Origin of the sequence: Paracoccus shanxieyensis, assembly GCF_009711265.1 — a bacterium.
Classification (GTDB): domain Bacteria; phylum Pseudomonadota; class Alphaproteobacteria; order Rhodobacterales; family Rhodobacteraceae; genus Paracoccus; species Paracoccus shanxieyensis.
In genome coordinates, this window is sequence record NZ_WMII01000014.1 from 3461 (window position 1) to 116181 (window position 112721).

Below are 112721 nucleotides of genomic sequence, written 5' to 3' on the forward strand. Positions count from 1 at the left end.
GCTGGCGCGCGGCCGCTTGGGTCAGGGCGTGCCAGATGGTGCCTGCGGCCGAGCGCATGCCAAGGACCGCCAGATGATGCTCGGCGCGGCGGATGATGAAGATGCTCATGTGGTGCAGGCCGGTGCGGGTGGCGCGGCCCGGACCAAAGCCCTGCGCGTCAATATTGACCAGCTTTTCCAGCAAGGCGCGGATGGGGGCGGCGCCGCTGTCCGAGGTGATCTCGAACGCGACGAAGCCGTCGGTCTGTTCGGTCACCGCGCAGCCCGGCGCGCGGGCGGCCACGGTGGCGGCGAAATCGCTGGCGGCCAGACCTGCGCCTTCGATCATCCACTGATCGGGGCCGGTCCAGAAGGCGGCGATGCCATCGTCCTGCTGCCACAGGCCGGGGCCGGGGCGCGGCAGCTCGCTTTGGCCGCCGCGCAGATGCGCCACCGAGGCCAGCGCCAGATCGGGGTTTTCGCGCAGGCTCAGCGCGCCGAAGCGGGCCGATTGCGGGGCCGCGCCGCCAAGGGCGCAGATCGGATGCAGGTCAGTCACGGACGCGCCCTCCTTCCGGGTCGACGAAATGGGCCGAGACGACGCGCAGCGCCACGCTTTGCCCTTGCAGCGGATTGGCGGCGGTGATGATCTCATCCATCCGCGCAGCGCCGTTTTCCAGATAGCCCAGCCCGATGGCCGAGCCGATATGGGGCGAGAAACAGGCCGAGGTAATCCAGCCCTGATCGCTGGCGGTGTTCTGCGGCGACCCCTGGGTAAACAGATGCGACCCGGCGACGACCGGATCGGCCGGATCGACCGGCTGCAAGCCCACCAGCACACGGCGGTCGGCGACCATGCCGTCGCGGCGCGACAGGACCGCGCCGATGCTGTCCTTGGCGGTGCTGACCATGCGGCCCATGCCCAGCATCTGCGCCGTGGTCTGGCCGTTCAGTTCGTTGCCTGCGGCGTGGCCCTTTTCGATGCGCAGCACGCCCAGCGTTTCCGTGCCGTAAGGCGCAGCGCCCAGATCGGCACCGATCTGGATCAGCCGGGCCATCAGCGCATTGCCATAGCGCGCAGGCACCGCCAGTTCATAGGCCAGCTCGCCCGAGAAGCTGATGCGGAAGATCCGCGCCCGCAGCCCGCCGCAGATCGTCAGATTGGCGCAGCCCATGAACGGCAGACCCGCATTCGACAGGTCGAACCCGTCGACCACGCGCTGCAGCAGCTTGCGGGCATTGGGACCGGCGATGGACAGCTGCGCCCAGGCGTCGGTGGTGGAAATCAGGCTGACATCCAGATCCGGCCACAGGCATTGGCGGCAGAATTCCATGTGCCGGAAGATCGTGCCAGCATTCGCGGTGGTGGTGGTGACGACATAATGCGTCTGACCCAGCCGGGCGCAGGTGCCGTCATCCCAGGCAAAGCCGTCCTCGCGCAGCATCAGGCCATAGCGCACCATGCCGACCTTCAGGCTGGCCATGGCATTGGCATAGATGCGGTTCAGAAACTCGGCCGCGTCCGCGCCCTGCACGTCGATCTTGCCCAGGGTGGTCACGTCGCAGATGCCGACGCCCGCGCGGGTGGCCAGAACCTCGCGGTCGACCGTCTCGCGCCATGTGGTTTCACCGGCGCGGGGGAAATACTGCGCCCGCATCCATTGGCCGACCTCGACAAACACCGCGCCCTGCGATTGCGCCCAGTCATGCGTCGGCGTCAGGCGGCGCGGGCGGAAATGCGGGCCCGTGTCGCCCCCGCCCAGCACCGACATCGAGACCGGCGTATAGGGCGGGCGAAAGATCGTCGTGCCGGTCTGGCCCATCGACTGGCCGGTCAGTTCGGCCATGACGGCCAGCGCGGTCACGTTCGAGGTCTTGCCCTGATCGGTCGCCATGCCCAGCGTGGTCCAGCGCTTCAGATGCTCGACCGGGCGCATGTTTTCCTGATGCGCCAGCTTGATGTCCTTGACGGTCACATCGTTCTGGAAATCCACCCAGGCGCGGCCCTTGCCGGGGACATGCCACAGCCAATGCTGGTTCATCGCGGCGTCTTCGCCGCGCGGCAGATCGGGCAGGCTGGCGGTCACGCCCAGATCGGCCAGCGCCGCCTGCGCGGCCCGCGCCCCCGATGCCAGAGCCTGCGCGGTCGAGCCCATGCCCGCCGCGGCACCGGCAAGGCCAAGGCCCGGCACGCCGTGATCGGCGGCCAGAAAGCCCTGCGCGGCATCGTTCCATTGCGGCCGCCCCCGGTGATGCGAGGCCAGATGCAGGTTCGGGTTCCAGCCGCCCGCCACCCCAAGCGCGCCGCAATCCAGCCATTCGCTGCGGCCATCCGCCGTGACCTGCACGGCGCTGAGACCAAGGCGGCCCTTGCTGTCGGTGACATGGCCGCCCGCGATGGTGCGATAGCCGCCTTGCGACGCGGCATCGGGGCGGGCATCGACGACGGCGACGACCTCAATGCCCTTGGCGACCAGATCCAGCGCGGTGCGGTGGCCGTCATCATTGCTGGTAAAGATCGCCACGCGCTGCGCCGGGCTGACGGCCCAGCGATTGGCATAGGCCCGCATCGCCCCCGCCAGCATGACACCGGGGCGGTCGTTATTGGCAAAGGGGATGTGGCGTTCCGTGGCCCCTGCGGCCAGAACGGCGCGCTTGGCGGTGATGCGCCACAGCGTCTGGCGCACGCGCCGGCCCGGTGTCGGCAGATGGTCGGCCACACGCTCGACCGCGCCATAGACGCCATGATCGAACGCGCCCCAGACGGTCGTGCGGCGCATGACGCGCAGATTGGGCAGGCTGGCGAATTCGGCCTGCACGCTGTCGATCCACGCGGTCGCGGGTTGTTCCAGCGGGTTGCTTTCGGCCAGCAGCCGACCACCCAGACGGAAATCCTCATCGGCAAGGATCACCTGCGCCCCGGTTCGCGCGGCGGTCAGGGCAGCGGCCAGCCCCGCCGCGCCGCCGCCGATCACCAGCAGGTCGCAATGCAGGAAACCCGCGTCATAATCGTCCGGATCGGCCTGATGCGTCAGGCGGCCCAGACCCGCCGCGCGCCGGATCGCCGGCTCATAGAGCTTTTCCCAGAAGGCCCGCGGCCACATGAAGGTCTTGTAGTAAAACCCTGCCGCAAGGAACGGTGACAGCAGATCGTTGACCGCCAGCAGATCGAACCCCAATGTGCCGACCCGGTTCTGGCTGCGCGCCTGAAGCCCGTCGAAAAGCTCGGCCACCGTGGCACGGGTGTTCGGCTCTTGCCGCGCGCCGCTGCGCAATTCGACCAGCGCGTTCGGCTCTTCCGAGCCAGCGCTGAACACGCCGCGCGGGCGGTGATACTTGAAGCTGCGGCCCATCAGGCGCACGTCATTGGCCAGCAGCGCCGAGGCCAGCGTATCCCCCGCATATCCGGCATAGGACTTGCCGTCGAAGCTGAAGCGAAGGCTGCGGGACCGGTCGATCAGCCCCCCTGTCAGGCGCGTCATGCCGCACCGCCTTTCCGGATGTCGCGCGCCAGTTCCGCGCCAAGAATTTCATGCGTGAGCGTGTTGCGGGTCACCACCAGCCAGCTGCGGTCGCCCTGTTCGTGAAACCAGAGCTCGCGGTGGATGCCCGCGGGGTTGTCGCGCAGGTGGACATAATCGTGAAAGGCCGCGGCGGCGTCCGGGGCGCTGGCATCGGGACGATCCAGCAACCGCGCGTCGCCCAGATAGGTGAACTCACCGGCGTCGCGCAGACCAAGCAGGGGATGGGGGATCAGCATGTCATGGCCTCAATGCAGGTTGGGCGTCGCGCCCATGCCTTTTTCGTCGATGGGAAGCCCGCGCTGGAAGCGGTCAAGGCGGTAGGCGCGGGCGGTGTCATGCGGCGTGTCGGTGGCCAGCAGATGCGCGAAGGCATAGCCGCTGGCGGGCGTGGCCTTGAACCCGCCATAGCACCAGCCCGCATTCAGGTAGAGACCCTGCACCGGCGTGCGGTCGATGATCGGGCTGCCATCCATCGACATGTCCATGATGCCGCCCCAGATCCGCAGCAGGCGGGCGCGACCGATGGCGGGCATCAGGGCCATGCCGCCCTGCGCCACATCCTCGACCACGGCCAGATTGCCGCGTTGGGCATAGCTGTTATAGCCGTCGATATCGCCGCCAAAGACCAGCCCGCCCTTGTCGGACTGGCTGACATAGAAATGCCCGGCGCCAAAGGTGATCACCCCGTCGATAAAGGGCTTCAGCCCTTCCGAGACAAAGGCTTGCAGCACATGGCTTTCGATGGGCATCCGCATGCCCGCCATCGCCATCACCCGCCCCGTCGAGCCTGCGACCGCCACGCCGACCTTGCCCGCCGCGATATACCCGCGCGAGGTGTCGACCCCGCGCATCACGCCGTTTTCGATGCGGAACCCGGTGACTTCGCAATTCTGGATCAGATCGACGCCCGCGCGATCGGCGCCGCGTGCATAGCCCCAGGCCACGCCGTCATGGCGCGCCGTGCCCGCGCGGCGCTGCAACAGCCCGCCCTTGATCGGGAAGCGCGCATTGTCGAAGTTCAGCCACGGATACATCGCCCGCACGCCGTCCTGGTCCAGCAGCCCGGCATCCGCGCCCGCAAGGATCATCGCATTGCCGCGGCGGCGATAGGCGTCGCGCTGCCCGTCGGTATGGATCAGGTTCAGAATGCCGCGCTGGCTGACCATGGCGTTGAAGTTGAATTCCTGCTCGAGGTTCTCCCACAGCTTCATCGAAAATTCGTAGAAGGGTTCATTGCCCGGCAGCAGATAGTTCGAGCGGATGATCGTCGTGTTCCGGCCGATATTGCCGGACCCCAGCCAGCCCTTTTCCAGCACCGCGATGCGGGCCTTTTTGAAGGTGTTCGACAGGTAATAAGCCGTGGCCAGCCCGTGCCCGCCGCCGCCGATGATTACGTAATCATAGGACGATTGCGGCTCTGGATTGCGCCAGATCGGCGCCCAGCCCTTATGGCCGGTCAGCGCCTCTTTGATGACGCGTAGCCCTGAATATCGCACTGGCCGCCGCTCCTGTAAGCCGATTCACAGATACAGATTAGCTGTCCGGGAATCGCTGCATTTGTCCACCTCGGACATTTTCTTGCCTGTTTCGGCAAAGATGCATTTTTTCGTCAAAGCAGCGGCTTGCGCAAACTGACTTGTCCGCTGCGGACAGGATCTTGCCCAGACCTGCCATCTGCCGTTAGAAGGTGCGATGAGCGACCCATTGCGCATTGGCTTCATCCTGACCCCGGACTATGCGCTGATGTCGCTGGGCTCGGCGGTCGAGCCCTTGCGCGCGGCAAACCATCTGGCGGATCGCGAACTTTACCGGCCCAGCTATTATTCCGTCGCGGGGGGATTTGCCGCCTCGACCTCGGGTGGCGGGTTTCAGACGCTGCCCTTGTCCGAGGCGGGCGCGCTGGATCTGGCGCTGGTCGTCGCGGGCGGCAATCCGATGCGCTATGAGGATGCGGTTCTGGCGCGCGGGCTGCGCAGCCTGCAGGCGCGCAAGGTGCCCTTGGGCGGCATTTCGGGGGGCGCCGCGATCCTTGCGCGGCTGGGCCTGATCGAGGGGCGGCGCTTCACGCTGCACTGGGCGCATGTCGAGGCGCTGTCCGAGGCCTATCCCGATCTGCTGATCGAACGGGCGCTATATGTCATCGACCGCGACCGCTATACCTGCGCGGGCGGGGTGGCGGCGCTGGACATGATGTGCGGCATCATCGCCCGCGATCATGGCGCGGAATTTTCCCGCGCCGTCGCCGACTGGTTCATCCATCCCCGCCCGCGCACCGCCGATGAGCCGCAGCGCTCACCCGTGGCGCAGCGGTTCGATCTGCGTCACCCGATGCTGGTGCAGGCGGTGGATCTGATGTTCAGCCATCTGGCCGATCCGCTGTCGCCCGAACAGCTGGCCGCGCAGGTCGGCTGCAGCCCGCGCCAGTTGCAGCGGTTGTTCGGCGACCAGCTGGGCCGTTCGATGATGCAGTTCTACCGCGAGATGCGGCTGCAAAAGGCCGATGAGCTGGTGCAGCAAAGCGGGCTGTCCATGCTGGACGTGGCGCAGGTCACGGGCTTTGTCAGCGCCGCGCATTTTTCGCGGCTGTACGGTGAACGGTTCGGCATGTCGCCGGGCAAGCGCCGTCAGGCCGCCCGGCGCAAGGGTCAGTCCGGCCAGATGTCGGCCGAGGTCGGCGCGCCATCGTCGAAACGCGCCAGATAATCGACGATCAGCGGGCGGTTGACGATGAAGCCCTTATAGGTCGCCAGATCCTCGGGCAGGTCGCGGATCACGCGATGCAGGCGGCGTCCCCATTTCGGCACGGTCACCAGATCCTGCATCGAGATCAGATAGCAGCGGATCGGAAACAGCACTCCGTTCGAGCGGGGCAGGCGCCAGAAGCTTTGCAGCTCGACCCGCAGGAACTGCTTTTCGCCGATGTTTTCGGGCGTCAGGCTGCGTTTCTCGGGTCCCCATTCGGGATAGGTTTCCGGGCTGGTATCCAGACGCGGGTTCACCGTCAGCGTCCAGTTCAGCCGCCGCGCCGGGCTGTCCTGCTGGACGTTCAGCAGAAACTTCAGCGCGCGCTGGAAGATGCCCATCTCGGCCGCGCGCGGCACCGGGGCGTGCCATTCAAAGAAGCTCATGCCGATGTCGAAATCCAGCGACCAGTCGGCCTGCGAGGTGATCATGCCCGCATCCATCCACAGATTGCCCTGTCTTTGGTCCAGCACGGCGAAATCGCCCTGCGTCTGGCGGGTGATGTATTCCAGCGGGCCATAAGGCAGGGTGCTGTCATCCAGAAAGGTAAAGCTGTCATCGATACCCATGGGCCGGTTGATCCAGCGCCAGCGGTCGCCGTCGCGATGCAGTTCAAACAGATCCGGGTAATCCTCGGATTTGCTGACCATGATCAGTTCCAGCACGTCCCATCCCGCCACACGCATATGCGGCAGAGACTGGCAGCGCATCGGATCGCGCGACAGCGTGATGGCGCGGTCCTCCATCTCGGACAGGTAATGTTCGTCGACATCGAAGCGGCGCTGGAAGACGCTGCCGTCGCGGCCGCCCTTATGCGGCTCCATGTTCACCGAATACATGTATTCGTCGCGGTCGAAGGGGAAGGGAAAGCGGCGGATGGCGGCGGCCGAGTTGTGAAAGCTGTAATCGCCGCGAAAGCTTTCCTTGTTGAAGGTGATGGTCAAGGCGGGCTCCTATCGGTCGATGGTCAGAAGCGCGCCCTTGAACCGGGACACGCAGGGCATGATCTTGCGGGCCTGTTCGCCCGGCTCCAGCCAGTGATCGCGATGGTCGATCTGGCCATCGCAGGCCAGAACGTCGGTTTCGCATTGCCCGCAGGCCCCGCCGCGACACAGCCACGGCGCGTCGATGCCCGCCGCCTCCATCGCTTCAAGCAGGCTTTGATGCGGGCCGACGGTCAGGGTCTGGTCGCTGGCGGCGCAATGGACGGCAAAGGGCGCGCCCGGCGCGGGGGCCAGAAACTCTTCGGAATGCAGGGCGTCGCGGGGCCAGCCAAGCGCGATGGCGGCCTGCAGCACGCTGTCGATCATCCGGGCCGAGCCGCAGACGTAAAGATGCGTGCCCAAGGGCTGATCGGCAAGGATTGCCGCCAGATCCATGCGCGAGCCTTCGTCGCTGACATGCAGATGTGCGCCCGGCAGATCGGCGGCCAGTTCGCTGCGCGCGCGCAGGGCGTAATGCAGTTCATATTCGGCGCCCAGCCGGTCCAGATCGGCGATCTGCGCCAGAAACGGCGTGATGCCGACGCCGCCCGCGATCAGCAGATGCTTGCGCGCGGTCAGGTTCAGGCCGAACAGGTTCACCGGCTGGCCCAGCCGCATCGTCATGCCCGGCTGCGCCTGTTCATGCATGAAGCGCGACCCGCCCCGGCCCTGATCCTCGCGCTGGACCGCGATCTCATAGCCCGAGCCGTCCTGCGGGTCCGAGACCAGCGAATAGGCATTGCGCCGCAGCGTGTCGCCATCCTGCATCTCGACGATGACATGCGCGCCGCCCGAAAACACCGGCAGCGCCGCGCCGTCGGGATGCTGAAAGCGAAAGCGCGTGATGCGCGGCGAAAGCGGGGTCTTTTCGGTCAGCAGCAGCGGGATCATGCGCGCAACTCCTGTGGCTGGGGAATGTCGCCCGGGGTTTCGGCGTCGATGCAGACACCCTGAAATGCCCCCAGCCGGGCCGAGAAATGATCGCGCACGAACAGCGCGCGTCCACAGCCGGGGCAGGTATAGGGGTCGGTCATCACCTCTTCGGCGATGGTCTTGCAATGCACGCATTGCATCCGCCGCGCCGGGCTGCCGCAGTGCTGCGCCTGTATCGCCCCCTTGGGCAGACCCGCCGCCAGAAGCTGCGCCTGCGCCTGCGCAATCAGCCCGTGCGACCCCGCCAGCCAGACCTGCAGGCCCATCTTCGCCTGCGACACCGCCCCGGCGATGGCGGCAGGCAGCGTCGCCGCCGGCGCCTTGGCCGAGACGCGCAGGATGGTGGCCTTGGGCTTCAGTTCGGGCGCGCTGCCGATCAGCGCGTCCAGGGCCGCCATGCCCGCATCATCGGCGATCATCAAGGCGGACTGACAGGGCCGGGGCTCAAGCGGTGCAAAGCTGGGATGGCTGGCAATGCGTGGGGTCATCGGGGGTCCTTGGCGAAGATGCTGAGGCTGGGCGGGAAGGCGGGCGGTGACGGGGGCCGCACGAGCCCCCGTCATCAGGGTTCAGCCCTTGGCGGTGCGGCGCTTCTTGTCGGGATCGAAGAAGGGCATCGCGGCGGTGGTCGCGGCGATCTCGCCATGCGTGGCGCAGTTGACGGTCAGCTTGGTGCCTTCATTGGCGCAATCGACGGGCAGGCGGGCAATCGCGACGGTCCAGTCGTTCAGGGGCGAATACATCGCCTGCGTCACCACGCCGACCTTCTGGCCGTCCTTGAAGACCGGCGCGCCGTTGCCGGGGACGTTCTTGCCGTCGAGCTTGAGGCCCCAGATCTTGAAGCGTTCGCGGCCTTTCAGGCGGTAATGCTCCTCGGCGCCGCGGAAGCCCTGCTTGCCGGGGCTGACGGTGAAATCCAGTCCCAGTTCCCACAGCGTGTCGCCGCCCGGCTGGTCGTCAAAGGGATACATCTCGGAATTGTCATAGGGGAAGAACAGCAGATAGCTTTCCGCCCGCAGCATATCCAGCGTGGTGAAGCGGCAGGGGATGATCCCCAGATCGGCACCTTCCTCAAGGATGCGGTCCCAGATCATCCCGGCATCCTGACCGCGCACGAACAGCTCATAGCCGCGTTCGCCGGTATAGCCCGTGCGCGAGATCATCGCGGGCTTGCCGAACAGCGAGGTCTGCAGATGCCCGAAATAGGCCAGATCGCGGATGCCCGGCACATGCTTTTCCAGAAAATCCACCGCCAGCGGCCCTTGCAGTGACAGATCGTGCAGGTTGTCGTCGAACCGGACCGAGACATCGCGGCCGTAAGCCGCCATGGTCAGCTGCTCGAACCCCTGACCCGAGCCGTGGACGACCATGAAGGCGTTCGGCCCGGTGCGATAGATCACGCAATCGTCCACGAACTTGCCCGCATCGTTCAGCATGCAGGCATAGACCGAGCGGCCCGGCATCAGCTTTTCCATGTTCCGCGTCGTCGCGCGTTCGATCACATGGCTGGCGGCGGGGCCGGTGACATGCACCTTTTTCAGCCCCGACACGTCCATGAGCCCTGCCTTGGTGCGGATCGCCATATATTCGGCATCCGGGTCGCCCGAGGTATAGGACCATGCGGTGCCCATGCCGCTCCAGTCCTCAAGGTCCGAGCCAAGGGCCCGGTGGCGGTCGCCAAGGGTCGAAAAGCGCCAGGAATTCGTCATGTCTTGTCTCCGGTCATGATTGCGGGGGCGGCGGGTTCAGGACCGCGGCCGTTCTTTTTTCGGGTCGTAATGCGGGAAGGCCGAGATGCGGGCGGGCAGGCGTTTCTGCTGCCCGTCCAGCTTGCCGACCTCGATTTCCGTGCCCTCGGTGGCATGGGTGACATCGACGCGGGCCAGCGCGATCTGGCGGTCCAGCAGGGGCGACCACATGGCCGAGGTGATCTCGCCCACCTGCGCACGCCCGATATGCAGGCAGTCGCCATGATGGGCGGGAATGCGGCTGTCGATGTCCAGCCCGACCAGCTTCCAGCGCGGATTGTCCTTGCGGCGCTGCAAGGCCTCGCGCCCGATAAAGTCGTCGGGCTTGCTTTTCAGCGGCACGGTGAAGCCGATGCCCGCCTCGAACGGGTCGGTCTGGTCGGTGAATTCGTGATCGGCAAAGATCAGCCCGGCTTCGATCCGCAAAAGGTCCAGCGCGGCCAGACCCATGGGCTTCAGCCCGAAGCGTTGGCCTGCGGTCTGGATCGCGTCAAACACCGCCGCGCCGTCCTTGGGATGGCAGAACACCTCATAGCCCAGCTCGCCGGTATAGCCGGTGCGCGACACGACCAGCGGCGCGCCCTCGGGCCCGCCAAGGCGCGCCACGGCAAAGCGGAACCAGCCCAGTTCGCGGATCGTCGGCTGCATGGGGGCGGTCCAGATCAGATCCGACAGCAGATCGCGCGAATTCGGCCCCTGCACCGCCAGATTGTGCAACTGATCCGTCGAGCCGCGCACCATCACCTTCAACCCAAGCTGGGCGGCCTGTTCGCGCAGCCATTCGCCGCCGTAATCGCTGCCGCCGATCCAGCGGAAGCGGTCATGGCTCATGCGGAACAGCGTGCCGTCGTCGATCATGCCGCCATGCGGATAGCACATCGCGGAATAGACCACCTGCCCATCGCCCAGCTTCTTCACGTCGCGGGTCAGCACCCATTGCAGCAGCGCCTCGGCATCGGGGCCTGTCACCTCGAATTTGCGCAGCGCCGACAGGTCCATCATCGTCACGGCGCTGCGGCAGGCGCGATATTCCTCTTCGGGCGAGGTGGTGGGGAAGGTGTTGGGCAGCCAGAAGCCCTTGTATTCGATGAAATCGCGGGTCTGCGCGGCGAAACTGTCGTGAAAGGCGGTCTGTCGGGTCATGATCGGTTCTAAATCCGGCATCGGGCGCCATGCGACGGCGCGCTGGAATGTTTCGGTGGCGCCATAGCTGCGCACATGGATATCGGTCAGGTTCCAGCCATTGGCCGGGCTGGTATCGTCCGGGCAGGCCGAGGACACGCAGACGATGTCGGTCAGCGCCCGCATCAGCACATAATCGCCGGGCCGCGACCATGGCTCATCGGTCAGCAGCACGCCCTGCGCGTCGATCCATGTGTTGAAAAAGAAATTCGCAGCCATCCAGCCTTTTCGAGGATCGACCCCGTAAGGGGCCAGCGCGGCATTGAAATTGTCCGAGCAGTTCGCATGGCCCGGATAACCGATATCGTCGTAATACTTGGCCGCGCAGGCCATGGCGAAGGCATCGTGGCGCCCGCAGGTATCCTGCACTACCTCGACCAGCGGCGTCATGTCCTGATCGAAATATTTCGCATGCAGCCCCGGCATGGCATAGCTGTGACCCAGAAGGGTGCGCGTCGTCGTCACGTCCAGCGGGTTCTGAATGCCGCGATCCAGCTTGCGGGCGTCGAAGCACTGAAAATCCGTGCATTGCCGCCCGTCGACATCCAGCACCTGAATATATTCTCCGGCCCGCACCAGATAGGCGCTGGCCGTGGCCGAGGAAATGCGCAGATCAAGGATCGGATCGGCCAGCGGATCGGGCAGATCGAACCGCAGCTTGGCCTGCGGGGTGGCGGACTGAAGCTGCACCACAAGGGGCGAGGCCGTGTCATGGGTTTCGGGCGACATCGCGGGCGCCGGGGCGGCCACGATCAGCCAGCCCGCGCCGCTGGCGGTGAATTCGGCGCTGTCGCCTGCGGGGCTGAAGCCGCCGAACAGCGTCACCGCGCAGTGCCCAGACAGGTCGATCCCCCGTGCGGCGATGCCGCGGGCCATCCGGGTCAGGCTGGCATCTTTCTGGCCAAGCGCGCGGCGCAGACCATGCGGTTCGTCGGTGGCCGCGACGCCCAGAAGCGCGGTATCGGTCCGGCCCTGCGCGTCGGCGGCGATCAGTTCGGCGCGCTGGCCGCCCTCGGCATTGGTGATGCGGATGCGATCGCCCGTCGCGATGGCCAGCATCAGCGCCCCGCCGCCCGGCACGACATGACGCTGGGGCGCGGCGCTGGCCATGCGCAGGCCGCTGGGCTGGGGCGGGCCGGGCCGGAAAAGGCGGGGTTGGCTGGTCATGCGATCGCTCATGAAGAAAAAGGGCGGGGCAGATTTCGGGCTGCCCCGCCAGGGGGGATCAGTTCTGCAGATAGGCTTCCATGCTGTCGTCCAGCGCATCCTTCCACGGGGTGTGGTGCTTGGGGGCCATCGTGCCGGTGATGACCGAGCGATAGGAATTGTCGCGGAACCCCATGATGTTTTCGGCCTTGTGATGCTTCCATTCCAGGAAAGCCTCGCAGGCGCCATCCACGTCGAAATCGGGATAATCGGTCAGCGCGATCAGTTCCTTGACGTAATCGCCCTGATAATAGATCGCGTATTTATTGTCCGTGCCCGCATCCTCGCGCGCTTCGCGTTCGGCCACATCGGCCATCAGCTCTTGCTTGTCGGCGGGGATGGCGATGCGGTCCATGATGATATCGCGGGCATACCATGCCTGCGCATCGAACATGTTGAAGGTGAACCACTGGTCCTGCATCCCAAGATACAGCAGCTTGGGATTGTGGACATAGACGACGCCGCGATACAGATCCGCCGCCGCCAGCCGGTTCTTCGTCTTCAGCCGCAGATCGTCGGGCAGGAACGGGAAATAATGCTTGTATCCCGTGCACAGGATGATCGCATCCACCCGCTTGCTGGTCCCGTCCGAGAAATGCGCCGTATCCTCGGTCACATGCGACAGGATCGGCACTTCGCGCCAGTTCTCGGGCCAGTCAAAGCCCATCGGCGCGGTGCGATAGCTGACGGTGATGGATTTGCAGCCATATTTCCAGCATTGCGAACCGATATCCTCGGCGGAATAGGACGTGCCGATCAGCAGCACATCCTGCCCCTTGAACGCGCGGGCGTCGCGGAAATCATGGGCGTGGACGATGCGGCCGTTGAACCGCTCGAAGCCCGGATATTCCGGCATGTTCGGCGTCGAGAAATGCCCCGAGGCCACGACGACCCAGTCGAACACCTCGGAATAGACCCGATCATTCACCTGATCGTGGACGGTGACGGTGAAATTGTCGCCTTCGGCATCATAGACGACATTGCGCACCACGCTGGAAAACCGGATCCAGTCGCGCACTTCGGCCTTGTTCACCCGGCCTTCGATATAATCGAACATCACGGCGCGCGGCGGGTATGAGGCGATCTGCTTGCCGAAATGTTCCTCAAAGGAATAGTCGGCGAATTCAAGCCCTTCCTTGGGACCGTTCGACCAGAGATAGCGATACATCGAGCCATGCACCGGCTCGCCATATTCATCGACACCCGTGCGCCATGTATAGTTCCACAACCCACCCCAGTTCGACTGCTTTTCAAAGCAGACCACCTCGGGGATCGCATCGCCCTTGGCGGCAGCGGACTGAAAGGCACGTAGCTGGGCAAGGCCCGAAGGCCCGGCGCCGATCACGGCGACACGCTGCGTCATCTTGATCTCCCTATTTTGGTTCGGACCAGTTTTCGGTCGCGTATTATTTGGCATGGACCAATTACCCGCCCATATTCCTTGCAGGTCAAGAATATTTCTTCTGATGAAGAGTGAAGTTTTTGACTTCTGCCCCAGGCCGGACAAAATCCTTGCAGATAGGGGGTAAAAATTGAGCATATCCTTGGCACAACAACTGGCCGTGTCCGGGGCCATGCCGCGACATCTGCGCAGCAGCGGCGGGCCGGTCCGAATCGGGTTTCTGGCGCCCCTCAGCGGACCTTCGGCGCCATGGGGCAGGCCGGGGCTGGATGGCTGCATGATCTGGGCCGATTGGGTGAACGGGCAGGGCGGGCTGATCGTCGGCAACCGCCGCCTGCCGGTCGAGATCGTCGCCCGCGATGCCGCCCTGTCGCCGGAGGAAACCATTCTTGCCGGACGCGAACTGGTCGAGCGATCCGGCGTGCGCATTCTTCTGGCACTTGGCGGCGACAGTCTGCGCCCGGTGCTGCCTTGGCTGATGGCGCGGGGCGTGCTGACTTCGACACTGCTGCCTTTCGATCTGTCGCCGCGCACGCCCAGCCTGATCGCGCCTGCCGAAATCCATCCGGTCTTCGTCGTCACCGGCGTGGCGTGGCTGGCGCGGCAGCGGCCCGATCTGAAGCGCGTGGCGCTGTGCAGTCAGGAGGACATGATGGGCCGGCCCTCGCTTGCGACCTATCGCGCGGCCTTTGCCGCCGAAGGGATAAAGGTGGTGCATCAGGTGCGATACGACCCGAAATCCCGGGACGCCGATGCGATGGTCGCCGCCATGCTGGCCAGCGATCCGCAGATCCTGTGCTGGTGTTCATCCGAGCCGCATATGATCCATGCCCTGACCGAAGCCGCCTTTCATGCCGGGTTTCGCGGCCCGATCCTCAGCTGCACCGGCGACAATTACCGCCGGCTGGTGGCGCGGACCTCGGCGGAATTCATGGAAAATTTCATCTTTCATTTCCCCGATTTCGATGATCCGCAACTGATCGAGCGGACGTTCTTCTTTCGCCAGCCCTCGGCGTTTCATGCCAGCTATGGCGATCGCTTTCCCGGCCACTGGTCGGCCGTAAGCTGGGAATATCCAGCGATTCTTGACCTTTGGCAGTCGGCCGTCGAAATTGCCGGAACCACCGATCCGATGGCGGTGCTGGCAGCGATCAAGCGCGGCGGCCAGATGATGCAGGTCTTCGGCCCGGCCCGCTGGCATGGCGAGGCGCTGTTTGGCATCGACAATGCGCTGATCGGCAGTTGGCCCGTCGTGCGGGTCATCGACGGCGTGGCGCGGATCGTGGAATTCGGCTCGGTGCTTGGCTGGCTGGCCCAGCATGAGCCGTTGCTGCTGCAGGAATTGCAGGCGCTGGATCTGCTGTGGCAGCAGCGCGTCAGCTCTCTTGCATGAACAGGCGCTGTTCTTCCAGCAGCGCCTGCTGCACCAGTTCCATGGCTTGCGGAATGTCGCGCGCGGTCAGCGCCGCCAGCAGCGCGATATAGGATTCGCATTGGCTGCGCAGGCGCTCGGGCGTCATGTGACGGCGCAGCATGGCGCTGCGCTGCGGCTGACGCCGTGCCTTGACCACCAGATTGTAGCAGGCGACCAGCAGCGGATTGCCGGTGCCTTCGACCAGCCGCATGTGGAAATCTTCTTCATGCCGCGCAAAGCTTGCCGGGTCGGCGGCGGTCTGCATCTGGTCCAAAACATCGGCCAGTGCGTCGATGGTCGCGGGGGGCATGTTGACGATGGCCAGCCGCGCGATCTCGGGTTCCAGAATGCCGCGCATGACCTGCAAATGCAGCGGCCCGGTCGCGGCGATGACCGGGGCGGCACTGTCCCAGCCGCCCGGTTCGGTTACAAAGGATCCCGCACCGGCGCGGCGCAGGATCAGCCCGCGGGTTTCCAGAATATCCAGCGCCTCGCGCAGGGTATTGCGCGCAACCTTCAGGCTTTCGGCCAGTTGCCGCTCGGCGGGCAGGCGGCTGCCGGGGGGGTAATCGCCTTGTGCCATGCGCGCGGCCAGCGCCTCGGCCACCATCTGCACGGTGGACCCCTGCGCCTTGTCGGGCTGGCTGCGCGGTACAGATTGCGGCAAAAGCGACATGCGGCCTCCGACGGCATAAGGACGACGCGAGCGTATCGCGCCGTCCGAAAGATTGCCATCGGGGATTGAACCAATTGCGCCAAATTGGCGCAACTGTGGCTTAGATGTCGAGGGTGTTGTCGCGTTCCCACTGCGTCAGATGCGCGGTATAGGCGTTCCATTCCTGCGTCTTCAGCTTGATATAGGCCGCCGAGAAATCCGCGCCAATGGCCTGTTTCAGGCCGTCATCCGCATCAAAGGCGCGGATGGCGTCCAAGAGGTTCAGCGGCAGCTTCGGCGCATCCGTGACCTTGTGGCCTTCGGCATACATGTCGATATCCCAGCGCTTGCCCGGATCGGCCTTGGATTTCAGCCCCGAGAGCCCGGCCGCGATGATGACGGCCTGCAGCAGATAGGGGTTGACCGCCCCATCGGGCAGGCGCAATTCGAACCGGCCGGGGCCGGGGACGCGCACCATATGCGTGCGGTTATTCCCGGTCCAGGTCACCGAATTCGGCGCCCATGTCGCGCCCGAGGTGGTGCGCGGTGCATTGATGCGCTTGTAGCTGTTCACCGTCGGGTTGGTGATCGCGGCCAGCGCCGAGGCGTGTTTCATGATGCCGCCAAGGAAATGCCGGCCCTGATCGGACAGCGACAGTTCCTTGCTGTCATCGGCAAAGGCGTTCTTGCCGTCCTTGGTCCAGACCGAGATATGCGCGTGGCAGCCATTCCCCGTCAGCCCCATGATCGGCTTGGGCATGAAGGTCGCGCGCAGCCCGTGCTTTTCCGCGACCGAGCGGGTCATGAACTTGAAGAAGCTGTGCTTGTCGGCGGTGGCCATGGCGCCGTCATATTTCCAGTTCATCTCGAACTGGCCGTTCGCATCCTCGTGGTCGTTCTGATAGGCCTCCCAGCCCAGCTCCAGCATATAGTCGCAGATCTCTGCGATCACGTCATAGCGGCGCATGACCGCCTGCTGGTCGTAGCAGGGTTTGACGGCGGTATCGGCGGCGTCCGAAATCGCCGTGCCCTCGGGGGTCAGCAGGAAGAATTCCGGCTCGACCCCGGTCTTGACCTCAAGGCCCAGATCGGCGGCCTCAGTCACCAGACGGGCCAGCACGTTGCGCGGCGCCTGATCCAGCGGACCGCCGCCCGCCATCACGCAGTTCGAGGCGACCCATGCCACGTCCTTTTTCCACGGCAGCTGGATCACCGAGGAGGCGTCGGGCAGGGCTATCATGTCGGGATGCGCGGGCGTCAGGTCCAGCCATGTGGCAAACCCGGCAAAGCCCGCACCATCGGCCTGCATGTCGGCAATGGCCTGCGCCGGAACCAGTTTGGCGCGCTGACCGCCGAACAGGTCGGTATAGGAAATCATGAAGTATTTGATGCCCTTTTCGCGGGCGAATTCGGCAAGATCGGTCATTTCCGTTCCCTGTTGATTGGCATGAAGCACCGGGGCGGGGGGCTTGGCCCCGCCCTTCTGGTCTTGGATCAGAAGCCGGACTGACCGGGGATCCAGCTTGTGCCCGCCAAGGGCACGCCCGCCATGGCGGCGGCTTCTAGGGTCAGTGCGCACAGATCCTCGGGTTCAAGGTTGTGCACATGGCTTTTGCCACAGGCCCGCGCGATGGTCTGGCATTCCAGCGTCAGCACGGCCAGATAGTTGCGCAGCCGACGCCCGGCCTCGATCGGGTCCAGACGCTTCATCAGTTCGGGATCCTGCGTGGTGATGCCCGCCGGATCCTTGCCTTCGTGCCAGTCGTCATAGGCGGCGGCGGTGGTCCCCAGCGCCTCGTATTCAGCGGCCCATTTCGGGTCGTTTTCGCCAAGCGCGATCAGCGCTGCCGTGCCGATGGCAACCGCATCCGCGCCAAGCGCCAGAGCCTTGGCCACATCCGCGCCGGTGCGGATCCCGCCCGAGACGACAAGCTGGACCTTGCGATGCATCCCCAGATCCTGCAGCGCCTTCACGGCGGGGCGGATACAGGCCAGCGTCGGCTGTCCGACGTTTTCGATGAACACGTCCTGCGTGGCAGCCGTGCCGCCCTGCATCCCGTCCAGCACCACCACATCGGCCCCGGCCTTCACCGCCAGCGCGGTGTCGTAATAGGGCCGTGCGCCGCCGATCTTGATATAGATCGGTTTTTCCCAATTGGTGATCTCGCGGATCTCAAGGATCTTGATCTCCAGATCGTCCGGGCCGGTCCAGTCGGGGTGACGGCAGGCGGACCGCTGGTCGATGCCGATGGGCAGGTTGCGCATCTTGGCCACGCGCTCGGTGATCTTCTGGCCCAGCAGCATGCCGCCGCCGCCGGGCTTTGCGCCTTGGCCGACCACGATTTCGATGGCGTCGGCGCGGCGCAGATCGTCGGGGTTCATGCCGTAACGGCTGGGCAGATACTGATAGACCAGCTTTTCGGAATGGCCGCGTTCCTCATTGGTCATGCCGCCATCGCCCGTGGTGGTCGAGGTGCCCGCCATGGTCGCGCCGCGTCCCAGCGCCTCTTTGGCGGGGCCGGACAGCGCGCCGAAGGACATGCCGGCAATGGTCACGGGGATCTTCAGCTCGATGGGCTTTTTGGCAAAGCGCGTGCCCAGCACGACCGAGGTGTCGCATTTCTCGCGATAGCCTTCCAGCGGGTAACGCGACATGGACGCGCCCAGAAACAGCAGATCGTCGAAATGCGGCACGCGGCGTTTCGCGCCACCGCCCCGGATATCATAGATGCCGGTATCGGCGGCGCGGCGGATTTCGGCGTTGATCTCGGAGGAATAGGTCCAGCTGTCGCGGGGCAGGGTTTGCGGGGTCTTGTCCATGATATCCCTCATCAGTAGGCGCCTGCGTGATCGACGTGGAAATTGTAAAGCTTGCGGGCCGAGCCATAGCGCTTGAAGTCCTCGGGCTTGGCGTCGCTTTCGGCGCGCGACAGCAGATCGGCAAGGATCTGCAGATGTTCGGGGCGCATCTCTTTTTCGATGCAGTCGGCCCCCAGCGATTTCACCGAGCCGCGCACGAAAAGCCGCGCCTCATACAGCGAATCCCCCAGCGCATCGCCCGCATCGCCGCAGACGACCAGATTGCCCGACTGCGCCATGAAGGCCGACATATGGCCGATATTGCCATGCACCACGATGTCGATGCCCTTCATCGAGATGCCGCAGCGCGACGAGGCATTGCCCTTGATGACCAGAAGCCCGCCATTGCCGGTCGCGCCGGCATATTGGCTGGCATCGCCGTCGATGATGACGGTGCCCGACATCATGTTTTCCGCAACACCCGGCCCGGCCGAGCCGGTGACATGGACGGTGGCCTGCTTGTTCATGCCCGCGCAGTAATAGCCGGTCGAGCCTTTGACCGTCACCTCGATCGGCGCATCAAGACCGACGGCGATGGCATGCGCGCCCTTGGGGTTTTCGATGACCCATGCGGTCTGGTTGGTTTCATTGGCCTGCGCCTGAAGCGTGCTGTTCAGTTCGCGCAGTTCGGTGGTGGCCATGTCGATGGTCTGCATGGATCAACGCTCCCAGAAATAGACGGTGGCGGGTTCGGGTTCCCAGACGCGGGCATTTTCGATGCCCGGCAGATTGGCCAGGGCGCGGTATTCGCTGCCAAAGGCCACGTAATCCTCGGTCTCGGCCATCACGGCGGGTTTGCAGGCGATGGGATCGCGCACCACGCCGAAGCCGTTCTTGGTGCCGACGACGAAGGTGAAGAAGCCGTCCAGATCGTCCAGCGTGCCTTCCAGCGCCTGACCCAGATTGGCCCCTGCGGCCAGACGGGACGAGATATAGGTCGCGGCGACTTCGGTGTCGTTCTGCGTCTGGGTGGTAAAGCCCTTGGCCGCCAGTTCACGCCGCATCCCGGCATGGTTCGACAACGAGCCGTTATGCACAAGGCACTGGTCCGCCCCGGTCGAGAACGGGTGCGCGCCCATGGTCGTCACCGCGCTTTCGGTGGCCATCCGCGTGTGGCCGATGCCGTGGCTGCCCGCCATGTCGCGCAGCGCAAAGCGTGCGGCGACATCCTTGGGCAGGCCGACTTCCTTATAGATCTCCATCGACTGACCGGCGCCCATGATGCGGATGCCTTTTTCGGTCAGGAACGCGCGAGCCTGCGCCTCGGCACCGTCGGGCAGGGTCAGCACGGCATGGGTGTCGATCACCCGCATCGACACGGGGCCATCCACCGCCGCCGACAGCGCGCTGTCCAGACCGGCGAAGGTGTCGTCCGGCGTGTCGGACTGGACGGTGATCTTCAGCTTGCCGCTGTCATCGCCATAGATCGCGATCCCGGCGCTGTCGGGGCCGCGATCGGTCATGGTGATAAGCATGTCGGTCAGCAACTCGCCCAGTTGCGGGCGCAGATCCTCTTTCTTCAGGAACAGGCCAACGATGCCGCACATGTTCTTCTCCGTGCAAAGAATGTCGTGGGTTGTTGCTTAACAGGAATATGAGTTTCCTCAAATGAAATTATATGGCGCGATGGGAAAATCCGGCGCGGCTCGATGGCTGCATGAAAACCGTGCAGATCGCGTTCCGATTTGCGGATGGAATGGGCGGTCGCGGTTTGGTTTCCCAAGCTGCGACCCCTGTGCCGGTTAAGGCTGGGCGTTCAACTAGCTGATAACGCCGAAAAGATTGTCGTTGATGCTGCGGGCCATGCGGTTGAAGGCTGGCAGGTGTCCTGCAAGTTCGGCCTGCAGTCCCGCCGCGCGGCTTGCGCCCAAGGCGCGCTGCATGCTTGCGGCATATTCGGGAACCGCGCTCCATTCCGCGACGGTGCTGGGCGTCATCTCGATATGGAACTGGATGCCCCAGGCGTGTTGCCCGACGCGCAGGGCCTGCACCGGGCAGGCGGCATTTCCGGCCAGCACGACACCGCCCTCTCGCAAGACCTGCACCTCGGCGCCATGCCATTGAAAGACCTGAAGATCCGGCGGCAGGCCGCGAAACAGCGGATCGTCGCGGCCCGCATCTGACAGCTGCGTCATGGTAATTCCGACCTCGGGCGCGGCCATCAGTCCGACAGTTCCGCCCAAAGCCTGCGCCAGAAGCTGATGCCCCAGACAGATCCCCAGATAAGGCCGCGCCAGATCACGGACCCAATGCCGGATCGCGGCCATTTCCGGCACCAGCCATGGGTGGGCGTCGGTGTCCCAGACATCCATCGGCCCGCCCATCACGGCCAGCAGATCGAAACCTTCCAGATCGGGAATGGCTGCGCCTTCGTCCAGCGCGGCGATATGGACGCTGTGACCGTCTTCGGCCCAGAAATCGCGGAAGATGCCGGGATGTTCGACGGCAAGGTGCTGAAAGACGAGGATCTTCATGCTCATGTCCCGATGGTCGCTGCGCTGCCGCAGATCAGCACCGCGCGGCGCGTCAGGTCAATTCGTCGCGGCGGTTTTCACGCCCCCGCCACGCCCGCTGCCTTTTGCTGCGGCAGCGGGACCAGACCGGGCTAAGGCCTTTTGCCGCAAGCTTAACTTATGTCAGCCGTTGCCATGATGTTCGCTATTTCGGCGGATAACCTGTAAGTTGGAGATATCCCGTCCGAATCATCGAACAGGTGTGATGGAGGGTTTCATGTGGAAAACCCGCGTTCCGACACCGCGCGCGGCCCATTGGTCGCTGCGGAAAAGCATATCGCCCACGATTTGACTGACGAAGAAGTGGATGCCGCGTTCGAGATGATCGTGGCCCAGATCGACGCCGAACAAAAGACGCCTGAATGACGGCGGCCCGTGCCGCCGCCTTTCGACGCATCTTCCGTTGACCAATAAAAATCACTCGCTGCGTGTCATGACCATTCCGGCATGGTGCAGCACGCCATCGACAAAACGCCCATCCGCCGTGAAGCCGGTATCGTCCCAATATTCGATGCGGTCGCCGGTGATCTGGTATCTGCCGGTATAGGCCGCCTCGCGCGTGCCACGTGCCTCGACATATCGGTTGTCGGGGCGCAGTTCCTGACGGACATGCCCGTCTGCCGTGACCCACAGACCCAGATAGGGATGGGCGGTCTGGGCCGATGCCGCCTCAAGGCTGCCTGCGGTCAGCGCCGCGATGATCAGATTGCGCGTCATGGTGTCATCCTTTCATCAATGTGGGGCGCAGGGTGATTTCGTTCACGTCGACATCCTCGGGCTGTTCCAGCGCGAACCGCACCGCGCGTCCGATGGCGTCGGGTTGCAGCGCGATGGCGCGGTATGATCGCATCAGTTCGGCAGCCGCCGGATCGGTGATGGTCCCGGCAAGTTCGCTTTCCACCACGCCGGGATTGATGCAGGTCACGCGGATGTCGGGGCGTTCCTGCCGCAGCCCGTCCGAAATGGCCCGCACCGCGTGTTTCTTGGCGCAATAGACCGCAGCGGTCGGTGAAACCGCCAGAGCCCCGATCGAGGCGATGTTGACGATATGCCCCGCGCCGCGCGCCGTCATTTCGGGCAGCACGGCGGCGATGCCGTAAAGCACGCCCTTGATGTTCACGTCGATCATCCGGTCCCATTCGTTGACCTTTACCGCCGCAAGCTCGGACAGCGGCATCACGCCCGCATTGTTGACGATGGCATCGATCCGGCCCCATTCCGCACGCGCGGCCTGTGCGAACGCGACCAGATCGTCGGGTTGCGTCACGTCCAGCGCGCGGTGCGCGCGGTGCCGCACCTCGCCGCCTTTCGCCCGCAGGTCCTGCGCCAATGCGGCCAGCCGTTCGGTCCGGCGGGCGCCGATCATGATCTTTGCCCCGGCTGCCGCAAGTTCACGCGCAATGCCCATGCCGATCCCGCTTGAGGCGCCGGTGACCAGAATGACCTTGTCCATGACAGTCTCCTTGGTTGGTGTGCCAAGGATATGGCCGTTGCTTTGTCGCCTACTACCTGCCAGGTTCTGGCCTTGGCGGTTAGCAGTGCTGGACAATGACGGATCTGAACCTGTTGCGGATCTTAGATGCCGTTGCGAAAGGCGGCAATTTCCGCGCGGCAGCGGACAGGCTGGGTGTCACACGCTCGGCGGTCAGTCAGGGGATCCGGCGGCTTGAGGACAGTTGCGGCACCGCGCTGGTTAGCCGCACCACGCGCAGCGTGCGCCTGACCGAAGCCGGTGAGCGGTTCCACCTGACCACTGCCGAGGCGCTGGCCGGCATCGACCGCGCCTTTGCCGATCTGGCGCTGGATCAGACCCCGCGCGGCACCTTGCGGATCGCCGTCACCTCGATCGCCGAGCGTTTCCTGTTCGGGCCGATGATCGCTTCATTTCTGGCGGCCTATCCCGATGTGATGCTGGATGTCACCGTGACGGATGACGAATCGGATATCGTGGCGGCGGGGCTGGATGCCGGGATCCGGCTGGGCGAGGTGATCCAGCAGGACATGATCGCCATTCCCCTGACCGGCCCGCAGCGGCAGGTGGCCGTGGCGGCACCGGCCTATCTGGCGCAATACGGCACGCCCCGCCATCCCCGCGACCTGACCGCGCATCGCTGCATCGGCTGGCGGCCATCGCCCGATGCCTCGCCCTATCGCTGGGAATTCGAGGAGGCGGGGCGCGCCTTCGATGTCGCCGTGCCGCCGCATCTGACCACCAATGACATGCAGTTGATGATCCGCACGGCGCTGGCCGGGGCAGGCATCACCTTCGGCATGCACGAGACGTTCCGCCCCTATATCGACAGCGGACAGTTGACGCCGATCCTGCAGGATTTCCTGCCGCCCTTTGCCGGGTTCTATCTGTTCTTTCCCAGCCGCGCGAACATGCCTGCAAAGCTGCGCGCCATGGTCGATCACGTCAAGGCCATGCGGCGGGACGGCTGAGTGCCGATCAGTCGCCTCTGACGGCGCGGGCGCTGCCATCTTCATTGATCGCGACAAAGGTGAAGGTCGCCTCGGTCACCTGCTGGGTGTCGTCGCTGTCGCGTTCGCGCCGCCATGCCTCGACATGGATGCGCATCGAGGTGCGGCCGACATGGATCAGATCGGCGTAAAGCGACACCTCGTCGCCGACCTTGACGGGGCGGTGAAACTTCATGCCCTCGACCGCGATGGTGGCGCTGCGACCGCGTGCGGTCAGCGCGGCGATCGAGCCTGCCGCAAGGTCCATCTGGCTCATCAGCCAACCGCCGAAGATGTCGCCTGCCGGGTTGGTATCGGCGGGCATGGCGATGGTGCGGATGGTCGGATTGACGGGGGGCTGTTCGGGCATGGGCTTGCATTCCTTGGGCTGGCCCGATCCTGTTAGCGCATGGCGCGCATCGCTGGAACCCGTCTGGAAAAAAGCCCCCGGCATCGCGGGGGCCTTTGTGGTTTTTCTGCCTGCGGATCAGGCGTTTTGCAGGTCTGCCGTATCGGTGCTGTCCATGACGGCGCGGTCGGTCTGGCCAAGGATCTGCGAGGTGACGGTCCCCGCCGTCATCGACCCCGAGACGTTCAGCGCCGTGCGGCCCATGTCGATCAGCGGCTCGATCGAGATCAGCAGCGCCACCAGCGTCACGGGCAGCCCCATGGTCGGCAGCACGATCAGCGCGGCCATCGTCGCGCCGCCGCCGACGCCCGCCACACCGGCCGATGACAAGGTGACGATGGCGATCAGCGTGGCGATCCATGTCGGGTCCAGCGGGTTGATGCCGACCGTCGGCGCGACCATCACCGCCAGCATGGCCGGATAAAGCCCCGCGCAGCCATTCTGGCCGATGGTCGCGCCAAAGCTTGCCGCGAACGAGGCGATGGTCGGCGGCACACCCAGACGACGGGTCTGCACCTCGACATTCAGCGGGATCGAGGCGGCGCTGGAGCGGCTGGAAAACGCAAAGCTCAGCACCGGCAGCGCCTTGCGGAAGAAGTTCAGCGGGTTGACCCCGGTCATCGTCAGCAGGATCGCATGCACGCCGAACATGATCGCCAGCCCGATATATGAGGCCACGACGAATTTCCCGAGGTTCAGGATATCGGCGGCGTTCGAGGTCGCCGCCACCTTGGTCATCAGCGCCATGACGCCAAAGGGCGTCAGCATCATGATCAGCCGCACCAGCTGGCCGATCCAGCTTTGCAGCAGGTCGATCAGCGCCAGCAGGCTGCGGCCCTTTTCCGCGTCCCGCTTGACCAGCCGGATCGCCGCGACGCCAAGGAAGGCCGCAAAGATCACCACCGAGATGATCGAGGTCGGGTTTGCGCCGGTCAGATCCGCGAAGGGATTCTTCGGGATGAAGGACAGGATCAGCTGCGGCACAGTCAGATCGGCGACGCGTGGGGCATAACTGCTTTCCAGCGTCGAGAGCCGCGCGGTTTCGGCAGCGCCCTGCACCAGCCCCTCGGCGGTCAGGCCAAAGATCAGCGACATGGCGATGCCGACCGCCGCCGCGATCGCGGTGGTCAACAGCAGCGTGCCCAGCGTCAGCGTCGAGATCTTGCCCAGCGACGAGGCGTCATGCAGTTTCGACACCGCATTCAGGATCGCCACAAAGACCAGCGGCATCACGATCATCTGCAACAGCTGCACATAGCCATTGCCGACGATATTGACCCAATTGATCGTGGTCTGCAGCGCGGGCGCGTCATGGCCATAGATCAGTTGCAGCACGACACCGAACAGCGTGCCAAGGATCAGGGCGATGAACACCCGGACAGACAGGGAAAGATCGCGGCTTTGCAGGCGGAACAGCCCGTAAAGCAACGCGGCGAACACAACCAGATTGATAAGCACTGGCGCCATGACGCATCTCCGGCAATTGTTGGAAGCATATGGTAGTGATGGCGGCACGCGGTGGTAAGACCTGCCGCCGAAATAAGCATAGGCTCATCGCCTTGACGCGGAAGGTGATGAAAAAGTTCCGGTTTTACCGTGCGGGCCGGAATGGAATCGGGCGATTCCCGCGTGGATCAGGCAAACGGGTCGGTCAGACGGCAGCCCGAGGGCCGAAAATCGGCGATATTGCCGGTCACGACCGTTGCATCCCGTGCAAGGGCGGTTGCCGCGATCAGCAAATCGGCACCGGAATGACCGATCCGCGCGGAAAGCCTGCCCCAGATCAGTGCCTCGTCCGCGCCGAAAGGCAGCAGCCGGTCGGCGAAAAGCGTCGTCGTGCGCGCGATCCAGTCGCGCAGGTCGCGGGCAAAGGGCGGGTTCAGCTCTTCCTGCCGGGCGATGCCGCGTTCGATTTCGCCCAGTGTCACCACGGACAGGTGCAGTTGCGTTTCATCCTGACGCGCCAGCCATGCGGCGACATTCGGGCTGCGCTCGGGGCGGCGCAGCGCCGACAGCACGTTGGTATCCAGAATCAGCATTCAGAAACTGACATCGCGCGGCGTGATCTGGGGGCGGGGGCTGTCGGGATCGCCGGGAAAGCTCAGCAGATGCGTGATGAAAGAGCCACGCTTTTCCCCGGCTGCGGCCCGCATCCGGGCATATTCATCCGCCGACAGCACGACAACGGCAGGCTTGCCCCGGCGCGACACCTCTTGCGGTTGCCCGGCAAGGGCTGCGTCCACCACGGCGGAAAAGCGGTTCTTGGCGTCCTGAAGCGTCCACATGGCATTGCCCTTCATCTAGCTAGCTAGCTATCTAGATAGTACCTTTTCGGTGGGTTTTCAAGAAAAACGCCCGGCAAGCTTTCGCTGCCGGGCGTCCGAATGTCGTGGTCAAGATCGCCTCAGCTGGCGCGGGCCATCACCCGGCGCGCATAGCGCAGCGCCAGAATGGTGCAGACCGAACCCGACAGTAGATACAGGCCAGCAGCCCACAGACCCAGCCATGCCGACAGCGCCAGCGCGGCCAGCGGGGCAAAGCCCGCACCGAACAGCCATGCCAGATCCGACACCACGGCCGAGCCGGTATAGCGGCGGCTGGCCTGGAACAGCGATGCGACCGCACCCGAGGACTGGCCGAAGCTCAGGCCCAGAATGATCGCGCCGACCGTCATATAGACCGCTTCACCGAACTTGTCGCCCAGAAGCAACAGGGGGGCGATCACGGCGAATACCGCAATGGCGATGGCACCCCGATACAGCAGTTTGCGGTGGCCGATGCGGTCCGCGATCACGCCCGAGGCGATGACGGCAAGAAAGCCCCATGCGGCGGCAATCGCCTCGATGATCAGGAAGCTGGCGGGGTTGTCGTTGGTGTAAAGATAGACCCAGGACAGCGGGAACACCGTGACGATGTGAAACAGCGCAAAGCTGGCCAGCGGCACGAAGGCCCCGATCAGGATGGTGCTGCCATCCTGCCCGAAGGCCGCGCGGAAGCTGGAGGGCTTCAGCTCATTCGAATCGAAGGCTTCGGTATATTCCGGCGTGACCACGATCCGCAGCCGGGCAAACAGCGCCACGACGTTGATCGCGAAGGCCACGAAGAACGGGTAACGCCAGCCCCAGTCAAGGAAATCCGCCTGGCTCATGTTGTTCAGCAGATAGGCGAACAGCAGGGCCGCGACGCCCAGCCCGACAAAGGCGCCAAGCTGCGGCACCATGACATAAAAGCCACGCTTGCCCTGCGGTGCGTTGATCGCCAGCAGCGAGGGCAGGCCGTCCCATGCGCCGCCAAGCGCAAAACCCTGGCCGATTCGCAGCAGGCACAGCACGAAGATCGAAGCTGCGCCGATGTTTTCATAGGACGGGATCAGACCCATGCCGACGGTCGAGGTGCCCAGAACGAGCAGCGCCAGCGTCAGCTTGGTGCTTTTGCCATAGCGGCGGTCGATGACGGTGAAAAAGGCCGTGCCAAGCGGGCGTGCAAGGAAGGCCAGCGCGAAGACCGCGAAGGACCAAAGCGTCGCAGTCAGCGGATCTGCAAAGGAAAAATACCGATGCGGGAATACGATGACCGATGCGATGGCGAAGACGAAGAAGTCGAAGAATTCCGACGACCGGCCGATGACGACGCCGACCGCGATATCGGATGGCGACACGTGATGATCGGAATTCGCCTCGCGGGGCAAGGAGGAGTGTGAGTTTGCTGCGCTCATGTCTGGCTGACCTCTGTAGGACCCGACGGGGGAGGCGAGGGGGCGTTTGGGGGCAATAGAGGCCGCGAAACTCTAATGGTCAACCGTCATGTTCAAGGTGTAAGGGGTGTGGCAAATTGTCCTATGTCTGCGACCGGCCCCATCCCTTAGGGGGTAGAGCCCACCGATCCCCTCCTTTTCTCCCCTCTGAGGTGAGGTAACGGCTATCATGCGTAAACTCCCCCGCTTGGCGCGCTTTGTCGCGCTTGCCCCGCTTTTCCTTGCCTTGGCCGCCTGTAAGATGGAGGTGCTCAAGCCCTCCGGCGACGTGGCCGAGCGTCAGAAGGACCTGCTTCTGACCTCGACCTGGCTGATGCTTATCATCATTATTCCGGTGATGCTGCTGACCGTCCTGTTCGCATGGCGCTATCGCGCATCGAACAAGAACGCGACCTACAAGCCCGACTGGGACCATTCGACCAAGTTCGAGCTGGTCATCTGGGCCGCGCCGCTGCTGATCGTCATCTGCCTTGGCGCGATGACCTGGGTCGGCACGCATCTGTTGGACCCGTATCGCCCGCTTGACCGCATCGCGGAAGGCCAGCCGGTACCCGATCAGGATCCGCTGCGCGTCGAAGTCGTCGCGCTGGACTGGAAATGGCTGTTCATCTATCCCGAACAGGGCATCGCCATGGTCAATGAAATGGCCGTGCCGGTTGACCGCGAGGTGGAATTCAGCCTGACCTCGACCTCGGTGATGAACGCATTCTACATCCCTGCGATGGCGGGCATGATCTATGCCATGCCGGGGATGGAAACCAAGCTGCACGGCGTCTTCAACAACCCCGGCGAATATCAGGGTCTTGCCTCGCATTATTCGGGCGCAGGCTTCTCTGGGATGCGCTTCAAGGCACATGCCGTGGATCAGGCCGGTTTCGACGCCTGGGTCGACGAAGCCCGCGCCAGCGGTGCCAATCTGGACCGCGCGAAGTTTCTGGAACTGGAAACGCCCAGCGAAAACGTGAAGCCCACGCCTTTCGGCGAGGTGGACCCGTCGCTGTTCGACCGCATCGTCAACATGTGCGTCGAAGACGGCAAGATCTGCATGGCCGAGATGATGGCGCTTGATGCGCAAGGCGGCACGGGTCTGGCAGGCACCATGAACATGGCGCAGCTGACCCATGACAAGGATGTGCGTCGCGGCGTGGCCCGGCCGGTCTTTGGCAGCCAGCCCTTCATGGTCACCGGCTTCTGCACCCCGGCCGACAGCGCCAAGATGTTTGCCGACCTGCGCGAGAACGCGCCGGTCATCCGCAAGGACCAGTCGCCGATGCGCGGCATCGCCTTGCCCCGCCCCGAAAACCGCCTTGGCATCGAAATGCCGCGGATCATCCAGGACGCTCGGCGCGATGACGCCGCCGAGCCGAAACTCTGACCGGAGTCCCAGATGGCCATTCCTGCCAATGTCGAGACTACCTTCCTTCTGGGGCGCCTGAACTTTGACGCCATCCCGAAGGATCCCATCGTTTGGATCACCTTTGTCGGTGTGGCCATCGGTGGCGCGGCCCTGCTGTGGGCGCTGACGAAATTCAAGCTCTGGGGTTATCTCTGGAACGAGTGGTTCACCTCGATCGACCACAAGAAGATCGGGATCATGTACATGATCCTTGGCCTGATCATGTTCGTGCGCGGTTTTGCCGACGCCATCATGATGCGCGCCCAGCAGGCCATGGCGTTCAACGGCAGCGAAGGCTATCTGAACGCGCACCACTATGACCAGATCTTCACGGCGCATGGCGTCATCATGATCTTTTTCGTGGCGATGCCCTTCGTCACGGGTCTGATGAACTATGTCGTGCCGCTGCAGATCGGCGCCCGCGACGTGTCCTTCCCGTTCCTGAACAACTTCTCGTTCTGGATGACGGTGGGCGGCGCGGTGATCGTGATGGCATCGCTGTTCGTGGGTGAGTTTGCGCAGACCGGCTGGCTGGCCTTCCCGCCGCTGTCGGGCATTGCCTACAGTCCCTATGTCGGCGTGGACTATTATATCTGGGGCCTGCAGGTCGCCGGGGTCGGCACGACGCTGTCGGGCATCAACCTGATGGTGACGATCCTGAAGATGCGTGCGCCCGGCATGACCATGATGAAGATGCCCGTCTTCACCTGGACCGCCTTCTGCACGAACATCCTGATCGTGGCCTCGTTCCCCATTCTGACCATGACGCTGATCCTGCTGACGCTGGACCGCTATCTGGGCACGAACTTCTTCACCAATGACCTTGGTGGCAACCCGATGATGTATATCAACCTCATCTGGATCTGGGGCCACCCCGAGGTTTACATCCTGATCCTGCCGCTGTTCGGCGTGTTCTCGGAAATCACCTCGACCTTCTCGGGCAAGCGCCTGTTCGGCTATACCTCGATGGTCTATGCGACGGTCTGCATCACGGTGCTGTCCTATGTCGTGTGGCTGCACCACTTCTTCACCATGGGCTCGGGCGCATCCGTGAACTCGTTCTTCGGGATCACCACGATGATCATCTCGATCCCGACGGGCGCGAAGATCTTCAACTGGCTGTTCACCATGTATCATGGCCGGGTCCGTTACGACCTGCCGATGATGTGGGTGATCGCGTTCATGCTGACCTTCACCATCGGCGGCATGACCGGCGTTCTGCTGGCCGTTCCTCCGGCGGACTTCGTGCTGCACAACTCGCTGTTCCTGATCGCGCACTTCCATAACGTCATCATCGGCGGCGTGGTGTTCGGGGTCTTCGCGGCGATCAACTTCTGGTGGCCCAAGGCCTTCGGCTTCAAGCTGAACGTGTTCTGGGGCAAAGTCAGCTTCTGGTGCTGGGTCATCGGCTTCTGGGTTGCCTTCACGCCGCTCTACATCCTTGGCCTGATGGGTGTGACCCGCCGGATGCGCGTCTTCGACGATCCCAGCCTGCAGATCTGGTTCATCATTGCAGCCTTCGGCGCGGTGCTGATCGCGGCTGGCATCGGAGCGATGTTCCTGCAGTTCGGCATCTCGATCTGGAAACGCAACGAGCCGGAATACCGCGACAACTCGGGCGATCCGTGGGGTGGGCGTTCGCTGGAATGGGCGACTTCGTCGCCGCCGCCCAGCTATAACTTCGCCTTCACCCCTGTCGTGCACGGGCTGGATGCCTGGTCCGAGATGAAGGCTGCCGGCGCCCAGCGTCCCAAGGCCGATTACATCCCGATCCACATGCCGCGTTACACCGGCTCGGGGGTGATCATCGCCGCGCTCTGCACCGTCTTCGGCATGGCCATGATCTGGTATATCTGGTGGCTCGCGATCGTGTCCTTCATCGGCATCGTCGGCTATTCGATCTATCACACCTTCAACTACGACCGCGATTACTACATCCCCGCCGATGAGGTCCGGGCCGTGGAAGACGCGCGCGACCGTCAGCTGGCACAGGGGGCCTGAGACGATGAGCACCGCAACCCAACTGCAAGCCCCGGCCGATTACTGGGAAACCGAGCCGCATCATCACCCTGAAGGCGCCTCGACCAATATCGGCTTCTGGGTCTATCTGATGAGCGACTGCCTGATGTTCGCGGTTCTTTTCGCGACCTATGGCGTGCTGCACGGAAACTTTGCGGCCGGTCCCGGCCCCAAGGATCTGTTCGACCTTGAGCTGATCGCGCTGAACACGGCCATGCTGCTGTTTTCGTCGATCACCTATGGTTTCGCGATGATCGCGGCCTACAAGGGCAACAAGCAAAGCACGCTGCGCTGGCTGGGTGTGACGCTGTTCTTTGGCCTGTGCTTCCTGGCGATCGAGCTTTACGAGTTCCACCACCTGATCCATGTCGGGGCGGGACCGCAGCGCTCGGCCTTCCTGTCGGCCTTCTTCACGCTGGTCGGCACGCACGGTCTGCACGTCACCTTCGGCTCGATCTGGCTGGTGACGCTGATGGTGCAGGTTTACAAGTTTGGTCTGCATCAGGCCAATATGCGCCGCCTGATGTGCCTGAGCCTGTTCTGGCACTTCCTTGACCTGATCTGGATCGGCGTCTTCACCTTTGTCTATCTGATGGGGATGATCTGATGGCACATTCGCACAACCATCATGACGCGCATCACGGCCATGGCGATCATGCCGAACACACCACCTATCGGGGCTATGTGACGGGCTTCGTCCTTGCCGTGATCCTGACGGTGATCCCGTTCGGGATCGTCATGGGCGGCGGCTTCGACAGCCGGTTCTGGACCATCGCCGTGGTGGTTCTGTGTGCCGTGGCGCAGGTTCTGGTCCACATGATCTATTTCCTGCACATGGACAGCAACGCGGAAGAAGGCTGGACGCTGCTGTCCACCATCTTCACCATCGTTGTCGTGGTCATCATGATCGCAGGCTCGCTATGGGTCATGTTCCACCTGAACACCAACATGATGCCGCAGATGAACCACGAATTGCAGGTCATGCCGTGATGAACGAGGACGCGACCCCGGACGGGTCGCGCGGGCCCAGATCGAAAACGGTCTGGGCGCTGACGGCGCTTGCCATGATGGCAGGCGTCGTTGTGCTTCTGGGGCTGGGCATCTGGCAGGTGCAGCGTCTGGCCTGGAAAACCGATCTGATCGCCCGGGTCGAGGCGCGGGTGACAGCCCCCGCGACCCCGGCCCCCGGCGTCGAAAACTGGGACGACATCACCGCGCAGGCCGATGAATATCGCCGCATCGCCGTGTCGGGCAGCTTCGATTATGCCGATGAGGTGCTGGTGCAGGCCGTCACCTCGCAGGGCGCGGGCTTCTGGGTCATGACCCCGCTGGCCACGCCCGAAGGCTGGTCGGTCTGGATCAACCGGGGCTTCGTGCCCTCGGACCGACGCGAGGCGTCGCAGCGCAGCCGCCCCGAAGGCGTGCAGCAGATAACCGGGCTTTTGCGCATCACCCAGCCGGATGGCGCGTTTCTGCGCGCGAATGATCCGGCGGGCGACCGCTGGTATTCGCGCGACGTGCAGGCTTTGTCGGACACGTTCGACGTGCCCGACCATGCGCCCTATTTCATCGACGCAGATGCGGGGCAGGCCGGGCAATTGCCGGTGGGCGGGCTGACGGTCGTCAGTTTCCGCAACAACCATCTTAGCTATGCGCTGACATGGTTCGCAATGGCTGCGGGGCTTGCGGCGGGCGCATTCTATGTGCTGCGCCGCGACCGCTCGCAGGACTGAAGCGACTAACCGGCCAGATCGCGCAGGAAGGTTTCCGACCAGACCGCGACCGGATGCGCCTCAAGACGCGCCATCATGCTGGCATGGCGCGTCCGCCGTTCGTCCATGGGCATGTCCAACGCCCGCGCCATGGCGTTCGACACATCGGCCACGTCATAGGGATTGACGATCAGCGCCCCGTCCAGCTCTGCCGCCGCCCCGGCGAATTGCGACAGGACCAGCACGCCCGGATCCTCGGGATCCTGCGCCGCGACATATTCCTTGGCGACAAGGTTCATCCCGTCGCGCAAGGGCGTCACCAGCCCGACCTTTGACAGCCGATACAACCCCGCCAGCAGGCTTTGGCTGAAGGCGCGGTTGATATAGCGCACCGGCACCCAGTCCAGCGTGCCATAGCTGGCATTCAGCCGGCCCGCACGCTCGGCGACCTCTTGCTGGATGCGGTCATAGCCCTCGATGCCGCTGCGCGAGGCGGGGGTGATCTGCAAGAAGCTGACGCGGTTGTGCAAGGCGGCGCGGTTTTCCAGTAGATGCTCGATGGCGCGCAGCCGTTCGGGCAGGCCCTTGGAATAATCCAGCCGGTCCACGCCGATCACCATCTCGCGCGGGCCGAAGCGCTGATGCAACTCGCGGATGCGGGGCAGGTTCTCGGCCCGGCGGGCGCGGCTCGAAAAGCCCTGCGTGTCGATCGAGATCGGATAGGTGCCGATCCGCGTGCCGCGCGGCGTGGTGCTTGCCTCAAGATCGGGGCGCGCGGCATCCAGCGCGGCGCGCAGGTTGCGGGCATCGGTGGCGGTCTGCAAACCGATGACATCATAGGCCAGCATCGAGGCCAGCAGCTTGCTGGCCTTGGGCATGGCGCGGAACAGATCCTGCGCGGGCCACGGGATGTGGTGAAAATAGCCGATGCGGTTCTGAACGCCCCGTTCGCGCAGCGCCTGGGCCAGCGGGATCAGGTGATAGTCATGCACCCAGATCACGTCATCGGGCCGCAGCAGGTCCAGAAGCTCATCGGCGAACCTGCCATTCACCGACAGATAAAGGTCCATGGCGGTGCGGGTATATTCCAGAAGATCGGGCCGGTAATGGCACAGGGGCCACAGCACGCTGTTCGAGATACCCTCGTAATAGCCCGAGACTTCCTCGGCGCTCAGGTCCATCGCCGCATAGGTGACATTGCCAAGATCCTGCAGGCTGACGCCCTTGGCGGGTTTGTCCAGCGTCTTGCCCGACCAGCCCAGCCACAGCCCGCCGCGGGTCTTCAAAGCCGCTTCCAGTGCCACGGCAAGGCCGCCTGCCGCGACGCCTTTGCCAAGCGCGGGCAGGCGGTTCGATACGACGATCAGCCGGCTCAAACCACGTCCTCCCACTTCCGCGACAGCTTCCATGCCGCATTGATCAGCCCCACCATGGAATAGGTCTGCGGGAAGTTGCCCCACAAGGTCTTGCTGGACACGTGAATGCCCTCGGACAAAAGCCCCAGCGGCGTGCGCTGCGCCAGCACCTCGGCAAAGATCTCGCGCGCTTCGTCGTGGCGGCCAAGGCGGCTCAGCGCCTCGATCAGCCAGAAGGTGCAGACGGTGAAGGCAGTTTCCGGCGTGCCGAAATCGTCGGGCGCCTTATAGCGGAACAGGTGATGGCCCTGCCGCAGCTGCGTCTCGATCGCGGCCACGGTCGAGCGATAGCGCGGATCCTGTCCCGTGGTGAAGCCGATTTCCGGCATCAGCAGCAGGCTGGCATCCAGGTCGTCACCGCCGAAGGCCATGACATAGGATTGCAGCTTTTCGTTCCAGCCATAGGCCTCGACGGCCTCGCGGATCTTGGCGGCCTCGGCCCCCCAATAGGCGGCGCGGTCGGGCAGGTTCAGATGCGCCGCGATCCGTGCCAGACGGTCGCAGGCGCCCCAGCACATCATCGCGGAATGGGTGTGGATGCTTTCGCGGCTGCGGAATTCCCACAGCCCGGCATCGGGCGTGTTCCAGCGCGCCACGGCCTGATGGCCCAGCATTTCAAGCCGCTGGAACAGGTCCACGCCGCCCATGCGGGGCAGGCGCTGGTCGAAAAACGCCTGACTGACCGCCAGAATGACCGAGCCATAGCCGTCATTCTGCACTTGCGTATAGGCGGCATTGCCGCGCCGCACCGGCAGGTTGCCGCGATAGCCACCAAGGCCAAGACAGGTCTCTTCGGTCAGCACATGTTCATGCCCCAGCCCGAACAGCGGCTGCATATAGCCCTCGGGCGCGCTGGTGGCGAGGTTTAGCACATAGGCAAGGTAGTCCTCCATGGTCTTGGTGACGCCCAGCCCGTTCAGCGCCTTGACCGTGAAGAAACTGTCGCGCAGCCAGCAATACCTGTAATCCCAGTTGCGCGTCGTGCCTTCATATTCGGGGATCGAGGTCGTCAGCGCCGCGACGATCCCGCCGGTTTCTTCGTATTCGCACAGTTTCAGCGTGATCGCGGCGCGGATTACCGCCTCTTGGTAATCGGGGGGAATGGTCAGCGACCGCACCCAGTCGATCCAGTAATCCTGCGTGCGTTCCAGAAAATGCATGGCAATGGCGTGGGGCGCATCGCTCAGCGGCTCATCCGGGCCCAGCAGGAAGACATGCGGGCGGTCCAGCAGGAAAGGCGTTTCGTGTAGCACGAATTCGATCGGGGCCGAGGTGGTCAGCCGCATTTCCTCAAGGCCCATCTCATAGCGCAGATGGTTGCTGCCGCGATGGATGCGCGCGGCTTTTTCGCCGTAATCGTGGCGCGGGCGCAGGCGCACGGTGATGCGGGGCATGCCCTCCAGCGGCTCGACGATGCGCACAAGCGTGCGCCCCCGGAAGGTGCGGCCCCGGTCGCGGAAGCGCGGCATGAAATCGGTGATGCGCAGCCGGTTGCCCTGCGCATCGGTCTGGTAGGTTTCCAGAATGGCGGTATTTCTGCGATAATTCCGGCTGACATGCGTCATCTCATCGCAGCGGATCGACCAGATGCCGGTTTCCGGCCCGGATTGCGGCTCCAGCAGGCCGCAGAACACCGGATCGCCGTCAAAGCGCGGCAGGCACATCCAGCAGACATCGCCATAGGTGTTCAGCAGCGCGGCTGTGGTGGAATTCCCGATCAGCCCCAGATCCAGCGAGGCGGTATGTTCCTGCACCATTACGCGGCCAGCCTTTCCGACAGCCACGCCGCCAATGCGGCAGGCCCGGCAAGGCGCAGGTCGGCAGGCAGATCCCGTTCCCCCAGCGCGACCGCGATGCCGCCGAAATCGCGCGCGGCCTGCAACATGGGCAGATCGTTCAGGTCGTCGCCGAAGGCCACGGGGCGGCGGTCGGCAAAGGCCGGCTCTGCCATGAACCGGCGCAGCGCCACGCCCTTGTCGTCGCCTACCGGGCGGATCTCGGCCACGCATTTGCCATGCTGCATCCGCCAGTCCGGCCCTAGCGCTGCAAGCGTCTGATCAGCGGCGCGCGACATGACCTCGGCCGCGCCCGGTGCGCCGCGCCAGTGCAGCGCAAGACCCGCGCCCTTGTCTTCCAGAATCGCGCCCGGATGGGCCGCGACCAGATCGGCCAGCGCGGGCAGCAGCGGACGGATCACCGCCATGCGCACCGCATCCTGATCGGTCCGGGCGATATCGCCGGGAAAGTCGCTGCCATGCAGCCCTGCGACGGGAATATCGCCCAGCATCGGCGCCACCTCATCGCGGTGGCGTCCGGTGATGATGGCGACCGCGCCGCGCGTGCGTGCGCTGAGGCGCGCCAGATCCCCGGCCAGTTCCCCGGCCAGACTGACATTGGCCGGATCATCGACCAGTTCGGCCAGCGTGCCGTCGAAATCAAAGAAAAAGGCGTGTCTGTCCAGATCCAGCGATCCGAATTGCAGGGCGATATCCTTCAAGGCTCTCTCCGTCATTCCGCTGGCGCGTTTCCGCGCCGTCGCCACCTAAAGCCCCGGCATCGCACATGGGTTCCGCCCTTTGGCGCTGCCTTGCGGGCGGGCCGGATTTGACAGCAACCCGTGGGAGGCAGTGCCTGCGAAATGCCCTTAAGCCGGACTTCATCATCATGAGGAAGTTGCTATATCATGTTCATGGCCAAGGATCAAAACCTGCCCCCTGACGCATTGTGGCAAGCCGTTCTGGATCGCAATCCGGCTTTGGACGGGCAATTCTGCTATGGCGTGCGTACCACCGGCGTCTATTGCCGGCCGTCCTGCCCGTCGCGTCGCGCCAAGCGCGAAAATGTGACGTTCTTTGCCGATCCCGACGCGGCCGAGGCGGCAGGCTTTCGCCCCTGTCTGCGCTGCCACCCCCGCGCGCAGACCCCGATGCAGGCCAATGCCGAGCTGATCGCTGCCGCCTGCCGCATGATCGAAGACGCCGATGCGCCGCTGCCCACCGCCGATCTGGCCGCGCGGATCGGCCTTAGCCGCTTTCATTTCCACCGCCAGTTCAAGGCCGTGACCGGCATGACGCCGCGCGCCTATGCCGCCGCCCATCGCGCCGACCGGATGCGCCGCGGGCTTCAGGACCATGCCAGCGTGACCGGGGCGATCTATGATGCGGGGTTCAACTCCAGCAGCCGCTTCTATGCCACGGCGGATCAGATTCTGGGCATGGCGCCCGACACCTATCGCAAGGGCGGCGCCGACAGCGAAATCCGCTTTGCCATCGCGCAATGCGCGCTGGGGGCGATCTTAGTTGCGGCCAGCGACCGGGGCATCTGCGCCATCAGCATGGGCGATGCGCCGCAGCCGCTGCTGACTGAATTGCAAGAGATGTTCCCAAAGGCCCGGCTGATCGGCGGAGATGCGGCGTTCGATCTGCTGGTGGCTCAGGTCGTGGGCTTTGTCGAAGCGCCGCAGATCGGGCTGGACCTGCCGCTGGACATTCGCGGCACGGCCTTTCAGCAGCGCGTCTGGCAGGCGCTGCGCGATCTGCGCCCCGGCGAGACCGCAAGCTATGCCGACATCGCCCGCCGCATCGGCGCGCCGGACGCCACGCGCGCCGTTGCGGGGGCATGTGCGGCCAACAGGCTGGCTGTGGCCATTCCATGTCACCGCGTGGTCCGGGCCGATGGCGCGATCTCGGGCTATCGCTGGGGCGTGGCGCGCAAACGCGCGCTGCTGCAGCGCGAGGCGGATTAGCGTCCGCGCTGCACGAACAGCGCAAAGGCCAGATACAGCCCCGCTGCGGCAAAGCCCGCGCCCCAAAAGAATTGCCGGTTCCACAACTCGACCCCGGCCCATGCCAAGGGGGCTGCGACGCAGATCAGGCGGACCCACAGGCGGTCGAAAAACGGATTGTTCGGATCTATCAGCATGGGCTTTCTGTATCCCGCATCGCGGCGCGCCGGAACCCCATTCGTGGCTGGAGGATTTGGTTTCGCTACCCAGCCGGAGCCGCGCCATGCTTGAAGACCTGCACCGCATCTTTCTTGGCGATCAAAGCCCGGCCTTTCTGGCCGAAGTCCTGTTCCGCACGGTGATCGTCTATTTCTATACGCTGGCGCTGATGCGCTGGATCGGCGGGCGCAGTGTCGCCCAGCTTTCCATCGTCGAGTTCCTGCTGGTCATCGCCATCGGCTCGGCCGTGGGGGATTCGCTGTTTTATCCCGATGTGCCGCTGATCCCGGCCATGCTGGCGATCCTGCTGGTGGTGCTGTTCAACAAGGCGGTCGATCAGATGATCCTGCGGTCCGACCGCATGACCCGCGTGCTGGAGGGCGAGCCGCAGATCGTCGTGACCGATGGCAGGCTGCATCATGACCGGCTGCGCAGTCAGGGCATCAGCATGTCCGAACTGTTCATGAAGCTGCGCGACAAGGGCGTCACCGACCTTTCCGAGGTGCATCTGGCCGTGCTCGAGCCGAACGGCATGCTGTCGGTGCTGACCCATGGCCGCAAGGATCAGGCGCAGGCGCTGGCGCTGTTTCATCCCCCCGCCGTCAGCCATGACCGCATCACCCCGCCGCCCGCTTGATCTTTGATAGCCCCGGCGCGGAACCGTTGCCGGATGGGTCCAGAACATTTATAGAACATTCCTATGAAACGCGATTTGCAGCACCGTCTGGCGATCCTTGCCGATGCGGCGAAATACGATGCCTCCTGCGCCTCCAGCGGCAGCACGCGAAGGGATTCGCGCGGTGGCGGCATCGGCTCGACCGAGGGGATGGGGATCTGTCATGCCTATGCGCCCGACGGGCGCTGCATTTCATTGCTGAAGATCTTGCTGACGAATTTCTGCATTTTCGACTGTGCCTATTGCATCAATCGCAGTTCCAGCAACGTCGAACGCGCCCGCTTCACCCCGGAAGAGGTGGTCTGGCTGGTGCTGGAATTTTACCGCCGCAACTATATCGAAGGGCTGTTTCTGTCCTCGGGCATCGTGCGCTCCGCCGATCATACGATGGAGCAGCTTGTCCGCGTGGCGCGCGATCTGCGGCAGGTGCACGGCTTCAAGGGATATATCCATCTGAAAACCATTCCCGAAGCCTCGCCCGCCCTGATCGAAGAGGCGGGGCTTTATGCCGACCGGCTGTCGATCAATATCGAACTGCCCACCGATGCCGGGATCGCCGCGCTGGCCCCCGAAAAGCAGCCTGGCCAGATCCGGCGCGCCATGGCCGGGCTGCGCCTGAAAATCGAAGAAAAATCCGACCCGACGCTGCAAACCCGGCGCAAGCAGCGCTTCGCGCCGGCTGGGCAGTCCACCCAGATGATCGTCGGCGCGGACGGCACCAGCGATGCGGGCATTCTGGGATCCAGCGCGCGGCTTTATGGCAGCTATGGGCTGAAACGGGTGTATTATTCGGCCTTCAGCCCGATCCCGGATGCCTCGGCCAAGCTGCCGCCGTCAAAGCCGCCGCTGCTGCGCGAACATCGGCTGTATCAGGCGGATTGGCTGTATCGCTTTTACGGCTTTTCCGTCGAAGAAATCACCTCGGCACGGCCCGATGGCATGCTGGATCTGGACCTTGATCCGAAACTGGCCTGGGCCTTGGCGCATCGCGCGGATTTTCCCGTCGATATCAACCGGGCCCCGCGCGAGACTCTGCTGCGCGTGCCGGGGCTGGGGGCCAAGACCGTCAACGCCATTCTGGCCGCGCGGCGCCATCGCCGCCTGACGCTGGAGGATCTGGGCCGGATGCGCGTGTCCGTGCGCAAGGTGCGCGCGTTCGTGTCGGCCGGGGGCTGGACTCCCCTGCGGCTGATCGACCGCGCCGATCTGCGCGATCTGTTCACGCCGCCGCCGCAGCAACTGGCCCTGCTGTGATACGGGTGCGGCTGTCCGCGCAAGCCGATCCGCTGGCATGGCGACAGGCGGCGCGGGCGCTGGTCATGGCGCGGATCGCCCCGGATGCGGTCGATTGGCAGATGGGCGCGGGGCGCGATCTGTTCGGCGGCGACGATCCCTTGCCCGCGCCGCCCCCCGGCGCCATCCCGCCGCGTGTGCCCCGCGTCTTTCCGGGCCTGTTGGCCACCGCGATCTGTCACGCCGATCCCGCGCGCTTTGCCCTGCTGTATCGGCTGCTATGGCGGCTCCAGACCGAAAGCGGCCTGCTGGAGATCGCCCCCGATCCCGACGTGCAGGCGCTGCACCGCATGGTCAAGGCGGTGCGCCGCGACAGCCACAAGATGCATGCCTTCGTCCGCTTCCGCGAAATGCCGGGCGATGACAGCCGCCGCCGCTTTGTCGCGTGGTTTGAACCCGACCATCACATCATCGCCCATGCGACGCCCTTCTTTGCCCGCCGCTTTGCCGATATGGATTGGCTGATCCTGACGCCAAAGGGCAGCGCGCGCTTTCACGAAGGCCAACTTCACACCGATGAGATTGCCGCGAAAAAGCCCGATCTTGAGGATGCGACGGAACAGCTTTGGCGGACCTATTTCAGTTCGATCTTCAATCCGGCGCGGCTGAAGGTGAAGGCGATGCAATCCGAAATGCCGCGCAAATACTGGAAAAACCTGCCCGAGGCCGAACTGATCCCCGGCCTGATTGCGCAGGCGCAATCGCGCGTCACGCAGATGCAGCAACAGCAGGCCAAAGCGCCGCCCGCCTTTCACGCCGCGATCCAGTCGCGCCGCCCGGCAGCCCGGCCCGCGCCTGCCGATCCGTGGTCCGCCCTGCGCCATGATGCGGCGGCCTGCACACGCTGCGGTCTGCACGCGCAAGCGACGCAGACCGTGCTGGGCGAAGGCCCGCAGGACGCAGCCCTGATGATCGTCGGCGAACAGCCGGGCGATCATGAGGATCTGGCCGGGCGCCCCTTTATCGGTCCTGCCGGGCAGATCCTTGACCGCGCGCTGGGGCAGGCCGGGCTGGACCGCAGCCGCATCTATCTGACCAATGCCGTGAAGCATTTCAAATTCGTGCCGCAGGGCAAGCGGCGCATCCACCAGCGTCCGAATGCCGGTGAGGTGTCGCATTGCCGCTGGTGGCTGCAGCGCGAAATCGAACAGGTCCAGCCGCGCCTGATCGTCGCCATGGGGGCGACGGCGCTGCTGGGCCTGATGGGGCAGGCGGGCAAGATGACCGACCTGCGCGGGCGGCTGATCCCCGGCGCACCGCCGGTGCTGCCGACATGGCATCCGGCCTATCTGTTGCGTCTGCCCGATCGCGCCGCCGCCGAGGCCGAGACGGCGAATTTCACCCGCGATCTTGAACTCGCTGCCGCCGTGCTTGCCAAAGCCGCCTAGCCGCGCCCGCGATAGGGCGGCACGCCCTGATCGGGGGTCCAGACGCCTTCGGGGATGGCGCCGGTCTGCCAGAACACGTCGATCGGGATGCCGCCGCGCGGATACCAGTAACCGCCGATCCGCAGCCAGCGCGGGGCAAGAAAATCGCTCAGGCGGCGGGCGATGCTGATGGTGCAATCTTCGTGGAATGCGCCATGGTTACGAAAGGATCCCAGAAACAGCTTCAGGGATTTGGACTCGACCAGCCAGTCGCCTGGCACATAGTCGATGACCAGATGCGCGAAATCCGGCTGCCCGGTCATCGGACACAGCGAGGTGAACTCGGGCGCGGTGAAGCGCACATTGTAACTGACATCGGCCTGCGGGTTCGCCACCCGCTCAAGCACCGCTTTTTCGGGGCTTTCGGGCATCACGGTCGCGCCGCCCAGCTGGGTCAGGTTCTGATAGATATCGGACATGAGAATTCCTTTCAGACGCCGCGACGATTGCCCCAGATCAGGACATGCAGTTGCGGCAGGATATGGGGCGTCAGCCAGCCGCGCCCGACCGTGGCATCGACCAGCCACAGCAGCCGGTCGGCCAGCGCCTGCGGGGCGACGGCAATTTCGGGGTCGGTCACGGGGTTTCCGGGTTGCAGATACAGCGGCAGATGCGGATGGCGCGCATGGGCGGCACGCGCCCATGCCAGATCGGCCTCATCGAAAATGACGATCTTCATAATGGTCTGTGCCGGGCCCGCAGCAACGCAGGCCGCGAATTTGTCCCAATCCACCACCTCGCCGCTGGAAGGCGGCTTTGGCGACAGCACCAGCGTCGACAGATCCCCGAACCAGTCGCGCGGTATCGAGCCCTGCGTTTCGCAGGCAAAGCGGTAGCCTTGGGCATTGCCTTGCGCGATCACCGGGCCGAAATCCTGAATGGCCGGGTTTCCGCCGGAAATCGAGACTGTCAGCGGCTGGCCGCCCGACAGATCGCGCACGCGGGCAAACACCGCATCGGGCTGCATCGGCGTCCAGTCGTGGCGATACTGGCTGTCGACCGCATGCAGGCTGTCGCACCACGAACAGCGATAATCGCAGCCGCCCGCGCGGATGAACACCGTGGGCTGGCCGATCAGCACGCCTTCGCCCTGAATCGTCGGGCCGAAGATTTCAGCGATGCGCAGCGTCATGGCCGGTATTCCGCCCAGATCTTCGGGGTCTCGGCCACCCGGATCGCCGAGGTTTCGGGCCAGCGCGCCTTGCACCAGTCGTAAAGATGCTTGGCCAATTGCTCCGAGGTGACGCAATCATCGCCCAGCACATCGTTCAGATGCCGGTGATCCAGCTGGTCGTCCAGATAATCCCTCAGCGGCCGCAACTCGGCATATTCGCGGACAAAGCCCTGAGCGTTCAACGTGGCTGCGGCCAGTTCGACGGTGATGACATAGTTATGGCCGTGAATACGCCCGCAGGGGTGATCCGTGGCCAGTCCGGGCAGGCGGTGCGAGGCGCTGAAGCTGAATTCCTTGGCGATCCTATACATGATGCGCCCTCACGGCCTGCAGCCAGAAATCGGCATCGGCATAGGGGGTGGGATCGGGCACCCCGGCAATGTCGAAGGCCTCGCGCCGCTCGACGCAGGTGCCGCAGCGCCCGCAATGCACCGCGCCGCCCTTGTAGCACGACCATGTGCGCGCAAAGGGCGTGCCCGCCTGCGCGCCTGCGGTCACGATGGCGGCCTTGTCGCGATGGACAAAGGGTGTCAGCAGCCGCACATCGGCATAACCGTCCAGCGCCGCCGCCTGCATATCGTTGAAGGCGTTGGTGAATCTGGGTCGGCAATCGGGATAGATGAAATGGTCGCCGCCATGCACGGCCGTCGCCACCGCCGCGCAGCCATTGGCCGCCGCAATTCCAAAGGCCACGGTCAGCATGATCGCATTGCGGTTCGGCACGACGGTGATGCGCATGGTCTCTTCGGCGTAATGGCCGTCCGGCACCTCCAGATCATCGGTCAGGGCCGAGCCTGTCAGCGCAGCACCGATGCCGCGCATGTCGATCAGGTGATGCGGCACGCCCAGCCGGGTGGCGGCTTCGGCTGCGAAATCAAGCTCTTTGCGGTGACGCTGGCCATAGTCGAATGACACCAGCCGTGTCAGGTCGTGATCGCGCGCGACGATATGCGCCAGCGACACGGAATCGAGTCCGCCCGAGCAGACGACGAGAGTTTTCATCTTGTGATCCCTTGTTTTGATGACCGGGTGGGCTGCGACCGGTGGTGGGGCGTTTAGACCAGATGCGCGCAAGACGCAACGCTGGCCTGTCCCCCATCGCCACACAGCCGCGTGACAGACCCCGCCGTGCTGACGTTGTGGCATCCGCCTTGCGGATCGTGCATTTTGGGGGCGACATCTGCTGCCGGATACGGCATCACTTTGCGCGGATTGTGACAGGGAGACCACCATGAGCGCCACGCCCGAGCGGAAGCCTCGACTGACGCCCAGCGATATCCGCGCCCGCAAGGGTGGCGTGCCGGTGGCCTGCCTGACGGCCTATACCACGCCCATGGCGAAGCTGGTCGACCGGGCCTGCGATCTGGTTCTGGTCGGCGACAGCGTGGGCATGGTGCTGCACGGTCTGCCTTCGACCCTTGGCGTGACGATGGAGATGATGGTGCTGCATGGCCGCGCCGTTGCGCGGGGCGTCGATCACGCCTGTCTGGTCGTCGACATGCCCTTTGGCAGCTATGAGGAAAGCCCGCAGCAGGCCATGCGCAACGCGGCCCGGCTGCTGGCGGAAACCGGCTGTCAGGCGGTCAAGCTGGAAGGCGGGCGGCATATGGCCGAAACCGTGGCCTTTCTGGTGACGCGCGGCATTCCGGTGATGGGCCATGTCGGGCTGACGCCGCAGGCGGTGAATGTGCTTGGCGGCTACAAGGTGCAGGGGCGCGGCGCCGATGGCGACCGCATTGCGGATGACGCAGCGGCGCTGGCCGAGGCGGGGGCGTTCGCCGTGGTGCTGGAAAAATTGCCCGAGGCTTTGGGGACGCGGATCAGCCGTCAGATCGCGGTTCCGACCATCGGCATCGGCGCGGGCGCGGGCTGTGATGGTCAGGTTCTTGTGGTCGATGATATGTTGGGCATTTTCAGTGACTTCAAGCCGAAGTTTGTCAAACGATATGAGGAACAGGGTGTGGCCGCCGCCCGTGCCATTGCCGCCTATGCCGACGATGTGCGCAACCGTCGCTTTCCCGCAGCGGAGCATGGATTTTCCGAATGACCCAGATCGTCAGGGGCGTGGCCCAGTTGCGCCGCATCACGCAGGGCTGGCGGCGGGCGGGTGATCTTGTCGGCGTCGTGCCGACCATGGGCGCGCTGCATGACGGCCATCTTAGCCTTGTCCGCGCCGCGCAGGCCGAATGCGACCGGGTGATCGTCACGCTGTTCATCAACCCGCGCCAGTTCAACAATCCCGAGGATTTCGCGAAATACCCCCGGACCGAGGCGGCGGATGCCGCGATCCTTGCGCCTTTGTCGGCCGATGTGCTGTTCGTGCCGGACGCGGCCGAGATCTATCCCCCCGGCCATGTCAGCGCCGTAACGGTTGGCGGGGTCAGCGGCCCGCTGGAAGGCGCGCACCGGCCCGGCCATTTCGACGGCGTGGCGACGGTGGTGGCGATGCTGTTCAACATGACGCAGGCCGACCGCGCCTATTTCGGGGAAAAGGATTGGCAGCAATTGCAGGTCGTGCGCCGGATGGTGGCCGATTTGCAGATGCCGGTGCAGGTGGTGCCATGTCCGTCGGTGCGCGATCCGGACGGGCTGGCGATGTCGTCGCGCAACCAACGCCTCAGTGCGGCGGCGCGCGCGCAGGCGGCCACCATCCCGGCGGTGCTGTTCGATGCCGCCGGACGGATCGGCGCCGGCGGCGATGTCGCGCAGGTGCTGGATGCGGCGCGGGCGCGGCTTGAGGGCGCGGGGCTTGGTCCGGTGGAATATCTGGCGCTGCGCGATGCCGAAACCTTGGGCGAGGCGCAGCCGGGCCGCGGGGCGCGGCTGCTGCTGGCTGTCTGGCTGGACGGCGTGCGGCTGATCGACAACGTGGCGGTCTAGGCGTTTTGCAGCGCCAGCCGGGCGCGTGTCGCCCCTTCAAGAATGACCGCGCGCATGGCGGTGGCAGCCGCCTGACTGTCGCGGGACGCAATCGCGGCGGCGATGCGCAGATGCTGCGAGGCGCATTGCGCGATCATCTCGGGCGAAAGCGCGGGGGATGAGATCTGGAACGACACCGCCAGCGCCGCCTCGATCAGCGTCGAGACCGAGCGCATGAACGGGTTGCGCGACATCTCGGCCACGGCGAGGTGAAAGTTCAGATCCTCTTGCGCGATGGTTTCGCGGCTATGGGCCGGGTTGTCGATGCGGGCGGCGATGCCATACAGGTTGACGATTTCCTCGGCCGTGGCGTTCTGCGCGGCAAGGCCTGCGGCGGCGGGTTCAAAGGCCAGCCGCATCTCGCACAGATGGCCGACGAATTCCGCGTCCATTCCGGCCTGCATCTGCCATGTGATCACATCGCTGTCGACGAAATTCCAGTTGTCGCGCGGGTTCACGCGGGTGCCTACGCGGGATTTCGCCCGCACAAGGCCCTTGGCGGCAAGGGTTTTCATCGCCTCGCGCAGGACGCTGCGCGAGACGCCGAACCGCTCCAGCAGTTGCGGATCGCCGGGCAGGGTTTCGCCCACGTGGAATTCGCCGGTGATGATGGCGCGGCCAAGGTCATCGACCACGCGCGCGTGGTTCGACCGGGGCTTGCCGCCATACATGCGCTGGCGCAGCACGCCCATGTCAGCTGACCCGCCGCATCGCCCGCCGTTCCGAGACCAGCAGGATCAGGCGTTGCAGGATGATGAAGGTAAACAGAAGGATCCCCACGACAATCTTGGTCCACCACGAAGACAGCGTGCCGTCAAAGACGATATAGGTCTGGATCAGCCCCTGGATCAAGACGCCGAACAGCGTGCCCAGAACCAGCCCCGCGCCCCCGGTCAGCAGCGTGCCGCCCACCACGACGGCGGCGATGGCATCCAGTTCGACCCCCACCGTCGCCAGCGAATAGCCGGCCGAGGTGTAAAGCGTATAGGCCAGACCCGACAGCCCCGCCATGAAGCCGGAAAAGGCGTAAAGCTGCACCGTGGTGCGCCGGATCGGCACGCCCATCAGCTCGGCCGATTGCGGCGATCCGCCCAGGGCATAGACATTCGCCCCAAAGCGCGTGCGATGGGCAAGGATCACGCCGATGGCAAAGGCCGCCAGCATCAGCATGGCCAGAAAGGTCAGGCGACCCTTGTCGGGCAAAGCGATATACAGCGTCTTCAGGCTGCGCAGGAAGTCGTGGCTGATCGGCACGGAATCGGTCGACAGCAGGAAGGCCGCGCCCCGCGCCAGAAACATCCCGGCCAGCGTCACGACAAAGGGCGGCATTTTCAGCGCGTGGATCGTCAGCCCCATCAGCGCACCGAATGCCGTCGAAAGTGCCAAAGCCAGCGCAAAGGCCAGCGCCGGATGCACGCCCGCGCGGATCAGCACCGCCACCAGCACCGAGGTGAAGGCGATGACCGAGCCCACCGACAGATCGATCCCGCCCGAGATGATGACAAAGGTCATGCCCACCGCCGCAATGCCCAGAAAGGCGTTGTCGGTCAGAAGGTTGCCCGCCACGCGCCATGACAGCATGTTGGGGAACTGCGCCACGCACAGCGCATAGGCCAGCAGAAAGATCGCCACGGTCGCGACAAAGGGCAGGGTGCGGGCGCGGATCATGGGCGTTTCCTTAATGCGCGGCGCAGCACGGCCAGTTCATCGGCGACGGCGGGCGATTGCAGCGTCAGGATGGCGACGATGACCACGGCCTTGACGATCAGGTTGAATTCGGGCGGCCAGCCGGACATCAGGATGCCGGTGTTCAGCGCCTGAATGATCAGCGCCCCGATCAGCGATGCGGTGATCGAAAAGCGCCCGCCCGCCAGTGAAGTGCCGCCGATGACGACGGCAAGGATCGCGTCCAGCTCCAGCCACAGGCCGGCATTGTTCGCATCCGCGCCGCGAATGTCGGCGGTGACGATCATGCCCGCCATGGCCGCGCACAGCCCGGAAATCGCATAGGTCGCAAGGATCAGGAACCGCGCGCGGATGCCCACCAGCATCGAGGCGCGGCGGTTGATGCCCACCGCCTCGATCAGCAGGCCAAGCGCGGTGCGGCGCACCAGCAGGCCGACCACCAGCCCCATCGCCAGCCAGATCAGGATGGGCATCGGGATGCCGAAGACCGCGCCCGAGCCGATGAAGCTGAAGGCCGGATTGTTGAAGGTCAGGATGACGCCGCCGGTGATCAGTTGCGCGATGCCCCGGCCTGCGACCATCAGGATCAGCGTGGCGATGATCGGCTGGATGTCCAGAAAGGCGACAAGGATGCCGTTCCACAGCCCGCAGATCAGCCCCAGCGCCAAGGACACCGCCAGCACCACGACGACCGGCTGGCCATCGGCGACAAGGCTGGCCGCCACCGCGCCGGTGATCGCCATGACCGCACCCACCGACAGGTCGATCCCCTTGGTCGCGATGACCAGCGTCATGCCGATGGCCAGCAGCGCCACGGGCGCCACGCGCACGCCCACATCGATCAGGCTGCCATAAAGCCTGCCGCCCTGCATCGTGATCGTCAGAAACCCGGGCGAGATTACCGCGATCAGCGCGATGACCACAGAAAAAGCAATAAGTTGCGTGCGGAGTTCCAGAATTTTTCTCATGCAGCGGCCCCCGGTGTGGCCATGGCGGCAACGATGGCCTGCGGCGTGATCTCGGCACCGCGCAATTCGCGGACATGCTGACGGTCGGACAGGATGATCACGCGTGAAGAATAGGAGACAAGTTCCTCGATTTCCGAGGAAATAACCACGAGCGCCATACCGTCCGAACGCAGTTGCGCGATCAGGTTGATGATTTCGGCATGGGCGCCGATGTCGATGCCGCGGGTTGGTTCGTCAAGGATCAGCAGGCGCGGATCGGTGGCCAGCCAGCGGGCAAGGATGGCTTTCTGCTGGTTGCCGCCCGACAGGAACTTGATGGGCCGGTTCGGATCCGGCGGGCGAATGTCCAGCGCCTTGATATAGCGCGCGGCCAGCGCGTCGGCCTCGCGGCGCGGCACGGGATTGGCCCAGCCCCGGCGCGCCTGCAGGGCCAGCACGATGTTCTGGCGCACCGACAGATCGCCGATGATGCCGTCGGATTTGCGCTCTTCGGGGCACATGCCGAAACCAAGGCGGATGGCATCCTCGGGCGAGGTCAGTGTGACGGGCTGGCCATCTACCAAGGCCTGTCCGCTATCGGCCCGGTCGATGCCGAACAGCAGCCGTGCGGTTTCCGTGCGCCCGGACCCCAGCAGGCCCGCGATGCCCACGACCTCTCCGGGGCGCAGGTCCAGATCAAAGGGCGCGATGCTGCCGCGTTTGCCGTAATGCTGAAACCGGAACTCGGCAGGGGTGTCCGGGGGTGCTGCGTCGGGGTCGCGATGGGCGGTCGCCTCGGCCAGTTCGCGGCCCAGCATCATGGCGACCAGATCGCGGCGCGGCAGATCGGCGATGGCTCGGTTGCCGACCATCTTGCCATTGCGCAGCACGGTCACGCGGTCGGCGATCTGATAGACCTGATCCAGAAAATGCGTGATGATGACGATGCCCAGCCCCTGATCGCGCAATTGACGCAGCACGGCGAACAACGCCTGCACCTCGGCCGCGTCAAGGCTGGCGGTGGGTTCGTCCAGAAACAGCACCTTGCCCGACAGATCCACCGCCCGGGCGATGGCGATGATCTGGCGGATGGCAACGGGGTAATGCGCCAGCGTCTCATCCGGGTCGGCGTCGATGCCATAGCGCGCCAGCAGGGCACGGGCATCGCGGCGCATCTTCGCGCGGTCCACCAGCCCAAAGCGGCGCGGCTGGCGGCCCAGATACAGGTTCTCGGCCACGGTCAGATTGTCCAGCAGGTTCACCTCCTGATAGACCGTGCCGATACCAAGCGCCTGGGCCTCGGCGACCGAGCGCGGCTCGACCTCGGCCCCCGCAAGCTGCATCTTGCCCGCATCGCGGCGATAAGCGCCGGTCAGGATCTTGACCAGCGTCGATTTCCCTGCGCCATTTTCGCCTAAAAGCGCATGTATTTCATTCGATTGCAGGTCAAAGTTTACCTGATCCAGAACTTTGACGCCAAAGAATGACTTGTCGATGCCCTGCGCCGTCAGAACGCCAGTCATGGCCCGTCCCCCGGAAATTGCGGGCGAGGTTGCCCCCGCCCGGTTTCGTCAGTAGCCCAAGCCCTTTTTCGCCTCATAGACGCCTTTGGGGTCGTCCGCCTGCGTGTAAAGCTTGGATTCGGTCTGGATCCATTTCGGCGGCTCGGTGCCGTCGGCGATGTATTTCGCCAGCGCGTCGAAGGCGGGGCCGGCCATGTTGGGCGTCAGCTCGACCGTGGCATTCGCCTCGCCGGCCTCCATGGCCAGGAAGATGTCGGGAACGGCGTCGATCGAGACGACCTTGATATCGGTGCCGGGCTTCAGGCCCGCCTCCTTGATGGCCTGAATGGCGCCCACGGCCATGTCGTCATTATGGGCATAGACCGCGCAGATATCCTTGCCGCCGCCTTCGGCCTTGATGAAGCTTTCCATGACTTCCTTGCCTTTGGTGCGGGTGAAGTCTCCGGTCTGGCTGCGGGCGATGGTGATCTTCGGATTGGCGGCGATACCTTCCTCGAAACCCTTCTTGCGGTTGATGGCCGGGGACGATCCGGTGGTGCCCTGCAACTCGACCACCTTGCAATCCTTGTCGCCGACCTCTTTGGCCAGCCATTCGCCCGCAACCTTGCCCTCATAGACCTGATCCGAGGTGACGGCGGTCAGATACAGATCCTCGGGTGCGTCGATCTGTCTGTCCAGCAGCACCACGGGGATTTCGGCATCCTTCGCCTCGGCCAGCACATCGTCCCAGCCGGTCGCGACCACGGGGGCGATCAGAATGGCATCCACGCCTTGCGCGATGAAGCCGCGCACGGCCTTGATCTGGTTTTCCTGTTTCTGCTGGGCATCGGCGAATTTCAGGTCGATCCCGCGGTCCTTGGCCTGCTGCTGCGTCACAGTGGTTTCCGCCGCGCGCCAGCCCGATTCCGAGCCGATCTGCGAAAAGCCCACGGTCACATCCTGCGCATAACCCGCGCCGGACAGCATCAGGCAAGCGGCCGAGCTGGCCGCCAAAAGCTTGGCTTTCATGGTAATCCTCCCCAAGAAGGGCCTCCCAACCCTTGTGCTGACACAGATAAAGTATGACTTATTATGCGTCAATACATCTGTTTGCTGGGTATTTTGCTGCATGGCAGCAAAAGGCGCGGAAATAAATCATATCAGACGGAAACTGCTTTACATGCCGATAGCGCGCCGTTAAGCAGCCGCCTTTGGCTCCGCACGCCCGGAGTGGCGGGTTGGGAGTAGCCGCCGCAAGGGTTCTTGGGCCTCTCATCGGCGCATCGCGCCCCCGTTTTGGCAAAGACATGACTGAACAAAATATTGCCGCGCCTCTGGCTGCGGCGCTGGCGGCCAAAGGCTATGCCAGCCTGACCTCGGTGCAGGAGGCGGTGCTGGCCGCCGATGCGGCAGGGCGCGACATGCTGGTGTCGGCGCAGACCGGCTCGGGCAAGACCGTGGCCTTCGGACTGGCTGTGGCCCCCGACATTCTGGGTGGCAATGACACGCTGCAACCGGCCTTCGCGCCGCTGGGTCTGGCGATTGCGCCGACCCGCGAGCTGGCGCTGCAGGTCGCGCGCGAGTTGGAATGGCTGTATGCCGAGGCGGGCGCGCGCATCGCCACCTGCGTCGGTGGCATGGATTACCGGACCGAGCGTCGGGCGCTGGAACGCGGCCCGCATATCGTCGTCGGCACGCCGGGCCGTCTGCGCGACCATATCGACCGGGGCGGGCTTGACCTGTCGGCGCTGAAGGCCGCCGTGCTGGACGAGGCCGATGAGATGCTGGATCTGGGCTTCCGTGAAGATCTGGAGTTCATCCTTGGCGCTGCGCCCACCGACCGCCGCACCCTGATGTTTTCGGCCACCGTGCCGCCCGCCATCGAAAAGCTGGCCAAGGATTTCCAGAACGACGCCTTGCGCATTGCCGCAGGCGGCGAGGCGCGCCAGCATGGCGATATCGAATATCGCGCGATCAGCGTGCAGACCCGCGACCGGGAACCTGCGATCTTCAACATGCTGCGGCTGCATGATGCCCGCACGACGATCATCTTCTGCAAGACCCGCGCCAATGTGAACCATCTGCTGGCCCGGATGAGCAATCGCGGCTTCAAGGCCGTGGCCTTGTCGGGCGAGTTGTCGCAAGCCGAACGCACCCACGCCTTGCAGGCCCTGCGCGACGGCCGCGCCAGCGTCTGTATCGCGACCGATGTGGCGGCGCGCGGCATCGACCTGCCGGGGCTGGAACTGGTGATCCATGCCGACCTGCCGACGAATGCGGAAACGCTGCTGCACCGTTCGGGCCGGACGGGTCGGGCGGGCTCCAAGGGCGTCTCGGCGCTGATCGTGGTGGCGCCGGAATACAAGAAAGCCCAGCGACTGCTGAAATTCGCCAAGGTCGAGGCCGAATGGGGCCCGGCACCTTCGGCGGACGAAGTGCGCGCGAAAGACGATGAGCGGATGCTGGCCCATCCCGGCCTGACCGAAGCGCCCGGCGACGAGGCCGCGCAGGCCGCGACGCTGATCGAACGCTTCGGGGCCGAGAACGTGGCCGCGGCGTTCATCCGCCTGTGGCGCGAAGGCCGTCCGACGCCCGAGGAACTGACCATCGTGCGCGAACGTCCCGAACCCAGCGCCCCGCGTGAGCCGCGCGAATTCGGCGATTCGGTCTGGTTCTCGCTGTCGGTCGGCTATTCGGGCCGAGCCGAGGCGCGCTGGCTGCTGCCCAAGATCTGCGAAGCGGGTGGCGTCACCAAGAACGCCATCGGCGCGATCAAGGTGCGCGATGACGAAAGCTTCGTGCAGATCGCCAAGGCCGATGCCGACAAGTTCGGCGAAGCGATCGAACTGGAAGAGGGGCTGATGATGATGCGTCTGCCCGGAATGCCCAGTTTCGAGCGCAGCGAACGTCCCTCGGCGCCGCGCCCGCGTCCGGAAAAGAAGGGCTATCCCAAGCGTCGCGACGACGAGCCCCGCCCGCCGCGCGAATATGCCGCGCGCGAGGACCGCGCCCCCCGCGAATATCGCGAGCCCCGCGATGATCGGGCGGCACGCGATGATCGTGCCCCCCGCGAGGACGCCGCCCCCAAGAAGGCCCGCTGGTCGGGCGAGGAAAAGGCCGCGCGTCGTGCCGAAGGCGTCAAGGACTACAAGCCCGCCGGAAAGCCCGCAAAGGCATCTGCGGGCAAGCCGGGCTGGGCCAAGCCCGCGCCGAAACGCGATGGTGCCAAGGCCAAGCACGCACCCAAAGGTCGAAAATAAAAGCAAAACGCCCGGAGATATCTCCGGGCGTTTTTCGTTTCAGGCGGTTTCGTTTCAGGCCGTGCGGCGCATGACCTGTGTCGTGGCCAGCGCGATGGCCGCGGCAAGCCCCACGGCGGCAAAGACGTAAAAGCCCCATGGATGGCCCACGCCCATCGTCACCAGCGTCCCGCCCAGAAGCGGGCCGGAAATCGCCCCCAGACGCCCGATCCCGGCCGCCATGCCAAGCGCGGTGGCGCGGATCGCGGGCGGGTGGTTTGCCGCCGTATAGGCATAGACCAGCACCTGCGCGGAAAAGACGAAGCAGCCGGTGATGAAGATCACGACATACAGCGCCACGACCGGCAGCTTGACCGACAAAGCGGCCAGCAACACGGCACTGGCCAGAAACCAGATCAGCGCGGCGGGCTTCAGCCCGATCCGGTCGCCGACATGGCCCGCGATCAGCAGACCGACGACCGCGCCGACGTTCATCAACAGCAGGAACCACAGCCCGCGCGACAGCCCGTATCCGGCAGAGACCATCAGCGTCGGCAGCCAGGTGTTCAGCGCATAGACCAAAAGCAGCCCCATGAACGAAGTGACCCAGATCCCCAGCGAGTTGCGCAGGAACGGCGCGCGGAACAGCACCCCGCCTGAGGCGGGTTCCTCGGCCTGCTGCGCCACGGGCGCGGGGTCCAGCGTCAGGCCGTTGTCGCGGGCGACGGTTTCGGCCTCGGCGCGGCGGCCTTTTGCCAGAAGAAATGCAGGCGATTCAGGAAGATGCCTCCACATCATGGGAAGAAGGATGAAGCCCGGCACCGCGCCCGCGACGAACATCGACCGCCAGCCCAGCGTCGGCAACAGGATCAGCCCCAGCAGCGCCGTTGCGACCGCGCCGACGTGATAGCCGGTCATCACGCGGGTCGAGGCCTTGCCGGTCTGCCCGCGCGAGAATTCGGTGACCATGGCGATCGCGGTGGGCAGGCAGCCCCCCAGACCGAACCCGGCCAGAAAGCGGAACAGGCCCAGCGTCGTCCAGTCATGCGCAAAGGCGCAGGCCATGGTGGCGACCGAAAATGCGCCAACCGCCCAGATCATCGCCTTGCGCCGTCCGATGCGGTCGGTCAGTGCCCCGATCATCAGCGCGCCAAAGGTCATGCCGACAAGGCTGATGGTCGATACGAACGTCGCCTCGGCGGGGGTCATAAAGGGGATGTCGCCCCCGGTCAGCGTGGGGATCAGCGCGCCCAGCACCACCAGATCGAACCCATCCAGAACCACGGCGATCCAGCAAAGGGTGGCGACCCAGCCTGCGGCAGGGCCCGTGCGCGACCGTGATTGAGCTTCCATCATCGGTTTCTCCTGTCATGCGGAAAGGCGGACGCGCCTCCTCAGCGCGCTCCGGTTTGCGGCGCTTACTCGGGGATAAGGTCGCGGTAAACATTTTCTTTGTCCGGTTCTTTGTCCGGCCCGTATGCGGGATCATTCTCTCACACGCGCGATATCGCGCGCGATCTGCTGGAAGTCGTCCAGACCGGGGGCCGACCATGATTGACGTTGCGTCATGCCGACCGCACCCGACAGGAAGCGGGCGCCCGTGGGCAGCTCCACCAGATCGCCGCGTTCAAGTTCGTGAATCACCACCCCGCGCGAGATGAACCACACCGCGTCCGAGGCAAGGCAGATCCCGCGCCCCAGCGCCAGCGAGACGGTTTCAATCGCCGGGCGCAGACCGGACAGACCGTTCGCGGCCAGATAATCGTCCACGGCGGGGCGGATCAGCGCCGTGACCGGCGGCAGGATCGCCGGCATCTCTGCCAGAACCTTGGCCGTCGGACGTCCCAGACCGGGATGGCCGGCCCGCGCCACCAGAATGACCTCTTCCTCATAGAGATGTTCAAAGTTCATCCCGGCAATTTCCGCCGAGCCGGGCAGGCGCCCGATGACCAGATCGACCGATCCTTCGCGCAAAAGCCGCATCAGATGGAAATGCGGCCCGGTTTCGGCGCTCAGCGTGACATCGGGATGCAGCTCGCGCAGGCGCAGCGCGATCTGTGGCAGGACCCGTGTTGCGACGGTCGGCAGGACGCCGATGCGCAGCGTGCCGTGATTGCCGGGCTGCAATGCCGCCGCCCCCGCCTCAAGCGCCTGCAACGCGATCGAGGCATGGCGGCGAAACAGCGCGCCCGCCTCGCTCAGATGCATCCTGCGGCCCTGACGCAGGAACATCGGCTGACCCAGAAGCGTTTCCAGTTCGGCCAAAGTGCGCGACAGGGCAGGTTGGGTGATGCCCTGCGCGCGGGCCACGGCAGACAGGTTGCCTTCGGCGGCAATATCCAGAAAGGCGCGGATATGGCGCAGCTTCACGCCCGGATGTATAGCGTTCTTGTTATCCATTCCTGCAAATTTAGCATTATCCAAGCCGGGATTGCTATGGCAAACACGCTTTAAGGGAGATTACCATGCAAGTTCTGAACCGCCCAGGGGGCGCGATGCATTATTGCATCGACGGACCAGCCAACGCGCCTGCCGTTGTGTTTGCCAATTCGCTGGGCACCGATCTGCGTTTGTGGGACGCAGTGCTGGCACAGATGCCGCAGATCCGCGCCATCCGTTTCGACAAGCGCGGCCACGGTCTCAGCGATGACAGCGAGGCCTTCAGCATCGACGATCTGGCCGACGATGCCGCCGCGCTGATCGAACATCTGGGGCTTGGCCCTGTCGTTTTCGTCGGCCTGTCCATCGGCGGCATGATCGCGCAGGCCCTTGCCGCGCGCCGTCCCGATCTGGTCCGTGCCGCCGTGCTGTCGAATACCGCCGTGCGCATGGGCAATGCCGAAGGCTGGGCGCAGCGCATCGCCGCCGTCGAAAATCAGGGCATCGCCTCCATCGCCGACACCATCATGGAGCGGTGGTTCGCACCGCCCTTCCGCGCCACGCCCGAACTGGCGGCATGGCGCAACATGGTTACGCGCACCTCGGCTGCGGGCTATGCCGCCGCCTGCCGCACGCTGGCCGCGACCGATCTGACGCTGACGACCCGCCTGCTGGATCTGCCGGTGCTGGTGATCGCGGGCGATCAGGACGGCTCATCCCCCGCCGATCTGGTGCGCGGCACGGCCGATCTGATCCCCGGCGCCGATTTTCACATCATCCCCGATGCGGGCCATCTGCCCTGCGTCGAACAGCCCGCGGCTTTTGCCGCGATCCTGAAGCCCTTTGTGCAGGAACATTGCCAATGAACCCACGCTTTGACCAAGGCATGACGACCCGCCGCCGTGTTCTGGGCGATGCCCATGTGAACCGCGCCGAAGCCGCCAAGACCGCCTTTGATGAACCCTTCCAGACGCTGATCACCGAAGCCGCATGGGGCTCGGTCTGGTCGCGTGACACGATCAGCCCGCGCGAACGCTCGATGCTGACCATCGCGCTGCTGGCGGGTCTGGGCAATGACCACGAACTGGCCATGCATATCCGCGCCACCGCCAATACCGGCGCATCGCAGGATGATGTGCTGGAATCGCTGCTGCATGTCGCGATCTATGCCGGCGTGCCGCGCGCGAACCACGCCATCAAGATCGCCAAGGAAACCTTCGCTGAAATGGAGAGCAAGGGATGAACCCCAGCCATATCGAACGCGGTCCGCTGTTCTTCCGCGACCGCGACTGGCACCCGGCGGCCTATACGCCGGGCTACAAGACCTCGATGACCCGCGCGCCGTTCCGGCCGCTGGTCGCCATGGGCTCGACCCTCAGCGAGGAAACCGGCCCGGCCTTCGGTCACTCGATGATCGGCGCGCTGGACAACAACCTGATCATGAATTTCACCGGGCAACCGGCCATCGGCGAACGCATCATCATGCATGGCCGGGTGCTGGACGAAACCGGCCGCGGCGTTCCCAATGTGCTGGTCGAGATCTGGCAGGCCAATGCGGGCGGCCGCTACCGCCACAAGAAAGACAGCTATGCCGCGCCGCTTGATCCGAATTTCGGCGGCTGCGGGCGCACGCTGTCGGGGCCGGACGGAGCCTATGAATTCCTGACCGTCCGCCCCGGCGCCTATCCCTGGCCGAACCGCGTCAACGACTGGCGGCCGATGCATATCCATATCTCGGTCTTCGGCTCGGGCTTCGGCCAGCGGCTGATCACCCAGCTGTATTTCGAGGGCGACCCGCTGATCGCGAAATGCCCCATCGTCAAGACCATCGGCAATGACAAGGCCATTCAGGCTCTGGTCGCGCCGCTGGACATGAACCGCGCCATTCCGATGGACTGTCTGGCCTATAAGTTCGACATCGTGCTGCGGGGCCGCCGCCAGTCCTTCTTTGAAAACCGCAAGGAGGGGATGTGATGCAGCCGCTCGAATATCTCAAGGAAACGCCCTCGCAGACGGCGGGTCCCTATGTCCATATCGGCCTGACCCCGAACACGCTGGGCAATCCCGGCATCTATCCTGAAGATCTGGGCCTCAGCCCGATCCGCGACGGAGCCAAGGGCCAGCTCATCACGATCACCGGGCACGTGCAGGACGGCGCGGGCATGATCATGCGCGATGCGCTGATCGAAAGCTGGCAGGCCGATGCCCAAGGCATTTATCCGGGCAATGACCCGCGCGGCGCGGCCGATCCGAATGTCACCGGCTGGGCGCGCATCATCGCCGATTTCGACAGCGGCGAATGGACGCTCAGCACGGTCAAGCCGGGCCGGGTGCCGTTTCCCGACGGTCGCATGATGGCGCCGCATATCTCGCTTTGGGTGGTGGCGCGCGGCATCAACCTTGGCCTGCAGACCCGCATCTATTTCGAAGATGAGGACAACGAATCCTGCCCCGTGCTGCAACGGATCGAACACCGCCCCCGCGTGCAGACGCTGATTGCGAAACAGACAGCGCCGGGGCAGTATCGCTTCGACATCGTGCTGCAGGGCGACAACGAAACCGTCTTCTTCGATATGTGAGGTGAACATGACCGGCACGCCCTGCATCATCTGCGTCGCCATCACCGGCTCGCTTCCGACCAAGGAAAACAACCCGGCGGTGCCGATCACGGTCGCCGAACAGATCGAATCGACGCAGGAAGCGTTCGAGGCCGGGGCCAGCATCGCGCATTGCCATGTGCGCGATGACGAAGGCCGACCCAGCTCGGATCCCGACCGTTTCGCGGCGCTGAAACAGGGCCTGGAAAAACACTGCCCCGGCCTGATCGTCCAGCTGTCCACGGGCGGCAGGTCGGGCGCGGGACAGGCGCGGGGCGGCATGCTGCCCCTTTCGCCCGACATGGCCTCGCTCTCGGTCGGCTCGAACAACTTCCCGACACGCGTCTATGAAAACCCACCGGATCTGGTGAACTGGCTGGCGGCCGAGATGATCCGCCATGACGTGAAACCGGAAATCGAGGCCTTCGATCTCAGCCATATCCTGCAGGCAGCCGCCATGTATAAGGACGGGCGCATCAAGGACCGGCCCTATGTGCAGTTCGTCATGGGCGTCAAGAACGCCATGCCTGCCGACCGCGAGGTGTTCGACTATTACATCCACACCGTCAAACGGCTGTTCGGCGACGACACGCCCTGGTGCGCGGCCGGCATCGGCCCGAACCAATTGCTCTTGAATGAATGGGCGATCGGCGCCGGAGGCCATGCCCGCACGGGTCTGGAAGACAATGTGCGGCTCCACCGCGACACGCTCGCGCCCTCGAACGCCGCATTGGTGAAACGCACCGCTGACATCTGCGCCCGCCACGACCGCCCGGTCGCAAGCTGGCAGCAGGCCCGACAGATCCTCGGGCTGCGGATGCCCGCGCTCTGATTTCTTCGTTCTGAAAATACTCTCGGGGGTGCGGGGGGCAGACAGCCCCCCGGCCAACCGCACCACCAAGGACTGCCCATGCCCGCCTCGATTGCCGACAGCGCCATCTACCGCACCCTGTTCTCGGACGACGCCACGGCGGCGCTGTTCACCGACAGCGCCGAAATCCGTGCCATGTTGCTGGTCGAAGGCGCGCTGGCCCGCGTGCAGGGACAGTTGGGCATCATCCCCGAAACCGCCGCCGCCTTCATCGACCGCGCCGCGCGCGAGGTGCAGATCGACCCCGCCGCGCTGGCGCAGGAAACGGCTACCAACGGCGTGCCGATCCCCGGCCTCGTCGCCGCCTTCCGCAAGGCGATGCAGGCGCCGGAACATGCGCAATATCTGCATTGGGGCGCCACCAGTCAGGACATCGTGGAAACCGCGCAGGCCCTGCGCCTGCGCCGCGTGCTGGAGCTTTGGGACGCAGGCCTTGCCGGGCTGATCGCCGCCCTGGGGCAATTGGCGCGCACCCATGCCGATCTGCCGATGGCCGCGCGTACCTATGGTCAGGCGGCGACGCCCACCAGCTTCGGCGCGGTGGTGGCGGGCTGGGGCCATCCGCTGATCCGGCATCGTCAGGCATTGGCCGACCTGCGCCCCGCGCTTGCCACCGTGTCGCTGGGCGGCGCTGCGGGCACGCTGTCGGCCATGGGCGCGGAAGGCCCCGCCGTGCGCAGCGCCTTGGCGCAGGCCCTGGATCTGGCCGATCCGGGCCACAGCTGGCACGCCGAACGCGACCGCATGGGCGCGCTGGCCGCATGGATGACCGGCGTCACCACCAGTCTTGCCAAGATGGGCGAGGATCTGATCCTGATGACCCAATCGGGCATCAATGAAATACGGCTTGAAGGCGCGGGCGGATCCTCGACCATGCCGCAAAAGCAGAACCCTGTCGGCCCTTCGGTGCTGGTGGCGCTGGCGCGGCAGGTGCTGGCGCTGTCCGGCGCGGTGCAGGGCGCGGGCGTCCACCGCCAGCAGCGCGACGGCGCGGCATGGTTCGTGGAATGGCTGTGCCTGCCGCAGCTTTGCATCAGCACGGGCCGGGCCATCGCGCTGGCCGCAGACCTTGCTACCCGCATCAGCCCCGATGCGCAGGCGATGGCGCGGGGGCTGGACGACGGCACAGGGCTGATCCATGCCGAGGCCTATACCTTCGCGCTGGCCCGCCATATGCCGCGCCCCGAAGCGCAGGCCAGGATCAAGGCGCTGTGCAAGCAGGCCATGTCGGACAACCGATCGCTGCCCGATCTGGTCGCCCGTGACTTCCCCGATCTGGACCTGTCAGCGGCGGGCGGACTTGGCACGGCCCCCGCCGAGGCCCGCGCCTTTGCAGCCAGCACCGGCGCCTAGCACCGGCGTCTAACGCAGCCCCCGCCAGATCGACGAGGCGATGTCGCCCAGATCGCCCAGCCGGGCAAGGACGTGTTCGCGTTCGACCCCGGCTGCGCCCTGATGCCGGTCCAGCCGGTCCAGCATCCGCATCAGACGCCGGCGATGCGTGCCAAGGCCCACCTGCACCGGGTCCGCAATCAGCCCGGCAAATGTCGTCAGAACCGAGGCCAGCACCGACAGCACGACCCCGGTCAGCACCACCTGCCAGACGGCCAGATGCGCGGGAAACAAGCCATACCACACCCCTCCGGCCCAGCTTCCCAAGGCGAAATCGTGAATGGCCTGACCCTGCGCGCCCATATTGGCAATGGGCTCGGCCAAGGAAATCACGCCCGGCGTGGCACGGTTGAACATCACAAAGCCAAGCGCCAGCACGATCAGCGATGTGGTGATCTCGGACACGGCATTGCGGGTCTCGGCATAGCCGTTGATGGCGTGGCGCGCGACCTCGGGCGGGGCGTCGGGACCGATGCCCTGATCGCGCAGCCTGTCCAGCAGGGCGTTCAGGTCGATCTCAAGCTGCCGCGCCACATCCGAGGTCAGAAAGATCTGCCGCGCCGCCAGCCATGCCGAGGCGCGCCGCGCCCCGCACCAGCCAAGGATGGCGGCGATCAGCTTGATCAGCAAAAAGACCGGCGACAGCATGACGTTCACCGGCGCACGCAGCAGATCCAGCCCCAGCGCCGCGCGATGCAGCCGGAACGTGCCGCGAATGCCATAGCGCGCGCGCACGAAACGGCGGATCTCGGCCTCACGCAGGGTCAGGGGCCGGGGATCGGCGGGGGCGGGCGTCATGTCTGGATCGTCCTTCCTGCTGCGGCACAGCCCTTTATCTAGGGACCAACGCGCGCAGGCTCAACGCCCCGACATCAGCAGCACCAGCCCAAGCCCCACCGCCGAGATGAACCCCGAGGCCAGCGCCCCCAGCAGCAGCGGCCGCGCGCCCTTGGCCCGCAGGCGGCGCAGATCGGTTTCCAGCCCCATCGCCGCAAGCGCCACGGTCAGCAGAAAACTGGTGAGGACGGCGATTGCGGCGCGCAGCGTCTCGGGGACCGGCAGGGCGCTGTTCAGCAGCACCACGCCCACGAAGCCCAGCACGAACCAGGGCGTTGGTGCGGCGCCTTCCGCTGCCTGACCGCGACGACGGGCCAGCGCACCCAGACACAGGATCAGCGGTGCCAGCATGATGACCCGGCCCAGCTTGGCCACGGTTCCGGCCTGCCCGGCCTCGGGGCCGTGCTGAAAGGCCGCGCCTGCGACCTGCGCCACCTCATGCACGGTCGCGCCGACCCAGATGCCGTAATCCGTGGCCCCAAGCCCCAGCACATGGCCCAGCCACGGCAGCACAAGCATGGCGACCGAACCGAAGACCGTGACGCAGGCAATCGCATAGGCCACATCCTCATCGCTGCCACGGGTCACGGTGTTCGTCGCCAGCACCGCCGACGCGCCGCAGACCGATGTGCCCGCCGCGATCAGTTGCGTCAGTTGCGCCGGAACGCCAAGCGCCTTTCCGGCCCATGTCGTGAATATGAAGGTGGCGACTAAGGCCAGAACGATCACCGCAAGCCCCGGCAGACCGATGGCGGCCAATTGCCCCAGCGTCAGTTGAAACCCCAGCAGCACGATGGCCAGCCGCAGCAGCCTGCGCATGGAAAATGCGATCCCCGGACGGAATGTCTGGGGCAGCGGGGCCAGATTGCGGAGGACGATCCCGATGACCAGCGCCACAGCCAGCGGGCTGAGCGCGGCGATGCCCGACAGGCGCTGGATCAGCATTGCCAGCGCCGCAATCGCCATGGTCAGCACCAGCCCCGGCAGCAGCCGCAGCGTCCGGGCGGGTGAGGAAAGGCTTGCTTCGATGCTGGTCATGCTTGGATCTCCTGGCATATGGCGCAGAATGAGGCTTGCATTTCGATCAATCAAACGGATTATTCTGCTAAGATCGTTCGATTTTGGTGATGAATGACGCTGGAGCAGTTGCGCATCTTCATGGCCGTCGCCAGCCGCGAACATGTGACGCAGGCGGCAACGGCGCTTGGGCTGACGCAATCCGCCGTCAGTGCGGCCCTGACCGCGCTGGAGACGCGACACGGCGTCCGGCTGTTTGACCGCATCGGGCGCCGGATCCAGCTGACCGAGGATGGCCGCGCCTTCATGGCCGAGGCGCAGGCGGTGCTGGACCGGGCCGAAACCGCCGAGATGCTGCTGGCCGATCTGTCGCGCGAACCGCAGGGGCGGTTGCGCATCCATGCCAGCCAGACCGTCGCCAGCTATTGGCTGCCGCCGCGCCTGATGGCGCTGCATGACCTGCATCCGGGGATCGAATTCCGCCTGACGCTGGGCAATACCCGGCAGGTCGCGGATGCCGTCGCCGAAGGCGCCGCCGATATCGGCTTTGTCGAAGGCGATGTCAGCCATGGCGATTTGCACCGGCAGGTCGTCGCCCGCGACCGTCTGGCGCTGGTCATGGCGGACACGCATCCGCTGGCATCAGAGCAATCACCCGATCCGGCGCAATGGCTGGATTACCGCTGGGCACTGCGCGAGCCGGGTTCGGGCACGCGGGCCGAATTTGAAGCGTGGCTGGTGCAGCGCGGAAGCTCGGTCGCGGCGCTGGACATCGCCATCGAGCTGCCCTCGAACGAGGCGGTGCTCAGCGCCGTGTCGCACAGCCAATGCCTTGCCGCCCTGTCGCAGCGCGCCGTGGCCAGTGCAGCAGGTGCGGGCTGGGTGCGCATCACGCCGCTTCCCGGGGCCGAGCGGGTGTTTTCCGTGCTGTCGGACCCCCGCCGTCACCGCACCCGTGCCATGCAGGCTTTGCTGGCTTTGGCGGTCGCGCCCGAATTCTAGGCGCGGGGTTGCCGTCATCTTGCCAGTGCGGCAGGCGTTTTCCATCCGGAACAACCACTTCCCGCATCCCGGCCAGAAGCCGGGACGATCTGAAGGGCTGATCGGTTTTTGCGCAAATCCCGCTCTGCCCGAGGTGAGAAGAGAAGACGAATTTCCCCAATGCGGGGTAAACACCGGAATCTCTATATACTCAGTCGTTATTAAGTGTATTCTTTCCGTGATGAATCACCCGACGCGCTTTGGCGTCGTTGCGGCCCAAGTCAGGAAAGGACCGGCATATGACCATTCCAACCCCCGAAAAGATCAAGGTTTTGTGGTTTCTGCCCACGCATGGCGATGCGCGCTATCTGGGCACGTCCGAAGGTGGCCGGTCTGTGAACCTGCCCTATCTGCGCCAGATCGCGCAGGCGGCGGATGAACTGGGCTATTTCGGTGTGCTGCTGCCCACGGGCCGCAGTTGCGAAGACAGCTGGGTCGTGGCTGCGGCCCTGGCCTCGCAGACGCAGAAGCTGCGCTTTCTGGTCGCCGTGCGGCCGGGGCTGCAATCGCCGACGCTGGCCGCGCGCATGACCGCGACGCTGGACCGGCTGTCGGGCGGGCGGCTGCTGATCAACGTGGTGACAGGCGGCGATCCGGTGGAAAATGCCGGCGATGGCATCCATCTGGATCACGCCGAACGCTATGAGGTCACGCAGGAGTTTCTGGATGTCTACAAGGCCCTGCTGGCCGGTGAGACGGTCAATCATCATGGCAAGCACCTGAAGATCGACGACGGCAAGCTGCTGTTTGCGCCCCTGCAACCCTCGGGCCCGCCGCTGTATTTCGGCGGCTCGTCCGAGGCGGCGAATGCGGTGGCGGCCAAGCAGGTCGACAAATACCTGACATGGGGCGAGCCGCCCGCGCAGGTCCGCGACAAGCTCGAAAGCGTCCGCCGTCTGGCCGAGGCCGAGGGGCGCGATGTCAGTTTCGGCATCCGCCTGCATGTCATCGTGCGCGAGACCAATGCCGAAGCGTGGGAGGCCGCCGACCGGCTGATCAGCCGTCTGGACGACGCGACCATCGCCAAGGCGCAGGAAACCTTTGCCCGCATGGACTCGGTCGGGCAGCGCCGCATGGCCGCGCTGCATGGCGGGCGCCGCGACAAGCTGGAGATCAGCCCGAACCTGTGGGCGGGCGTCGGCCTTGTGCGGGGCGGTGCGGGCACGGCGCTGGTCGGCGATGCCGAAACGGTGGCCGAACGGATCGACGAATACCGCCGCGTGGGCATCGATACCTTCATCATGTCGGGCTATCCGCATCTGGAAGAGGCCTACAGCTTCGGGGAACGCGTCCTGCCGCTGCTGCCGCTGGATCATCCGCTGCCGCAGGCGCAGCTTTCCGCGAATATGGGTCCGTTCGGTGAAACGGTGGGCAATGATTATCGCCCCGCCACCGCGCCCCGGCCCGTTCTGGTGACCGGAGGCTGACAGGTGAACCTGATGCCCATGTCCCACGTCACTGCGCCGCTGCGGGTCGTCATCGTCGGCGGCGGCCTGTCCGGGGCCTCGCTGGCCTGGCATCTGGCGCAGATGCAGGTTCCGGTCGTGGTCACGGTCATCGAGCCACGCGCCGAACTGGGCCGCGGTCTGGCCTATTCCACGACCGAGCCCACGCATCGCATCAACGTCCCCGCGCATCGCATGTCGCTGGACCCCGATCACCACGATGATTTCGCGGATTGGCTGCGCGAGGCCGCGGCCAGCGGCAGGCTGCCGCCCGACGATCAGGCCGATGCGGGACGCGGCGACCTGTTTCCCCGGCGCGAGGTCTTTGGCCAATATGTGGCCGACCGCCTTGCTCCGCATCTGCAGGCCGGGGCGGTGCGCCATCTGCGGGCGCGGGTGCAGGACATCCAGCGCAATGAGGACGGCTCGCTGCTGCTGCATCTGTCCGATGACGGTCTGGTGCGCGCCGATCTGCTGGTGCTGGCGACAGGCCATCCGCCGCCCGCCGTGCCGAAGGTTCTGGCTGGCCTTTCGGGGCAGGGCCCGCTTGTCGCCGATCCCTATGATCCGGCGCAGCTTGCCCGGGTGCCCAAGGACGCGCGGGTGCTGATCATGGGTGCTGCGCTGACCTCGGCCGATGTCATCGCGACGCTGGACCGGCAGGGTTTTCAGGGCCAGATCACCTGCATCTCGCGCCACGGTCTGCGCTCGCGCGGGCATGGCGAGGTCATCCGCGAATCCGAGGTGGATTTCACCGATCCGCCGCTTCAGGGCGCCTCGGACCTGCTGCGGCGCGTGCGCCACGCCATCGTGGACGATCTGGCGCAGGGGCAGGGCTGGCAGGCGACGATCCAGCGCGTGCGCGATCAGGGCGGCGCGATCTGGACCGCGCTGGACAGCGCCGCCCGCCGCCGCTTGCTGCGCCATCTGCGGACCTATTGGGACGTGCACCGCTTTCGCATCGCCCCGCAGGTCGAGGCCGTGCTGGACCGGCTGATCGGGGCGGGGCGGCTGCGCTATCTGGCCGGTCACCTGACCTCGGCCATGCCGCAGGCGGATGGCTCGGTTCAGGTGGCGTGGCGGCTGCGCGGCACGCGGCAGATCCAGCGGCAGCCGTTCGACCGTGTGATCGTCACCACCGGCCCGGCGCATGACCGATGTATCGACGGCAACCCGGCGCTGTCGGCGCTGGCGCGGCTGGGGCTGATCGCGCCCGATCCCCTGGGTCTGGGTCTTGATACCACGCTGCGGGGCTGGGCGCGCGACCCGAAGGGCCGCGACAGTGACCGGGTGCTGATCGCCGGGCCCTTGGCGCGGGGGCAGGTGGGCGAGCTGGTCGGTGCGCCCGAATGTTCGGTTCATTCGCTGCATCTGGCACAGGAAATCGCCCTGCACGCTACTTTCGGGCCGACGGCCCCATCCATCGAACATGCCCGCGCGGTCGGGCAGGACTGAAACGACAGGAGTTTTCCATGACAACCCTGACCATTGCCGGTTTCGCCGGCAGCTTCTCGGTGCCCTCGCGCACCCGCTCACTGGTCGAATCCGCCATCGAGCTTGCGACCGAACGGTTCGACGTGACCGGCCATGTCTTCGATCTGGGCGAGCTTGGCCCTTCGCTGGGCAATGCCCGCAGTCTGGGCGATCTGGACGCGCAGGCGCGCGATCTGGTCCATTCGCTGATCCATGCCGACGCGCTGGTCATCGCCAGCCCGACGCATAAGGGCAGCTATGCCGGATTGTTCAAGCATGTCTTCGACCTGTTGGATCCCAGCATGTTGCAGGGCAAGCCGATCCTGTTGGCCGCCACCGGCGGCGGCGACCGTCACGCGCTGATGATCGAGCACCAGCTTCGCCCGCTTTTCGCCTTTTTCGAGGCGCAGACGCTGGGCACGGGCATCTATGCCTCGGACCGCGAATTCGTCGGCGGCAAGCTGGCGGACGAAGCGGCGCGGGCGCGCTTGAGCCGCGCCGTGAACCAGCTTGCCCCCTTCCTTCCGCCCCGTGCCGCCCAACCGGCAGCCGAGCCCGCCATCCTCAAGGCGCTTTGACAGGAGCCAGATCATGACCACGACAATTTCCCGCCGCCATGCGCTTGCCCTTGGCCTTGGCATGGCGGCGCTGGCAGCGCCCGGCATCCTGCGCGCCGCCCCGGCAAAAGCCTTGCGGGTCGGCTGGCAAAAGGGCGGGCTTCTGGGACTTGTGAAAGGCTCGGGCGCGTTTGAACAGGCGCTGGCCGACAAGGGCATCCGCGTCAGCTGGTCGGAATTCACCTCAGGCCCGCCGCTGCTTGAGGCGCTGTCGGCCAATGCGCTGGATTTCGGCTATACCGGCAATGTGCCGCCGATCTTTGCCCATGCCGCGCGCGGCAATCTGGTCTTTGTCGGCGCGGGCCAGGGCTCGCGCGAGGGGCATGCCATTCTGGTGCCCAAGGACTCGCCCATCCAGACGATTGCCGACCTGAAGGGCCAGACCGTCGCCTTCAAGCGTGGCAGCTCGGCGCATTATGCGACGATCAAGCTTTTGCGCACGGCCGGGCTGACGCTGGACGACATCAAGCCGCAGGATCTGGCGCCGCCCGATGCCATCGCCGCCTTTGATGCGGGCGCCATCGGCGCATGGACGATCTGGGATCCCTATTTCGCCGCCGCGCAGGAACGCCCCAACACCCGCGTTCTGTCGACGACCGAACAGCTGGAGCCGGAGTTCAACTTCTATTCGGCCAATGGCAACTATGCCAAGGACAACCCCGAACTGATCGCCACGCTGGTCGATACGGTCAAGGCCGTGGGCCAGCAGGGGCAGGCCGATCTGCCCACCACCATCGCCACACTGTCCAAAGCCACCGGCCTGCCGGAAAGCGTGATGCAGCGGTTCCTGACCCGCAAGGGCAGCGATCTGGGGCTGGTCGGCTTTATCGAGCCGAAACACATCGCCTATGAGCAGGGCGTCGCGGACGAGTTTTTCAAGCTGAAGATCATCCCCCGGCAGCTGGACATCGCCTCGGTGGTCTGGACGCCGCAAACCGCAAGCTGAAGGAAAGGATAGCAGATGAGCCTGACCGACACCCTAAGTGCCGTCCGCAGCCGCAGCCCGTCCTGGCGACCCAGCCTGCCCGGACGGCAGGCGCTGCTGCCCTATGCCGTGCCCGCCGCCATCCTGATCCTGTGGGAAATCGCCGGCGCCACGGGGCTGATGGCCGACACGATCATGCCGCGCCCATCGACCATTTTCGCCACCGCGCTGCGGCTGACGGCCTCGGGCGAGCTGTTCACGCATCTGGGCGTATCGGCTGCCCGCGCGCTGGCCGGTCTGATCGTCGGCGGCAGCATCGGCTTTGCGCTTGGCGTGGCCAATGGCGTCTCGCGCCTGTCCGAGACGCTGACCGACACCACGCTGCAGATGATCCGCAACATCCCGCATCTTGCGCTGATCCCGCTGGTCATCCTGTGGTTCGGCATCGGCGAAGGCGCGAAACTGTTCCTTGTCGCGCTTGGCGTGTTTTTCCCGATCTATCTGAACACGTTGCATGGTATTCGTAATGTAGATTCTCAGCTAATCGAGATGGGACGGGCTTACGGCATGACCTCGCGCCAGTTGTTCCGCCGCATCGTGCTGCCGGGCGCGCTGCCTTCGATCTTTGTCGGGCTGCGTTACGGGCTGGGCATCATGTGGCTGACGCTGATCGTGGCGGAAACCCTGTCGGCCTCGTCGGGGCTTGGCTACATGGCGATGCAGGCGCGTGAATTCATGATCCTTGATGTCGTGGTGCTGTCGATCCTGCTTTACGCCGCCCTTGGCAAGCTGGCCGACACCCTGACCCGTGCGTTGGAACGCCGCGCCCTGAAATGGAGCCCCGCTTATGCAGGCCGTTAACCTTCTTCCCCGCGATATCGACGTGCCCCCCATGCTGCGCCATGGCGAAGGCGCGGCGGTCAAGCTGTCGCATGTCAGCCGCAGTTTTGACGGCAACCGCGTGCTCTCCGGGTTGGATCTGACCGTGCGCCCCGGCGAGTTTCTGTCCATCGTCGGCAAAAGCGGCTGCGGCAAGTCCACGCTGCTGCGGCTGATCGCCGGGCTGGACAAGCCCACATCCGGCACGGTCACCGTCGATGGCAAGCCTGCGACGCAGGCAGGCGACCGGCTGCGCATCATGTTTCAGGAACCCCGCCTGCTGCCCTGGGCCTCGGTCGCCGAAAATGTCGCGGTCGGCCTCCGCGGTGGCCCCGACCCGACATCCGTGGCCGATGCGCTGGCGGCGGTGCAACTGCCCGACAAGGCCGATTTCTGGCCCGCGCAGCTGTCGGGCGGCCAGCGGCAGCGCGTGGCGCTGGCCCGCGCGCTGGTCAGCCATCCGGGCCTTCTGGTTCTGGACGAGCCGCTTGGCGCGCTGGACGCGCTGACGCGGCTGACCATGCAGAACCTGATCCGCGACATGCACGCCAAGGCGGGCTTCACCGCCATCCTTGTCACCCATGACGTGGCCGAGGCCGTGGCCCTGTCCGACCGGGTGATCGTGCTGGGTCAGGGCGGCATCCTGTCGGAAACCCAGATCCTGCGCGTCGGCCCCACCACGCGCGGCAGCGCCGAACTGGCTGCCATCGAGGCCGAGATCCTTGACGCGATCTTTGCCGCCTGAACAGGCAGCGGCCCCGCCGACGTGATCGCAATCGCGTTAGCGGGGTTGTCATGTCCGGTCAGGCATGTTGACCTGTCCCCCTACCGATGCCGAACACCGAAAGCTTATGTTGAAAAGCATTTTGCCGCTGGGTGCGCTTCTTCTGGGGTCCGCCTTTCTTCTTTTCGCCGGGGGCGTGAACGCCCTGATCCTGCCCATTCGGGGCGAGATTCAGGGCTTTACCGCCGCCTCTCTGGGGCTGCTGGGCACGGGCTGGGCCGTTGGCTATGTCGCCGGTTGCGTGCTGACGCCCCGGCTGGTGCAGCGCGTGGGGCATGTGCGGGTCTTTGGCGCGATGTGCGCCTTTGCCGCCATCTCGATCCTGCTGTCGCTGCTGATGATGTCGCCTTGGGTCTGGATCCCGCTGCGCGGCCTGTCGGGCTTTTGCTTTGCGGGCGCGGCCATGGTGGTGGAAAGCTGGCTGAGCGAACGGGCCGAGCAAAGCGCGCGCGGCCGCGTCTTCGGCGTCTATACCATGGTGAACCTGTCGGCGACGACGGCGGGGCAGATGGTGCTGACGCTGGGCGATCCGCGCGGCTATCTGTTCTTTGTCCTTGCTGCGATCATCTATTGCCTGGCGCTGCTGCCGACCGCCGTGTCGGCCACCTCGACGCCCGCGCCGCTGGCCAGTGTCCGGCTGGATCTGCGAGCCTTGTGGCGCAACTCTCCGGTCGCGGTGTTTGCGGTCTTCATGGTCGGCATTTCGAATGGCAGCTTCGGCACGCTGGCGCCGGTCTATGCCGCGCGGGCGGGGCTGACGCTCAGCGATATCGCGCTGTTTGCCAGCGTGCCGGTGCTGGCGGGGGCGCTGGCGCAATTGCCGGTGGGCTTTCTGTCGGACCGTCTGGACCGCAGGCTGGTGCTGATCGGCACGGCGGTCATCGCGCTGGGGGCCGATCTGGTGTTCATCCTTGCCGCGCCGCAGGGGCCTGTGGGCAATCTGGTGGTCGCGGGCTGGTTCGGGGCCATGGTCTTTGCCATGTATCCGCTGATCGTGGCCCATGCCAATGACCACGCCCCCGCAGGCACGGCCATTCAGGTCAGCGGCGGGCTGCTGCTGGTCTTTGGCGTCGGCACGATGATCGGCCCGACGGTGGCGGGTTTTGCGATGACCGGCTTTGGCCCGGTCAGCCTGTTCTGGGTCACCGGGTTCGCCCATGCCGCGCTGATCGGCTTTGGGTTGGTCCGCATCCGCGCCCGCACCGCCCTGCGCCCCGAGGAAAAGACCGCCTTCCGCATGGCCCCGGCCACCCGCGCCGTCACCCCCGAAACCGTGGCGCTGCGCGAGGTCAGCGACGCCCCCCCGCCCGAGGAGCGGCAGGCCGCCTAGCCCTGAATGCCGCCCTGACCGCCGCCCTGGCCGTCGCTGACCGGGGTCCAGATCACGTCCTCGATCCGCGGCGCGCCGGTGGCCAGCATGACCAGCCGGTCGAACCCCAAGGCACAACCCGAGGCAGGCGGCATCTGCGCCAGCGCCGCCAGAAAATCCTCATCCAGCGGATAGCGTTCGCCATAGACGCGCGCCTTTTCGTCCATCTCCTGCAGGAAGCGGCGGCGCTGCTCGGCGGGATCGGTCAATTCGCCAAAGCCATTGGCCAGTTCGATGCCGCAGGCGTAAAGCTCGAACCGCTCGGCCTCGCGCGGGTCGGTGGCGGGCCGGGCCAGCGCGGCTTCGGCGGCGGGATAGCGGTCAAGGATCAGCGGGCGGCCATGGCCCAGATGCGGTTCCACCTTTTCGACCAGCACGCGCGACAGGATGTCGGACCATGTGTCATCGGGCGCGGTGCGCAGATCGGTCTGCGCGCGCAGCGCCTCGACATCGGTATCGGCGCCGTCGCAGGTGGCCAGCAGGTCGATGCCCGCATAGTCGCGAAAGGCCTCGGCCACGGTCATCACCTGAGGCGTGGCATAGGGATCGCAGGTGGCGCCGCGATGCTGCAGCAGCGTTGCCCCCGCAGCCTGCGCCGCCAACCGCAGGAACGCCGCGCAATCGTCGAACAGCACATGATAATCCTGCCCCACGCGATACCATTCCAGCATGGTGAATTCGGGATGATGGCGCGGCGTGCGTTCGCGGTTGCGCCAGACATGGCCAAGGCTGAAGATGCGCGGCTCACCGGCGGCCAGCAGCTTCTTCATGGCAAATTCCGGGCTGGTATGCAGATACATCGGCTGCGCCATGCCGTCATTGCCGATCATCTGCGTGGCGAAACCGTGCAGATGCGCCTCATTTCCGGGGCTGATGGCAAGGGCCGAGGCGTCCACCTCAAGGAAATCCTGCCTGCCCAGCCAGTCGCGGATCGCCGATTGCGTGCGGTTGCGCGCCATCAGCAGCGGGCGGCGTTCGGCATGATATTCGCGGTTCCACCACGGCGTTGACATGCAATATCCTTTCCAGACTGGCATTGCAGCGCGCAAGGCGTTATTGAACCCCATCTTTGCCGGCCCTCGCATAGCCGGTGATCCGGTATTTGAAAAGCACGCAAGGAAACGCGCCTTGAAAGTCATCGCCTCCAGCCTTCGCAAAGGCAATGTCGTCGAAATCGACGGCAAGCTTCATGTCGTCCTGACGGCGACCAACTTCCACCCCGGCAAGGGCACGCCCACGACGCAGGTCGATCTGCGCCGCATCGCCGACGGCAACAAGGTGTCGGAACGCTGGAAGACCACCGAACAGGTCGAACGCGCCCATGTCGACGAACGGTCCTATGACTTCCTGTATGAAGACAGCGAAGGCTACCATTTCATGGAGCCGGAAAGCTATGCGCAGGTCGTCGTGGCCCCCGATGTCGTCGGCGACGACAAGGTGTTTCTGGAAGACGGCATCCGCGTGTTCCTGCAGGTTCACAACGATGTGGTGATCGCCATCGAACTGCCCCAGCGCGTCACCGTCGAAGTGGCCGAGACCGAGCCGGTGGTGAAGGGTCAGACCGCCTCGTCCAGCTACAAACCCGCCATCGCCCATAACGGCGTGCGTATCATGGTGCCGCCCCATATCGGCGTCGGCACCAAGGTCATCATCAATACCGAAGACCTGTCCTACGTCGAACGCGCAAAAGCATAAGGAAAAGGGGGCCTTGCGCCCCCTTTTTCATCCCACCCGGCGGCCTTCGACCCAGACGCCGGTGACACGCGCCGTGCGCTCCATATCCGCCAGCCGGATCAGGTCGGCACGCAGGCCCACGGCAATCCGCCCCCGGTCATCCAGCCCCGTCGCGCGCGCGGGCGCATCTGTCACCGTGCAGAAGGCGCGCGGCAGATCGTCCCACAGCCGCGCCAGATGACAGGCCCCCAGCAGCAGGCTAGAGGGCACATAATCCGACGAGATGATGTCCAGCAGCCCGGCCTTCGCCAGAAGCTCGGCGGCGATATTGCCCGAATGCGACCCGCCCCGGATCAGGTTCGGCCCGCCCATGATGTTCAGGATGCCGTGGTCATGGCCCGCCCGTGCGGCTTCCTCGGTCGTGGGAAACTCGGCCAGCCTGACGCCATGCGCGGCGCTGACGGCGACCTGAGCGGCATCGGTATCGTCATGGCTGGCCAGTGTCGCGCCCAGACGGCGGGCCGCGGCGACTGCGCCTGCCTCATGCGCGTCGCCGAAGCGGGCGCGCAGATCCTTCAGCCGCGCGACATGTTCGTCGAACTCGGCATTGCTCAGCCCTTTCGAGCCCTGCACATATTCCGCAAGCTTGCTGATGTCGCGAAACTGGCGCTGGCCGGGCGTGTGATCCATCAGGCTGACCAGCCGCACGCGGTCGCCCGGGGTGAACTCGGCCAGCTCATCCATCAGGGTTTCGCTGCAGATCTCGGTGCGCAGGTGGATGAAATGGCTGATGCGCAAGCGCCGCGCCGCGACCAGAGCGTTGATTTCCGTGACCAGAGGCCGGGCATATTTCGCATAACCCGCGCCATCCTTGGGGATCGAGCCCACCCGCACCGCATCGAATACTGTGGTGATCCCGGTCGAGGCAAGCTCGCCATCATGGGCAAAGATCGCCGCCGAATGCGGCCAGTTCACGCCCGGACGCGGCTGGATGTGGCGTTCCAGATTGTCGGTATGCAGCTCGATCAGACCGGGCGCCAGATGCGCGCCGCCGCAATCCTCGGCGCCTGCGGGCACGGCGTCGCCTTCGGTGATGGCGGCGATCCGGCCATCTTCGATATGGACCTGCCCGCGCATCACGCGGTCGGCAAGGATCAGTTGGGCATTGGCCAGTATCATGCGTTCACCTTGTCCAGCGCGGCCAGAAAGGCCCTGACCGCTGTCTCCACAGTTTCGGAATTGTCGATATGCGTCACCGGCAGGCCCTCGGGCAAGGGGCCGGTCCCGCGCGCGATGCGGGCGGCGATCTGCCCGGCATCCTCGCGGCCCCGTGCGGACAGGCGCTTGGCCAGAACCTCGGGGCGGGCGGTGATGTGGATGACATGCAGCCCCGGCAGAACCGTCGCCGCCTGCGCCAGGGCCCGGCGCGACAGGTTCACCAGCACGGGCCCGTCCAGAAAGGCGTCGCGCGGCAGGCCGTAGCGCAGGCCATGCGCCTGCCAGTCCAGCAGGAACCGGCCCTGCGCCTGCATCTGCGCGAAAGCCTCGGGCGTGACGCCCTCGAAATCTTCGCCCCCCGAACCCGAGGGACGGGTGATGACCCGCCGCACCAGCCGCAGATCGGGCCGGATCGCGCATGCCGCCAGCATCAGCGTATCCTTGCCCGCACCTGACGGGCCGACCACCGCGACATGCGTCATGCCTGCACCTCGGGACGGAAGCCCGTCACGTCGACGACCCGGTCACACAGCCGGTCCCGCGCGCCCTCATCGTGGAAAATGCCCAGAATGGCGGTGCCGCGTGCCTTGGCCTCCTCGATCAGTTGCATCACCGTCTCGCGGTTCTGCGCATCCAGGCTGGCCGTCGGTTCGTCCAGCAGCAGCGCCGGATAGGGATGGATGAACCCGCGCGCGATATTGACGCGCTGCTGCTCGCCGCCCGAAAACGTGGTCGGCGACAGCGACCACAGCCGCTCGGCGATGCGCAGGCGCGACAGCAGATGCGCGGCGCGGGTTTCCGCCTCGGGCTGGGGCACGCCAAGCGCCAGCAGCGGCTCGGCCACGACCCGCAGCGTCGGCACGCGCGGCAGCACGCGCAGAAACTGGCTGACATAGCCCAGACCGGCGCGACGCATCGCGATGATCTGGCGCGGCTCGGCATGGCTGACGGTCAGCCCGCCCACGCGGATCACCCCGGCATCGGTGCGGTAATTGCCCCAGATCATCCGCATCAGCGTGGATTTCCCCGCGCCCGAGGCGCCGGTCAAGGCCACGCATTCCCCCGGCGCGACCGCAAGGCTGGCGCCCTGCATGACGCGCAGCACCGTGCCGCCCTGATTGTGCAAGGTGAATTCCTTGGCGACGTTTTCAGCAAGGATCATAGGCTCACACCTGCAAGACAGAGGACACAAGAAGCTGGGTATAGGCATGCTGCGGATCATCCAAGACCTGATCGGTCAACCCGCTTTCGATGACATGCCCGCCCTTCATCACCATCAGCCGGTCCGCCAGAAGCCGGACCACGGCCAGATCATGCGTGACCAGCACGACAGACAACCCGATATCGCGCACAAGGCCGCGCAGCAGATCCAGCAGCCGCGCCTGCACGCTGACATCCAGCCCGCCGGTCGGCTCGTCCATGAAGGCAAGCCTCGGCCCGGACACCAGATTGCGCGCGATCTGCAAGCGTTGCTGCATGCCGCCCGAAAACTGCCGCGGCCGGTCGTCGATCCGGCCCGGATCGATCTCGACCCGCTCCAGCCAGTCGGCGGCCGTGGCGCGGATGCCGCCATAATGCCGCGCACCATTGGCCATCAGCCGCTCGCCGACATTGCCGCCGGCGCTGACGCCCAGCCGCAATCCGTCGCGCGGGTTTTGATGCACAAAGGCCCAGTCGGTGCGACCCAGATGCCGCCGCGCGGCCTCGCTCAGGGTCAGGGTATCGACCGGACCCTGATCGCGCGTGTCAAAGACGACCGATCCCGCATCGGGCCGCAACTGACCCGACAGGCAGCCAAGCAGCGTGGACTTGCCCGATCCGCTTTCGCCGACGATGCCCAGCACCTCGCCCGGCCACAGATCGAAACCGACGCCGGTGCAGCCGATCCGCGCACCATAGCGCTTCTCGATGCCGCGCACCGAAAGCAGCGGCCGGGCTTCTTCGTTCCGCAAAATACTCCCGCCGGAGGCAAGCTCCCTGTCCATCACGCACCTCCTTCGGCAAATTCCGCGCAATAATCCGTGTCCGAACAGACAAACATCCGCCCCCCGGCATCATCGGTGATGACCTCATCCAGATAGCTGACGGTCGATCCGCAGATTGCACAGGCATGATCCGCCTTCGAGGCCACGAAAGGATGATCGTCGAAATCCAGACTGCGCACGCGGGTATAGGGCGGCAGCGCATAGATCCGCTGTTCGCGCCCCGCTCCGAACAGCTGGATCGCCGGGCAGTCGTCCAGCTTGGGATTGTCGAATTTCGGAATGGGCGAGGGGTCCATGACATAGCGTCCCGCCACCTCGACCGGATAGGCATATGAGGTCGCGATCTGGCCATGCCGGGCGATATCTTCGTAAAGCCGCACCTGCATCAGCCCGTAATCCGCCAGCGCATGGATGCGCCGCGTCTCGGTCTCGCGCGGCTCCAGAAACCGCATGGGCTCGGGGATCGGCACCTGAAAGACCAGAATCTGATCCTCGGTCAGCGGGATTTCCGGCACGCGATGCCGGGTCTGGATCAGCGTCGCCTGACGCGTGCGCTGCGTCACGGCGATCCCGGCGGTCTTCTGGAAGAACTTGCGGATGCTGACGGCGTTCGTGGTGTCATCCGCGCCCTGATCGATGACCTTCAGCACATCCTCGGGGACCAGCGTGGCCGCCGTGACCTGCACGCCGCCCGTGCCCCAGCCGTAAGGCATCGGCATCTCGCGGCTGGCGAAGGGCACCTGATAGCCCGGCACGGCAATCCCCTTCAGGATGGCGCGACGGATCATGCGCTTGGTGTCCTCGTCCAGATAGGCGAAATTGTAATCGCTCATGCCGCGTCCTCCTTGCCTGCGTCGGGCGCACCTGCGTGGGGAATATCGGCGCGCAGGCGCCGCACCAGTTCCAGCTCGGCCTGAAAATCGACGTAATGCGGCAGCTTGATATGCTCCAGAAAGCCGGTCGCCTGAATGTTGTCGCAATGCGACAGCACGAATTCCGCATCCTGAGCCGGCGCGCCCTGATCGTCCTCGCCCAGTTCCTGCCAGCGCAGCGCGCGATCGACCAGCGCCATGGACAGCGCCTTGCGCTCGGTCTGGCCAAGGGTCAGGCCATAGCCGCGGGTAAACTGCGCCGGTTCCGTGCGCGAGCCCTTGAACTGATTCACCGTTTCGCATTCGGTCAGCTCGATTTCGCCAAGCTGGATCGAAAATCCCAGCTCGGGGACCTGCATCTCGACATCGACATGGCCGATGCGCAATTCGCCGACAAAGGCGTGGTTGCGGGCATAGCCGCGCTGCGTGGAATAGGCGAGACCCAACAGAAACCCCTCATCCCCGCGTGCCAGCGCCTGCAGCCGCAAGGCGCGCGCGGCAGGCAGTTCCATCGGCTCGCGCGTCAGATCGCCCGGCGCGTTGCCGTCATCCGCGGCATCCTCGATCAGGCCGTCGCGGTTCAGGAAATCCAGCACATGCGGGGCGGGCAGCGGCTGGCAATCTGCGGCGGCCGGGCTGGTTTCGGGCAGTTCGCCATCTGCCATCAGCCGGAAATCCAGCAGCCGGTGGGTATAATCGAAGGTCGGGCCCAGCACCTGCCCGCCGGGAATGTCCTTGAACGTGCCCGAGATCCGGCGCTTCACCCGCATCGCGCCAGTCTGAACCGGGTCCGAGGCCCCCAGCCGGGGCAGCGTGGTGCGATAGGCGCGGATCAGGAAAATCGCCTCGATCAGATCGCCGCGCGCCTGCTTGATCGCCAGCGCCGCCAGATCGGGATCGTAAAGCGAGCCCTCGGCCATCACCCGCGCCACGGCCAGCGCCATCTGATCGCGGATCTGCGCGGTATCCAGCGCGGGCTGGTCGGGCGCGCCGCGATGGGCGCGGCCCAGCCAGTCATGGGCGGCGTCAATCGCGCGCTCGCCCCCTTTGACGGCAACATACATCAGCGCACCTGTGTCGATCGGGGCAGGGCCGCGATGCGCGATCCTGCGGTGAAGATGGCGTCCCAGCCCAAGGGAAAGCGGGCGTGGTTCGCGGCGAAGGCGGCGGTGTCGGGCAAGGCAAGCTGCGCCTCGTCCTTGATGCCGGGACCGGACAGGGTCGCGGGCGGGGTGATCGGCGGGGCGTCGAAATCATGGCCGTCCACGATCAGCGTCGCGGCGCGGTCGGGATATTCGGGCGTACCGATGGCGAAACGGTCCAAGGGCTGCAACGCCGCCCAGCCGCCAAGCGCAAAGCTGGCCTCGGGCGCGGCAACAAGGGGTGCGGCGCAGTGAAAGGCGATCCAGTCGCGCAGCTCCGGGCTGTCATGGGACGGCGCCAGATAAAGCGGCGTGGTGCGGTCACACAGCACCAGCAGCACCGTCGCCGCCGCAGCCGAGATCGGCGCGGGACCAGCAGCTTGCGCCAGATCCAGCACACTGCCGGGCCGCGACATGGCCGACAGGATGGTGCGAAAGCCGCGTGCGCTGTCATGTGCGGGGCTGGCAAAGCCGCCGGAAAGCCGGGTCGCGGGGGCGTTCATTCGTCCTCTCCTCGGGCCAGGGTGAAGAATTCGACGCGGGTGGCGGCAGCCTCGGCGGCGATCCTTGCGCGGCGGGCGTTCTCTTCGGCGCGCAGGGTGGCGATGATGTCGGGCCGGCCCGCCGCATCGATCAGCGCCGCGCGCAGGGCATGGCCCTTGTCGCGGCCCTGCACATAGCCATGCCCGACCTGACCCGAGGCCAGCCGGACCGAGGCCCGCGTCACGGTGATTTCGCCCAGATTGAAGGCCGCCCCCGTGCCGCCCGCCCGGCCCTGCACCATGACCGTGCCGATTTCCGGCGCGCGCAGCGTCTCATGCGCGGGCAGGTCCGGCAGCAGTTCAGCCAGTCGGGCAGCGGGTGCACGGGCCAGAAGACCCAGCGCGTCGCGGCGGTCGGCGGGGGAAAGACTCGCGCTCATCGAAATTCCTCGGTTGTCTATACAACTATACTTCTTGTAGTGTGATCCAGACCGGGCGACAATCCGGAAATTGTGAATTTTCGGTGACGACATGAGCCTGTGGCAAAGCATCTCGGATCAGTTGCGCGGTGAAATCGCGCGCGGCAAATGGCCGCCCGGCACCCGCCTGCCGCCCGAGGCCGAACTGGCCGCCCGCTTTGGCGTGAACCGCCACACCGTCCGCCACGCCACCCGTGTGCTTGCCGATGAGGGGCTTTTGTATTCCCGGCGCGGTGCGGGCGTGTTCGTGGCCGCCACCCCCGTCGATTATCCGCTGAGCGAGCGCGTGCGCTTTCACCGCAATATCGAACTGTCGGGCAAGGTGCCGGGCCGTACCATCGACGCGATCATGACCCGCCCGGCAGGCGATGCCGAGGCCGAGGCGCTGGGGCTGGAGCCGGGCCAGCCGGTGCATGTGGCCGAAGGCGTGTCGCTGGTCGATTTCAAGCCGGTCGCGCTGTTTCGCAGCATCTATCCCGCCGCCTTGGTCCCCGATCTGCCCGCCGCGCTGCGCCAGCACGATTCCGTCACGCAGGCGTTGCGGGCCTGCGGCGTCGCGGATTACCAGCGCCTTGTGACCCGCATCTCGGCCAGAACGGCGGATGCGGTGCAGGCGGGCAAGTTGCAGCTTGAGCCGGGCGATCCGCTGCTGCGCACCGAGGGGCTGAGCCAGTGGCAGGGCCAGATGGTCGAACGCGCGCTGACATGGTGGGCGGCCGAGCGGGTGACGCTGACCCTGCCGCATCAGCTTTCGTAACGGCGCAGAAACTGCGCCACGTGCAGGGCGCGGAAATCGGGCAGGGCGCGGCGCAGGCGCGCATGGTCCCAGTCCCACCATGACAGCGCCATCAGCCGTGCGCCGATCTCTGCCGGAAAGCGTTCGCGCAGCGGTTTGGCCGGACAACCCGCGACGATCATCCAGTCGGGCACGTCCTTGGTGACAACCGCTCCGGCGGCGACGATCGCGCCGTGGCCGACGCTCACTTCGGGTTTGATGATCGCGCCATGGCCGATCCATGTGTCATGGCCGATCACCGTGCGCCGCGCCGCCCGTGCCGCGAAAAAATCGGCATCGGGTGCGGCATCGTCGAAATAATCGTCCGAGCGATACAGGAAATGATGCAGGCTGGCCGTGGTCATCGGATGATCCGTCGGGCCGATCCGCGTCATTGCCGCGATATTGGCGAATTTGCCGATGGTCGTATTGGCAATGTCGGACAGCCGTTCGCAGTAACTGTAATCGCCAAAGCTGGAATTCAGCACGCGCGCATCGGCGCCCACCTCACAATAGCGGCCGAAATCGGAATTGGCGATCTGGGCCCCCTCATGCAGAAAGGGGGCGTCGGGGGAAAGTTTCGGCATCGTCCTCAGCCTTTGATCAGTCGCGCGCGCAGTTTGCCTGACAGCCAGTCCATGGCCATCACCATCAGCAGGATCAGCACGATGTAATAGGCGACATGTTCCCAGTCCTGCTGGGTCTGCATCGCCTGCATCAGCAAAAGCCCGATCCCGCCGCCGGTGATCGCCCCGATCACGGTGGCGCCGCGCGTGTTGGATTCGAAGTAATACAGCAGTTGCGACATGATGACCGGCGCGACCTGCGGGATCACCGCCCAGCGGATCCGCGCCAAGGCTCCGGCCCCGGTCGAGCGCAGACCCTCGACCGGCTTTTCGTCGATATTCTCCAGCGCCTCGCTGAACAGCTTGCCGAAGGTGCCGGTATCGGTCAGCAGGATCGCCAGACTGCCGGTCAGCGGGCCGGGGCCGAAGGCGCGCGACATGATGACGGTCCAGATCAGCGCATCCACCCCGCGCAGCAGGTCAAAGACCCGCCGCACCGCCTGACGCACCAGCAGCAGCGGGGTGAAATTCGCCGCCGCCAGAAAGGCCAGCGGCACCGAGATCAGCCCGGCCGCGAAGGTGCCCAGAAACGCCATCAGGACGGTTTCAAAGATCGCCCATGCCACATCGCCGTGATGCCATATGGAATTCTTCCAGAAATCCTGCGCCATTCCGACGATGTTCGGGCGGGCCGGATCAAGCCTGTCGCCAAAGCTCAGCGCCGCCAGTTCGCCCCAGCTTTTGCCATGGAAATCCGAGGACAGATCGAAAAAGAACAGCTCCCACCCGGCCTGACGGCGGAATACCTCGGTGCGGGCGCGGGTGACGGTCAGGCGCGCGCCTTCGGGCAGATAGGCGGTGAAGCGGCTGTCCGAGACGTTGAAATTCGCCGGCGGGTCGGGAATATCGGCCTGAATGGCCCCGCCTGCGGCATGAATGCGGTATTGGCCATCCGGCGTGGTCAGCACCACCAGCCCCTCGGGCCCGAAATCGACGCTGTTGCCCTGCGGCAGCGCGACATGCGTGCCGCTGGCCGTGTCGGTGATCCAGCCGGGGCGCTGGTCGGGGGCGAAGGTCGCGTTGCGCATCCCCTCGATCGAGGCAGAGATGTTCTGGCTGCGATTGTCGCGGGTGACATGCACCTTGTAGGACCAGAAGTCCTGCGCCATCAGCATGCCATTGTCCCAGCGCGCCCGCCCCGCCAGCCCGCCCAGATCAAAGGCGATGGCGACATAGGCCAGATAGGCCACGATCAGCGCGGGCACGCCCAGCGACCACAGGCGCTTGCGGCGAATCATGCCCTGCGCGGCGATATTGGTATCGGCAAGCGACATCAGATCCGGCCTCCGCGCTGGCCCTGTTCCTGTCCGCGCACCAGCCGGTTGCGTGCCACCGAGGTCAGTTGGTCGAAAAATACGATGGTCAGGAACAGCAGGATGAAGATGGCGGCGGCGGCGTCGTATTTGCCCTGGCCCCAGCTGATCGCGTTGCGCAGCTCATAGCCGATACCGCCCGCGCCGACGAAGCCAAGGATGGCGCTGGCGCGGATGTTGATTTCAAAGCGCAGCATGGCATAGCTGGCCCAGTTCGGCGCGACCTGCGGCACGATGCCGAACCACATGCGCTGAAGCCAGCCTGCCCCGACGGATTCCAGCCCCTCGACCGGCTTCAGACTGGCATTTTCGGCCACTTCCGAAAACAGCTTGCCCAATGCCCCCACCGAATGAATGGCGATGGCGATGACGGCGGGAACCGGCCCGCCGCCCAGCACAAAGATCAGCATCAGCGCGATGACCATTTCCGGAAACGCGCGGGCGATGTCCATCATGCGCCGGAACAGCGGCACCAGCCGGGGAAACGGTGCCAGCCCGCGTGTCGAAAGCAAGGCCATCACCGCGCCGCCGATCGTGCCCAGAAGCGTCGAGGCGGCGGCGATGTTCAGCGTCTCGACCAGCGCGGGCAGGGCGCGCTGCATATGGCCGGGCAGGTTGCCGGCCTTTTGCCATGCCTCGGAAATCAGGGCAGCGGGATAGTCGAAGACCTTGGGCAAGCCGCCGACGAAGCTTCCGGCATTGCGGCTGTCGGCCATGTCGAAGCCCGCGACCAGCAGCGCCACGAAGATCGCCCACAGCACGGCGCTGTAGGTGCGGCGGCGGCGCTGCTGCGCGTGATAGGACGCGGCCATGCGATCGGCAAGGGAAGTGGTCATCGGGGCCTCGGGGGTCGCGAATTGAAAGCGCGCGGACCATGACGGCCCGCGCGTCAGAATGCTGGCGGCGGATCAGCTGCCTTTGGCTTCTTCCAGTTTGCGCGCCTCGATGATCGACAGATAGTTGTCATGCTTCACCGGGGTGAAACCGGCGGTTTCCCCGCCCGCGACGCCATAGGTGCAGTCTTTGTCGGTGTTGATCAGATCGGCCATCATCGCGGTGAACTTGGCCTTTACATCCTCGGGCAGTGCCTTGCGCACGACCAGCGGGCCTTCCGGGATCGGCTCCGAGCGCCAGATTTCCACCATGTCGTTCATATCGACCAGACCGGCATCGACCGCCTTGCGCAGCGCGCCCGAGTTGTAGCCGTCTTCCCAGTTGCCCAGACCATCGGCCCAGGTCACACCCGCATCGACATCGCCATTGTTCACGGCAACGATGGTCTGCTCATGACCGCCGGTGAACTTGATGTCCTTGAAATAGGCGCCCGGCTCCATCGAATAGCCCTGTTTGGGCATTTCGACGGCGGGGATCAGATAGCCCGAGGTCGAGTTCGGATCGCCGAAGCCCAGCACCTTGCCCTTCATGTCGGCCAGCGAGGTGATGTGGTGATCCTTGCGGGCAAAGCCCACCGAGAAATACTCGGACGAGCCGTCAAGGTTGGTCTTGACCAGAACCGGCTCGACCGCATCGGGGTTCGTCAGATAGGCCTTGGCATAGCCCGAGGCGCCAAGGATGGCCGCGTCCAGCGTGCCGCCCAGCAGGCCCTGGATCACGCCGTCATAATCGGCGGGCGTGAAAATGCGGACCGGGACGCCCAGCGTTTCGCTGGTGTGTTTGGCAAGGCATTCGTTGTTGGTCATCCGCTCTTGCGCGTTTTCGCCACCCAGAACGCCGATGCGGAATTCGGTGATCTCTTGCGCGGCGGCCAGTTGCGGCAGGGCCAGCGCGGTGGTCAGCGCCAGCAGGGTCAGGGTCTTGGTCATGATCGTCTCCATGGGGATCAATCCGCCAGCAGCCGGTCGGCATATGCGCGATCGGCCGGGGCGGGGGGGGCAAGAGCGGTGGATGTCGTGGCTTCGCTGAACTCGGCCCCGGCGCCATAGATGTCGCGGGCGGCGCCGGTGGTCAGCAGATCGGGCGTGCCGTCAAAGACGATGCGGCCCTTGCGCATGCCGATCACCCGGTCGCAATAGCGCCGGGCCGTGTCCAGCGTGTGCAGGTTGGCAATCACGGTGCGCCCGTCTTCGTCATGAATGCGGCGCAGCGTGTCCATGACGATCTGCGCATTCATTGGATCAAGGCTGGCAATGGGTTCGTCGGCCAGAATGATCCGGGGATCCTGCATCAGCGCGCGGGCAATCGCCACGCGCTGCTGCTGGCCGCCCGACAGCGCCTCGGCCCGTTTGGTGGCCTGTTCGGCAATGCCAAGGCGGTCGAGGATCTGGCAGGCGCGGTCGATATCGGGGCGCGACCAGATATTCAGCAGGGTGGGCAGCAGGCCGCGCTTGTTCAGAAGTCCGTGCAGCACGTTCGACACCACGTCCAGCCGCGGCACAAGGTTGAACTGCTGAAAGATCATCGCGCAATCGGCCTGCCACGCGCGCTTGTCCCGGCCGGTCAGGGCCAGAACGTCGCGCCCGTCGATCAGCAGGCGGCCTTGGCTGGCATCGGTCAGGCGGTTCACCATGCGCAACAGCGTGGACTTGCCCGCCCCCGAACTGCCGATGATGCCCACGACCATCGGCCGGTCGATCACGAAGCTTGCGGCATCGACCGCCTTGGCCGTTCCGAAAATCCGGGTGATCTGTTCCGCTTCGATCCGCATTGCCGTCCCTGTCTTGTCCGGCTGCAGGTGTCGCTGCATTTCATGACAGACGGCTGACAGTTCCTGTGACGCTGTGTGAATGTTTGGTTGCCGGAAAACCGCGCCACCGATCACCGACAAGCCCATGATTCAAAGGTATATAAAACGAAAACACCCCGCCATGTCCGGCAGGGTGTCGGGGCAATCCGGCACATCGGCCTAGAACGGGCTGTCGGGATAATAGAATTGCTGCGCGTTTTCCGGCGTGATCAGCTGGCTGCCGATGATAAAGCGGCCCGTCATCGGCGCGTTCGAGGTGAAATGCAGCGCCGTCATCTCGATGGCCGAGGAAATCAGCGCGGGCGGATAGGTCACGTTGACCGGCAGCTGCTTGTCCCCATCCATGATGCGCTTGACGATTTCCTTCATGCCCGCGCCGCCGATGACCCACATCTCATCCTGACGGTTCGCGGCCGAGATGGCTTCCAGCACGCCGACCGCCATATCGTCATCGGCCGCCCAGACCGCGTTGATTTCCGGGTATTTCGACAGATAGTCCTGCATGACGGTAAAGGCGTCGTCGCGGTTCCAGTTGCCGTGCTGCATGTCAAGGATCTGGATCTCTGACCCCTCCAGCGCGGGCTGAAACGCCTCGACGCGTTCATTGTCCAGCGTGGTCGGGATGCCGCGCAGCACCACGATCTTGCTGCCGGGCTGCAGATGCTCTTTGAAATAGGTGCCCGCGACACGGCCAAAGGCGGTGTTGTCGCCCGCGACATACAGATCCTCGATGCCCTCTTGCGCAAGGCCGCGATCCACCACGGTCACGAACTTGCCCGCTTCCTTGACGGCGGCGACGGGGGCGGTCAGCGGTTCGGATTCAAAGGGCAGGACGACCAGCCCGTCGATATTGCGCGTGGCCATCATGTCTTCGATATCATTGACCTGCTTGGCGGGGTCGCTGGCGGTGGACAGCACGAATTCGATATTCGGATAGGCTTCGCCCAGCCGCTTGATCGTGTCCTGCGCGTGCCAGTTCAGCCCGCCCATGAAGCCATGCGTCGCCGAGGGGATCGACACGCCGATCACCTTCTTTTCCCCGTCCTGCGCGATGGCCGCGCCCGAGGTCAGTCCAAGCGTCGCCGCGATTGCTGCGGCTTGCATCAGAGTTCTGCGTTTCATCTCCGGTTCTCCCTCCCATTACCGCTCGTCAGCGGTGCGTTTTTCCCGCTGCAGCACGACAGCAAGAACGATGATGACCCCCTGGATCGCCCCGTTCAGATAGGGGCTGACCAGATCGGCCAGATTCAGGATATTGTCGATCAGGGACAGGATCAGCACGCCGACCACCGTGCCCCAGACCCGGCCAGTGCCGCCCTTCAGCGCGGTGCCGCCGATGATGACCGCGGCGATCGCCTCCAGCTCCCACAAGACGCCTGTTGAGCCCGAGGCAGAACCAAGGCGCGGCACATACAGCACGGTCGCCAGACCGACCAGCAGCCCCAGCACCAAATAGGTCATCAGCTTGACGCGGTTCACGTCGATGGCGGAATACTTCGCCACCCGGTCGTTCGAGCCGATGGCCTCGACATGGCGGCCAAAGCGGGAATGCCGCATCATCCATTCGCCGATGATGGCGACCACGGCAAAGGCGATGATCGGCCAGGTGATCCAGCCGATGCCGCCGTAATAGACGGGGCGATACAGCGTGCGCAGGCCGTATTCCAGGGACAGCGTGCCGCCATCGGCCAGCCATGTCACCAGCGACCGGAAGATGCCCATCGTGCCCAGCGTGACGATGAAGGGCTCGATCCGGGCCTTGGTGATCAGCGCGCCGTTCACATAGCCCGCGATGATCCCGCCAAGAATCGCCACGCCCATGCCGATCAGGATCGTGCCCCAATTGCTGCCGACCGAGGGCAGAACCGCATTCATCGCGATGATCGCCAGCCCCGCCAGAAACGCAGCCATCGACCCCACCGACAGGTCAAGCCCGCCCGCGGTGATGACGAATGTCATGCCCACCGCGATCATGCCGATAAAGGCCGAGCGGGCCAGAACATTGGTGATATTGCCCGGCGCCAGAAAGGACGAATTCAGCAACGCCCCCAGAATGACCAGCGCGATCAGCGCGACGATGGGTCCAAGTGTATGCAAATCCAGACGTTTCATGCGGCCTCCCCGCCGACGCCCATGGCAAGGCGCACGATGTTTTCCTCGGTCATGGCATCGCCCTGCACTTCCCCGGCAAGGCGGCCTTCGCGCATGACCAGCACCCGGTCGGACAGGCCGATGACCTCGGTCATTTCCGAGCTGATGACGATGACGCTGCGCCCCTCATCCGCCAGCTTGCGGATGAAGGCATAGATCTGGCGCTTGGTGCCCACGTCGATGCCGCGCGTCGGTTCGTCGATGATGATGATCCGGGGATCGGGCAGCATGGTTTTCGCCAGCAGCAGCTTTTGCTGGTTGCCGCCCGACAGCTTGCCCGCAACCATGTCGCGGCTTTTGGCGCGGATGTCGAAATCCGCCGTGGCCCGTTCCAGCGCGGCCTCTTCGGCGCGCACATCCAGCCGCAGATTGCCGAAACGCTCCAGCGTGGCCAGCGTCAGGTTTTCGCGCAGGCCCTTGTCCAGCAGCAGCCCGGCTTCCTTGCGATCCTCGGTCAGATAGGCCAGCCCGGCGGCAAAGGCGTCGCGCAGGTCGCGGATCGGCGTGGGCTTGCCCGCCACGCTGATGTCCCCGGTCGCAGGGCGCAGCCCGACCAGCCCCTCGGCCAGTTCGGTGCGCCCCGACCCGACCAGCCCGGCAATGCCCAGCACCTCGCCGCGGCCCAGCGTCAGATCCACGCCATGCACGCGGCCCGGCACGGTCAGACCGCGAACGGCCAGCGCGACCTGCCCGCTGGGCGTGCCCTTGGGCGGATAGAAATCCTGCAATTCCCGGCCCACCATGGCGGTTGCCATGCCGTCCTCGGTCAGTTCGCCGCGCAGGGCCTGCCGCACGACGCGGCCATCGCGCAGCACGGTGATGCGGTCGGCCAGATGCGCCACCTCATCCAGCCGGTGCGAGCAATACAGGATCGCCACGCCCTGCGCGCGCAGCCGGTCCACCTGTTCGTAAAGCGTGCCGACCTCGCGGTGGGTCAGCACGGCGCTGGGTTCGTCCATGATCAGCACGCGCGTGTTGCGGGCCAGAGCCTTGGCGATTTCCACCATCTGACGATCCGGCACCGACAGGTCGCGGATCAGCGTGTCGGGGTTGATCTTGCTGTGCAGCCGGTCCAGCAGCGCCGCCGTCTGCTTGCGCATCCCAGCATGGTCCAGCCGGAACCCGCCCAGTTCGCGCCCCAGAAACACATTCGCCGTCACCGACAGATCGGCGGCCAGATTGAATTCCTGATGGATGACGATGATGCCCGCCGCCTCGGCATCGGGGCCGCTGGCAAAATCGCGGGGCTGTCCGTCCAGCATCACCTGACCCGAGGTCGGCGCCAGAAACCCGCCCAGAATCTTCATGATCGTGGATTTGCCCGCGCCGTTTTCGCCGATCAGCGCGTGAACCTCGCCGGGTTCCAGCGCCAGATCGACATTGTGCAGCACCTCGATCGGGCCGAAGCTTTTCGAGACATCCTTCAACGCAAGCACTGTCATGCCGCCACCTCGACCCATGCGCTGTCCTGTTTGGCCGATGCCTTGCAGGCCGCGATGAATGCCATGCCCGACAGACCGTCGGCCAGACCGGGCACCCGGACCGCATGGCTTGAATCTCCGCGAATTATTGCCGCTACATCCTTGTAAATATTTGCGAACCCCTCCAGATAGCCCTCGGGGTGGCCGGGCGGCGTTCGGAATGAGGCCGAGCGGTCCTGCGCCCGCGTCAGGATCTGCGCGGGGCCGTCCTTGGGCGACAGCACCAGCTTTTCGCTGGCCTCGAGCCGCCAATCCAGCGCCGCCCTGGTGCCAAAGACCCGCAGCGACAGGCCGTTTTCCTGCCCGACCGCCACCTGACTGGCCCAGATCCCGCCCTTGGCGCCCGTGGCATAGCGCAGCGCCACCCGCGCATCATCGTCGATGGGCCTGCCCGGCACCATGCTGGACAGGTCGGCCGAGATATGGCTGGGCGTCATCCCGGTGACGAACGCCGCCAATTGCCAGGCATGCGTGCCAATATCGCCAAGCGCGCCTGCCCCTGCGCGCGCGGGATCGGTTCGCCATTCGGCTTGTTTGCTGTGCGTGTCATCCGACAGCCAGCCTTGCAGATATTCGGCCTGCACCAGCCGGATCTGCCCAAGCGCGCCGTCCTGCACCAGCGCCCGCGCCTCGCGCACCATGGGCATGGCGGCATAGTTATGCGTCAGGAAGAACCGCGCACGGCCTTCCGACACCGCGCCCGCGATCTCGGCCGCCTGCGCGGGGGTCGCGGCCAAGGGCTTGTCGCAGATGACATGGATGCCCGCGCGCAGAAAGGCCGCAGCAGGGGCCGCGTGCATGTGATTGGGCGTGACGATGCTGACCGCCTGAATGCCATCCGCGCGCGCGGCTTCGGCCAGGGCCATCTGGGTGAAATCGTCATAGGACCGGATGCCCAGCTCATCCGCGCTGGCCCGCGCCCGGTCGGGATCGCTGCTCAATGCGCCGGCGACCAGCTGGAACTGCCCGTCAAGCCGCGCCGCGATGCGATGCACCGCACCGATGAATGCGCCCGCGCCGCCGCCCACCATGCCCAGTCGGATCGGCGTCATAGCCCCAACGCCTTTTCAATGGCCGCACGGTCGACGCTGCTGGCGGCGAAATCGTCGAACGCATGGGGCGTGACGCGGATCAGATGGTCGCGCACGAAAGCCGCGCCTTCACGGGCGCCGTCCTCGGGGTGTTTCAGCGCACATTCCCATTCGACCACCGCCCAGCCGTCAAAGCCGTATTGCGTCAGTTTCGAGAAGACCGCCCCGAAATCCACCTGCCCGTCGCCGGGGCTGCGGAACCGTCCCGCGCGCTCGGCCCAAGGTTGATAGCCGCCATAGACGCCCTGCCGGCCCGTGGGGCGAAACTCGGCATCCTTGACGTGGAACATGCGGATGCGGTCGTGATAGATGTCGATATTCTGCAGATAATCAAGCTGTTGCAGCACATAATGCGAAGGATCGTAAAGCATGTTCGCCCGCGCATGCTGGTCCACGCGGTCCAGAAACATCTCGAATGTGATGCCGTCATGCAGATCCTCGCCGGGGTGGATCTCATAGCAGATATCGACGCCGTGTTCCTCGGCCAGATCCAGCAGAGGACGCCAGCGCGCGGCCAGAGTGTCAAAGGCGGTCTCCACCAGACCCGGCGCGCGCTGCGGCCACGGATAGAGATAGGGCCATGCCAAGGCCCCCGAAAACGTCGCCATGGCGGTCAGACCCAGCAAGCGGCTGACACGGATGGCGCTGGCGACCTGCGCCACCGCCCATTCCTGCCGCGCCTTGGGATTGCCGCGCAGCGCGGCGGGCGCAAAGGCGTCGAACCCCGCATCATAGGCCGGATGCACCGCAACAAGCTGGCCCTGCAAATGGGTCGAGATCTCGGTCACCTCGACGCCATTCGCCCGTGCCGTGCCAAGGAACGTGTCGCGATAATCCTGCGAGCGTTCCGCAAGCGCCAGATCCAGAAAGCGCGGATCGCCCGCAGGCACCTGCACGCCCAGATAGCCGCAATCGGCGGCCCATTTCGTGATGCCGTCCCAGCTGTCGAATGGATGCTGGTCACCGATGAACTGCGCCAGAAAAAGCGCAGGCCCTTTGATCGTCCGCATGGAATCCTCACTCTCCTCGCGCTCAGGCTGCACTGGTTTGAAATCGATTGCAACATGTTCTTTCGACGGCTTGCCGATACCACAAACCCGGCCTAGTCTGCGCAGATGGACAAGCTGTCAACGCGCGTGAAATTGGCGGATGTGGCCCGGATGGCGGGGGTTTCGGCCTCGACGGTCAGCCGCGTCTTGTCACAGCCCGAAGTCGTGGCCGAGGCCACCCGGATCGCGGTCATGGATGCGGTCGCAGCGACCGGCTACCGGATGAACCACGCCGCCAGCAACCTGCGCCGGGGCCGCACCGGCAGCGTCGTGGCGCTGGTGCCCAATCTGGGCAATCCGTTTTTTGCCAAGATCCTTGACGGCATGGGGCGCGAACTGGCGGCGGCGGGCTATGGCCTGCTGGTGGCTGATACGCTGGAGGGGCAGGGTCGGGATGCGGCGGTCGCGCGGTTTCTGGACCCGTCGCGTGCGGATGGCATCATCCTGATGGATGGGCTGGTGCCCTTGGCCAGCCTGACCGGCCCCGACCTGCCGCCCGTCATCACCGCCTGCGAATGGATCGAGGGGGCCGCGCTGCCGCGCGTCATGCTGGACAATCGTGACGGCGGGCGCATGGCGATGCAGCATCTGCTGGGATTGGGGCATCGCCATATCGGGGTGATCGGCGGGCCTGCGGCGAATGTGCTGCATATCGCCCGGCTGACCGGCGCAACCGAGGCGGCGGGTGACGCGCGGCTGACGGTCTTTGCAGGCGATTTCAGCTTGCAGGCCGGTCAGGCCGCAGCGCAGGCATGGCTGGCGCTGCCCGCGACCCAACGCCCTTCGGCGGTCTTTGCCTTTTCCGATGAGATGGCCTGCGCCTTTGTCGCCACGCTGACGCGGGCGGGGCTGTCGGTGCCGCGCGATGTCTCGGTCATCGGCTTTGACGATATCGAACTGGTCTCGCATATCGCACCGGCGCTGACCACCATCCGCCAGCCCAAGCGCGATCTGGGGCGGCTGGCCGCGCGGGTGCTGCTGAACCGGATCGAGGGGCATGAGGTGGCGCCGCTCACGCTGGTATCCCCGATCCTGATGCTGCGCGAGACCACCGCGCCGCCAGCCGCAACCTAATTCGCCTCGCTGACCGCGCTGCCTGCGCCGGGTTGCCGGGCGATCAGCCGGGCGGCATCCGCCAGCGGCAGAAGCGGCGGCATCGAGGTCGGCGTCGCCAGATAATGCGGCGTCCAGTCGGGATCGAACTTGTCCTTGAACGCGCGCAGCCCCTCGAATTTGTAAAAGCTGCCGCCATGGCGGAAGATCAGCGCTCCGAAGCGGTCCCAGACCCGGCGCGAGCGGTTGGGATCCAGCCCGGCCAGCGGTGCCATGCCCAGCGAGAATGCCGGATAGCCGCGTTCCTTCAGCGCCAGCATCAGCGCGGTGAACATGAACTCCATCGTGCCCGAGGGCGCGTCGTTGCGATGCCGCATCAGGTCGATCGAGGCGACGGCATGGCGATCGGTGGTCATGACATTGCCAAAGGCGATCAGCCGCCCGTTCTGACGCACCAATGCCAAGGCCCAGCGGTCCAGCCAATCGGATGAGAACCGCCCGACCGAAAAGCCCTTTTCCCGCGACTTGCGCGCCATCAGCCATTCGTCGGAAATGTCGCGCAATTCGGCCATCAGGGCGGCGTCATGCGGCGGCATCACCAATTCCAGCGTCAAGCCGTCGCGCCCGGCACGGGCATAGGTGGTGCGCAGGCGCTTGCGGGCCGAGCCTTCCAGCGAAAAGCGGCGCAGGTCCACCACGGCCTCTTCGCCCATCTTGTGCAGCGTCATGCCCAGATCCAGCATCAGCGGCACATCGGCAGGCCCGACCTCGTAAAAGATCGGCCGTGCCCCGGCGCGACGCGCGGCATCGACGAAGCTGTAGGCGACTTCCTCGGCATCTTCGGGCAGGCCTATGGGCGGCCCGTATGAGATCCAGGACGACCCGGCGACGCCGAACATCAGGAAGGCCTCGCGGTTGTCAGAAAGCATGATCGCCTTGTCGCCGCTGAGAACAAAGCCCGCATCGGGATTGTCCTGCGCCATGGCGATGCCGCCCGCGATTTCCAGCGTGCGGGCATCGGGCGGCAGCGGGCGGAACCGCGGGATGCGCAGCAGCAGAAACAGCGCGCCCAACCCCACCAGCAGCGCCGCCAGCAGCCCGGCGCGCAGCGCACGCGGCGCGCGTTCATCCGCCGCGAACTGCCACCATAACTCGTTGGAATACGGCGTTTCCTTATGGGCAAAGAACAGCACGAAGCCAAAGCCCGCCACCGCCGCCACCATGATCGCGATCCAGCCCGGCGTCAGCGCCGAATGCGTCAGCATCGAGCGGCGGTGGAACGCCCGGCGAAACGGCAGCAGGATCAGCACGCCCAGCAGCAGCGCGCTGGCCTGTTCCAGATCGACCCCCTCCAGCAGGGCAAAGACCGCGCCGGTCAGCATGGCGGCAATTGTCAGCCAGAAGGCGCCAAGGCTGCGGCGCACGACGCCCAGCGACAGCACCACCAGCCCCGCGCCAAGCGCGCTGGAGAGCAGGATGGAGCCTTCGACAAAGGCCAGCGGGAAAAACGACTCGGCCAGTTCCGAGGTCTCGGTCATCGGCGGCAGCAGGGCAGAGACGCTCATCCACAGGCCCGAGCCGAAGACCATCACGGCCAGCAGCAAGGGCGCCAGCGGCATGACGGCGCGCAGCGCAGGCTCGATCACCGACAGGCGGCGCCCGAACGCGGTCGAGGGCGCGCGGCCCAGCATCCGCCAGCCCTCATAGGCGGCCAGCAACAGCAAAGCCAGCGTGAAGGGCGCCAGATAATAGATCATGCGGAACAGCAACAGCCCCGCCGCCACCTTGTCGATGGGCGTGCCCGCCGGCATCGCGGCAATGATGACGCTTTCAAAGACGCCGACGCCGCCCGGCACATGGCTGAGAACGCCCGCCATCATCGCGGCGGAAAACACCACAAGAAAGGTCGGGAAGCCGAAATCCGTGACCGGCAGCAGCACATAAAGCGTCAGGGCGGAAAACACGATATCGCCCGAACAGATGACGATCTGCGCCGCCAGAATGCCCGGCGTCGGCGCGCGCAGGCGAAAGCGCCCGATGGGCAATTCGCGCTGGGTGATCGAGGCCCACAGCATCGGCAGCGTCACGATCAGCACGGCGGCAATCGCCAGCAGCCGGATCGTGCCATGCGGCAGGGGCAGGATCGGCCCCAGCGCGCCGGGATGCAGCGCCAGCGCCGAAAAGCCCAGCAGCGACGCGCCGACGCCAAAGGACGCCGCCGTGAAGGTCGAGATCGCCGCGATGTCATAGCCGTCCAGCCCCAGCCCGGAATAGACCCGCCAGCGCACCGCCGCCCCCGAAATCGCCGACAGCCCGATGGTGTTGCCGAAGGCATAGGCCATCAGCCCGCCCGTCATCGCGACTGGCAGCGGCAGCGGCTTGCCGATATGGCGCAGCGCCGACCAGTCATAACCTGCCAGAAACAGATAGCCCGCCACCGTGGTCAGAAACGCGATGCCTGTGACCTGCCACGGCGTCGTGCGGACCTGATTTGCGACCTCGCGGATATCCACCTCGGCCAACAGGCTGTTCAGGGCGTAAAGCCCGGCACCGAACAGTGCGAAGGCCACGACATAGGGCAGGAAATGACGCCAGAGCGCGGTTCTGGTCGGCGCTTGATCCTCGATCTCTGGCCCTTGCGGCATTGGCGAACGCTCATCCTTGTGGGGTCGGGCGCGCGGGCCCGGTGCTACATTCCGGTTGCATAATCCACGCAGGCGCTGCGGGAAAGATGGTCTGCAAGCGGCGGCAGGGTCTTGCGGGCAGGGTGTGGCCGGCAAAACCTAGCTTACGCCCCGCGGCGGAATGTGGCCGGGGTCATGCCCGCCAGCTTCAGGAAGGCGCGATGAAACGCCCCCGGCTCGGCATAGCCAAGGCGGGCGGCAATGGCTGCGATGGGGGCTTTGGTGTCGCGCAGCAGACGGCAGGCCATGGCGTGGCGCATCTCGGCGCGGATGGCGGCAAAGCCCTGACCCTCGGCCCGCAGGCGGCGGCGCAGCGTCGCGGGGGACTGGCCCAGATCGCGGGCGAGGCTGTCGAAATCCGGCCATTGCTCGGGCGGGACGGCGCGCAGACGGGCGCGGATGCGGCCCGAAAGCCCCTGATCATGCGGGTAGCGCAACAGGATATTCGCGGGTGCGCCGCGCAGAAAGGCTTTCAGCGCGCGCTCGGACCGGATCAGGGGCAGCGACAGGTAATCCGCAGCAAAGACCAGACGGCTGTGAGGTTGGCCGAACTGCACCGGCGCGCCGAAGAACTGCCGGTAATCCTGCCGGTTCGGCGGGGCCTGACAGGCGAAATCGACCCGCGCCAAGGCAATGCGCCGTCCGATCAGCCAGCACATCAGCCCCAAAAGGATCAGCCAATAGGTGCGATAGGCAAAGGCCGCGCGTGGGGGCCCGTCATCCTGCGGCCCGTCATCCCGCAGCACGATTTCCGCCATGCCGTCGCGCAGCAGCAACCGACCGCTTGGCGCGACGATCGCCATGTCCATGAACCGCAGCGCGCGCCGCAGCGCCCGGTCCAGCGTTTCGGCGTGCAGCACCGCATGCCCCATCAGCGCAAAGCTGCCCGGACGCATCTGCCGCGCGCCCTGACCAAAGAACTCGCATCCCGTGTCTTGGGCAATCGCCAGCCACAACCGGCCATATTGCAGATGCGACACCGGCTGGCCCGCATCCGCAATCCCCGCCCGCGCCAGCAGGGCGGCCGCGTCCAGTTGCCCAACCGCCGCCAGCGCATCCTGCACGAACCCGGCCGAGATCATCCGCCGCTCCATCCGCCCCTCCAACATGGCATTTCCGATCAGAAATTCTGTCCGCGAATGTCATTGTCTGCAATATCCCCCGGCGTAGACTTGCCGAAACTCATGAGGAGCCGCGTCCGCGCGGGAGTTTTTCAGGGAGGAACGACATGGGCGAATGCGACCTGCCCGGCTACGGCCCGGCCTATCAGGCGTTTCGGATCGACGACGCCACGGCGCGGCTGTCGGGCGACATGGAAACCGGCATCAATGCCTGTATCGAGTGCTGTGACCGCCATTGCCAGAACGACCGGCCGGCCCTGCGCTGCATCGCTGCGGATGGCAGCCTGACGGAATACGGCTTTCGGGATCTGCGCGACCTGTCGGCCCGCGCGGCAAACCTGCTGAGCGACAAGGGCATTCAGCCCGGCGATGTCGTGGCGGGGCTGATGCCGCGCACCGTCGATCTGGTGGCGCTGATCCTTGGGACATGGCGGCTGGGCGCGGTCTATCAGCCGCTGTTCACTGCCTTCGGCCCCAAGGCCATCGCGCATCGCCTGCAGACAAGCGGGGCTAGGCTGGTCGTCACCGACCCCGCCAATCGCGCCAAGCTGGATACGGTCGAGGATTGCCCGCAGATCGCCTTGGTCAGAACCGGGGATCAGCCGATCCCGGCACAGGATATCGACTTTCGCGCCGGACTGGCGGCGGCCTCGGCGGATTTCGCGCCGGTCCTGCGGCGGGGCGATGATCTGTTCATGATGATGGCCACATCCGGCACGACGGGCTTTCCCAAGGGCGTGCCCGTGCCACTGCGCGCCTTGCCCGCGTTCGAGGCCTATATGCGCGAGGCGGTGGACCTGCGGCAGGGGGATGTGTTCTGGAACATCGCCGATCCCGGCTGGGCTTACGGGCTGTATTACGCGATCTGCGGGCCGCTGCTCATCGGCGCCGCCACCACGCTGTACGAGGGCGGATTTACCGCGGACTCGACCTTTGGCCTGATCCGGCGGCTGGGCGTGACCAACCTTGCCGGATCGCCCACCGCGTTCCGCCTGCTGATCGCGGCAGGGGCCGAGGCTGCGGCGCCGCTGAAGGGGCAATTGCGCGCGGTCAGCTCGGCCGGTGAGCCGTTGAACCCGGAAATCGCGCGCTGGTTCGCCCAGCACCTGTCCGCGCCGATCCATGACCATTACGGCCAGACCGAGATGGGCATGTGCGTCAACAATCACCACGGTCTGGCCCATCCGGTGCGCCCCGGATCGTCCGGCGTGCCGATGCCCGGCTATCGCGTGGCGGTGCTGTCGGACGATGACCGCGAATTGCCGCCCGGCGCGCCCGGCGTGCTGGCGATCGATCTGCAGCAATCGCCCCTGATGTGGTTTACCGGCTATTCCGGGCAGCCACGGCTGTCGGGCCGCTATTACCGCACCGGCGACAGCGTCGAGCTTGCGGCGGATGGCTCGGTCAGCTTCATCGGGCGGTCGGATGATGTCATCACCTCATCGGGCTATCGGATCGGGCCGTTCGATGTCGAAAGCGCGCTGATCGAACATCCGGCCGTGATCGAGGCCGCCGTCATCGGCGTGCCCGACCCCGAGCGGACCGAACTGGTCAAGGCTTTCGTCGTTCTGGGCGATGCCCCGCCGTCCGAGGCACTGGCCGAGGAATTGCGCGCGCATGTGAAGGCGCGGCTGTCGGCCCATGCCTATCCGCGACTGGTCGAGTTCGTCGCGGAGCTGCCCAAGACACCCAGCGGAAAAATTCAGCGTTTCCTGCTGCGTAAAGCGGAAATCGAGAAACAGGGGATGCGTGATGCAGCCAAGGGATAGCGTCTTTCTGATCACGGGCGGCGGGTCCGGCCTAGGGGCTGCGGTGGCGCGGATGGCGGTTAAGGCGGGCGCGCAGGCAGCCATTCTGGACATCAATGCCGAAGCCGGGCAGGCGGTGGCCGACGAACTGGGCGCATGCTTCATCCGCACCGATGTCACCAGCGCCGCCGAGGGTCAGGCCGCGATCCGCGCCACGCTGCAGGCTTTTGGCCGCATCGACGTGGCGGTGAACTGCGCGGGCGTCGCTCCGGGCGAACGCATCGTCGGCCGCGACGGGCCGCATGATCTGGAAAGCTTCGCCCGCGCCGTCCAGATCAACCTGATCGGCAGCTTCAACATGCTGCGCCTTGCCGCCGAGGCCATGACCCGCAACGACGGCCCGGCGCGGGGGGTGATTGTCAACACGGCCTCGATCGCGGCCTATGACGGGCAGATCGGGCAAGCGGCCTATGCGGCCTCGAAGGGTGGGGTCGCCGCGCTGACGCTGCCCGCCGCGCGCGAACTGGCCCGCCACGGCATCCGTGTCATGACCATCGCCCCCGGCATTTTCGCCACGCCGATGATGGCGGGGCTGCCGCCCGAGGTGCAGGAAAGTCTGGGCGCCACCGTGCCATTTCCGCCGCGCCTTGGCGATCCCGCGGAATTTGCGGCGCTGGTACGCCATATCGTCGAAAACCCCATGCTCAACGGCGAGGTCATCCGGCTGGACGGCGCGCTGCGCATGGCTCCGAAATAAGGAACGGAGATGAACCCCCTCATGGATCCCATCGTCATCACCGGCGCAGCCCGCACGCCCATGGGCGGCTTTCAGGGCGATCTGGCGGGCGTCGAGGCCGCGACGCTTGGCGCCACCGCCATCGGCAAGGCCCTGGCCGGGCTGGACCCCGACGCGGTGCAGGAAATCATCATGGGCTGCGTTCTGCCCGCCGGTCAGGGACAGGCCCCGGCGCGGCAGGCGGCACTGGCGGCGGGGCTGCCACTGGCGGCGGGGGCCACGACCGTCAACAAGATGTGCGGCTCGGGGATGAAGGCCGCGATGCTGGGCCATGACCTGATCCTTGCCGGATCCGCCGATGTGGTGGTCGCGGGCGGGATGGAAAGCATGTCGAACGCGCCATATCTGCTGCCGAAGGCGCGCGGCGGCTATCGCATGGGGCATGGTCAGGTCATCGACCACATGTTCCTTGACGGGCTTGAGGACGCCTATGACAAGGGCCGTCTGATGGGCAGTTTCGCCGAAGACTGCGCCCAGTCCTATCAATTCACGCGCGAGGCGCAGGATGGCTATGCCCTGACCTCGCTGGCACGGGCGCAACGCGCGATTGCCGAAGGGCTTTTCGTGGCCGAAATCGCCCCGGTGGCGGTCAAGGCCGGCGTGGTTTCGGTGGATGAACAGCCCGGAAAGGCGCGTCCGGACAAGATCCCGACGCTGCGCCCGGCCTTTCGCGACGGCGGCACGGTGACGGCGGCGAACAGCTCCTCGATCTCGGACGGGGCGGCGGCGCTAGTGCTGATGCGCCAATCCGAAGCCGAGCGGCGCGGCCTGACGCCCCGCGCCCGCATCCTTGGCCATGCGACCCATGCGGACAGTCCCGGCCTGTTTCCGACCGCCCCCATCGGGGCGATCCGCAAGCTGATGGACCGCACCGGCATGGCTCGGGACGATATCGACCTTTACGAGATCAACGAGGCCTTTGCCGTCGTCGCCATGGCCGCGATGCACGATCTGGGGCTGTCCCATGACATCGTGAACCTGCATGGCGGCGCCTGCGCGCTGGGTCATCCCATCGGCGCATCCGGCGCGCGGGTGCTGGTCACGCTGCTGGCCGCGCTTGAGGCGCATGGGCTGCGGCGCGGTGTCGCCAGCCTGTGCATCGGCGGCGGCGAAGCGACGGCCATGCTGATCGAAAGGCTGTCCTGATGCTGACGGGCGAACAGCAACAGATCCGCGATGCCGCGCGCGATTTCGCGCAGGGCCGCCTTGCCCCCGGCGCGGCGGCCCGCGACCGCGACCACAGCTTTCCGCGCGCCGAACTGGCCGAGATGGGGGCGCTTGGCTTTCTGGGGATGCTGGTCCCCGAAGCCCATGGCGGGTCCGACACCGGGATGCTGGCCTATGCGCTGGCCATCGAGGAAATCGCCGCAGCCGACGGGGCCTGTTCGACCATCATGTCGGTGCACAGCTCGGTCGGCTGCGTGCCGATCCTGCGCTTTGGCTCGGACGCGCAAAAGGCGCGGTTCCTGCCGAAAATGGCCGCGGGCGACTGGATCGGCGGGTTTGCCCTGACCGAGCCGCAGGCGGGTTCGGATGCGTCGAACCTGAAGACGCGGGCGCGGCGCGACGGCGATCACTATGTCATCGACGGCGCCAAGCAGTTCATCACCTCGGGCAAAAACGGCGATGTCATCATCGTCTTTGCCGTGACCGATCCCGATGCGGGCAAAAAGGGCATCTCGGCCTTCATCGTGCCGACGGACACGCCCGGCTATCAGGTGGTGCGCACCGAGGACAAGCTGGGGCTGCACGCCTCGGACACCTGCGCGCTGGCCTTTGCCGAAATGCGCGTCCCGGCGGAAAACCTGCTGGGCACCGAGGGCGAGGGCTACCGCATCGCGCTGGCCAATCTGGAAGGCGGGCGCATCGGCATCGCAGCCCAGGCCGTCGGCATGGCGCGCGCCGCCCATGAAGCCGCGCTGGCCTATGCCCGCGACCGGCTGGCCTTTGGCAAGCCCCTGACCGAACATCAGGCGGTGGCCTTCAAGCTGGCCGACATGGCGACGCAGATCGACGCCGCGCGGCTTCTGGTCTGGCGCGCCGCCATGCTGCGCGATGCGGGCAAGCCCTGCCTGACCGAAGCCAGCATGGCCAAGCTGTTCGCTTCGGAAATCGCCGAGAAAGTGGCCTCTGACGCGATCCAGATCCATGGCGGCTATGGCTATCTGGCCGATTACCCGGTCGAGCGGATTTACCGCGACATCCGCATCTGCCAGATTTACGAAGGCACCAGCGAGGTGCAGCGCATGGTCATCGCGCGCGGTCTTTAAGGGGGGAACGACATGGACGGTTTGCTGGAACGCTGGCGCCGCATTCCGGTGCCGGTGGTGGTCGATCTGGCGCCTGAATCTCAGATCGACATCGCCATCCGTCCGCTGCGGCCCGCAGGCTTGCAGCATGTGCTGTTCGGGCAGGCGGTGACGGCGCGCTGCACGCCGCCGGATTTCGGCGCGGTGCTGCGGGCCATTGCGGTGATCCAGCCGGGTCAGGTTCTGGTCATCGACGCTGCGGGCGAATCCGGCTGGGCCATGATCGGCGATGTGCTGGGCGGGCATCTGCACCGCATCGGCGCGGCGGGGATCGTCTGCGACGGCGCGGTGCGCGACACCGGCAATCTGGTCGGCATGGCCGGGCTGTCGATCTATGCCCGCCATGTCAATCCGCGCGGCCCTGTCGGGGCCAGCGGCGATCAGGTCAATCTGCCTGTCACCATCGGCGGCTGCGCCGTATCGCCCGGCGATCTGCTGATCGGCGATGATGACGGGCTGGCCGCGCTGACGCCTGCGCAGATGCAGCGCCTGATCGAACCCGCCGAGGCCAAGATGCAGCTTGAGGCAGAGTGGATCCGCCGTCTGGCCGCATCCGAGCCGATTGCGCAGGTGTTCGGGCTGTAGCCCGGCATCGCGCCCACTCTGCCACAGCCCGTTTCACAGCCGATTCACGCCATGGTGACTAGGCTGCGACTCTGCATTTTTCATCGGTATTTTACCGAGAAGCAGGGGGAGAGTTGACATGCCTACCGGAACAAACGGAAACGATACCCTGATCGGCAACAACACATCTGAATATTATTACGGGCTGGCGGGGAACGACATCATCTATGCCCTTGGCGGCAACGATACCGCCTATGGGCAGGACGGCAACGACACCATCTATGGCTATGACGGCGACGACTGGCTGGATGGCGGAACCGGCAACGATTACCTGCACGGGATGGACGGCAACGACTACATCACCGGCGGCGGCGGCAGCGATACCGTCTATGGCGCGTCGGGCTCGGACACGATCCGCTCCAGCGGGGGTGGGTATTACGACGCGGGCGCGGATAACGACTATGTCTATGCCGGGATCGGCGTGGCCGAGACGCTGCGCGGCGGCGCGGGCAACGACTGGCTATATACCACGACCTTCAACGGCGATTACCGCGTCGATCTTGCCACCGGGGCCACCAATTTCGCCGGCGAAAGCTTCCTTGAATTCGAGAACCTGATCAGCGGCGACGGCAATGACACGCTGAGCGGCACCGGCGTTGCGAATTATATCTATGGCGGCGCGGGCAACGATGTTCTGACCGGCGCGGGCGGCAGCGACACGCTGCTTGGCGGCGACGGCAATGACACCATCACCTCGGGCGGCAGCGGCTATTACCATGGCGATGGCGGGAACGACTATGTCTATGCCGGTCTGGGCACGCCGGAATCGCTGCGCGGCGGCACGGGGATCGACTGGCTGAACACCACCAGCTTCAACGGCGATTATGTCGTGAACCTTGCGACCGGCGCGACCAATTATGCGGGCGAGGACTTCATCGATTTTGAAAACCTTGTCAGCGGGTCGGGCAATGACAGCCTGACCGGAACCACGGGCGCGAATGTCATCTATGCCGGGGCGGGCAACGATACCGTCGATGGCGGGACCGGCGACGATTATCTGTATGGCGATCTCGGCGCTGACAGCCTGCTGGGCGGCGGCGGCACGGACAGCGTCTATGGCGCTGCGGGCGACGATACGATCCGGTCGTCGGGCGCGGGCTATTATGATGGCGGCACCGAAAACGACTATATCTATGCCGGGCTCGGCTCGGCCGAGACGCTGGTGGGCGGCAGCGGCACCGACTGGCTGAACACCCGCACCTTTAACGGCAATTATCTGGTCAATCTGGCCACAGGCGCCACGAATTTCGCAGGCGAAAGCTTCACCGGCTTTGAAAACGGCATCACCGGCAACGGCAATGACACCGTTCTGGGCACGGCCGCGGCCAACAGCTTCTATACCGGCGGCGGCAATGATGTGGTGAACGGCGGCGCTGGCAATGATTTCCTGTCCGGAGAGCTGGGCAATGACGTTCTGTCGGGTGGCGATGGCAGCGATGTGGTGCAGGGCGGGGCAGGTACGGACAGGCTTGCGGGCAATACCGGCAATGATACGCTGATCGGGCTTTCCGGGTCCGATACGCTGACCGGCGGCGTGGGCGAGGATATCTTCGTCTTCAACAACGTCACCGACTCCGCGCCGGGCACGGGGTTCGATCTGATCACCGATTTTCAGGGCGCAGGCCTGCAACCCGGCCCCGTGACCGAGGACCGGATCGACCTGACCAATGTCTATGGCGGCGTGCTGACCTTCACCGGCACGGTGGCGGGCGGCATGGGCACGGCATGGGTGGTGAATTCGGGCGCCGAGACATGGCTGCGGGTCAACATCGACGCCGATGCGGCAATCGAGATGACCGTCAGGATCAATGACGGTGCCAGCAATGCCAACAGCTATGTCGCCAGCGACTTCCTGCTGTAACGCCGGCGGGCGCGGTCTCTGGGCCGCGCCTGACCATCATCATGGCGCATCGTCATGGCATGTGGCCGAACCTGCGAAACACCGCCGTGAAGGCGATGGCCGATCCCAGAAGCGACAGCGCCGCCAGAACATGGGTCTGCAGCAGATGGCCCTGCGTCCCGGCCTCGGCGGCCAGCAGAAAGACCATGTTGGTATCCAGTCCCAAGGCCGCCGTGCGCGGATGGGTGCGCAGGACCGACCCGGCGGCAAGGAAAGGCAGCGCCAGCAACAGCACACTGCCCGACGGATCGGGCAGGGCCAGATCCAGCGCACGATAGGCGACTGCGGCCAGCACGCCGATCAGCGTCCCCGGCACCAGATTGCGCATCATCGGCGTCGGCATGCGGGTCGAACAGGCCAGCACCGAAAAGATGCTCAGCGACATCGCTCCGGCCATGCCGGGCGGGCCGCCCACGGTCTTGACCCATAGCGCCCCCGCCAGCGCACAGCCCGCCGCGATCAGGCCGTGACGCAGCACCGTCACGGCACCGGCGCGGGTTCTGGGCGGCATCGGATCCGTGCGGCGCGGCGTGAAGGCGAAGGTGATGACCGTGACCGAAATGACGCCGATCAGCGTGCACCAGATGCGGTCCAGCGCCAGATGCGTCGCATCGACCGGGTGATCCATCGAAGGCACGATGACGACGGCCACGGTAATCGCCGCCAGCACCACCCCATAACTGTAGCCCGTGCCGATCCAATAGGCCAAAGCCGCCCCGATCCCGGCCGAGCCTATCAGCAAGGCCATGCGGCTGGCCTCATCGGGCAGCCAGATCAGCCCGGCCCAGCCGATGGCGGCGCCAAGCGCCGTGCCTGCGATCCGCATGACCGCACGCAGCAGCAGATCCTGACGATGCGGCTGGGCCACCACCCAGACCGGGATCGCGGCCCAGAACGGGTTTTGCAGCCCCAGCCGGACGGCAAGCACCAGCGAGATCGCGGCCGCCGCGAAAAGTTGCAACGCACGCAGCGTCCAGGGCGAGACAGGGTTCATGACAGGGCAGGATGATACGCGAACAGCAGGCCGCCTTACTGCTGCAATCCCACGGCGGACACAATGGCCCGCATCATGCGGGCTTATGAAAACGCCTGTGCGATCTGCCGGGCATCCGCCTTGTTCGCCAGCAGCGCCGCCAGCAGGATCCGCGCCTGTCCGGGGCGCAGGACGCGCGAATGGACCGCGCCCGCCGCCACCAGATCATGCCCGCCGCCGCCACCGCCATAGGTGGGTGTCAGCACACCCTCGGGCACGCGGCTTGAGGTGATGACCGCAATGTCTGCCGCACGGGCTTCGGCCACCGCTGCCACGATGGCCGCCGAAGCATTGCCCGATCCCAGCGCCGCCAGCACGATGCCGTCTGCGCCCGCGGCCATGCTGGCCCGGAAATGCACATCATCCGCGCCCGGATGCAGCGCGACGATATCGACGCGCTGCCGTGTCAAAGCCTGGGGCAAACGCGGCAGGGCAGGCGGCGCGGGCACGACCAGACGAAAGGCATCGGCCTTGTCCGAGGCCGCCTTGTAAATCCCGCAGACCGGCAGCGCCCGGGCTCCGAAGGCCAGTCGCACGCCGGGCACGTCCAGCGCGGTGCGGATAGCATCCGCCAGATTGGCCGGACCGTCGGGCATGGCGCTGTCTGCGGAAAACTGCGCGCCGGTGAACACCACGGCCCGCCCGCCGCCATGCTGCAATTCGACCAGCAGCGCGGTTTCCTCCATCGCGTCGGTGCCGTGCAGAACCACCACACCCGCGACCGCGGGATCGGCAAGCTGCACCGCCACCGCATCGCTGATCGTCTGCATATCGGCCAAGGTCAGGCTGGAACTGTCCTTGGCCAGCAGCTCGACCGCGCGCAGCTGCACATCCATCGGCGGCAGCAGATCCAGCAGATCCTGCCCGGTCAAGGCGGGCCGGGCCGCACCCGTGGCGTCCTTGCGGCTGGCAATCGTGCCTCCGGTCGCGATGACTGCGACCAGAGGAGGTGTCACCTTGGCGTTCACGAAGCCCCCGCTTGATTGGCGCGGGCGATGGCGGCGATGCGGTCGCGCGCCAGATACCAGCCGATCACCAGCGCGGGTACGATCACCAGCAGCGAGGCGACGGTATAGGTGCCGATGGGATAGTCAAAGGCCATCAGCACCACGACCCCCAGAAGGAAGGCCAGCGTGGCGATGCCGGTAAAGGGCGCGCCGAACATGCGGAAATCGGGGCGGGCGATGACGCCCTTGCGCGACAGGCTCCACAGCTTCAACTGGCACAGCACGATGGTGGCCCATGCAAAGATCAGACCCAGCGCGGCGACGTTGATGGCAATCTCGAACGCATCTGCGGGCATATAGGCGTTCAGCACCACGCCCAGGACGGTCACGACCGCGGTGACCGCGATGCCCATGTAAGGCACGCCCGCGCTGTTCATCCGCGCCAGCGCCGCCGGGGCCGAGCCAGAGACGGCCATGGAATGCAGGATGCGGCCCGTCGAATACAGCCCCGCATTCAGCGAAGACAGCACCGCCGTCAGCACCACAAGGTTCATGATCACATCCGCCCCCTCGATGCCCACTGCGCCGAAGAAGGTCACGAACGGGCTCTCATCTGCTTTATAGGCGGTATATGGCAGCAGAAGCGACAGCAGAAGCACGGAACCGACATAGAACACCACCAGCCGCAGAACCACCGTGCGGATGGCGCGCGGCATCACCTCGCGCGGGTCGCGGGTTTCGCCCGCCGCCGTGCCGATCAGCTCGATCGAGGCATAGGCGAAGATCACGCCCTGAATGATGACCAGCGCAGGCAGCAGGCCATTCGGGAACCAGCCGCCGCTATCGGCAATCAGCTGCAGGCCGGGGGTATGGCCGCCGACCGGGGTGCCGGTCACGACGAACCAGATGCCGATCAGCAGAAAGCCCACCAGCGCCGCGACCTTGATCAGGCTGAACCAGAATTCCAGCTCACCGAAGACCTTGACCGACAGCATGTTCATCGCCAGCACCACGACCAGCGCCACAAGGGCGAACACCCATTGGTCGATCCCCGCCAGCCACGGCACATAGGCCTTGAAGAAATTCATATACAGCGCCACCGCCGTCACATCGGCAACCGAGGTCATCGCCCAGTTGATCCAATACATCCAGCCTGCCGCGAAGGCCAGTTTTTCGCCATAGAATTCGCGGGCATAGCTGACGAACGAGCCTGAGCTGGGCCGGTGCATGATCAGCTCACCCAGCGCGCGCAGCACCAGAAACCCGAAAAAGCCGCACAGCGCATAGACCAGCACCAGCGCCGGACCGGCGGCGGCCAGACGCCCACCCGCGCCCAGAAACAGCCCCGTGCCGATGGCGCCGCCAATGGCGATCATCTGGATCTGGCGCGGCTTCAGCGCCTTGTGAAAGCCCGCATCTTCCTTGGCGAAGACCTGACCCTCGGCAGGGGTGTTGTGATGTGACATGGGTTCTCCGTCCCGTCCGGTGGCGATCCGGCCCGCCCGGGCCAAGCTCCACCATATGCAATGCTGCAATGCTGTTTGACAGATCCGGCGCTTAGTCCTTGCGACGCGGAATCGTCAAGGAGAAATGCAAGATGCCCGCGCCAAGGTGTTGGCGCGGGCTTGGAATTTTTCCAGATTATTCATTCAAGATATTAAAATATCCTTATAATGTCCGGATTACGCACGCTCCAGCGCGATGGCAATTCCTTGCCCGACGCCGATGCACATCGTTGAAAGCGAACGTTTGCCGCCATTCAGCGCCAGTTCCAGCGCCGCCGTGCCCGCAATGCGCGCGCCCGACATGCCCAAGGGATGCCCCAGCGCGATGGCGCCGCCATTCGGGTTCACCCGCGGGTCGTCATCCGCGATGCCCAGTTCGCGCAGCGTGGCGACCCCTTGGGCGGCAAAGGCCTCGTTCAGCTCGATCACGTCGAAATCGGCCTGCGTCAGACCCAGCCGCGCCAGCAGTTTCTGGCTGGCAGGCGCGGGGCCGATGCCCATGATGCGCGGCGGCACGCCCGCCGTCGCGCCGCCCAGAACGCGGGCGATGGGGGTCAGGCCGTGCTTTTTCGCGGCTTCGGCGGTGGCAAGGATCAGCGCCGCGGCACCGTCATTGACGCCCGAGGCATTGCCTGCGGTGACGCTGCCGCCATCGAATAGCGGGCGCAGCTTGGCCAGCGCCTCGGGGGTGGTGGCGCGGGGGTGTTCGTCACGGTCCACGACCAGCGGATCGCCCTTGCGCTGCGGCACGCTGACCGGGGTGATCTCGCGCGCCAGGCGCCCGTTTGCCTGCGCCGCGGCCGCCTTGGCCTGCGAGGCCAGCGCCATGGCATCCTGCGCCTCGCGCGAGATGCCATAGTCGTCGGCGACGTTCTGGCCGGTCTGCGGCATCGAGTCGACGCCGTAAGCCTTGGCCATGGCCGGGTTCACGAAACGCCAGCCGATGGTGGTGTCGTGGATCTCGGCCGCGCGCGAATAGGCGCTTTCGGCCTTGGGCATGACGAAGGGCGCGCGCGACATCGACTCGACCCCGCCCGCGATCATCAGATCGGCCTGACCGGCCATGATCTGACGCGCGGCGACCAGCACCGCATCCATGCCCGATCCGCAGAGCCGGTTGATCGTGGTGCCCGGCACCTCCAGCGGCAGACCCGCCAGCAGCAGCGACATGCGGGCGACGTTGCGGTTGTCCTCGCCGGCCTGATTGGCGCAGCCAAAGACCACATCATCGACGGCCTGCCAGTCGACGCCCTGATTGCGCGCCATCAACGCGCGCAGCGGCACCGCGCCCAGATCGTCGGCCCGGACCGAGGCCAGACTGCCGCCAAAGCGACCGATGGGGGTGCGGATATAATCGCAGATGAAAACCTCGGTCATCTTACAGCTCCGGCACGATGAGGTCAGCCACGTCGCCATCCAGATGCAGGGTGGCGCCGGTCATGGATTGCAGCTCGTCCAGGGACAGGCTGGGCAGTTTTTCACGCAGCACGAAATGGCCGTCCTGGATATCGACCACCGCAAGCGAGGTATAGACGCGCGTCACGCAGCCCACGCCGGTCAGCGGCAGGGTGCAGGCTTCCAGCAGCTTGGGCTTGCCGTCCTTGGTGACGTGATCGGTGATGACGGCCACACGTTTCGCGCCATGCACCAGATCCATCGCACCGCCTACGGCGGGAACACCCTTGGGGCCGGTGGACCAGTTCGCCAGATCGCCGTTCTGCGCCACCTGATAGGCGCCCAGAATAGCCACATCCAGATGCCCGCCGCGCACCATCGCGAAGCTGTCGGCGTGGTGGAAGAACGCCGTGCCCGGCTTGATCGTCACGGCCTTCTTGCCCGCGTTGATCAGGTCCCAGTCCTCGGTTCCGGGGGCCGGAGCCTCGCCAAAGCCAAGAATGCCGTTCTCGGTGTGAAAGATCGCCTGACGACCGGGGGGCTGGAACTGCGCCACCATCTCGGGAAAGCCGATGCCAAGGTTCACATAGGCACCGTCGGTGATGTCCTGCGCCGCGCGCCACGCGATCTGGGTCGAGGTCAGTTTGCTCATTCTGCAGCCTCCGGATAACGGGCATTGGCGCGGTTCAGCTGTTCTTCCTGCGCGGGGTTCGCCACCTCGACGATGCCCTGCACGAAGATGCCGGGCGTCACCACGGCTTCCGGGTCGATGCTGCCGGGTTCGACCACGGCCGAGACCTGCACAATGGTCGTGGCCGCCGCCGTGCACATGACGGGGCCGAAATTGCGCGCAGCCATGCGATAAGTCAGGTTGCCCAGCCGGTCGCCGCGATCGGCTTTGACCAGCGCGTAATCGGCTTTCAGCCAGCGTTCCTGCACATAGGGGCGGCCGTCGAATTCCTCGACCTTCTTGCCATTCGCCAGATCGGTGCCATAGCTGGTGGGGGTGTAAAAGGCCGGGATGCCCGCGCCGCCTGCGCGGATGCGTTCGGCCAGCGTGCCCTGCGGCACCAGCTCAAGCTCGATCTTGCCGGCCTGATAGGCTTCGGTGAAGACGCGCGGATCGGCGGAACGCGGGAAGGAACAGATCAGCTTGGCGACCATGCCCTGTTCGATCAGCGCCGCAAGACCCACATGGCCATTGCCCGCATTGTTGTTCACCACCGTCAGGTTCTTGGGGTGGCCCGTCGCCAGATAGCGGTCGATCAAGGCGTGGATCAGTTCCATCGGTCCGCCCGAGCCGCCGAAGCCGCCGATCATCACCGTCATTCCGTCTTCGATCCCCGCCACCGCTGTAGCCAGATCGGGAAGCGTCTTGTCCATTCCGCCCCTCCTGCAAGATTGGTTTCGTCGGGCTGGGTATAGGCCGATGCGGGCTGTTATACAGCCGATTTGTGCGATATAGTGCTTTTGTTCACATATCGCACAAACGGACCGCATGAGCATCAGCGACCGCGACACGATGGGGGGCCTTGCGAAAGGGCTGCGCGTCATCGAGACCTTCACCGCCGAACGTCCGCGTCAATCCATCGCCGAGGTGGCGCTGGCCTCGGGGCTGGACCGCGCCACCGCGCGGCGCTGCCTGCTGACGCTGGCGCAGGGGGGATATGCCGATTACGACGGCAAGTTCTTCACGCTGACGCCGCGCATTCTGCGGCTGGGCACGTCCTGCCTTGCCACCATGCCCCTGCCGCAGATCGTGCAGCCGTCGCTGGATGCGCTGTCCGATCAGATCGGCGAAAGCTCGTCCGTGTCGATCCTTGACGGGCCGGAAATCGTTTATGTCGCCCGCGCGGCGCAGCAGCGGGTGATGTCGATCGCGCTGATGCCGGGGTCGCGCCTGCCTGCATACTGCACCTCGATGGGGCGGGTGATGCTGGCGGCCTTGTCCGATGCCGAGGTGCTGGCGCTGCTGGGGCTGGGCCCCTATCCCGCGCGCACGCCGCACACGCTGACCGACCCGCAGGCGCTGGCCGACGAATTGTCGCGCGTCCGCGCCCACGGCTATGCGGTGATCGACCAAGAGGTCGAGCTGGGCCTGCGGTCGATCGCCGTGCCCTTGCTGAACGCGCGGGGCAGGGTGGTGGCGGCGCTGAACGTGGGTCTGGCCGCCAGCCATGCCGAGGCGGCGGCACTGCCGTCGCGGTTTCTTGCGCAGCTTCAGCGCATTCAGGCAGAGCTGCGCGGCCTGCTGCGCTAGGCCCGCGTGATCCGCGCCATGGCCTTTTTCACCAGATCCAGATGATCGGCCATGGCTGCCCGCGCGTCAGGCTCGGATCCCGCCGCGATGGCTTCGGCGATCTTGCGATGTTCCTCGTTCGAGGCGTGGCGTCGATGGGCCAGCAGGTTCACCAGTTCGGATTGCTGCATCATGGCGTCGCGCGATTCCGACACGATGCGCGCGAACAGCGCATTCTGCGACGCGGTGGCGATCAGCGTGTGAAAATCGCTGTCCATCTGCACCCATTTCAGCGATTCGACATGCGCCTCCATCTGGTCGCACAGCGCCAGCAGCGCCTGAACCTGCGCGCTGTCGCGGCGCAGCGCCGCCCAGCCCGCCGCCGGGATCTCGATATGCGGGCGCGCCTCGTCCAGATCGCGGGCCGAGATGTCACCATAGGCCAGTTCGCTGCGCTGCTGATCCGAAATCACGAAACTGCCCGACCCGCTGCGGCTGCGCGTCAGGCCAAGCGTCTGCAGGGACCGCATCGCCTCGCGGATGATGGGGCGGCTGACGCCATAGGTGCGCGCCAGTTTTTCTTCCGAGGGTAGGCGGCTGCCGACGGGAACCTGACCGGAAAGGATCGAGCCGCGCAGATCCTCGAACACGACTTCTGCGGCGTTTTTCCGGGCAATCGGAACCTTCTCATTCAGCCAATCCGCCACAACCTCCCCCCTTTCTTTTTGTTGGCAGGCACAATGGCGCAGGAGATGGGCCGGGGCAATGGCAATGACGGCTTGACGTAGCGATCCGGTTTATTTACGAACGGTCGTACGGAAAAATCAAGGATACCCATGGGACGCAAGCGCAGCATTGATCGCGACTGCCTGATGCAGGCCGTGGAATGTGTCGCGCGCCGCAATGGCGTCAGCGGGCTAAGCATCGACGCCGTTGCCAAAGAGGCGGGCGTCAGCAAGTCCAGCGTGGTCTATGACTGCGAAAGCAAGGCCGGTTTGCTGGCCGCCTTCACGCGCTATCAACTGCAGCAGCACCGCGAAAGTTTCGAGCAGGCCTTTGCCCGCCATGAAGGCCAGCCGAATTCCTGGCTGCGCGCGCTGATCGACGAATTCCGCACCGCCCCCACCGATGAAGACATCGCCATGGCGCTGCTGATCAGCGCGGGCATGGGCGAAAATGCCGAATGCCGCGACATCATGCGCCAGCAACTGCATGCCGATGCCGAACGTGTCGCCAGCGAAGCCGCCGAGCCGCGCAAGCTGCTGCGGGCGCTTTTGACGCTGCATGGCATGGCGTTTCTGGAATATTTGGGCTTTCATCGCTTTGACGACGCCGTGCGCACTGAGATTCTCGATGACCTGATGACGATCGCCGAAAGCGACGCAGGCGCATCGCCCGCTACCGATCCCGCCACCTGATCCCGCCAGTCCCTGTCCACCCATCTTCCTCCCCGAAGACCGATCCCGAAAGTCAGACCATGCATCATGACCGTATTTCCGGCAGGTTTGCCTGCCTGATGGCCGGCCTTGTGTTTCTTGCCGGTGCCGCCACCGCGCAAGAGTTGCCGCCGCCTGTCGTCAGCGTCCAGACGCTGCAAGCCGAACCGCTGCCCATCGTGAACGAATTGCCGGGCCGCGTCGCCGCCACCCGCACCGCCGAGGTGCGCCCGCGTGTCGGCGGCATCGTCGTCAAGCGCGTGTTCACGCAGGGCTCGCACGTTCAGGAAGGCGATGTGCTGTATCAGATCGACCCGGCCACCTATGCCGTGCGCGTGGCCTCTGCCGAGGCGACGCTGGCGCGGGCCGAAGCGACGCGGGACAATGCACAGGATCAGATGCGCCGGTCGGAAGCCCTGCGCGAACGCCGCGTGACGGCGGGGGTCGATCTGGAAAACGCCGCGACCACGCTGGCACAGGCCGAGGCGGATGTGGCCATCGCCCGCGCCTCGTTGCAAGAGGCGCAGCTTAGCTTGGGCTATACCGATGTCACCGCCCCGATCAGCGGCATCGTCGGGCGCGCGCTGGTGACGGAAGGCGCGCTGGTCAGCGCCCAGACCGATGTGATGGCGACGATCCAGCAGCTTGATCCGGTTTACGTCGATGTGACGCAATCCTCGTCCGAACTGTTTGCGCTGCGGCGCGCGCGGGATGCAGGCAAGCTGGCGATGGCGACCTCGGACGATGCCAAGGTGCAGCTGATCTTTGACGACGGCACGGAATATGCCCATCCGGGCAAGCTGCTGTTTTCCGAAGCCAGCGTGGACAGCTCGACCGGGCAGATCACGCTGCGCGCGGAATTCCCGAACCCCGATGGCGATCTGCTGCCGGGGCTGTATGTCCGGGCCCGTGTCGAACAGGCCGTGCGTGAAAACGCGCTGACCATTCCGCAGATGGCAGTGCAGCGCGACACCAACGGGCAGGCTTTCGTCTATGTGGTGAAAGAGGGCGACACCGTAGAACGCCGCGTCGTCACGCTGGGCCAGACCTATCCCACCGGCTGGCTGGTCGAGGACGGGCTGGCGCCCGGCGAACGCGTCGTCGTGGAAGGCGCGCAGAAGCTTTACCCCGACGCCAAGGTCGTCCCCGAGGCCGCGGCGGCAGGCGATGCGCCCGCCCCGGAAACCGCCCCCGCAGCCGCACCCGCCCCGGATGCGCAGCCCGCGACCGATGACCAGCCCGCAGCAGCGGCCGATCCTGCGGCCGAGCCGGCACCTGCCGCGCCGCCCGCCGCGAATGACGAAGGCTAAGACACGGATATGGCTCAGTTCTTCATTCACCGCCCGGTTCTTGCATGGGTGATCGCGATTTTCATCGTGATTGCCGGGATGCTGTCGCTGCCGCAATTGCCCATCGCGCAATATCCGCAGGTCGCGCCGCCGCAGATCCAGATCTCGACCGCCTATACCGGCGCATCGCCCACCGAGATGTATCAATCCGTCGCTCAGCCCATCGAGGAAGAGCTGAACGGCATCAAGGGCATCCAGTATTTCGAATCCACCTCGGACGTGTCGGGCTCGATCTCGATCACCGCGACCTTCGCGCCGGGCACAGATGTCGGGACCGCACAGGTTGACGTGCAGAACGCCGTCAGCCGGGTCGAACCCGTGCTTCCGCAAACCGTGGTCGATCAGGGCGTCACCGTCGAGGAAGCCGGTGCCGGCTTTCTGATGATCGTGTCGCTGACCTCGACCGACGGGTCGATGAACAGCGTTCAGCTGGGCGATTACATCAACCGCAACGTCGTCGGCGAAATCCGCCGCATCGACGGCGTGGGTCGTGCGCAGGTCTTCGCTTCGGAAGAGGCCATGCGCATCTGGCTTGATCCGGCCAAGATGACCGGCCTGAACCTGTCGCCCGCCGAAGTGGCCGCCGCCATCCGGGCGCAGAACGCGCAGGTCGCCGCCGGTCAGATCGGCGCCGACCCGAACCCCATCGGCCAGCAACTGACCGCGACCGTTCTGGTCAAGGGCCAGCTGACCCAGCCCGAGGAATTCGCCAATATCGTCCTGCGTGCCAATCCCGACGGCTCGACCGTCCGGCTGCGCGACGTGGCGCGGGTGGAAATCGGCGCGGACAGCTACAACTTCGC

General features: G+C 65.5%; 111 protein-coding genes (1 of these 111 cut by a window edge). 43 read left to right on the forward strand and 68 right to left on the reverse strand.

Translation table 11 applies throughout. The features are described 5' to 3' along the window. The 4 genes from GL284_RS14470 to GL284_RS14485 form a co-directional block, all read right to left on the reverse strand. The coding region (locus GL284_RS14470) for a sarcosine oxidase subunit gamma (RefSeq protein ID WP_341870534.1) at window positions 1-538 on the reverse strand (538 nt) is incomplete at its 3' end. Then, the gene (locus GL284_RS14475; RefSeq protein ID WP_155045353.1) at window positions 531-3461 is read right to left on the reverse strand and encodes a sarcosine oxidase subunit alpha family protein; all 2931 of its coding nucleotides are present in this window, start codon (window positions 3459-3461) and stop codon (window positions 531-533) included. The genes GL284_RS14470 and GL284_RS14475, both read right to left, overlap by 8 nt. Continuing rightward, the gene (locus tag GL284_RS14480; protein WP_155045354.1) at window positions 3458-3739 is read right to left on the reverse strand and encodes a sarcosine oxidase subunit delta; all 282 of its coding nucleotides are present in this window, start codon (window positions 3737-3739) and stop codon (window positions 3458-3460) included. The genes GL284_RS14475 and GL284_RS14480 overlap by 4 nt, the downstream gene beginning before the upstream one ends. A gap of 9 nt (window positions 3740-3748) precedes the next feature. After that, complete coding sequence (locus tag GL284_RS14485; RefSeq protein ID WP_341870416.1) at window positions 3749-4999, reverse strand: sarcosine oxidase subunit beta family protein; 1251 nt, start codon at window positions 4997-4999, stop codon at window positions 3749-3751. A gap of 196 nt (window positions 5000-5195) precedes the next feature. Here GL284_RS14485 and GL284_RS14490 point away from each other — a divergent pair, with 196 nt between their 5' ends. After that, window positions 5196-6206 carry a GlxA family transcriptional regulator gene (locus GL284_RS14490; RefSeq protein ID WP_230383095.1) on the forward strand — a complete coding sequence of 337 codons (1011 nt, stop codon included), beginning with the start codon at window positions 5196-5198 and terminating at the stop codon, window positions 6204-6206. Here the strand turns inward: GL284_RS14490 and GL284_RS14495 are convergent. The 6 genes from GL284_RS14495 to GL284_RS14520 all read right to left on the reverse strand — a co-directional run bounded on the left by GL284_RS14495 (window position 6149) and on the right by GL284_RS14520 (window position 13660). Beyond that, window positions 6149-7189 (reverse strand): heme-dependent oxidative N-demethylase family protein, encoded by a 1041-nt coding sequence (locus GL284_RS14495; RefSeq protein WP_155045356.1) that lies wholly within the window; start codon window positions 7187-7189, stop codon window positions 6149-6151. The genes GL284_RS14490 and GL284_RS14495 overlap by 58 nt on opposite strands. Window positions 7190-7198: 9 nt before the next feature. Then, window positions 7199-8119, reverse strand: coding sequence for a PDR/VanB family oxidoreductase (locus GL284_RS14500; protein ID WP_155045357.1), 921 nt, complete (start codon window positions 8117-8119; stop codon window positions 7199-7201). Then, window positions 8116-8649 carry a dimethylamine monooxygenase subunit DmmA family protein gene (locus GL284_RS14505; protein ID WP_155045358.1) on the reverse strand — a complete coding sequence of 178 codons (534 nt, stop codon included), beginning with the start codon at window positions 8647-8649 and terminating at the stop codon, window positions 8116-8118. Before GL284_RS14505 ends, GL284_RS14500 begins: the two co-directional genes overlap by 4 nt. Window positions 8650-8730: 81 nt before the next feature. Continuing rightward, window positions 8731-9870, reverse strand: coding sequence for an aminomethyl transferase family protein (locus GL284_RS14510; RefSeq protein WP_155045359.1), 1140 nt, complete (start codon window positions 9868-9870; stop codon window positions 8731-8733). 36 nt (window positions 9871-9906) lie between these two features. After that, on the reverse strand, window positions 9907-12258 hold the full coding sequence (locus GL284_RS14515; protein ID WP_230383094.1) for a trimethylamine N-oxide demethylase: 2352 nt from the start codon (window positions 12256-12258) through the stop codon (window positions 9907-9909). 58 nt (window positions 12259-12316) lie between these two features. After that, window positions 12317-13660, reverse strand: a complete 1344-nt coding sequence (locus GL284_RS14520; RefSeq protein WP_155045361.1) for an NAD(P)-binding domain-containing protein — start codon at window positions 13658-13660, stop codon at window positions 12317-12319. Window positions 13661-13841: 181 nt separating this feature from the next. On the opposite strand from GL284_RS14520, the gene GL284_RS14525 reads away from it, so the two are divergent. Beyond that, window positions 13842-15092 carry an ABC transporter substrate-binding protein gene (locus tag GL284_RS14525; protein WP_341870413.1) on the forward strand — a complete coding sequence of 417 codons (1251 nt, stop codon included), beginning with the start codon at window positions 13842-13844 and terminating at the stop codon, window positions 15090-15092. Here the strand turns inward: GL284_RS14525 and GL284_RS14530 are convergent. The 6 genes from GL284_RS14530 to GL284_RS14555 form a co-directional block, all read right to left on the reverse strand. Continuing rightward, on the reverse strand, window positions 15076-15789 hold the full coding sequence (locus tag GL284_RS14530; protein ID WP_230383093.1) for a FadR/GntR family transcriptional regulator: 714 nt from the start codon (window positions 15787-15789) through the stop codon (window positions 15076-15078). The two genes, GL284_RS14525 and GL284_RS14530, sit on opposite strands and share 17 nt — an antisense overlap. Before the next feature lie 100 nt (window positions 15790-15889). Next, window positions 15890-17194 carry a type III glutamate--ammonia ligase gene (gene glnT / locus GL284_RS14535; RefSeq protein WP_155045362.1) on the reverse strand — a complete coding sequence of 435 codons (1305 nt, stop codon included), beginning with the start codon at window positions 17192-17194 and terminating at the stop codon, window positions 15890-15892. A gap of 68 nt (window positions 17195-17262) precedes the next feature. Then, window positions 17263-18588: an FMN-binding glutamate synthase family protein gene (locus GL284_RS14540; protein ID WP_155045363.1), complete on the reverse strand. Its 1326-nt coding sequence runs from the start codon at window positions 18586-18588 to the stop codon at window positions 17263-17265. 11 nt (window positions 18589-18599) lie between these two features. Continuing rightward, window positions 18600-19283, reverse strand: a complete 684-nt coding sequence (locus GL284_RS14545) for a GltB/FmdC/FwdC-like GXGXG domain-containing protein (protein ID WP_155045364.1) — start codon at window positions 19281-19283, stop codon at window positions 18600-18602. Window positions 19284-19286: 3 nt separating this feature from the next. Next, a complete protein-coding gene (locus GL284_RS14550; protein ID WP_155045365.1) occupies window positions 19287-20174 on the reverse strand; it encodes a class II glutamine amidotransferase in 888 nt (295 codons plus the stop codon). A 213-nt stretch (window positions 20175-20387) separates the two neighbouring features. Further along, window positions 20388-21101 carry a type 1 glutamine amidotransferase gene (locus tag GL284_RS14555; RefSeq protein ID WP_155045366.1) on the reverse strand — a complete coding sequence of 238 codons (714 nt, stop codon included), beginning with the start codon at window positions 21099-21101 and terminating at the stop codon, window positions 20388-20390. A gap of 258 nt (window positions 21102-21359) precedes the next feature. Here GL284_RS14555 and GL284_RS14560 point away from each other — a divergent pair, with 258 nt between their 5' ends. Further along, a complete protein-coding gene (locus GL284_RS14560) occupies window positions 21360-21506 on the forward strand; it encodes a hypothetical protein (protein WP_155045367.1) in 147 nt (48 codons plus the stop codon). 51 nt (window positions 21507-21557) lie between these two features. Here the strand turns inward: GL284_RS14560 and GL284_RS14565 are convergent, their stop codons facing one another. Then, entirely contained in the window at window positions 21558-21857 is a 300-nt protein-coding gene (locus tag GL284_RS14565) for an Atu4866 domain-containing protein (RefSeq protein WP_155045368.1), read from the reverse strand. A gap of 4 nt (window positions 21858-21861) precedes the next feature. Next, the gene (locus tag GL284_RS14570) at window positions 21862-22593 is read right to left on the reverse strand and encodes an SDR family oxidoreductase (RefSeq protein ID WP_155045369.1); all 732 of its coding nucleotides are present in this window, start codon (window positions 22591-22593) and stop codon (window positions 21862-21864) included. Between the two features lie 95 nt (window positions 22594-22688). Here GL284_RS14570 and GL284_RS14575 point away from each other — a divergent pair, with 95 nt between their 5' ends. Further along, window positions 22689-23582 carry a LysR family transcriptional regulator gene (locus GL284_RS14575; RefSeq protein WP_155045370.1) on the forward strand — a complete coding sequence of 298 codons (894 nt, stop codon included), beginning with the start codon at window positions 22689-22691 and terminating at the stop codon, window positions 23580-23582. 7 nt (window positions 23583-23589) lie between these two features. Here GL284_RS14575 and GL284_RS14580 read toward each other — a convergent pair whose 3' ends face one another. From GL284_RS14580 to GL284_RS14600, 5 genes are all read right to left on the reverse strand, one after another. Then, window positions 23590-23970: an acyl-CoA thioesterase gene (locus tag GL284_RS14580; protein ID WP_155045371.1), complete on the reverse strand. Its 381-nt coding sequence runs from the start codon at window positions 23968-23970 to the stop codon at window positions 23590-23592. 117 nt (window positions 23971-24087) lie between these two features. Next, the gene (locus tag GL284_RS14585) at window positions 24088-25476 is read right to left on the reverse strand and encodes an L-cystine transporter (RefSeq protein ID WP_155045372.1); all 1389 of its coding nucleotides are present in this window, start codon (window positions 25474-25476) and stop codon (window positions 24088-24090) included. A gap of 167 nt (window positions 25477-25643) precedes the next feature. Then, a complete protein-coding gene (locus GL284_RS14590) occupies window positions 25644-26048 on the reverse strand; it encodes a type II toxin-antitoxin system VapC family toxin (protein ID WP_155045373.1) in 405 nt (134 codons plus the stop codon). Further along, the gene (locus tag GL284_RS14595; RefSeq protein WP_155045374.1) at window positions 26049-26294 is read right to left on the reverse strand and encodes a type II toxin-antitoxin system Phd/YefM family antitoxin; all 246 of its coding nucleotides are present in this window, start codon (window positions 26292-26294) and stop codon (window positions 26049-26051) included. It abuts the gene before it with no gap. 119 nt (window positions 26295-26413) lie between these two features. Next, a complete protein-coding gene (locus GL284_RS14600) occupies window positions 26414-27667 on the reverse strand; it encodes an MFS transporter (protein WP_341870410.1) in 1254 nt (417 codons plus the stop codon). A 265-nt stretch (window positions 27668-27932) separates the two neighbouring features. On the opposite strand from GL284_RS14600, the gene cyoA reads away from it, so the two are divergent. The 5 genes from cyoA to GL284_RS14625 are packed head-to-tail and all read left to right on the forward strand — an operon-like array spanning window position 27933 to window position 32911. Next, window positions 27933-29138: a ubiquinol oxidase subunit II gene (gene cyoA / locus GL284_RS14605; protein WP_155045376.1), complete on the forward strand. Its 1206-nt coding sequence runs from the start codon at window positions 27933-27935 to the stop codon at window positions 29136-29138. Between the two features lie 12 nt (window positions 29139-29150). Continuing rightward, window positions 29151-31160 carry a cytochrome o ubiquinol oxidase subunit I gene (gene cyoB, locus GL284_RS14610; protein WP_155045377.1) on the forward strand — a complete coding sequence of 670 codons (2010 nt, stop codon included), beginning with the start codon at window positions 29151-29153 and terminating at the stop codon, window positions 31158-31160. A 4-nt stretch (window positions 31161-31164) separates the two neighbouring features. Further along, entirely contained in the window at window positions 31165-31785 is a 621-nt protein-coding gene (gene cyoC / locus GL284_RS14615; protein ID WP_155045378.1) for a cytochrome o ubiquinol oxidase subunit III, read from the forward strand. Further along, window positions 31785-32168: a cytochrome o ubiquinol oxidase subunit IV gene (cyoD, locus tag GL284_RS14620; RefSeq protein ID WP_230383092.1), complete on the forward strand. Its 384-nt coding sequence runs from the start codon at window positions 31785-31787 to the stop codon at window positions 32166-32168. Before cyoC ends, cyoD begins: the two co-directional genes overlap by 1 nt. Further along, window positions 32168-32911 (forward strand): SURF1 family protein, encoded by a 744-nt coding sequence (locus tag GL284_RS14625; RefSeq protein ID WP_230383091.1) that lies wholly within the window; start codon window positions 32168-32170, stop codon window positions 32909-32911. Before cyoD ends, GL284_RS14625 begins: the two co-directional genes overlap by 1 nt. A gap of 5 nt (window positions 32912-32916) precedes the next feature. Here the strand turns inward: GL284_RS14625 and GL284_RS14630 are convergent, their stop codons facing one another. The 3 genes from GL284_RS14630 to otsB are packed head-to-tail and all read right to left on the reverse strand — an operon-like array spanning window position 32917 to window position 36802. After that, window positions 32917-34266, reverse strand: a complete 1350-nt coding sequence (locus tag GL284_RS14630) for an alpha,alpha-trehalose-phosphate synthase (UDP-forming) (RefSeq protein ID WP_155045380.1) — start codon at window positions 34264-34266, stop codon at window positions 32917-32919. Next, entirely contained in the window at window positions 34263-36062 is a 1800-nt protein-coding gene (locus GL284_RS14635) for a glycoside hydrolase family 15 protein (RefSeq protein WP_155045381.1), read from the reverse strand. The genes GL284_RS14630 and GL284_RS14635 overlap by 4 nt, the downstream gene beginning before the upstream one ends. Continuing rightward, window positions 36062-36802, reverse strand: a complete 741-nt coding sequence (gene otsB / locus GL284_RS14640; RefSeq protein WP_196216786.1) for a trehalose-phosphatase — start codon at window positions 36800-36802, stop codon at window positions 36062-36064. Before otsB ends, GL284_RS14635 begins: the two co-directional genes overlap by 1 nt. Before the next feature lie 186 nt (window positions 36803-36988). On the opposite strand from otsB, the gene ada reads away from it, so the two are divergent. Then, window positions 36989-38050 carry a bifunctional DNA-binding transcriptional regulator/O6-methylguanine-DNA methyltransferase Ada gene (gene ada, locus GL284_RS14645; RefSeq protein WP_230383090.1) on the forward strand — a complete coding sequence of 354 codons (1062 nt, stop codon included), beginning with the start codon at window positions 36989-36991 and terminating at the stop codon, window positions 38048-38050. Here ada and GL284_RS14650 read toward each other — a convergent pair. Next, the gene (locus GL284_RS14650; protein ID WP_155045383.1) at window positions 38047-38226 is read right to left on the reverse strand and encodes a hypothetical protein; all 180 of its coding nucleotides are present in this window, start codon (window positions 38224-38226) and stop codon (window positions 38047-38049) included. The two genes, ada and GL284_RS14650, sit on opposite strands and share 4 nt — an antisense overlap. Before the next feature lie 86 nt (window positions 38227-38312). On the opposite strand from GL284_RS14650, the gene GL284_RS14655 reads away from it, so the two are divergent. From GL284_RS14655 to GL284_RS14665, 3 genes are all read left to right on the forward strand, one after another. Then, the gene (locus tag GL284_RS14655; protein ID WP_196216785.1) at window positions 38313-38885 is read left to right on the forward strand and encodes a DUF421 domain-containing protein; all 573 of its coding nucleotides are present in this window, start codon (window positions 38313-38315) and stop codon (window positions 38883-38885) included. Between the two features lie 63 nt (window positions 38886-38948). Then, window positions 38949-40178 carry a putative DNA modification/repair radical SAM protein gene (locus GL284_RS14660; protein WP_155045385.1) on the forward strand — a complete coding sequence of 410 codons (1230 nt, stop codon included), beginning with the start codon at window positions 38949-38951 and terminating at the stop codon, window positions 40176-40178. Then, window positions 40175-41605 carry a UdgX family uracil-DNA binding protein gene (locus GL284_RS14665; RefSeq protein ID WP_341870406.1) on the forward strand — a complete coding sequence of 477 codons (1431 nt, stop codon included), beginning with the start codon at window positions 40175-40177 and terminating at the stop codon, window positions 41603-41605. The genes GL284_RS14660 and GL284_RS14665 overlap by 4 nt, the downstream gene beginning before the upstream one ends. Here the strand turns inward: GL284_RS14665 and queF are convergent. From queF to queC, 4 genes are read right to left on the reverse strand one after another with little or no spacing between them, the layout of a single operon-like run. Beyond that, entirely contained in the window at window positions 41602-42063 is a 462-nt protein-coding gene (queF, locus tag GL284_RS14670; protein ID WP_155045386.1) for a preQ(1) synthase, read from the reverse strand. The genes GL284_RS14665 and queF overlap by 4 nt on opposite strands. An 11-nt stretch (window positions 42064-42074) precedes the next feature. Then, window positions 42075-42776, reverse strand: a complete 702-nt coding sequence (gene queE / locus GL284_RS14675; RefSeq protein WP_155045387.1) for a 7-carboxy-7-deazaguanine synthase QueE — start codon at window positions 42774-42776, stop codon at window positions 42075-42077. Beyond that, window positions 42773-43129, reverse strand: coding sequence for a 6-pyruvoyl trahydropterin synthase family protein (locus tag GL284_RS14680; RefSeq protein WP_155045388.1), 357 nt, complete (start codon window positions 43127-43129; stop codon window positions 42773-42775). The genes queE and GL284_RS14680 overlap by 4 nt, the downstream gene beginning before the upstream one ends. Then, window positions 43122-43820, reverse strand: coding sequence for a 7-cyano-7-deazaguanine synthase QueC (gene queC / locus GL284_RS14685; RefSeq protein WP_155045389.1), 699 nt, complete (start codon window positions 43818-43820; stop codon window positions 43122-43124). The genes GL284_RS14680 and queC overlap by 8 nt, the downstream gene beginning before the upstream one ends. 229 nt (window positions 43821-44049) lie before the next feature. On the opposite strand from queC, the gene panB reads away from it, so the two are divergent. Continuing rightward, window positions 44050-44865, forward strand: coding sequence for a 3-methyl-2-oxobutanoate hydroxymethyltransferase (gene panB / locus GL284_RS14690; RefSeq protein WP_155045390.1), 816 nt, complete (start codon window positions 44050-44052; stop codon window positions 44863-44865). Then, entirely contained in the window at window positions 44862-45698 is an 837-nt protein-coding gene (gene panC / locus GL284_RS14695) for a pantoate--beta-alanine ligase (protein WP_155045391.1), read from the forward strand. Before panB ends, panC begins: the two co-directional genes overlap by 4 nt. Here the strand turns inward: panC and GL284_RS14700 are convergent. Genes GL284_RS14700 through ytfQ form a run of 5 tightly spaced genes read right to left on the reverse strand, consistent with a single transcriptional unit; the run spans window position 45695 to window position 50901 of the window. After that, window positions 45695-46429, reverse strand: a complete 735-nt coding sequence (locus GL284_RS14700) for a FadR/GntR family transcriptional regulator (RefSeq protein WP_155045392.1) — start codon at window positions 46427-46429, stop codon at window positions 45695-45697. The two genes, panC and GL284_RS14700, sit on opposite strands and share 4 nt — an antisense overlap. A gap of 1 nt (window position 46430) precedes the next feature. Further along, a complete protein-coding gene (gene yjfF / locus GL284_RS14705; RefSeq protein ID WP_155045393.1) occupies window positions 46431-47405 on the reverse strand; it encodes a galactofuranose ABC transporter, permease protein YjfF in 975 nt (324 codons plus the stop codon). Next, entirely contained in the window at window positions 47402-48391 is a 990-nt protein-coding gene (locus tag GL284_RS14710; protein ID WP_155045394.1) for an ABC transporter permease, read from the reverse strand. The genes yjfF and GL284_RS14710 overlap by 4 nt, the downstream gene beginning before the upstream one ends. Continuing rightward, the gene (locus tag GL284_RS14715; RefSeq protein WP_155045395.1) at window positions 48388-49893 is read right to left on the reverse strand and encodes a sugar ABC transporter ATP-binding protein; all 1506 of its coding nucleotides are present in this window, start codon (window positions 49891-49893) and stop codon (window positions 48388-48390) included. The genes GL284_RS14710 and GL284_RS14715 overlap by 4 nt, the downstream gene beginning before the upstream one ends. A gap of 48 nt (window positions 49894-49941) precedes the next feature. After that, window positions 49942-50901 (reverse strand): galactofuranose ABC transporter, galactofuranose-binding protein YtfQ, encoded by a 960-nt coding sequence (gene ytfQ, locus GL284_RS14720; RefSeq protein WP_155045396.1) that lies wholly within the window; start codon window positions 50899-50901, stop codon window positions 49942-49944. Window positions 50902-51179: 278 nt separating this feature from the next. Between ytfQ and GL284_RS14725 the strand changes: the two genes are divergently transcribed. After that, entirely contained in the window at window positions 51180-53132 is a 1953-nt protein-coding gene (locus GL284_RS14725) for a DEAD/DEAH box helicase (protein ID WP_155045397.1), read from the forward strand. 54 nt (window positions 53133-53186) lie between these two features. Here the strand turns inward: GL284_RS14725 and GL284_RS14730 are convergent, their stop codons facing one another. Next, window positions 53187-54467, reverse strand: a complete 1281-nt coding sequence (locus tag GL284_RS14730; protein WP_155045398.1) for an MFS transporter — start codon at window positions 54465-54467, stop codon at window positions 53187-53189. A gap of 129 nt (window positions 54468-54596) precedes the next feature. Beyond that, a complete protein-coding gene (locus GL284_RS14735; protein WP_155045399.1) occupies window positions 54597-55511 on the reverse strand; it encodes a LysR substrate-binding domain-containing protein in 915 nt (304 codons plus the stop codon). A gap of 65 nt (window positions 55512-55576) precedes the next feature. Here GL284_RS14735 and pcaD point away from each other — a divergent pair, with 65 nt between their 5' ends. The 6 genes from pcaD to GL284_RS14765 all read left to right on the forward strand — a co-directional run bounded on the left by pcaD (window position 55577) and on the right by GL284_RS14765 (window position 60311). Then, complete coding sequence (gene pcaD / locus GL284_RS14740) at window positions 55577-56356, forward strand: 3-oxoadipate enol-lactonase (RefSeq protein ID WP_155045400.1); 780 nt, start codon at window positions 55577-55579, stop codon at window positions 56354-56356. After that, window positions 56353-56733 (forward strand): 4-carboxymuconolactone decarboxylase, encoded by a 381-nt coding sequence (pcaC, locus tag GL284_RS14745; protein ID WP_155045401.1) that lies wholly within the window; start codon window positions 56353-56355, stop codon window positions 56731-56733. Before pcaD ends, pcaC begins: the two co-directional genes overlap by 4 nt. Beyond that, window positions 56730-57464, forward strand: coding sequence for a protocatechuate 3,4-dioxygenase subunit beta (pcaH, locus tag GL284_RS14750; RefSeq protein ID WP_155045402.1), 735 nt, complete (start codon window positions 56730-56732; stop codon window positions 57462-57464). Before pcaC ends, pcaH begins: the two co-directional genes overlap by 4 nt. Then, window positions 57464-58069 (forward strand): protocatechuate 3,4-dioxygenase subunit alpha, encoded by a 606-nt coding sequence (gene pcaG, locus GL284_RS14755; RefSeq protein ID WP_155045403.1) that lies wholly within the window; start codon window positions 57464-57466, stop codon window positions 58067-58069. Before pcaH ends, pcaG begins: the two co-directional genes overlap by 1 nt. Before the next feature lie 7 nt (window positions 58070-58076). Then, complete coding sequence (locus GL284_RS14760) at window positions 58077-58919, forward strand: 3-oxoadipate:acetyl-CoA acetyltransferase (RefSeq protein WP_155045404.1); 843 nt, start codon at window positions 58077-58079, stop codon at window positions 58917-58919. A 78-nt stretch (window positions 58920-58997) separates the two neighbouring features. Then, complete coding sequence (locus tag GL284_RS14765; protein WP_155045405.1) at window positions 58998-60311, forward strand: class-II fumarase/aspartase family protein; 1314 nt, start codon at window positions 58998-59000, stop codon at window positions 60309-60311. 9 nt (window positions 60312-60320) lie between these two features. Here the strand turns inward: GL284_RS14765 and GL284_RS14770 are convergent, their stop codons facing one another. Beyond that, a complete protein-coding gene (locus GL284_RS14770; RefSeq protein WP_155045406.1) occupies window positions 60321-61148 on the reverse strand; it encodes a DUF6635 family protein in 828 nt (275 codons plus the stop codon). A 60-nt stretch (window positions 61149-61208) separates the two neighbouring features. Further along, complete coding sequence (locus GL284_RS14775; protein ID WP_155045407.1) at window positions 61209-62225, reverse strand: YeiH family protein; 1017 nt, start codon at window positions 62223-62225, stop codon at window positions 61209-61211. A 93-nt stretch (window positions 62226-62318) separates the two neighbouring features. Here GL284_RS14775 and GL284_RS14780 point away from each other — a divergent pair, with 93 nt between their 5' ends. The 8 genes from GL284_RS14780 to GL284_RS14815 all read left to right on the forward strand — a co-directional run bounded on the left by GL284_RS14780 (window position 62319) and on the right by GL284_RS14815 (window position 70698). Continuing rightward, window positions 62319-63206, forward strand: coding sequence for a LysR substrate-binding domain-containing protein (locus GL284_RS14780; protein WP_155045408.1), 888 nt, complete (start codon window positions 62319-62321; stop codon window positions 63204-63206). Window positions 63207-63484: 278 nt separating this feature from the next. Then, entirely contained in the window at window positions 63485-64672 is a 1188-nt protein-coding gene (gene ssuD / locus GL284_RS14785) for an FMNH2-dependent alkanesulfonate monooxygenase (RefSeq protein ID WP_155045409.1), read from the forward strand. A gap of 12 nt (window positions 64673-64684) precedes the next feature. Then, window positions 64685-66145 (forward strand): FAD/NAD(P)-binding protein, encoded by a 1461-nt coding sequence (locus GL284_RS14790; RefSeq protein WP_155045410.1) that lies wholly within the window; start codon window positions 64685-64687, stop codon window positions 66143-66145. A gap of 17 nt (window positions 66146-66162) precedes the next feature. After that, a complete protein-coding gene (gene msuE, locus GL284_RS14795; RefSeq protein ID WP_155045411.1) occupies window positions 66163-66741 on the forward strand; it encodes an FMN reductase in 579 nt (192 codons plus the stop codon). A 13-nt stretch (window positions 66742-66754) separates the two neighbouring features. Beyond that, the gene (locus GL284_RS14800; protein ID WP_155045412.1) at window positions 66755-67726 is read left to right on the forward strand and encodes an aliphatic sulfonate ABC transporter substrate-binding protein; all 972 of its coding nucleotides are present in this window, start codon (window positions 66755-66757) and stop codon (window positions 67724-67726) included. A 15-nt stretch (window positions 67727-67741) separates the two neighbouring features. Beyond that, window positions 67742-68566, forward strand: coding sequence for an ABC transporter permease subunit (locus GL284_RS14805; protein ID WP_155045413.1), 825 nt, complete (start codon window positions 67742-67744; stop codon window positions 68564-68566). Next, a complete protein-coding gene (locus tag GL284_RS14810; RefSeq protein WP_155045414.1) occupies window positions 68553-69329 on the forward strand; it encodes an ABC transporter ATP-binding protein in 777 nt (258 codons plus the stop codon). Before GL284_RS14805 ends, GL284_RS14810 begins: the two co-directional genes overlap by 14 nt. 106 nt (window positions 69330-69435) lie before the next feature. Further along, window positions 69436-70698 carry an MFS transporter gene (locus tag GL284_RS14815; RefSeq protein WP_155045415.1) on the forward strand — a complete coding sequence of 421 codons (1263 nt, stop codon included), beginning with the start codon at window positions 69436-69438 and terminating at the stop codon, window positions 70696-70698. Here GL284_RS14815 and epmA read toward each other — a convergent pair. Beyond that, a complete protein-coding gene (epmA, locus tag GL284_RS14820) occupies window positions 70695-71750 on the reverse strand; it encodes an EF-P lysine aminoacylase EpmA (RefSeq protein WP_155045416.1) in 1056 nt (351 codons plus the stop codon). The two genes, GL284_RS14815 and epmA, sit on opposite strands and share 4 nt — an antisense overlap. 115 nt (window positions 71751-71865) lie before the next feature. Here epmA and efp point away from each other — a divergent pair, with 115 nt between their 5' ends. Continuing rightward, window positions 71866-72432 (forward strand): elongation factor P, encoded by a 567-nt coding sequence (efp, locus tag GL284_RS14825; RefSeq protein ID WP_155045417.1) that lies wholly within the window; start codon window positions 71866-71868, stop codon window positions 72430-72432. A 27-nt stretch (window positions 72433-72459) separates the two neighbouring features. On the opposite strand, the gene GL284_RS14830 is transcribed toward efp, so the two are convergent. Genes GL284_RS14830 through phnG form a run of 8 tightly spaced genes read right to left on the reverse strand, consistent with a single transcriptional unit; the run spans window position 72460 to window position 78550 of the window. Next, window positions 72460-73590 (reverse strand): alpha-D-ribose 1-methylphosphonate 5-triphosphate diphosphatase, encoded by a 1131-nt coding sequence (locus tag GL284_RS14830; protein ID WP_155045418.1) that lies wholly within the window; start codon window positions 73588-73590, stop codon window positions 72460-72462. Continuing rightward, entirely contained in the window at window positions 73587-74111 is a 525-nt protein-coding gene (gene phnN / locus GL284_RS14835) for a phosphonate metabolism protein/1,5-bisphosphokinase (PRPP-forming) PhnN (protein WP_155045419.1), read from the reverse strand. The genes GL284_RS14830 and phnN overlap by 4 nt, the downstream gene beginning before the upstream one ends. Beyond that, window positions 74108-74791: a phosphonate C-P lyase system protein PhnL gene (gene phnL / locus GL284_RS14840; protein WP_155045420.1), complete on the reverse strand. Its 684-nt coding sequence runs from the start codon at window positions 74789-74791 to the stop codon at window positions 74108-74110. Before phnL ends, phnN begins: the two co-directional genes overlap by 4 nt. A 4-nt stretch (window positions 74792-74795) precedes the next feature. Next, window positions 74796-75614 carry a phosphonate C-P lyase system protein PhnK gene (gene phnK / locus GL284_RS14845; protein ID WP_155045421.1) on the reverse strand — a complete coding sequence of 273 codons (819 nt, stop codon included), beginning with the start codon at window positions 75612-75614 and terminating at the stop codon, window positions 74796-74798. Then, complete coding sequence (locus GL284_RS14850) at window positions 75614-76447, reverse strand: alpha-D-ribose 1-methylphosphonate 5-phosphate C-P-lyase PhnJ (RefSeq protein WP_155045422.1); 834 nt, start codon at window positions 76445-76447, stop codon at window positions 75614-75616. The genes phnK and GL284_RS14850 overlap by 1 nt, the downstream gene beginning before the upstream one ends. Beyond that, on the reverse strand, window positions 76444-77550 hold the full coding sequence (locus tag GL284_RS14855) for a carbon-phosphorus lyase complex subunit (RefSeq protein WP_155045423.1): 1107 nt from the start codon (window positions 77548-77550) through the stop codon (window positions 76444-76446). The genes GL284_RS14850 and GL284_RS14855 overlap by 4 nt, the downstream gene beginning before the upstream one ends. Then, complete coding sequence (gene phnH / locus GL284_RS14860; RefSeq protein WP_155045424.1) at window positions 77550-78131, reverse strand: phosphonate C-P lyase system protein PhnH; 582 nt, start codon at window positions 78129-78131, stop codon at window positions 77550-77552. The genes GL284_RS14855 and phnH overlap by 1 nt, the downstream gene beginning before the upstream one ends. Beyond that, window positions 78128-78550: a phosphonate C-P lyase system protein PhnG gene (gene phnG, locus GL284_RS14865; protein WP_155045425.1), complete on the reverse strand. Its 423-nt coding sequence runs from the start codon at window positions 78548-78550 to the stop codon at window positions 78128-78130. Before phnG ends, phnH begins: the two co-directional genes overlap by 4 nt. A 91-nt stretch (window positions 78551-78641) precedes the next feature. On the opposite strand from phnG, the gene phnF reads away from it, so the two are divergent. After that, window positions 78642-79346: a phosphonate metabolism transcriptional regulator PhnF gene (gene phnF / locus GL284_RS14870; protein ID WP_155045426.1), complete on the forward strand. Its 705-nt coding sequence runs from the start codon at window positions 78642-78644 to the stop codon at window positions 79344-79346. Here the strand turns inward: phnF and GL284_RS14875 are convergent. From GL284_RS14875 to GL284_RS14920, 10 genes are all read right to left on the reverse strand, one after another. Further along, window positions 79334-79951 (reverse strand): LbetaH domain-containing protein, encoded by a 618-nt coding sequence (locus GL284_RS14875; RefSeq protein ID WP_155045427.1) that lies wholly within the window; start codon window positions 79949-79951, stop codon window positions 79334-79336. The genes phnF and GL284_RS14875 overlap by 13 nt on opposite strands. 5 nt (window positions 79952-79956) lie before the next feature. After that, window positions 79957-81264, reverse strand: a complete 1308-nt coding sequence (gene phnE / locus GL284_RS14880; protein ID WP_155045428.1) for a phosphonate ABC transporter, permease protein PhnE — start codon at window positions 81262-81264, stop codon at window positions 79957-79959. After that, a complete protein-coding gene (gene phnE, locus GL284_RS14885) occupies window positions 81264-82139 on the reverse strand; it encodes a phosphonate ABC transporter, permease protein PhnE (RefSeq protein ID WP_155045429.1) in 876 nt (291 codons plus the stop codon). Before phnE (GL284_RS14885) ends, phnE (GL284_RS14880) begins: the two co-directional genes overlap by 1 nt. Window positions 82140-82211: 72 nt before the next feature. Then, on the reverse strand, window positions 82212-83126 hold the full coding sequence (gene phnD, locus GL284_RS14890) for a phosphonate ABC transporter substrate-binding protein (protein WP_155045430.1): 915 nt from the start codon (window positions 83124-83126) through the stop codon (window positions 82212-82214). A 17-nt stretch (window positions 83127-83143) separates the two neighbouring features. Further along, window positions 83144-83968, reverse strand: coding sequence for a phosphonate ABC transporter ATP-binding protein (gene phnC, locus GL284_RS14895; protein ID WP_155045431.1), 825 nt, complete (start codon window positions 83966-83968; stop codon window positions 83144-83146). 198 nt (window positions 83969-84166) lie between these two features. Beyond that, a complete protein-coding gene (locus GL284_RS14900) occupies window positions 84167-85129 on the reverse strand; it encodes an ABC transporter substrate-binding protein (protein WP_155045432.1) in 963 nt (320 codons plus the stop codon). A gap of 18 nt (window positions 85130-85147) precedes the next feature. Next, window positions 85148-86119, reverse strand: coding sequence for an ABC transporter permease (locus GL284_RS14905; RefSeq protein ID WP_155045433.1), 972 nt, complete (start codon window positions 86117-86119; stop codon window positions 85148-85150). Continuing rightward, entirely contained in the window at window positions 86116-87600 is a 1485-nt protein-coding gene (locus tag GL284_RS14910) for a sugar ABC transporter ATP-binding protein (protein ID WP_155045434.1), read from the reverse strand. Before GL284_RS14910 ends, GL284_RS14905 begins: the two co-directional genes overlap by 4 nt. Continuing rightward, window positions 87597-88691 carry a Gfo/Idh/MocA family protein gene (locus tag GL284_RS14915; protein ID WP_155045435.1) on the reverse strand — a complete coding sequence of 365 codons (1095 nt, stop codon included), beginning with the start codon at window positions 88689-88691 and terminating at the stop codon, window positions 87597-87599. Before GL284_RS14915 ends, GL284_RS14910 begins: the two co-directional genes overlap by 4 nt. Next, complete coding sequence (locus tag GL284_RS14920) at window positions 88688-89740, reverse strand: sugar phosphate isomerase/epimerase family protein (protein WP_155045436.1); 1053 nt, start codon at window positions 89738-89740, stop codon at window positions 88688-88690. The genes GL284_RS14915 and GL284_RS14920 overlap by 4 nt, the downstream gene beginning before the upstream one ends. 105 nt (window positions 89741-89845) lie before the next feature. On the opposite strand from GL284_RS14920, the gene GL284_RS14925 reads away from it, so the two are divergent. Then, window positions 89846-90853, forward strand: coding sequence for a LacI family DNA-binding transcriptional regulator (locus GL284_RS14925; protein WP_155045437.1), 1008 nt, complete (start codon window positions 89846-89848; stop codon window positions 90851-90853). Here GL284_RS14925 and mprF read toward each other — a convergent pair. Together mprF and GL284_RS14935 are read right to left on the reverse strand one after the other, a co-directional pair. Continuing rightward, complete coding sequence (gene mprF / locus GL284_RS14930) at window positions 90850-93477, reverse strand: bifunctional lysylphosphatidylglycerol flippase/synthetase MprF (RefSeq protein ID WP_155045438.1); 2628 nt, start codon at window positions 93475-93477, stop codon at window positions 90850-90852. The two genes, GL284_RS14925 and mprF, sit on opposite strands and share 4 nt — an antisense overlap. A 143-nt stretch (window positions 93478-93620) precedes the next feature. Beyond that, window positions 93621-94625 (reverse strand): AraC family transcriptional regulator, encoded by a 1005-nt coding sequence (locus GL284_RS14935; RefSeq protein ID WP_230383089.1) that lies wholly within the window; start codon window positions 94623-94625, stop codon window positions 93621-93623. Window positions 94626-94744: 119 nt separating this feature from the next. Here GL284_RS14935 and GL284_RS14940 point away from each other — a divergent pair, with 119 nt between their 5' ends. The 6 genes from GL284_RS14940 (at window position 94745) to GL284_RS14965 (ending at window position 101975) form a co-directional block, all read left to right on the forward strand. Further along, the gene (locus GL284_RS14940) at window positions 94745-96406 is read left to right on the forward strand and encodes an AMP-binding protein (RefSeq protein WP_155045439.1); all 1662 of its coding nucleotides are present in this window, start codon (window positions 94745-94747) and stop codon (window positions 96404-96406) included. After that, on the forward strand, window positions 96390-97142 hold the full coding sequence (locus GL284_RS14945; protein ID WP_155045440.1) for an SDR family NAD(P)-dependent oxidoreductase: 753 nt from the start codon (window positions 96390-96392) through the stop codon (window positions 97140-97142). The genes GL284_RS14940 and GL284_RS14945 overlap by 17 nt, the downstream gene beginning before the upstream one ends. Before the next feature lie 9 nt (window positions 97143-97151). Then, window positions 97152-98327: an acetyl-CoA C-acyltransferase gene (locus tag GL284_RS14950; protein WP_279639284.1), complete on the forward strand. Its 1176-nt coding sequence runs from the start codon at window positions 97152-97154 to the stop codon at window positions 98325-98327. After that, window positions 98327-99451: an acyl-CoA dehydrogenase family protein gene (locus GL284_RS14955; RefSeq protein ID WP_425274244.1), complete on the forward strand. Its 1125-nt coding sequence runs from the start codon at window positions 98327-98329 to the stop codon at window positions 99449-99451. The genes GL284_RS14950 and GL284_RS14955 overlap by 1 nt, the downstream gene beginning before the upstream one ends. A gap of 12 nt (window positions 99452-99463) precedes the next feature. Then, a complete protein-coding gene (locus GL284_RS14960) occupies window positions 99464-100075 on the forward strand; it encodes an RraA family protein (protein WP_155045441.1) in 612 nt (203 codons plus the stop codon). Between the two features lie 118 nt (window positions 100076-100193). Next, complete coding sequence (locus tag GL284_RS14965) at window positions 100194-101975, forward strand: calcium-binding protein (RefSeq protein ID WP_155045442.1); 1782 nt, start codon at window positions 100194-100196, stop codon at window positions 101973-101975. 52 nt (window positions 101976-102027) lie between these two features. Here the strand turns inward: GL284_RS14965 and GL284_RS14970 are convergent, their stop codons facing one another. From GL284_RS14970 to GL284_RS14995, 6 genes are all read right to left on the reverse strand, one after another. Then, complete coding sequence (locus tag GL284_RS14970; RefSeq protein WP_155045443.1) at window positions 102028-103008, reverse strand: FUSC family protein; 981 nt, start codon at window positions 103006-103008, stop codon at window positions 102028-102030. 83 nt (window positions 103009-103091) lie between these two features. After that, on the reverse strand, window positions 103092-104015 hold the full coding sequence (locus GL284_RS14975; protein WP_341870536.1) for an asparaginase domain-containing protein: 924 nt from the start codon (window positions 104013-104015) through the stop codon (window positions 103092-103094). Beyond that, entirely contained in the window at window positions 104012-105460 is a 1449-nt protein-coding gene (locus tag GL284_RS14980) for an amino acid permease (RefSeq protein ID WP_155045445.1), read from the reverse strand. The genes GL284_RS14975 and GL284_RS14980 overlap by 4 nt, the downstream gene beginning before the upstream one ends. A gap of 216 nt (window positions 105461-105676) precedes the next feature. After that, window positions 105677-106876: a 3-oxoadipyl-CoA thiolase gene (pcaF, locus tag GL284_RS14985; protein WP_155045446.1), complete on the reverse strand. Its 1200-nt coding sequence runs from the start codon at window positions 106874-106876 to the stop codon at window positions 105677-105679. A 1-nt stretch (window position 106877) separates the two neighbouring features. After that, entirely contained in the window at window positions 106878-107546 is a 669-nt protein-coding gene (locus GL284_RS14990; protein ID WP_155045447.1) for a 3-oxoacid CoA-transferase subunit B, read from the reverse strand. Beyond that, window positions 107543-108277, reverse strand: a complete 735-nt coding sequence (locus tag GL284_RS14995) for a 3-oxoacid CoA-transferase subunit A (RefSeq protein ID WP_155045448.1) — start codon at window positions 108275-108277, stop codon at window positions 107543-107545. The genes GL284_RS14990 and GL284_RS14995 overlap by 4 nt, the downstream gene beginning before the upstream one ends. A 115-nt stretch (window positions 108278-108392) precedes the next feature. Here GL284_RS14995 and GL284_RS15000 point away from each other — a divergent pair, with 115 nt between their 5' ends. Then, on the forward strand, window positions 108393-109154 hold the full coding sequence (locus GL284_RS15000) for an IclR family transcriptional regulator domain-containing protein (RefSeq protein ID WP_155045449.1): 762 nt from the start codon (window positions 108393-108395) through the stop codon (window positions 109152-109154). On the opposite strand, the gene GL284_RS15005 is transcribed toward GL284_RS15000, so the two are convergent. Further along, a complete protein-coding gene (locus GL284_RS15005; RefSeq protein ID WP_341870393.1) occupies window positions 109151-109840 on the reverse strand; it encodes a FadR/GntR family transcriptional regulator in 690 nt (229 codons plus the stop codon). The two genes, GL284_RS15000 and GL284_RS15005, sit on opposite strands and share 4 nt — an antisense overlap. Window positions 109841-109969: 129 nt before the next feature. On the opposite strand from GL284_RS15005, the gene GL284_RS15010 reads away from it, so the two are divergent. The 3 genes in view from GL284_RS15010 to GL284_RS15020 are tightly spaced (at most 59 nt apart) and all read left to right on the forward strand, a layout consistent with a single transcriptional unit that may run on beyond the window. Next, a complete protein-coding gene (locus tag GL284_RS15010; protein ID WP_155045451.1) occupies window positions 109970-110551 on the forward strand; it encodes a TetR/AcrR family transcriptional regulator in 582 nt (193 codons plus the stop codon). Window positions 110552-110610: 59 nt separating this feature from the next. Further along, window positions 110611-111879, forward strand: coding sequence for an efflux RND transporter periplasmic adaptor subunit (locus GL284_RS15015; protein ID WP_155045452.1), 1269 nt, complete (start codon window positions 110611-110613; stop codon window positions 111877-111879). A 9-nt stretch (window positions 111880-111888) separates the two neighbouring features. Next, window positions 111889-112721, forward strand: partial view of an efflux RND transporter permease subunit gene (locus tag GL284_RS15020; protein ID WP_155045453.1) — the 5' portion only. 2293 nt of this gene lie beyond the right edge of the window; the window shows 833 of its 3126 coding nt (coding positions 1-833); the start codon lies at window positions 111889-111891; the stop codon falls past the right edge of the window.

Excerpts from the sequence above, each read along its gene's own strand:
- GL284_RS14475 (WP_155045353.1), bottom strand. The coding sequence starts at position 3,461 with ATGACGCGCCTGACAGGGGGGCTGATCGACCGGTCCCGCAGCCTTCGC.
- GL284_RS14480 (WP_155045354.1), bottom strand. The coding sequence starts at position 3,739 with ATGCTGATCCCCCATCCCCTGCTTGGTCTGCGCGACGCCGGTGAGTTC.
- GL284_RS14490 (WP_230383095.1), top strand. The coding sequence starts at position 5,196 with ATGAGCGACCCATTGCGCATTGGCTTCATCCTGACCCCGGACTATGCG.
- GL284_RS14500 (WP_155045357.1), bottom strand. The coding sequence starts at position 8,119 with ATGATCCCGCTGCTGCTGACCGAAAAGACCCCGCTTTCGCCGCGCATC.
- GL284_RS14505 (WP_155045358.1), bottom strand. The coding sequence starts at position 8,649 with ATGACCCCACGCATTGCCAGCCATCCCAGCTTTGCACCGCTTGAGCCC.
- GL284_RS14510 (WP_155045359.1), bottom strand. The coding sequence starts at position 9,870 with ATGACGAATTCCTGGCGCTTTTCGACCCTTGGCGACCGCCACCGGGCC.
- GL284_RS14515 (WP_230383094.1), bottom strand. The coding sequence starts at position 12,258 with ATGACCAGCCAACCCCGCCTTTTCCGGCCCGGCCCGCCCCAGCCCAGC.
- GL284_RS14520 (WP_155045361.1), bottom strand. The coding sequence starts at position 13,660 with ATGACGCAGCGTGTCGCCGTGATCGGCGCCGGGCCTTCGGGCCTTGCC.
- GL284_RS14530 (WP_230383093.1), bottom strand. The coding sequence starts at position 15,789 with ATGTCGCTTTTGCCGCAATCTGTACCGCGCAGCCAGCCCGACAAGGCG.
- glnT (WP_155045362.1), bottom strand. The coding sequence starts at position 17,194 with ATGACCGATCTTGCCGAATTCGCCCGCGAAAAGGGCATCAAATACTTC.
- GL284_RS14540 (WP_155045363.1), bottom strand. The coding sequence starts at position 18,588 with ATGGACAAGACCCCGCAAACCCTGCCCCGCGACAGCTGGACCTATTCC.
- GL284_RS14545 (WP_155045364.1), bottom strand. The coding sequence starts at position 19,283 with ATGCAGACCATCGACATGGCCACCACCGAACTGCGCGAACTGAACAGC.
- GL284_RS14550 (WP_155045365.1), bottom strand. The coding sequence starts at position 20,174 with ATGTGCGGCATCGTTGGCCTGTTCCTGAAGAAAGAGGATCTGCGCCCG.
- GL284_RS14555 (WP_155045366.1), bottom strand. The coding sequence starts at position 21,101 with ATGAAGATCCTCGTCTTTCAGCACCTTGCCGTCGAACATCCCGGCATC.
- GL284_RS14565 (WP_155045368.1), bottom strand. The coding sequence starts at position 21,857 with ATGACGCGCAATCTGATCATCGCGGCGCTGACCGCAGGCAGCCTTGAG.
- GL284_RS14570 (WP_155045369.1), bottom strand. The coding sequence starts at position 22,593 with ATGGACAAGGTCATTCTGGTCACCGGCGCCTCAAGCGGGATCGGCATG.
- GL284_RS14575 (WP_155045370.1), top strand. The coding sequence starts at position 22,689 with ATGACGGATCTGAACCTGTTGCGGATCTTAGATGCCGTTGCGAAAGGC.
- GL284_RS14580 (WP_155045371.1), bottom strand. The coding sequence starts at position 23,970 with ATGCCCGAACAGCCCCCCGTCAATCCGACCATCCGCACCATCGCCATG.
- GL284_RS14585 (WP_155045372.1), bottom strand. The coding sequence starts at position 25,476 with ATGGCGCCAGTGCTTATCAATCTGGTTGTGTTCGCCGCGTTGCTTTAC.
- GL284_RS14590 (WP_155045373.1), bottom strand. The coding sequence starts at position 26,048 with ATGCTGATTCTGGATACCAACGTGCTGTCGGCGCTGCGCCGCCCCGAG.
- GL284_RS14595 (WP_155045374.1), bottom strand. The coding sequence starts at position 26,294 with ATGTGGACGCTTCAGGACGCCAAGAACCGCTTTTCCGCCGTGGTGGAC.
- cyoA (WP_155045376.1), top strand. The coding sequence starts at position 27,933 with ATGCGTAAACTCCCCCGCTTGGCGCGCTTTGTCGCGCTTGCCCCGCTT.
- cyoB (WP_155045377.1), top strand. The coding sequence starts at position 29,151 with ATGGCCATTCCTGCCAATGTCGAGACTACCTTCCTTCTGGGGCGCCTG.
- cyoC (WP_155045378.1), top strand. The coding sequence starts at position 31,165 with ATGAGCACCGCAACCCAACTGCAAGCCCCGGCCGATTACTGGGAAACC.
- cyoD (WP_230383092.1), top strand. The coding sequence starts at position 31,785 with ATGGCACATTCGCACAACCATCATGACGCGCATCACGGCCATGGCGAT.
- GL284_RS14625 (WP_230383091.1), top strand. The coding sequence starts at position 32,168 with ATGAACGAGGACGCGACCCCGGACGGGTCGCGCGGGCCCAGATCGAAA.
- GL284_RS14635 (WP_155045381.1), bottom strand. The coding sequence starts at position 36,062 with ATGGTGCAGGAACATACCGCCTCGCTGGATCTGGGGCTGATCGGGAAT.
- ada (WP_230383090.1), top strand. The coding sequence starts at position 36,989 with ATGTTCATGGCCAAGGATCAAAACCTGCCCCCTGACGCATTGTGGCAA.
- GL284_RS14650 (WP_155045383.1), bottom strand. The coding sequence starts at position 38,226 with ATGCTGATAGATCCGAACAATCCGTTTTTCGACCGCCTGTGGGTCCGC.
- GL284_RS14655 (WP_196216785.1), top strand. The coding sequence starts at position 38,313 with ATGCTTGAAGACCTGCACCGCATCTTTCTTGGCGATCAAAGCCCGGCC.
- GL284_RS14660 (WP_155045385.1), top strand. The coding sequence starts at position 38,949 with ATGAAACGCGATTTGCAGCACCGTCTGGCGATCCTTGCCGATGCGGCG.
- queF (WP_155045386.1), bottom strand. The coding sequence starts at position 42,063 with ATGTCCGATATCTATCAGAACCTGACCCAGCTGGGCGGCGCGACCGTG.
- queE (WP_155045387.1), bottom strand. The coding sequence starts at position 42,776 with ATGACGCTGCGCATCGCTGAAATCTTCGGCCCGACGATTCAGGGCGAA.
- GL284_RS14680 (WP_155045388.1), bottom strand. The coding sequence starts at position 43,129 with ATGTATAGGATCGCCAAGGAATTCAGCTTCAGCGCCTCGCACCGCCTG.
- queC (WP_155045389.1), bottom strand. The coding sequence starts at position 43,820 with ATGAAAACTCTCGTCGTCTGCTCGGGCGGACTCGATTCCGTGTCGCTG.
- panB (WP_155045390.1), top strand. The coding sequence starts at position 44,050 with ATGAGCGCCACGCCCGAGCGGAAGCCTCGACTGACGCCCAGCGATATC.
- panC (WP_155045391.1), top strand. The coding sequence starts at position 44,862 with ATGACCCAGATCGTCAGGGGCGTGGCCCAGTTGCGCCGCATCACGCAG.
- GL284_RS14700 (WP_155045392.1), bottom strand. The coding sequence starts at position 46,429 with ATGGGCGTGCTGCGCCAGCGCATGTATGGCGGCAAGCCCCGGTCGAAC.
- yjfF (WP_155045393.1), bottom strand. The coding sequence starts at position 47,405 with ATGATCCGCGCCCGCACCCTGCCCTTTGTCGCGACCGTGGCGATCTTT.
- GL284_RS14710 (WP_155045394.1), bottom strand. The coding sequence starts at position 48,391 with ATGAGAAAAATTCTGGAACTCCGCACGCAACTTATTGCTTTTTCTGTG.
- GL284_RS14715 (WP_155045395.1), bottom strand. The coding sequence starts at position 49,893 with ATGACTGGCGTTCTGACGGCGCAGGGCATCGACAAGTCATTCTTTGGC.
- ytfQ (WP_155045396.1), bottom strand. The coding sequence starts at position 50,901 with ATGAAAGCCAAGCTTTTGGCGGCCAGCTCGGCCGCTTGCCTGATGCTG.
- GL284_RS14725 (WP_155045397.1), top strand. The coding sequence starts at position 51,180 with ATGACTGAACAAAATATTGCCGCGCCTCTGGCTGCGGCGCTGGCGGCC.
- GL284_RS14730 (WP_155045398.1), bottom strand. The coding sequence starts at position 54,467 with ATGATGGAAGCTCAATCACGGTCGCGCACGGGCCCTGCCGCAGGCTGG.
- GL284_RS14735 (WP_155045399.1), bottom strand. The coding sequence starts at position 55,511 with ATGGATAACAAGAACGCTATACATCCGGGCGTGAAGCTGCGCCATATC.
- pcaD (WP_155045400.1), top strand. The coding sequence starts at position 55,577 with ATGCAAGTTCTGAACCGCCCAGGGGGCGCGATGCATTATTGCATCGAC.
- pcaC (WP_155045401.1), top strand. The coding sequence starts at position 56,353 with ATGAACCCACGCTTTGACCAAGGCATGACGACCCGCCGCCGTGTTCTG.
- pcaH (WP_155045402.1), top strand. The coding sequence starts at position 56,730 with ATGAACCCCAGCCATATCGAACGCGGTCCGCTGTTCTTCCGCGACCGC.
- pcaG (WP_155045403.1), top strand. The coding sequence starts at position 57,464 with ATGCAGCCGCTCGAATATCTCAAGGAAACGCCCTCGCAGACGGCGGGT.
- GL284_RS14760 (WP_155045404.1), top strand. The coding sequence starts at position 58,077 with ATGACCGGCACGCCCTGCATCATCTGCGTCGCCATCACCGGCTCGCTT.
- GL284_RS14765 (WP_155045405.1), top strand. The coding sequence starts at position 58,998 with ATGCCCGCCTCGATTGCCGACAGCGCCATCTACCGCACCCTGTTCTCG.
- GL284_RS14770 (WP_155045406.1), bottom strand. The coding sequence starts at position 61,148 with ATGACGCCCGCCCCCGCCGATCCCCGGCCCCTGACCCTGCGTGAGGCC.
- GL284_RS14775 (WP_155045407.1), bottom strand. The coding sequence starts at position 62,225 with ATGACCAGCATCGAAGCAAGCCTTTCCTCACCCGCCCGGACGCTGCGG.
- GL284_RS14780 (WP_155045408.1), top strand. The coding sequence starts at position 62,319 with ATGACGCTGGAGCAGTTGCGCATCTTCATGGCCGTCGCCAGCCGCGAA.
- ssuD (WP_155045409.1), top strand. The coding sequence starts at position 63,485 with ATGACCATTCCAACCCCCGAAAAGATCAAGGTTTTGTGGTTTCTGCCC.
- GL284_RS14790 (WP_155045410.1), top strand. The coding sequence starts at position 64,685 with ATGCCCATGTCCCACGTCACTGCGCCGCTGCGGGTCGTCATCGTCGGC.
- msuE (WP_155045411.1), top strand. The coding sequence starts at position 66,163 with ATGACAACCCTGACCATTGCCGGTTTCGCCGGCAGCTTCTCGGTGCCC.
- GL284_RS14800 (WP_155045412.1), top strand. The coding sequence starts at position 66,755 with ATGACCACGACAATTTCCCGCCGCCATGCGCTTGCCCTTGGCCTTGGC.
- GL284_RS14805 (WP_155045413.1), top strand. The coding sequence starts at position 67,742 with ATGAGCCTGACCGACACCCTAAGTGCCGTCCGCAGCCGCAGCCCGTCC.
- GL284_RS14810 (WP_155045414.1), top strand. The coding sequence starts at position 68,553 with ATGCAGGCCGTTAACCTTCTTCCCCGCGATATCGACGTGCCCCCCATG.
- GL284_RS14815 (WP_155045415.1), top strand. The coding sequence starts at position 69,436 with ATGTTGAAAAGCATTTTGCCGCTGGGTGCGCTTCTTCTGGGGTCCGCC.
- epmA (WP_155045416.1), bottom strand. The coding sequence starts at position 71,750 with ATGTCAACGCCGTGGTGGAACCGCGAATATCATGCCGAACGCCGCCCG.
- GL284_RS14830 (WP_155045418.1), bottom strand. The coding sequence starts at position 73,590 with ATGATACTGGCCAATGCCCAACTGATCCTTGCCGACCGCGTGATGCGC.
- phnN (WP_155045419.1), bottom strand. The coding sequence starts at position 74,111 with ATGACGCATGTCGCGGTGGTCGGCCCGTCAGGTGCGGGCAAGGATACG.
- phnL (WP_155045420.1), bottom strand. The coding sequence starts at position 74,791 with ATGATCCTTGCTGAAAACGTCGCCAAGGAATTCACCTTGCACAATCAG.
- phnK (WP_155045421.1), bottom strand. The coding sequence starts at position 75,614 with ATGGACAGGGAGCTTGCCTCCGGCGGGAGTATTTTGCGGAACGAAGAA.
- GL284_RS14850 (WP_155045422.1), bottom strand. The coding sequence starts at position 76,447 with ATGAGCGATTACAATTTCGCCTATCTGGACGAGGACACCAAGCGCATG.
- GL284_RS14855 (WP_155045423.1), bottom strand. The coding sequence starts at position 77,550 with ATGTATGTTGCCGTCAAAGGGGGCGAGCGCGCGATTGACGCCGCCCAT.
- phnH (WP_155045424.1), bottom strand. The coding sequence starts at position 78,131 with ATGAACGCCCCCGCGACCCGGCTTTCCGGCGGCTTTGCCAGCCCCGCA.
- phnG (WP_155045425.1), bottom strand. The coding sequence starts at position 78,550 with ATGAGCGCGAGTCTTTCCCCCGCCGACCGCCGCGACGCGCTGGGTCTT.
- phnF (WP_155045426.1), top strand. The coding sequence starts at position 78,642 with ATGAGCCTGTGGCAAAGCATCTCGGATCAGTTGCGCGGTGAAATCGCG.
- GL284_RS14875 (WP_155045427.1), bottom strand. The coding sequence starts at position 79,951 with ATGCCGAAACTTTCCCCCGACGCCCCCTTTCTGCATGAGGGGGCCCAG.
- phnE (WP_155045428.1), bottom strand. The coding sequence starts at position 81,264 with ATGTCGCTTGCCGATACCAATATCGCCGCGCAGGGCATGATTCGCCGC.
- phnE (WP_155045429.1), bottom strand. The coding sequence starts at position 82,139 with ATGACCACTTCCCTTGCCGATCGCATGGCCGCGTCCTATCACGCGCAG.
- phnD (WP_155045430.1), bottom strand. The coding sequence starts at position 83,126 with ATGACCAAGACCCTGACCCTGCTGGCGCTGACCACCGCGCTGGCCCTG.
- phnC (WP_155045431.1), bottom strand. The coding sequence starts at position 83,968 with ATGCGGATCGAAGCGGAACAGATCACCCGGATTTTCGGAACGGCCAAG.
- GL284_RS14900 (WP_155045432.1), bottom strand. The coding sequence starts at position 85,129 with ATGAAACGCAGAACTCTGATGCAAGCCGCAGCAATCGCGGCGACGCTT.
- GL284_RS14905 (WP_155045433.1), bottom strand. The coding sequence starts at position 86,119 with ATGAAACGTCTGGATTTGCATACACTTGGACCCATCGTCGCGCTGATC.
- GL284_RS14910 (WP_155045434.1), bottom strand. The coding sequence starts at position 87,600 with ATGACAGTGCTTGCGTTGAAGGATGTCTCGAAAAGCTTCGGCCCGATC.
- GL284_RS14915 (WP_155045435.1), bottom strand. The coding sequence starts at position 88,691 with ATGACGCCGATCCGACTGGGCATGGTGGGCGGCGGCGCGGGCGCATTC.
- GL284_RS14920 (WP_155045436.1), bottom strand. The coding sequence starts at position 89,740 with ATGCGGACGATCAAAGGGCCTGCGCTTTTTCTGGCGCAGTTCATCGGT.
- GL284_RS14925 (WP_155045437.1), top strand. The coding sequence starts at position 89,846 with ATGGACAAGCTGTCAACGCGCGTGAAATTGGCGGATGTGGCCCGGATG.
- mprF (WP_155045438.1), bottom strand. The coding sequence starts at position 93,477 with ATGCCGCAAGGGCCAGAGATCGAGGATCAAGCGCCGACCAGAACCGCG.
- GL284_RS14935 (WP_230383089.1), bottom strand. The coding sequence starts at position 94,625 with ATGTTGGAGGGGCGGATGGAGCGGCGGATGATCTCGGCCGGGTTCGTG.
- GL284_RS14940 (WP_155045439.1), top strand. The coding sequence starts at position 94,745 with ATGGGCGAATGCGACCTGCCCGGCTACGGCCCGGCCTATCAGGCGTTT.
- GL284_RS14945 (WP_155045440.1), top strand. The coding sequence starts at position 96,390 with ATGCAGCCAAGGGATAGCGTCTTTCTGATCACGGGCGGCGGGTCCGGC.
- GL284_RS14950 (WP_279639284.1), top strand. The coding sequence starts at position 97,152 with ATGAACCCCCTCATGGATCCCATCGTCATCACCGGCGCAGCCCGCACG.
- GL284_RS14955 (WP_425274244.1), top strand. The coding sequence starts at position 98,327 with ATGCTGACGGGCGAACAGCAACAGATCCGCGATGCCGCGCGCGATTTC.
- GL284_RS14960 (WP_155045441.1), top strand. The coding sequence starts at position 99,464 with ATGGACGGTTTGCTGGAACGCTGGCGCCGCATTCCGGTGCCGGTGGTG.
- GL284_RS14965 (WP_155045442.1), top strand. The coding sequence starts at position 100,194 with ATGCCTACCGGAACAAACGGAAACGATACCCTGATCGGCAACAACACA.
- GL284_RS14970 (WP_155045443.1), bottom strand. The coding sequence starts at position 103,008 with ATGAACCCTGTCTCGCCCTGGACGCTGCGTGCGTTGCAACTTTTCGCG.
- GL284_RS14980 (WP_155045445.1), bottom strand. The coding sequence starts at position 105,460 with ATGTCACATCACAACACCCCTGCCGAGGGTCAGGTCTTCGCCAAGGAA.
- pcaF (WP_155045446.1), bottom strand. The coding sequence starts at position 106,876 with ATGACCGAGGTTTTCATCTGCGATTATATCCGCACCCCCATCGGTCGC.
- GL284_RS14990 (WP_155045447.1), bottom strand. The coding sequence starts at position 107,546 with ATGAGCAAACTGACCTCGACCCAGATCGCGTGGCGCGCGGCGCAGGAC.
- GL284_RS14995 (WP_155045448.1), bottom strand. The coding sequence starts at position 108,277 with ATGGACAAGACGCTTCCCGATCTGGCTACAGCGGTGGCGGGGATCGAA.
- GL284_RS15000 (WP_155045449.1), top strand. The coding sequence starts at position 108,393 with ATGAGCATCAGCGACCGCGACACGATGGGGGGCCTTGCGAAAGGGCTG.
- GL284_RS15010 (WP_155045451.1), top strand. The coding sequence starts at position 109,970 with ATGGGACGCAAGCGCAGCATTGATCGCGACTGCCTGATGCAGGCCGTG.
- GL284_RS15015 (WP_155045452.1), top strand. The coding sequence starts at position 110,611 with ATGCATCATGACCGTATTTCCGGCAGGTTTGCCTGCCTGATGGCCGGC.